At 60.5% G+C, this 97,840-nt stretch carries 102 protein-coding genes; 46 read left to right on the plus strand and 56 right to left on the minus strand.

Translation table 11 applies throughout. The features are described from left to right. Positions 1-138: 138 nt before the first annotated feature. Positions 139-519, minus strand: a complete 381-nt coding sequence (locus ACR0E6_RS17465) for a VOC family protein (RefSeq protein ID WP_480585620.1) — start codon at positions 517-519, stop codon at positions 139-141. A gap of 89 nt (positions 520-608) precedes the next feature. Between ACR0E6_RS17465 and soxR the strand changes: the two genes are divergently transcribed. From soxR to ACR0E6_RS17485, 4 genes are all read left to right on the plus strand, one after another. After that, a complete protein-coding gene (gene soxR / locus ACR0E6_RS17470) occupies positions 609-1,064 on the plus strand; it encodes a redox-sensitive transcriptional activator SoxR (protein WP_170453167.1) in 456 nt (151 codons plus the stop codon). 135 nt (positions 1,065-1,199) lie between these two features. Next, positions 1,200-2,846 (plus strand): electron transfer flavoprotein-ubiquinone oxidoreductase, encoded by a 1,647-nt coding sequence (locus ACR0E6_RS17475; RefSeq protein ID WP_480585623.1) that lies wholly within the window; start codon positions 1,200-1,202, stop codon positions 2,844-2,846. A gap of 101 nt (positions 2,847-2,947) precedes the next feature. Further along, positions 2,948-4,663 (plus strand): tetratricopeptide repeat protein, encoded by a 1,716-nt coding sequence (locus ACR0E6_RS17480; protein ID WP_480585626.1) that lies wholly within the window; start codon positions 2,948-2,950, stop codon positions 4,661-4,663. Beyond that, the gene (locus ACR0E6_RS17485) at positions 4,653-5,474 is read left to right on the plus strand and encodes a 4-(cytidine 5'-diphospho)-2-C-methyl-D-erythritol kinase (RefSeq protein WP_480585630.1); all 822 of its coding nucleotides are present in this window, start codon (positions 4,653-4,655) and stop codon (positions 5,472-5,474) included. Before ACR0E6_RS17480 ends, ACR0E6_RS17485 begins: the two co-directional genes overlap by 11 nt. Here ACR0E6_RS17485 and ACR0E6_RS17490 read toward each other — a convergent pair. Beyond that, positions 5,467-6,465, minus strand: a complete 999-nt coding sequence (locus ACR0E6_RS17490; RefSeq protein ID WP_480585633.1) for a polyprenyl synthetase family protein — start codon at positions 6,463-6,465, stop codon at positions 5,467-5,469. The genes ACR0E6_RS17485 and ACR0E6_RS17490 overlap by 8 nt on opposite strands. A gap of 56 nt (positions 6,466-6,521) precedes the next feature. Between ACR0E6_RS17490 and ACR0E6_RS17495 the strand changes: the two genes are divergently transcribed. From ACR0E6_RS17495 to ACR0E6_RS17505, 3 genes are all read left to right on the plus strand, one after another. Then, positions 6,522-6,737 (plus strand): putative signal transducing protein, encoded by a 216-nt coding sequence (locus tag ACR0E6_RS17495; RefSeq protein WP_037316655.1) that lies wholly within the window; start codon positions 6,522-6,524, stop codon positions 6,735-6,737. Beyond that, entirely contained in the window at positions 6,734-7,513 is a 780-nt protein-coding gene (locus ACR0E6_RS17500; RefSeq protein WP_480585637.1) for a tRNA1(Val) (adenine(37)-N6)-methyltransferase, read from the plus strand. The genes ACR0E6_RS17495 and ACR0E6_RS17500 overlap by 4 nt, the downstream gene beginning before the upstream one ends. Positions 7,514-7,628: 115 nt before the next feature. Next, the gene (locus tag ACR0E6_RS17505) at positions 7,629-7,793 is read left to right on the plus strand and encodes a DUF465 domain-containing protein (RefSeq protein WP_170453161.1); all 165 of its coding nucleotides are present in this window, start codon (positions 7,629-7,631) and stop codon (positions 7,791-7,793) included. Here ACR0E6_RS17505 and yddG read toward each other — a convergent pair. The 11 genes from yddG to ACR0E6_RS17560 form a co-directional block, all read right to left on the minus strand. Next, positions 7,790-8,656, minus strand: coding sequence for an aromatic amino acid exporter YddG (yddG, locus tag ACR0E6_RS17510; RefSeq protein ID WP_170737254.1), 867 nt, complete (start codon positions 8,654-8,656; stop codon positions 7,790-7,792). The genes ACR0E6_RS17505 and yddG overlap by 4 nt on opposite strands. Then, positions 8,653-9,600 carry a transcriptional regulator GcvA gene (locus tag ACR0E6_RS17515; RefSeq protein WP_480585640.1) on the minus strand — a complete coding sequence of 316 codons (948 nt, stop codon included), beginning with the start codon at positions 9,598-9,600 and terminating at the stop codon, positions 8,653-8,655. Before ACR0E6_RS17515 ends, yddG begins: the two co-directional genes overlap by 4 nt. A gap of 302 nt (positions 9,601-9,902) precedes the next feature. Further along, positions 9,903-10,625: an acetoacetyl-CoA reductase gene (gene phbB, locus ACR0E6_RS17520; RefSeq protein ID WP_170453158.1), complete on the minus strand. Its 723-nt coding sequence runs from the start codon at positions 10,623-10,625 to the stop codon at positions 9,903-9,905. Between the two features lie 187 nt (positions 10,626-10,812). Next, positions 10,813-11,988 (minus strand): acetyl-CoA C-acetyltransferase, encoded by a 1,176-nt coding sequence (locus ACR0E6_RS17525; RefSeq protein WP_170453157.1) that lies wholly within the window; start codon positions 11,986-11,988, stop codon positions 10,813-10,815. Between the two features lie 193 nt (positions 11,989-12,181). Continuing rightward, on the minus strand, positions 12,182-13,015 hold the full coding sequence (locus tag ACR0E6_RS17530; RefSeq protein WP_480585643.1) for an EAL domain-containing protein: 834 nt from the start codon (positions 13,013-13,015) through the stop codon (positions 12,182-12,184). A gap of 88 nt (positions 13,016-13,103) precedes the next feature. After that, on the minus strand, positions 13,104-13,292 hold the full coding sequence (locus ACR0E6_RS17535) for a hypothetical protein (protein WP_170453155.1): 189 nt from the start codon (positions 13,290-13,292) through the stop codon (positions 13,104-13,106). A gap of 95 nt (positions 13,293-13,387) precedes the next feature. Then, positions 13,388-14,359, minus strand: coding sequence for a sterol desaturase family protein (locus ACR0E6_RS17540; protein ID WP_170453154.1), 972 nt, complete (start codon positions 14,357-14,359; stop codon positions 13,388-13,390). Then, entirely contained in the window at positions 14,356-14,742 is a 387-nt protein-coding gene (locus tag ACR0E6_RS17545) for a hypothetical protein (RefSeq protein WP_480585646.1), read from the minus strand. The genes ACR0E6_RS17540 and ACR0E6_RS17545 overlap by 4 nt, the downstream gene beginning before the upstream one ends. A 60-nt stretch (positions 14,743-14,802) precedes the next feature. After that, positions 14,803-15,132, minus strand: a complete 330-nt coding sequence (locus tag ACR0E6_RS17550) for a hypothetical protein (RefSeq protein ID WP_170522204.1) — start codon at positions 15,130-15,132, stop codon at positions 14,803-14,805. Positions 15,133-15,216: 84 nt separating this feature from the next. Then, entirely contained in the window at positions 15,217-15,585 is a 369-nt protein-coding gene (locus ACR0E6_RS17555; protein WP_480585650.1) for a hypothetical protein, read from the minus strand. A gap of 62 nt (positions 15,586-15,647) precedes the next feature. Beyond that, positions 15,648-16,214, minus strand: a complete 567-nt coding sequence (locus ACR0E6_RS17560; protein WP_480585653.1) for a TlpA disulfide reductase family protein — start codon at positions 16,212-16,214, stop codon at positions 15,648-15,650. Between the two features lie 21 nt (positions 16,215-16,235). Here ACR0E6_RS17560 and argH point away from each other — a divergent pair, with 21 nt between their 5' ends. The 5 genes from argH (at position 16,236) to ACR0E6_RS17585 (ending at position 21,946) form a co-directional block, all read left to right on the plus strand. Then, positions 16,236-17,624 (plus strand): argininosuccinate lyase, encoded by a 1,389-nt coding sequence (gene argH, locus ACR0E6_RS17565; RefSeq protein WP_480585656.1) that lies wholly within the window; start codon positions 16,236-16,238, stop codon positions 17,622-17,624. Next, entirely contained in the window at positions 17,624-17,806 is a 183-nt protein-coding gene (locus tag ACR0E6_RS17570) for an argininosuccinate lyase (RefSeq protein WP_480585658.1), read from the plus strand. The genes argH and ACR0E6_RS17570 overlap by 1 nt, the downstream gene beginning before the upstream one ends. Before the next feature lie 73 nt (positions 17,807-17,879). Continuing rightward, the gene (locus ACR0E6_RS17575) at positions 17,880-18,029 is read left to right on the plus strand and encodes a hypothetical protein (protein ID WP_170522212.1); all 150 of its coding nucleotides are present in this window, start codon (positions 17,880-17,882) and stop codon (positions 18,027-18,029) included. A 71-nt stretch (positions 18,030-18,100) separates the two neighbouring features. After that, positions 18,101-19,366, plus strand: a complete 1,266-nt coding sequence (lysA, locus tag ACR0E6_RS17580) for a diaminopimelate decarboxylase (RefSeq protein WP_480585661.1) — start codon at positions 18,101-18,103, stop codon at positions 19,364-19,366. A gap of 36 nt (positions 19,367-19,402) precedes the next feature. Continuing rightward, positions 19,403-21,946: a TIGR02302 family protein gene (locus ACR0E6_RS17585; protein WP_480585664.1), complete on the plus strand. Its 2,544-nt coding sequence runs from the start codon at positions 19,403-19,405 to the stop codon at positions 21,944-21,946. Between the two features lie 11 nt (positions 21,947-21,957). Here ACR0E6_RS17585 and ACR0E6_RS17590 read toward each other — a convergent pair whose 3' ends face one another. Continuing rightward, positions 21,958-22,707 carry a zinc-ribbon domain-containing protein gene (locus tag ACR0E6_RS17590; protein ID WP_170455681.1) on the minus strand — a complete coding sequence of 250 codons (750 nt, stop codon included), beginning with the start codon at positions 22,705-22,707 and terminating at the stop codon, positions 21,958-21,960. Positions 22,708-22,891: 184 nt separating this feature from the next. On the opposite strand from ACR0E6_RS17590, the gene ACR0E6_RS17595 reads away from it, so the two are divergent. From ACR0E6_RS17595 to ACR0E6_RS17610, 4 genes are read left to right on the plus strand one after another with little or no spacing between them, the layout of a single operon-like run. Beyond that, entirely contained in the window at positions 22,892-23,569 is a 678-nt protein-coding gene (locus tag ACR0E6_RS17595; RefSeq protein ID WP_170624208.1) for an ATP-binding cassette domain-containing protein, read from the plus strand. Beyond that, positions 23,566-24,465, plus strand: a complete 900-nt coding sequence (locus tag ACR0E6_RS17600; protein ID WP_480585667.1) for a cell division protein FtsX — start codon at positions 23,566-23,568, stop codon at positions 24,463-24,465. Before ACR0E6_RS17595 ends, ACR0E6_RS17600 begins: the two co-directional genes overlap by 4 nt. Continuing rightward, on the plus strand, positions 24,465-25,205 hold the full coding sequence (locus ACR0E6_RS17605; protein WP_480585670.1) for a lysophospholipid acyltransferase family protein: 741 nt from the start codon (positions 24,465-24,467) through the stop codon (positions 25,203-25,205). Before ACR0E6_RS17600 ends, ACR0E6_RS17605 begins: the two co-directional genes overlap by 1 nt. After that, complete coding sequence (locus tag ACR0E6_RS17610) at positions 25,192-25,797, plus strand: pyridoxamine 5'-phosphate oxidase family protein (RefSeq protein ID WP_480585673.1); 606 nt, start codon at positions 25,192-25,194, stop codon at positions 25,795-25,797. The genes ACR0E6_RS17605 and ACR0E6_RS17610 overlap by 14 nt, the downstream gene beginning before the upstream one ends. A gap of 14 nt (positions 25,798-25,811) precedes the next feature. Here ACR0E6_RS17610 and ACR0E6_RS17615 read toward each other — a convergent pair whose 3' ends face one another. Beyond that, positions 25,812-26,405: an NAD(P)H-dependent oxidoreductase gene (locus ACR0E6_RS17615; RefSeq protein WP_170455673.1), complete on the minus strand. Its 594-nt coding sequence runs from the start codon at positions 26,403-26,405 to the stop codon at positions 25,812-25,814. A gap of 102 nt (positions 26,406-26,507) precedes the next feature. Here ACR0E6_RS17615 and ACR0E6_RS17620 point away from each other — a divergent pair, with 102 nt between their 5' ends. After that, entirely contained in the window at positions 26,508-27,086 is a 579-nt protein-coding gene (locus tag ACR0E6_RS17620; protein WP_480585676.1) for a TetR/AcrR family transcriptional regulator, read from the plus strand. A gap of 21 nt (positions 27,087-27,107) precedes the next feature. On the opposite strand, the gene lpdA is transcribed toward ACR0E6_RS17620, so the two are convergent. The 10 genes from lpdA to mdh all read right to left on the minus strand — a co-directional run bounded on the left by lpdA (position 27,108) and on the right by mdh (position 38,610). After that, positions 27,108-28,496, minus strand: a complete 1,389-nt coding sequence (lpdA, locus tag ACR0E6_RS17625; protein WP_170455669.1) for a dihydrolipoyl dehydrogenase — start codon at positions 28,494-28,496, stop codon at positions 27,108-27,110. Positions 28,497-28,565: 69 nt separating this feature from the next. Then, positions 28,566-28,976 carry an MAPEG family protein gene (locus ACR0E6_RS17630; RefSeq protein WP_170455667.1) on the minus strand — a complete coding sequence of 137 codons (411 nt, stop codon included), beginning with the start codon at positions 28,974-28,976 and terminating at the stop codon, positions 28,566-28,568. 83 nt (positions 28,977-29,059) lie between these two features. Next, positions 29,060-29,329: a hypothetical protein gene (locus tag ACR0E6_RS17635; protein ID WP_170455665.1), complete on the minus strand. Its 270-nt coding sequence runs from the start codon at positions 29,327-29,329 to the stop codon at positions 29,060-29,062. A gap of 2 nt (positions 29,330-29,331) precedes the next feature. Continuing rightward, entirely contained in the window at positions 29,332-30,840 is a 1,509-nt protein-coding gene (gene odhB, locus ACR0E6_RS17640) for a 2-oxoglutarate dehydrogenase complex dihydrolipoyllysine-residue succinyltransferase (protein WP_480585681.1), read from the minus strand. A 3-nt stretch (positions 30,841-30,843) separates the two neighbouring features. After that, complete coding sequence (locus tag ACR0E6_RS17645) at positions 30,844-33,801, minus strand: 2-oxoglutarate dehydrogenase E1 component (protein ID WP_480585683.1); 2,958 nt, start codon at positions 33,799-33,801, stop codon at positions 30,844-30,846. Continuing rightward, on the minus strand, positions 33,798-34,337 hold the full coding sequence (locus tag ACR0E6_RS17650) for a DUF805 domain-containing protein (protein ID WP_170455659.1): 540 nt from the start codon (positions 34,335-34,337) through the stop codon (positions 33,798-33,800). Before ACR0E6_RS17650 ends, ACR0E6_RS17645 begins: the two co-directional genes overlap by 4 nt. Beyond that, positions 34,334-35,164, minus strand: a complete 831-nt coding sequence (locus ACR0E6_RS17655) for a hypothetical protein (protein WP_480585687.1) — start codon at positions 35,162-35,164, stop codon at positions 34,334-34,336. The genes ACR0E6_RS17650 and ACR0E6_RS17655 overlap by 4 nt, the downstream gene beginning before the upstream one ends. A gap of 5 nt (positions 35,165-35,169) precedes the next feature. Beyond that, on the minus strand, positions 35,170-36,051 hold the full coding sequence (sucD, locus tag ACR0E6_RS17660; protein WP_170522246.1) for a succinate--CoA ligase subunit alpha: 882 nt from the start codon (positions 36,049-36,051) through the stop codon (positions 35,170-35,172). An 83-nt stretch (positions 36,052-36,134) separates the two neighbouring features. After that, positions 36,135-37,328 carry an ADP-forming succinate--CoA ligase subunit beta gene (gene sucC, locus ACR0E6_RS17665; RefSeq protein ID WP_170522250.1) on the minus strand — a complete coding sequence of 398 codons (1,194 nt, stop codon included), beginning with the start codon at positions 37,326-37,328 and terminating at the stop codon, positions 36,135-36,137. Between the two features lie 319 nt (positions 37,329-37,647). Then, positions 37,648-38,610, minus strand: a complete 963-nt coding sequence (gene mdh / locus ACR0E6_RS17670) for a malate dehydrogenase (RefSeq protein ID WP_170522252.1) — start codon at positions 38,608-38,610, stop codon at positions 37,648-37,650. Between the two features lie 160 nt (positions 38,611-38,770). Here mdh and ACR0E6_RS17675 point away from each other — a divergent pair, with 160 nt between their 5' ends. Further along, positions 38,771-39,526: a sulfite exporter TauE/SafE family protein gene (locus ACR0E6_RS17675; RefSeq protein WP_480585692.1), complete on the plus strand. Its 756-nt coding sequence runs from the start codon at positions 38,771-38,773 to the stop codon at positions 39,524-39,526. Here the strand turns inward: ACR0E6_RS17675 and ACR0E6_RS17680 are convergent. Further along, positions 39,523-39,828: a hypothetical protein gene (locus ACR0E6_RS17680; RefSeq protein ID WP_170522256.1), complete on the minus strand. Its 306-nt coding sequence runs from the start codon at positions 39,826-39,828 to the stop codon at positions 39,523-39,525. The two genes, ACR0E6_RS17675 and ACR0E6_RS17680, sit on opposite strands and share 4 nt — an antisense overlap. A gap of 178 nt (positions 39,829-40,006) precedes the next feature. Here ACR0E6_RS17680 and ACR0E6_RS17685 point away from each other — a divergent pair, with 178 nt between their 5' ends. From ACR0E6_RS17685 to ACR0E6_RS17735, 11 genes are all read left to right on the plus strand, one after another. Next, positions 40,007-40,864 (plus strand): HpcH/HpaI aldolase/citrate lyase family protein, encoded by an 858-nt coding sequence (locus tag ACR0E6_RS17685; protein WP_480585695.1) that lies wholly within the window; start codon positions 40,007-40,009, stop codon positions 40,862-40,864. 7 nt (positions 40,865-40,871) lie between these two features. Continuing rightward, complete coding sequence (locus tag ACR0E6_RS17690; protein ID WP_480585698.1) at positions 40,872-41,426, plus strand: NnrU family protein; 555 nt, start codon at positions 40,872-40,874, stop codon at positions 41,424-41,426. A gap of 12 nt (positions 41,427-41,438) precedes the next feature. After that, positions 41,439-41,645 carry a DUF1737 domain-containing protein gene (locus ACR0E6_RS17695; protein WP_170455640.1) on the plus strand — a complete coding sequence of 69 codons (207 nt, stop codon included), beginning with the start codon at positions 41,439-41,441 and terminating at the stop codon, positions 41,643-41,645. Further along, positions 41,645-42,673, plus strand: coding sequence for a MaoC family dehydratase (locus ACR0E6_RS17700; RefSeq protein ID WP_480585701.1), 1,029 nt, complete (start codon positions 41,645-41,647; stop codon positions 42,671-42,673). Before ACR0E6_RS17695 ends, ACR0E6_RS17700 begins: the two co-directional genes overlap by 1 nt. Positions 42,674-42,750: 77 nt before the next feature. After that, positions 42,751-43,413, plus strand: a complete 663-nt coding sequence (locus ACR0E6_RS17705) for a DUF1194 domain-containing protein (protein ID WP_480585704.1) — start codon at positions 42,751-42,753, stop codon at positions 43,411-43,413. 213 nt (positions 43,414-43,626) lie between these two features. After that, positions 43,627-44,010, plus strand: a complete 384-nt coding sequence (sdhC, locus tag ACR0E6_RS17710; RefSeq protein WP_170633274.1) for a succinate dehydrogenase, cytochrome b556 subunit — start codon at positions 43,627-43,629, stop codon at positions 44,008-44,010. An 11-nt stretch (positions 44,011-44,021) separates the two neighbouring features. Continuing rightward, positions 44,022-44,393: a succinate dehydrogenase, hydrophobic membrane anchor protein gene (locus ACR0E6_RS17715; RefSeq protein WP_170737212.1), complete on the plus strand. Its 372-nt coding sequence runs from the start codon at positions 44,022-44,024 to the stop codon at positions 44,391-44,393. A gap of 23 nt (positions 44,394-44,416) precedes the next feature. After that, on the plus strand, positions 44,417-46,225 hold the full coding sequence (gene sdhA, locus ACR0E6_RS17720) for a succinate dehydrogenase flavoprotein subunit (RefSeq protein WP_170624009.1): 1,809 nt from the start codon (positions 44,417-44,419) through the stop codon (positions 46,223-46,225). Between the two features lie 99 nt (positions 46,226-46,324). Continuing rightward, a complete protein-coding gene (locus ACR0E6_RS17725; protein WP_480585707.1) occupies positions 46,325-46,951 on the plus strand; it encodes a sulfotransferase in 627 nt (208 codons plus the stop codon). Between the two features lie 13 nt (positions 46,952-46,964). Then, positions 46,965-47,744 (plus strand): succinate dehydrogenase iron-sulfur subunit, encoded by a 780-nt coding sequence (locus ACR0E6_RS17730; protein WP_480585709.1) that lies wholly within the window; start codon positions 46,965-46,967, stop codon positions 47,742-47,744. Positions 47,745-47,879: 135 nt separating this feature from the next. Further along, a complete protein-coding gene (locus ACR0E6_RS17735) occupies positions 47,880-48,026 on the plus strand; it encodes a hypothetical protein (protein ID WP_480585711.1) in 147 nt (48 codons plus the stop codon). A gap of 271 nt (positions 48,027-48,297) precedes the next feature. On the opposite strand, the gene deoD is transcribed toward ACR0E6_RS17735, so the two are convergent. The 3 genes from deoD to ACR0E6_RS17750 form a co-directional block, all read right to left on the minus strand. Then, the gene (gene deoD / locus ACR0E6_RS17740) at positions 48,298-49,011 is read right to left on the minus strand and encodes a purine-nucleoside phosphorylase (RefSeq protein WP_480585713.1); all 714 of its coding nucleotides are present in this window, start codon (positions 49,009-49,011) and stop codon (positions 48,298-48,300) included. A gap of 17 nt (positions 49,012-49,028) precedes the next feature. Beyond that, positions 49,029-49,346: an H-NS histone family protein gene (locus ACR0E6_RS17745; RefSeq protein WP_170455626.1), complete on the minus strand. Its 318-nt coding sequence runs from the start codon at positions 49,344-49,346 to the stop codon at positions 49,029-49,031. 126 nt (positions 49,347-49,472) lie between these two features. After that, positions 49,473-51,440 (minus strand): methylmalonyl-CoA mutase family protein, encoded by a 1,968-nt coding sequence (locus tag ACR0E6_RS17750; RefSeq protein WP_480585715.1) that lies wholly within the window; start codon positions 51,438-51,440, stop codon positions 49,473-49,475. A 144-nt stretch (positions 51,441-51,584) separates the two neighbouring features. Here ACR0E6_RS17750 and ACR0E6_RS17755 point away from each other — a divergent pair, with 144 nt between their 5' ends. The 6 genes from ACR0E6_RS17755 (at position 51,585) to ACR0E6_RS17780 (ending at position 58,497) form a co-directional block, all read left to right on the plus strand. Beyond that, the gene (locus ACR0E6_RS17755; protein WP_480585717.1) at positions 51,585-52,973 is read left to right on the plus strand and encodes a 1-acyl-sn-glycerol-3-phosphate acyltransferase; all 1,389 of its coding nucleotides are present in this window, start codon (positions 51,585-51,587) and stop codon (positions 52,971-52,973) included. A 112-nt stretch (positions 52,974-53,085) separates the two neighbouring features. Next, a complete protein-coding gene (ccrA, locus tag ACR0E6_RS17760) occupies positions 53,086-54,372 on the plus strand; it encodes a crotonyl-CoA carboxylase/reductase (protein WP_170455623.1) in 1,287 nt (428 codons plus the stop codon). Positions 54,373-54,737: 365 nt separating this feature from the next. Continuing rightward, positions 54,738-55,457, plus strand: coding sequence for a helix-turn-helix transcriptional regulator (locus tag ACR0E6_RS17765; RefSeq protein WP_480585720.1), 720 nt, complete (start codon positions 54,738-54,740; stop codon positions 55,455-55,457). Between the two features lie 82 nt (positions 55,458-55,539). Then, complete coding sequence (locus ACR0E6_RS17770; protein ID WP_480585723.1) at positions 55,540-56,178, plus strand: acyl-homoserine-lactone synthase; 639 nt, start codon at positions 55,540-55,542, stop codon at positions 56,176-56,178. A 61-nt stretch (positions 56,179-56,239) separates the two neighbouring features. Further along, a complete protein-coding gene (locus tag ACR0E6_RS17775) occupies positions 56,240-57,772 on the plus strand; it encodes an AAA family ATPase (RefSeq protein WP_170522281.1) in 1,533 nt (510 codons plus the stop codon). Next, positions 57,769-58,497, plus strand: coding sequence for an SDR family oxidoreductase (locus ACR0E6_RS17780; protein ID WP_480585726.1), 729 nt, complete (start codon positions 57,769-57,771; stop codon positions 58,495-58,497). Before ACR0E6_RS17775 ends, ACR0E6_RS17780 begins: the two co-directional genes overlap by 4 nt. Positions 58,498-58,500: 3 nt before the next feature. On the opposite strand, the gene ACR0E6_RS17785 is transcribed toward ACR0E6_RS17780, so the two are convergent. The 13 genes from ACR0E6_RS17785 to trpS all read right to left on the minus strand — a co-directional run bounded on the left by ACR0E6_RS17785 (position 58,501) and on the right by trpS (position 69,993). Continuing rightward, positions 58,501-59,268: a TIGR02186 family protein gene (locus ACR0E6_RS17785; RefSeq protein ID WP_170455614.1), complete on the minus strand. Its 768-nt coding sequence runs from the start codon at positions 59,266-59,268 to the stop codon at positions 58,501-58,503. Positions 59,269-59,270: 2 nt separating this feature from the next. Further along, a complete protein-coding gene (locus ACR0E6_RS17790) occupies positions 59,271-60,191 on the minus strand; it encodes a sulfite exporter TauE/SafE family protein (protein WP_480585729.1) in 921 nt (306 codons plus the stop codon). Positions 60,192-60,448: 257 nt separating this feature from the next. Beyond that, a complete protein-coding gene (locus tag ACR0E6_RS17795; RefSeq protein WP_170522285.1) occupies positions 60,449-61,417 on the minus strand; it encodes an ABC transporter permease in 969 nt (322 codons plus the stop codon). Beyond that, positions 61,417-62,511: an ABC transporter permease gene (locus ACR0E6_RS17800; protein ID WP_170455607.1), complete on the minus strand. Its 1,095-nt coding sequence runs from the start codon at positions 62,509-62,511 to the stop codon at positions 61,417-61,419. Before ACR0E6_RS17800 ends, ACR0E6_RS17795 begins: the two co-directional genes overlap by 1 nt. A 1-nt stretch (position 62,512) precedes the next feature. After that, positions 62,513-64,042, minus strand: a complete 1,530-nt coding sequence (locus tag ACR0E6_RS17805) for an ABC transporter ATP-binding protein (RefSeq protein ID WP_170455605.1) — start codon at positions 64,040-64,042, stop codon at positions 62,513-62,515. An 89-nt stretch (positions 64,043-64,131) separates the two neighbouring features. Next, positions 64,132-65,130, minus strand: coding sequence for a BMP family ABC transporter substrate-binding protein (locus ACR0E6_RS17810; RefSeq protein WP_170455603.1), 999 nt, complete (start codon positions 65,128-65,130; stop codon positions 64,132-64,134). 161 nt (positions 65,131-65,291) lie between these two features. Continuing rightward, a complete protein-coding gene (locus tag ACR0E6_RS17815; protein WP_480585732.1) occupies positions 65,292-65,705 on the minus strand; it encodes a GNAT family N-acetyltransferase in 414 nt (137 codons plus the stop codon). Continuing rightward, positions 65,702-66,292: a tRNA (adenosine(37)-N6)-threonylcarbamoyltransferase complex dimerization subunit type 1 TsaB gene (gene tsaB / locus ACR0E6_RS17820; RefSeq protein WP_480585735.1), complete on the minus strand. Its 591-nt coding sequence runs from the start codon at positions 66,290-66,292 to the stop codon at positions 65,702-65,704. The genes ACR0E6_RS17815 and tsaB overlap by 4 nt, the downstream gene beginning before the upstream one ends. After that, the gene (locus tag ACR0E6_RS17825) at positions 66,282-66,845 is read right to left on the minus strand and encodes a NifU family protein (RefSeq protein ID WP_170455597.1); all 564 of its coding nucleotides are present in this window, start codon (positions 66,843-66,845) and stop codon (positions 66,282-66,284) included. Before ACR0E6_RS17825 ends, tsaB begins: the two co-directional genes overlap by 11 nt. Positions 66,846-66,914: 69 nt before the next feature. Then, positions 66,915-67,508 carry a DsbA family protein gene (locus ACR0E6_RS17830; protein WP_480585737.1) on the minus strand — a complete coding sequence of 198 codons (594 nt, stop codon included), beginning with the start codon at positions 67,506-67,508 and terminating at the stop codon, positions 66,915-66,917. A gap of 1 nt (position 67,509) precedes the next feature. Then, positions 67,510-67,965, minus strand: a complete 456-nt coding sequence (locus ACR0E6_RS17835) for a universal stress protein (protein WP_170455593.1) — start codon at positions 67,963-67,965, stop codon at positions 67,510-67,512. A gap of 77 nt (positions 67,966-68,042) precedes the next feature. Beyond that, positions 68,043-68,906: a branched-chain amino acid aminotransferase gene (locus ACR0E6_RS17840; RefSeq protein ID WP_170522295.1), complete on the minus strand. Its 864-nt coding sequence runs from the start codon at positions 68,904-68,906 to the stop codon at positions 68,043-68,045. Positions 68,907-68,964: 58 nt separating this feature from the next. Continuing rightward, positions 68,965-69,993: a tryptophan--tRNA ligase gene (gene trpS, locus ACR0E6_RS17845; RefSeq protein ID WP_170522297.1), complete on the minus strand. Its 1,029-nt coding sequence runs from the start codon at positions 69,991-69,993 to the stop codon at positions 68,965-68,967. 88 nt (positions 69,994-70,081) lie between these two features. Between trpS and ACR0E6_RS17850 the strand changes: the two genes are divergently transcribed. Further along, a complete protein-coding gene (locus ACR0E6_RS17850; RefSeq protein WP_480585740.1) occupies positions 70,082-70,768 on the plus strand; it encodes a rhomboid family intramembrane serine protease in 687 nt (228 codons plus the stop codon). On the opposite strand, the gene murJ is transcribed toward ACR0E6_RS17850, so the two are convergent. The 3 genes from murJ to ACR0E6_RS17865 are packed head-to-tail and all read right to left on the minus strand — an operon-like array spanning position 70,769 to position 76,258. Then, a complete protein-coding gene (murJ, locus tag ACR0E6_RS17855; protein ID WP_480585743.1) occupies positions 70,769-72,310 on the minus strand; it encodes a murein biosynthesis integral membrane protein MurJ in 1,542 nt (513 codons plus the stop codon). It abuts the gene before it with no gap. Beyond that, a complete protein-coding gene (locus tag ACR0E6_RS17860) occupies positions 72,307-75,126 on the minus strand; it encodes a [protein-PII] uridylyltransferase (protein ID WP_480585746.1) in 2,820 nt (939 codons plus the stop codon). The genes murJ and ACR0E6_RS17860 overlap by 4 nt, the downstream gene beginning before the upstream one ends. Beyond that, positions 75,086-76,258 carry a penicillin-binding protein activator gene (locus tag ACR0E6_RS17865; RefSeq protein WP_480585749.1) on the minus strand — a complete coding sequence of 391 codons (1,173 nt, stop codon included), beginning with the start codon at positions 76,256-76,258 and terminating at the stop codon, positions 75,086-75,088. The genes ACR0E6_RS17860 and ACR0E6_RS17865 overlap by 41 nt, the downstream gene beginning before the upstream one ends. An 88-nt stretch (positions 76,259-76,346) precedes the next feature. Between ACR0E6_RS17865 and rsmI the strand changes: the two genes are divergently transcribed. The 3 genes from rsmI to gshB all read left to right on the plus strand — a co-directional run bounded on the left by rsmI (position 76,347) and on the right by gshB (position 78,571). Further along, on the plus strand, positions 76,347-77,204 hold the full coding sequence (rsmI, locus tag ACR0E6_RS17870) for a 16S rRNA (cytidine(1402)-2'-O)-methyltransferase (protein ID WP_480585752.1): 858 nt from the start codon (positions 76,347-76,349) through the stop codon (positions 77,202-77,204). A 1-nt stretch (position 77,205) separates the two neighbouring features. Further along, a complete protein-coding gene (locus ACR0E6_RS17875; protein WP_480585755.1) occupies positions 77,206-77,577 on the plus strand; it encodes a YraN family protein in 372 nt (123 codons plus the stop codon). Between the two features lie 61 nt (positions 77,578-77,638). Then, complete coding sequence (gene gshB / locus ACR0E6_RS17880; protein ID WP_480585758.1) at positions 77,639-78,571, plus strand: glutathione synthase; 933 nt, start codon at positions 77,639-77,641, stop codon at positions 78,569-78,571. Here gshB and ACR0E6_RS17885 read toward each other — a convergent pair. From ACR0E6_RS17885 to cobU, 4 genes are read right to left on the minus strand one after another with little or no spacing between them, the layout of a single operon-like run. Next, a complete protein-coding gene (locus ACR0E6_RS17885) occupies positions 78,568-80,082 on the minus strand; it encodes a YifB family Mg chelatase-like AAA ATPase (protein WP_480585761.1) in 1,515 nt (504 codons plus the stop codon). The genes gshB and ACR0E6_RS17885 overlap by 4 nt on opposite strands. Before the next feature lie 47 nt (positions 80,083-80,129). Then, complete coding sequence (locus ACR0E6_RS17890) at positions 80,130-81,014, minus strand: glutathione S-transferase N-terminal domain-containing protein (protein ID WP_480585764.1); 885 nt, start codon at positions 81,012-81,014, stop codon at positions 80,130-80,132. A gap of 58 nt (positions 81,015-81,072) precedes the next feature. Beyond that, the gene (locus tag ACR0E6_RS17895; RefSeq protein WP_480585767.1) at positions 81,073-81,651 is read right to left on the minus strand and encodes a histidine phosphatase family protein; all 579 of its coding nucleotides are present in this window, start codon (positions 81,649-81,651) and stop codon (positions 81,073-81,075) included. Then, positions 81,648-82,169 (minus strand): bifunctional adenosylcobinamide kinase/adenosylcobinamide-phosphate guanylyltransferase, encoded by a 522-nt coding sequence (gene cobU, locus ACR0E6_RS17900; protein ID WP_480585770.1) that lies wholly within the window; start codon positions 82,167-82,169, stop codon positions 81,648-81,650. Before cobU ends, ACR0E6_RS17895 begins: the two co-directional genes overlap by 4 nt. A 101-nt stretch (positions 82,170-82,270) precedes the next feature. On the opposite strand from cobU, the gene ACR0E6_RS17905 reads away from it, so the two are divergent. From ACR0E6_RS17905 to ACR0E6_RS17925, 5 genes are all read left to right on the plus strand, one after another. After that, positions 82,271-83,149, plus strand: a complete 879-nt coding sequence (locus ACR0E6_RS17905; RefSeq protein ID WP_170623972.1) for an RNA polymerase factor sigma-32 — start codon at positions 82,271-82,273, stop codon at positions 83,147-83,149. Then, entirely contained in the window at positions 83,146-83,970 is an 825-nt protein-coding gene (locus ACR0E6_RS17910; protein WP_170737173.1) for a ChaN family lipoprotein, read from the plus strand. Before ACR0E6_RS17905 ends, ACR0E6_RS17910 begins: the two co-directional genes overlap by 4 nt. 63 nt (positions 83,971-84,033) lie before the next feature. After that, the gene (coaBC, locus tag ACR0E6_RS17915) at positions 84,034-85,230 is read left to right on the plus strand and encodes a bifunctional phosphopantothenoylcysteine decarboxylase/phosphopantothenate--cysteine ligase CoaBC (RefSeq protein ID WP_480585773.1); all 1,197 of its coding nucleotides are present in this window, start codon (positions 84,034-84,036) and stop codon (positions 85,228-85,230) included. Between the two features lie 31 nt (positions 85,231-85,261). Beyond that, positions 85,262-85,717, plus strand: a complete 456-nt coding sequence (gene dut / locus ACR0E6_RS17920) for a dUTP diphosphatase (RefSeq protein WP_480585776.1) — start codon at positions 85,262-85,264, stop codon at positions 85,715-85,717. Then, positions 85,717-86,772, plus strand: coding sequence for a HesA/MoeB/ThiF family protein (locus tag ACR0E6_RS17925; RefSeq protein ID WP_480585778.1), 1,056 nt, complete (start codon positions 85,717-85,719; stop codon positions 86,770-86,772). The genes dut and ACR0E6_RS17925 overlap by 1 nt, the downstream gene beginning before the upstream one ends. 84 nt (positions 86,773-86,856) lie before the next feature. Here the strand turns inward: ACR0E6_RS17925 and ACR0E6_RS17930 are convergent, their stop codons facing one another. Beyond that, on the minus strand, positions 86,857-88,068 hold the full coding sequence (locus ACR0E6_RS17930; RefSeq protein WP_170737164.1) for an aminotransferase class I/II-fold pyridoxal phosphate-dependent enzyme: 1,212 nt from the start codon (positions 88,066-88,068) through the stop codon (positions 86,857-86,859). Between the two features lie 143 nt (positions 88,069-88,211). Between ACR0E6_RS17930 and ACR0E6_RS17935 the strand changes: the two genes are divergently transcribed. Then, positions 88,212-90,227, plus strand: a complete 2,016-nt coding sequence (locus ACR0E6_RS17935) for a M3 family metallopeptidase (RefSeq protein WP_480585781.1) — start codon at positions 88,212-88,214, stop codon at positions 90,225-90,227. A 13-nt stretch (positions 90,228-90,240) separates the two neighbouring features. Here ACR0E6_RS17935 and ACR0E6_RS17940 read toward each other — a convergent pair whose 3' ends face one another. From ACR0E6_RS17940 to ACR0E6_RS17965, 6 genes are read right to left on the minus strand one after another with little or no spacing between them, the layout of a single operon-like run. Next, positions 90,241-91,173, minus strand: coding sequence for a 2-hydroxyacid dehydrogenase (locus ACR0E6_RS17940; RefSeq protein WP_480585784.1), 933 nt, complete (start codon positions 91,171-91,173; stop codon positions 90,241-90,243). A 15-nt stretch (positions 91,174-91,188) separates the two neighbouring features. Beyond that, positions 91,189-92,328, minus strand: coding sequence for a rod shape-determining protein RodA (rodA, locus tag ACR0E6_RS17945; RefSeq protein ID WP_170455550.1), 1,140 nt, complete (start codon positions 92,326-92,328; stop codon positions 91,189-91,191). Then, the gene (gene mrdA / locus ACR0E6_RS17950) at positions 92,325-94,274 is read right to left on the minus strand and encodes a penicillin-binding protein 2 (RefSeq protein WP_480585787.1); all 1,950 of its coding nucleotides are present in this window, start codon (positions 94,272-94,274) and stop codon (positions 92,325-92,327) included. Before mrdA ends, rodA begins: the two co-directional genes overlap by 4 nt. Continuing rightward, positions 94,271-94,807, minus strand: coding sequence for a rod shape-determining protein MreD (locus ACR0E6_RS17955; RefSeq protein ID WP_480585791.1), 537 nt, complete (start codon positions 94,805-94,807; stop codon positions 94,271-94,273). Before ACR0E6_RS17955 ends, mrdA begins: the two co-directional genes overlap by 4 nt. Then, positions 94,800-95,702, minus strand: a complete 903-nt coding sequence (mreC, locus tag ACR0E6_RS17960) for a rod shape-determining protein MreC (RefSeq protein ID WP_170455545.1) — start codon at positions 95,700-95,702, stop codon at positions 94,800-94,802. Before mreC ends, ACR0E6_RS17955 begins: the two co-directional genes overlap by 8 nt. A 58-nt stretch (positions 95,703-95,760) precedes the next feature. Then, a complete protein-coding gene (locus tag ACR0E6_RS17965) occupies positions 95,761-96,807 on the minus strand; it encodes a rod shape-determining protein (RefSeq protein ID WP_039523195.1) in 1,047 nt (348 codons plus the stop codon). A 155-nt stretch (positions 96,808-96,962) separates the two neighbouring features. Between ACR0E6_RS17965 and ACR0E6_RS17970 the strand changes: the two genes are divergently transcribed. After that, complete coding sequence (locus tag ACR0E6_RS17970; protein WP_480585794.1) at positions 96,963-97,748, plus strand: 23S rRNA (adenine(2030)-N(6))-methyltransferase RlmJ; 786 nt, start codon at positions 96,963-96,965, stop codon at positions 97,746-97,748. Positions 97,749-97,840 lie beyond the last annotated feature (92 nt).

Raw genomic sequence — 97,840 nt, forward strand, 5'->3', positions numbered from 1 at the left:
ATTGCAAGAGGCCAAGGGGCAGTCAGCGTTCGATTCGCGACTTAGCGCCGTTCAGGTGGGGACGGTTCGCGCCTGTGACGGTGATCCGGGGGCTTGTTGCGCCGCCAGCAGCGCGAAGGGGTGCAAAGCCACAGCATATCAATCATATTGCACCACTTCGAACTCGATGCCGTTGTCATCGTCGAAATAGAACCGTCTGCCTGGTTCGTAATCGGCGTGGTTATGCGGTGTGAACCCGGCCTCGCGCACCTTGGCTTCGGTGGCGTCGATGTCTTCGACCAGAACACCGACATGATTCAGCCCGCCGACGATGTCATAGCTGCTTTCGCCTGCGGGTTTCGGGTCACTGGGCGCATAAAGCGCCAGATAGGTGTGCTGGCTGCCGACATGAACGGTATAGCCGCCCGCGATGGCGGGGCCTTCCCAGCGGATCTTCCAGCCAAAGACCTTTTGCATCCAAGCCGCCGATGCCTGCGGGTCGCGGACGGTGAAATTGGTGTGTTCAAGCGTCGCCATCATGGGATCTCCTTTGCGAATTTGCTGCTTGTCACGACTCAGCGTAATTTCTAAACCTAACTTTAGGTCAAGATACTTTTTGCGAGGGTTCTATGGCGGTTTCCGAAGGGCTGGCAATTGGCGCATTGGCCCGGCGCACGGGGTTGGCGGTGTCAGCCATCCGGTATTACGAGGCGCAGGGCCTGATCGCGCCCTGGCGCAACGCAGGCGGGCAGCGGCGCTATCAGCGGGCCGATATAAGACGGCTGAGCTTTGTGATGATCGCGCAGCAATTCGGTCTGACCCTGCCGGAAATTCGCGAGGTTCTGTCCGGCCTGCCGGGCAACCGCACGCCCACGCCGCAGGACTGGAAGGATATCAGCATCACCCTGCGCGCTCGGCTGGATCAGCGAATCGATACTCTGATGCGGTTGCGCGACAATCTGGACGGGTGCATCGGCTGCGGCTGCCTCAGCCTGCCGAAATGCGCGCTTTACAATCCTGATGACCGGGCCAAGTCCCATGGTAGCGGTCCCAGATACCTGATGGGGGACGCTCCGGATACATAACTGCCGCATTGCAGCAATGTTACGCCGTGTTTTGATTGACCAAGGTCTTTCGGACCGGGTAATCACCCGTGAAACAAAATTGCGCAGACCACGCAGTGAAAGCGCCAATTCGGAAAGTTAGCTAAGGAGCCCGCGATGGCCGAGATTGAACGCGAAGCGATGGAATACGACGTAGTGATCGTGGGCGCTGGCCCTGCGGGTCTGTCTGCGGCCATCCGTCTGAAACAGCTTGATGCCGACCTGAACGTTGTTGTTCTGGAAAAAGGCTCGGAAGTGGGTGCGCATATCCTGTCGGGCGCGGTGCTTGACCCTTGCGGGCTGGACGCGCTGATCCCGGACTGGAAGGAAAAAGGCGCGCCACTGAACGTGCCGGTGCATGAAGACAATTTCTACATGCTGGGCGAAGCCGGTCAGATCCGCATCCCCAACTTCCCGATGCCGCCGCTGATGAACAACCACGGCAACTACATCGTGTCGATGGGCAATGTCTGCCGCTGGATGGCCGAGCAGGCCGAGGAACTGGGCGTGGAAATCTTCCCCGGCATGGCCTGTTCCGAGCTGGTCTATGGCGACAATGGCGAAGTCAAAGGCGTGGTCGCCGGTGTCTTTGGTCTGGAAGCCGACGGCACTTATGGCCCGAACACCGAGCCGGGCATGGAACTGCACGGCAAGTATGTCTTCCTGTCGGAAGGTGTGCGCGGTTCGCTGTCCAAGGAAGTCATCGCCAAATACGACCTGCAGGCCGGTAAGGAAGTGCAGAAATACGGCGTCGGCATGAAAGAGATCTGGGAGATCGACCCGGCCAAGCACAAAGAAGGCAGCGTCACCCACACCATGGGCTGGCCTTTGGGCAGCAACGCAGGTGGCGGTTCCTTCATCTATCATCTTGAAAACAATCAGGTCTATGTCGGTTTCGTGGTTCACCTGAACTACAAGAACCCGCACCTGTATCCGTATATGGAATTCCAGCGCTTCAAGCATCACCCGATGGTGGCTGAGCTGCTGAAAGGCGGCAAGCGCGTCGCTTATGGTGCCCGTGCGATCACCGAGGGCGGCTATCAGTCAATGCCCAAGTTGGTGGCACCCGGCGTGGCGCTACTGGGCTGTTCGGCGGGCATGGTCAACGTGCCGCGCATCAAGGGCAACCACAACGCTATGCTGTCGGGTAAAGCCGCGGCCGAGGCTGCGTTCGATGCCATCAAGGCCGACCGTTCGGGGGATGAACTGACCGCTTATGAGACCGACGTGCGTGATGGTGCCATCGGCAGCGACCTGAAAAAGGTGCGCAACGTCAAGCCGATGTGGTCGAAATGGGGTCTGACCGCCTCGCTGATGCTGGGTGGCCTGGATATGTGGACCAACACGCTGGGCTTTTCGCTGTTCGGCACGCTGGGCCACGGCAAGAACGACGCGGACTCGACCGAGGATGCCAGCAAGCACAAGCCCATCGACTATCCCAAACCCGATGGCACGCTGTCCTTTGACCGCCTGACCAACGTGTCCTTTGCGGCCACCAACCACGAGGAAGCCCAGCCTTGCCACCTGCGCCTGGCCGACCCTGAGATCCCGATGAAGGTCAACCTGCCCAAGTTCGACGAACCGGCGCAGCGCTACTGCCCCGCGGGTGTGTATGAGATGGTCGAGGATGAAAACGGTCCGCGATTCGTCATCAACTTCCAGAACTGCGTCCATTGCAAAACCTGCGACATTAAGGATCCCAGCCAGAATATCACCTGGACCACGCCGCAGGGTGGGGACGGCCCGAACTATCCCAACATGTAAGCAAAAACACGGGCACTGGCAGGGTCGTGAAGGCTCTGCCATTGCCTCTTGCTGGCCAAGGCCCTAGCTTATCGCCCAGTCAATGACAGCAAGGCAGGCTTTTGGTGATTTCCATTGTTCGTCGCACGGTATTGGCCGTGTTGCTCTCTTCTTCCGTTGCGGTTCCGGTGTCTGCGGATACAGGCGCAGGCTCTTATCTGGCTGGGCGTCAGGCGATCTATGAAAGCGATTATGCGGCGGCCGAGAAATACTATGCTCAGGCACTGAAATTCGACCCCCAGAACGCGCTGCTTCTGGAAAGCGTTGTCGTCGCACGGCTTGCGCTGGGTGAGGTCGAGCGCGCCCTGCCCGTTGCGCAGTCAATTGAAGAGGCGAACCTGCCCAGTCAGGCGGCGCGGATGGTGGTCGCCGCCAACCTGATTGCCGATGATAATCTGGCCGAACTGTTGGCCCGCGATCCTGAAACTCAGGGTGTTGGGCCATTGGTCGATGGCTTGATGATGTCCTGGGCCTATCTGGGTCAGGGTGAGATGACCAAAGCGATGGAGCAGTTCGACACGGTCTCCACCCAGAACGGATTGCGCGAGTTTGCGTTTTACCACAAAGCCATGGCGCTGGCCTCGATCGGGGATTTCGAAGGGGCCGAGGCGATTTTTGCGGAAAATGACGGCGCTATTGCGCAGTTTTCCCGTCGCGCTGCGATGGCGCGGGTCGAGGTCTTGTCACAACTGGACCGCAACGCCGACGCATTGGCGTTTCTGGATGACGTCTTTGCGGCGGGCAGCGATCCGTCCATCGAGGACTACATCAGCCGTCTCACAGCCGGTGAAACCTTGCCTTTCACCCATGTGCGATCGGCACGTGATGGGATGGCTGAGGTGTTTTTCTCGGTCGGCGCGGCACTGAATGCCGAAGCCTCGCCCGACTATGTCTTGCTTTACGCGCGCATGGCCAGCTTCCTGCGCCCGGATCATGTAGATGCTATTTTGCTCAGCGCCGAGTTGCTGGACGAGCTGAACCAATACGATCTGGCGGTGGATGCCTATCGTCAGGTGCCCGCAGACAGCAATGACCATCACGCTGCCGAACTGGGCCGGGCCGAGGTTCTGGGACGATCCGGCAAAACGGATGCCGCCATCGAAGTGCTGCAGAATCTGGCTGCGCAAAAGCCAGACCTGCCGGGCGTTCATGTCGCGCTGGCGGATATTCAGCGCCGGGAAGAGAATTACACGGCGGCGGTGGCCTCTTACGACACAGCCATTGACCTGACCGAGACGGAATCCAGCGGCAACTGGTTCCTGCATTACGCTCGTGGAATCTCGCACGAGCGTCTCAAGCAATGGGATCAGGCCGAGACCGATTTCCGGCGCGCGTTGGAATTGAACCCCGATCAGCCGCAGGTGTTGAACTATCTCGGCTACTCGCTGGTCGAACGGCGCGAAAAGCTGGACGAGGCGCTGGATATGATCGAGCGCGCCGTGGCTGCGCGCCCGGACAGCGGCTATATCGTCGACAGTCTGGGTTGGGTCCTGTTCCGCCTTGGTCGCTATGACGAAGCGGTCGAGCATATGGAGCGTGCCGTTGAACTGATGCCGGTTGATCCGGTGGTCAATGACCATCTGGGCGATGTCTATTGGGCTGTCGGTCGTGCGCGCGAGGCCGAGTTTCAATGGAAACGGGCACTGTCGTTCATCGACCCCGAAGATACCGACAGCGAGGCCGATCCCGAACGCATCCGCCGCAAGCTTGAGGTTGGGCTGGACGTGGTTCTGGCCGAGGAAGGCGCTGATCCATTGAAGGTCGCCAATGGCAACTGAGGCCTTCGCGCCCGCCAAAATCAATCTGACCCTGCATGTCACCGGCCAGCGCGCGGATGGCTATCATCTGCTCGATTCCCTTGTGGCTTTCGCGGATGTGGGGGATCAGTTGGAATTTGCGCCGGGGCCTGACCTGTCGATCTCGGTTACCGGAGAGCACGCAGCGGGCGTTCCCACCGACAGTCGCAACCTGATCTGGAAAGCGGCCGAGGCTGTGGGGTGGACGGGAAATGTTTCGTTGAACAAGGTCCTGCCGCATGGCGGCGGGATTGGCGGTGGCTCATCTGACGCTGCGGCCATGCTGCGCCATGCGGCGGGTCAGGGCATCGAAATCCCTGCAGAGCTGCCGGTTGCGCTTGGTGCAGATATTCCGGTTTGCATGGTTGCCCAAGCGTCCCGGATGCGTGGTATTGGCGAGCAGGTTGCGCCGATGGCCCTGCCTGTATTGCCTGCATTGCTGGTGAATCCCGGCGTTGAAGTCCCTACGGGGTCTGTTTTCAAGGCCATGGAAACCCGAGTCAATCCGGGAATGCCGGATGATATTCCCGCGTTTGACGACGTTGGGGCGTGTGCCGATTGGCTGTCCGCCCAGCGAAACGATCTGCAAGGTCCCGCTGTGGCCATTGCCCCACAAATCGGGCGGGTGCTAGAGGAATTGGCGGCCACGCGCGATGTGTTGCTGACGCGAATGTCCGGCTCAGGCTCGACCTGCTTTGCGCTTTTTCCGTCGATGAAGGCGGCCCATTTCGCGGCCTATGAGATCGGTGCGGCCCATCCCGATTGGTGGTGCCGCGCGACCCGGCTTAGTTAAGCCGCGACACCACGTAATCCGCCAGATCGCGCAGCAGGGTGCGAACCTCGTGATCCGGCAGCGCGTCCAGCGAAGCCTTGGCCTTGTTGGCCCATCCCAACGCGTCCTGGCGGGTGGCTTCAAGCGTCTGGTACTTGTCCATCAGGCCAAGCGCGTGGTCCAGATCGCCCTCTTGCTGGCGGCCCTTTTCAATGGTGCGCTCCCAGAAAGCACGCTCATCCGCTGTGGCTTGTGCGACTGCTTTGATCACCGGTAGTGTCAGTTTCCGCTCGCGGAAATCGTCGCCGATATTCTTGCCGGTTGTTTTGCTGTCGCCCTGATAATCCAGAAGATCGTCGGCAATCTGGAAGGCGATACCCAGCGCGTCGCCATAGTCGAATAGCGCCTGCACCTGCAGGTCCGAAGCCCCGGCGATGACGCCACCCACCTCGGTCGCGGCTGAAAACAGCGCCGCTGTCTTGCCGCGTACGACCTGCAGGTAAACACCCTCATCGGTGCCCAGATCGGTGGCGGCGGTCATTTGCAGCACTTCACCTTCGGCAATCGTGGCCGAAGCGTTGGCCAGAATGTCCAGAACGCGCAGCGATCCGGTTTCGACCATCAACTGAAAGCTGCGGGAGAACAGATAGTCGCCCACCAACACGCTGGATTTATTGTCCCAGAGCAGGTTCGCCGTGGGCCGTCCACGCCGCTGGGCGCTTTCGTCGACCACATCGTCATGCAACAGGGTTGCGGTATGGATAAACTCGACCGTCGCCGCCAGTCGCACATGATGCTCGCCCGTATACCCAAACAACCGCGCTGCCGCCAATGTCAGCATCGGGCGCAGACGTTTGCCGCCCGCTTCGACCAGATGCGCGGTGACCTCGGGGATGCGGGGCGCGTGCTCTGATGCCATCCGCGTCTGGATCAGCGTATTCACCGCCTCCATCTCGGCGCTCAGAATTTCGGCGAGCCGCTCATGCGGTTTCGAGATTGTGCTGATGTCCATCACACTCCTGATACAAGGCTCGACTTCTGTCCTGCCTTACCCTTACATCCATCCCCATGAAAGAACTATTGCGCAGCACCGATCCGACAATCCTGGCCTTTGCATCCGCTCTTCTTGAAGGCGAGGATATAGACTGCTTTCAGATGGACGTAAATATGAGCATCCTCGAAGGCGGCATTGGAATCTTTCCCCGTCGCCTGATGGTGCGGGCCGATGATCTGACCCGCGCCGAACGGGTGATGCGCGACAATGAGATCCCGCTGGGGCGATGACCGGTTTTGCTGACCATGAGCTAAGCCGGAACGATTTTCTGGGCGGTCGGGTGCGCCTGTGGCAGCCGACAAAAGGCTATCGTGCCGGTGTAGACCCTGTTTTGCTGGCCGCTTCGGTGCCTGCAACCAGTGGCCAATCGGTGTTGGAGCTTGGATGCGGGGCAGGGGCTGCGATCCTGTGTCTGGCCGCACGGGTGCCCGGTTTGCAGATGTGCGGGGTCGAACTGCAACCGGCCTATGCGGATTTGGCCCGCCGCAATGCCGCCGATAACAATATCGTGCTGGATGTGGTGACATCCGATCTGTCCGCACTTCCGGTGGATTTGAAACAACGTCAGTTCGACCATGTGATCGCGAATCCGCCTTATTACCGCGCCGGTGCCCATAGCCTGGCCACAGATGCCGGGCGCAGCGTGGCATTGGGCGAGGAAACGCCCCTGGTTGATTGGATCGACGTGGCCGCCAAACGGCTGGCTCCGCGTGGCTATCTGCACATGGTCCAAAAGGCCGACCGCCTGCCTGATATGCTGACGGCCTGTCAGGATCGGCTTGGATCGGTTGAGGTGTTGCCGCTTGCGGCACGCGCGGGCCGCGAGGCCGAATTGGTGATTTTGCGCGCCCGCAAAGGCGGCCGGGCCGCGTTTCGCCTGCATGCACCGTTGATCTTGCATATGGGCGCGCGGCACGAAAAGGACGGGGAAAGTTACACCCCGGAGGTTTCCGCAGCGCTTCGGGACGGGGCTGCGTTGGGTCCGTTTCACAGCCTTAGGCAATGACCAGCCGAATTTGTCGGATTTATTACAGAATCTGTGCGTCTGCAGCGTGACAGGGTGGAAACGATGTGATCAACTTCTTACGTGACATATACATTCGCAACCAAGGAGGATCGCCATGAGCGTGAGCGCACATCTGACGGAACTGAAGAAGAAGCACGAATCTCTCGGTCTCGAAGTGGAACAAGCCCAACGCTCGCCAGGCATCGATGATCTCCATATCGCCCAGCTCAAGAAACAAAAACTAAAGCTCAAGGAAGAGATCGAGCGCCTGTCAACTTAACCTTTCAGGCTGGCGCGTGCCGCAATCAACGCACCGCCGGTGATCAGTAAAGCCGCGATCGCCAATGTCCATGTCGGCATGGCGATCCCGGCGAGTACCAAAACCACGGTGGACAACAAGGGCGCCGCGTATGAGCTGGTTCCCAGCATTTGTATGTCGCCCTGTTTGACCCCGATATCCCACACGTAAAACGCCAGTCCCACAGGCCCCAGACCAAGGGCCAGGGTTGATGCCCAGCCAAGCGTCGTACCCGGCCAGACGGTTGTTTCCAGCGCAAAGTGCAAAGCCCATGACGCAATGGCGGTCAGTACGCAGAAGACCGCAACCGAGCTTGTCGGCGTTTCGCCAAGTCTGCGGGACAGAACCGAATAACCCGACCATGTCAGCGCACACAGGAAGGCCAGCGCGTATCCGGGCAGGTGGTCGACCTGAAAACCCGCGCTGCCGCCACCGGTGATGATCAGCGCGGCCCCGGCAAAGCCCAGACAGGCCCCGATCAGATGGCCGGCACGCAGATGCTCGCCGGGAAGCAACCCCGAGAACAGCACGATCAGCAAGGGCCAGAGATAGGCGATTAGCCCCGCCTCGGCCGCAGGTGCCATGCGCAGAGCCGAGAAATACAGCGCGTGATAGCCGAACAGGCCCACAGTGCCGAAGGCATAGATCTTCCAACTGATGCTGCGCAATTTGGAAAAGCCGCCGGACCGCCATGTCCAAATCAAACCCAAGGATCCGCCGATGCTGAAGCATATGGCGTTCAGCAACAATGGCGGCGTTGGGGCTGAGCCAACCGTGAACAGCGCCAGCAGGGCCCAAAGCAGGACGGCGATGAATCCGATGGTCGTAGCGCGATTTCTGGTCATTTCGGGGATATGTCTTCTACAGGGATAATCGTGAATTCATCCGAGATGTGGGCGGTCTTTTCAATCTCGGCCGCGAACCAATCGCGGAATGCAGCGATCTGTGGCCGGTTTTCCGCACCGGGCAGACACAGAAACCGGAACCGCCCCTTGGTTTCAATGGCGGTTTTGAACGGCGCAACCAACCGACCTTCGGTCATGTCCTTGATGATCATCGCGCGCCGACCCAAGGCAACACCGACCCCCGCCACCGCCGCATCAATCGCGTGATCCGCGTTTGAGAAATGCGCGCCATGGGTCGGCGTGAAATCAACACCAACCGCCCGAAACCAGGTGGGCCAGTCGGCGGGCGGCTTGAGAAACGCGATTGAATCGTCATGGATCAGCGGCGCATCGCGCAGGCTTTCAGGCGTCGTGAATTGCTCGGCCAGCTCCGGCGTCATGACCGGGGTCAGCCATTCCTTGCGCACGGGCAGGCAATACAAGCCGTCATCCTGGCCATAGCCAAAGCGGATTGCGACATCCACATCGTCCCGCTCAAGATCCATATTGCGCAAGGTGGCCGAGAATCTCAGGTCGATCTCCGGATGGGCGCGGGCAAAGTCATAAAGGCGTGGGGCCAGCCATTTCGCCGTCAGGGCAGGCCCAGCCGTGACCGTAAGCGTGGTGTTGTCCTGCAATCTGCGCGTCGCGGCCCATGCGGATTTGAGCGCGGCAAAGCCTTCGGCCGCGCCGGGGGCCAGCGCTTTGCCGGCTTCGGTCAGTTCCACCGCGCGGTTCAGACGTTTGAACAGGGGGTGGCCCAGATGCTCCTCCAGCGATTTGATCTGGAAGGACAGCGCAGCGGGGGTCACGTTCAGTTCATCCGCTGCCTTGGCAAAAGACATATGGCGCGCGGCGGCGTCAAAGGCCCGTAAGGCGGTAAGAGGGGGAAGTCTGTCGCTCATGTCGCTTAAGAATTTCTTGTCCGAACCGTCGAAAACTCTCGTTTGTACGTTTTGAAATCAAACGCCATGTTGAAGGCAAGTCAAGTTCAGCTTTAGCCAAAGGGGATATGCCATGATCGAGATGACGACAAACCCGTCTGTTCAGGATGCGATCCGTCGCGCGCATGAAGAACGCAGCAAGATGGTCCATCAGGTCTGGGGTTGGCTATTCGGTTCCCGCTGACCGCAGCGCGCGCGGGCTTACGGGATAAAGAAGGGCCGGCCCAAAAGGACCGGCCCGATTTCGTTGCACTGCGTCGGGTCTAGACGAAGAACTGCGCGCCATTGGCCGAGATGGTCGAGCCGTTGATGAACTGCGACTCGTCCGAGGCCAGGAAGGCCACGCAACGGGCAATCTCTTCCGGCTCACCCAGACGGCCAGCAGGGATCTGGCTGATGATCGATTCACGCACCTTCTCGGGTACCGCCATCACCATTTCGGTTGCGATGTAGCCGGGGCAGATTGCGTTGGCGGTGATGCCCGCGCGTGCACCTTCCTGCGCCAGTGATTTCACAATGCCCAGATCACCCGCTTTGGTCGCGGCATAGTTCACCTGTGCGAACTGGCCCTTCTGACCGTTGATCGAGCTGATGACGATCACGCGGCCAAATTTGCGCTCGCGCATGCCGGGCCAGACGGGGTGAACGGTGTTGAACACGCCGGTCAGGTTGGTGTCGATGACCTGATGCCACTGCTCGGGCGTCATTTTGTGGAACGGTGCGTCCTTGGTGATACCTGCGTTGGCCACAACGATGTCGATCGGGCCAACCTCGGCCTCGACCTTTTCGATGCCCGCTTTGGACTCGTCATAGTCGGCGACGTTCCATTTATAGGTGGCGATGCCGGTTTCTTCGGTGAACTTCGCGGCGGCTTCATCGTTTCCTGCATAGGTGGCCGCAACATTGTACCCTTCGGCCTTGAGCGCCTTGGAAATTGCTGCGCCGATGCCGCGAGAGCCGCCGGTTACGAGTGCTGTACGTGCCATTTAGGAATCCTCCAAATTTAGTCGTCTTGGTAATTCTGTTACTCTGAGGGAGATTGGTGCGCAATATCGTTTCGTGATCGTTTTCGACTTTCTGTTTGGCGATATTGTCGCATCCAATGGATATGCTTCGATTGTAACAAAAAAGGGCGCTGGTAGAGCGCCCTTTTCTATTTGGGTGTCAACGCACTTAGTCGCGCTCCACGCACAGGGCGACGCCCATGCCGCCGCCGATGCACAGGGTCGCCAGACCCTTTTTCGCGTCGCGGCGTTTCATTTCGAACAGCAGCGTGTTCAGAACGCGGCAGCCCGAGGCACCGATCGGGTGGCCGATGGCAATTGCGCCGCCGTTGACGTTCACGATGGACGGGTCCCAGCCCATGTCCTTGTTCACGGCGCAGGCCTGCGCGGCGAACGCTTCGTTGGCCTCGACCAGATCCAGATCGTCAACCGACCAGCCCGCTTTTTCCAGCGCCTTGCGCGAGGCGTAGATCGGGCCGACGCCCATGATCGACGGGTCCAGACCAGCGGTCGCGTAGGACGCGATACGGGCCAGAGGCTCGATCCCGCGCTTTTCGGCGTTTTCGGCCGACATCAGCAGGGTTGCCGCCGCACCATCGTTCAGGCCAGATGCGTTTGCCGCCGTGACCGAGCCGTCCTTGGTGAAGGCCGGGCGCAGCTTTGCCATGGCTTCCATGGTTGCGCCGTGGCGGATGTACTCGTCCTTGTCCATCACGATATCGCCCTTGCGGGTCTTGATGGTGAAGGGCACGATTTCATCCGCGAACTTGCCCGCTTTCTGAGCCGCTTCGGCCTTGTTCTGCGAGGCAACGGCGAATTCGTCCTGCTGATCGCGGCTGATCTGCCATTTCTCGGCGACGTTTTCGGCGGTCTGGCCCATGTGGTAGCCGTTGAAGGCGTCCCACAGACCGTCGCGGATCATCGTGTCGATATATTTCATGTCACCCATCTTGTGACCGGCGCGCAGGGCGGCGGCGTGGGGCGACAGGGTCATGTTCTCTTGCCCACCGGCAGCAACGATGTCGGCATCGCCCAGCTGAATGTGCTGAGCCCCCAGCGCAACCGCGCGCAGGCCCGAGCCACACACCTGGTTAATGCCCCAAGCCGCGCTTTCCTGCGGCAGGCCGGCATTGATATGCGCCTGGCGGGCGGGGTTCTGGCCCTGAGCGGCGGTCAGCACCTGACCCATGATGGTTTCGCTTACTTCGCCCTTCTCTACTCCGGCGCGTTCTACGACTGCTTCCAGGACGGCAGCGCCCAGATCATGTGCAGGGGTGTTCGCAAACGAACCGCTAAAGCTGCCGACGCCTGTGCGTGCGGCGGATGCGATTACTACGTTGGTCATATAATCAGTCCTTTACCGTCATGGTCCAAAGGGAAATCTGACGGCGCAGGTGGCAGAGAGGCTCTCTGACAGTACAAGAGCGCCCCAAGTTCCCCGCTCCAGCACCTTTTGCAATACCGCAATGCTGCAATTGCAGCAACGGACAGCTTGTCTCAGCGTTGGACAGGATTTGTTGTCGCAAGCGGGTTTTTGCCTAAGAGCCTGTTTTGGATTTCTTTTCCTGCTTCCACGGGGGCGAAACCGCGGGCGCGCCAAACAGAAAACCCTGCAGGCAATCGACGCCGCTGGCGGTCAGGAACGCGGCATCCGCCTGGTTTTCGACCGATTCGGCGGTCACCAGGATCTCGAATTCCCGCGCGACAGCGATCAAAGCGCGGACCAGCGCCTGATTGTCAGGCTGCTCGCTGATCCCCCGAATGAACTGTCCGTCGATCTTGGCCGCGTCGAACAGAAACTCGCGAAAATGGCGAAAGCTGAAATCGCTGGCACCAAAATCGTCCAGCGCAAAGGCGATGCCGCGTTCCTGCAGGCGGTCCATCAGGTCGATCACAAGCTCGGGCACCTGCATGGCGGATTGTTCGGAAATCTCAAGGATCAGCCGCTCCCCCAGACCCGCGTCGCGTTTCAGAAAGCGGTCCAGCACCCGGGTCCAGCGCGAAAACCCGATCGACCGGGCCGACATGTTGATGGACAACCGGATTGAGGGGTTTCGGGCAAGCGTACGCAACCCCAATTCCAGCGCGATGCAATCCAGTTCTCGGCCCAACGGGGTGTTTTCCAATTGCGGCATGAACTCGCGTGCCGGGATCACCCGCCCGGTTTCGTCCAGAACCCGGATGAAGCCTTCGTAGAATGCGACAGCATATGGCGGGTCGGCCTGAACAACCGGCTGGAACGCCAGCTTGCATTGTTTGTGCTTCACCGCTTCGGTCGCCATTTTCACAACTGATCTGTCCCGCGCCGAGATGGCCGAGTTCAACGGGCTTTCCGATCCTTCGGTTATATCCGCACGTTTCTTGTCCCGCATGAGCGCCGGTTCCCTGAGTGATTCCGAACAAAGGTCCGGCCCAGTGTCAGGTCAAACAGGTGAATCTGCGGTTAAGCTCGGGAAAGTTTCAGCGGGCAGATTGCCACGCACGGGTCAGAGAGGCTGCGGCTCCGATCACGGCACCGGTGACACCCATGATCATCATGACAAAGCCCAGTGCAATCAGGCCTGTCAGCGCCGTCGCCAAAGCGGCGATCATGGCCAAAGTCAGACCCATCAGACCAACCACGGTCGAAACAGTTGTTAAACGGGTCATTCTTGGTCTCCGGCCACTCGTTACATTGCACCTGTTCCCTCATATGGCGTCGAAGGCCGGAATTTCAAGTTGAGACCCCTTTCGCACTACGTGCGTCAGACCTGTTCCGCCTGACGATTGGGCACGTTCTTGTCCAGATGCTCGAATCCGGGCGTTCCGCGATCTTCGGGGTGGCGCGCCAGATGCTTTTCTTTGATCTGCGTTGAACTGTCCCGGCTACCATCATGGCTGTAGCCGGGCGGGGCGAAGCAATAGCCGAGCCTCTGGCGCAGGGTCAGGCCGGGCTGTGTGGCGTCCCGCCAGATGCCAACCCATTCGTGGAAGGCCACACGCAGCGGGTTGAAGGTGCCGATATTGTGGACCAGCCCGTAATCGACCCGCTCATCCTCTTGTTCCGGTACAAAGGTGCCGAACATCTTGTCCCAGATGATGAAAACGCCTGCATAGTTGCAATCCAGATAGCGCGCGTTGCGGCCATGATGCACGCGGTGATGGCTGGGCGTGTTCATGATCGCCTCGAACCAGCGGGGCATTTTGCCGATGGCCTCGGTGTGGATCCAAAACTGATAGATCAGGTTCAGCCCGCCAACGAACAGCACCATGGCAGGGTGAAAGCCCAGCAGGATCAGGGGCGCCCGAACGACCATCATGAAGGTGAACGTATAGGTCCATGTCTGCCGCAGCGCGGTCGTCAGGTTGTAGTGCTGCGAGCTGTGGTGGTTCACATGGCTGGCCCAGACCCAGCGGATGCGGTGCCCGAAACGATGCACCCAATAGTACCGCAGGTCGTCCAGCACGAAACACAGGATGATAACTGGGATCGAGGTCCCAAGGTTCAGCGGTGTGACCTGCCACAACCACATGAAGAACCCATAGGCGATGAACCCCAGCAAGAAGCCCGAGGCGATATTGCCCGCCCCCATGATCAGTGAGGTCACGGCATCGCGCGTCTCATACCGGCCGCCACGCCCTTTGACCGTGATCCACAGAAACTCGGCCAGGATGGCGGCGATAAAAAACGGGACAGCCCATTGGACGGCGTCGGGAAAGCTGATGTGATCGGTCATGAAAGGTCCATCAGGTTTTGCCAGTGCTGGCGTTCGATTTCGTCAAGGCGGATGACCACCCTGGGCGTGGTGAAGTCGTGAAACTGGAACTCGAACCCGGCCTGCTGTTCGATCCAGTCGAAATCCAGCAGGTGCCGCGCCACCGTATCCGCGCCAAAGGACCAAAGCAGACCCGGCCCTGTCTCGGTCCGAACCAGAGCGGCATGGGCGTCGTGTGAGACGGTGACATCGATCACCACATCGTCGGGAAAGTGGCGCTGCCAATCCGCCAGCGCGGATTCCCGCGTCAGAACACGCCGCTGAGACCGCCCGCTCAGGTGCAACAGAAGCGTTATTGCGGCAATCCCCCCGACCACAAGTACAAGCAATATCTCAAGTGGCATAGTTCTCTCCCCGCTGGCAGAGTGCAAAGCGGGAAGAACCCTGTCAAAGGTGGCGTGGCGTCAGCCGTGTTCCAGACGGTCCAGGATTTCATGCTGCACCACGCGCTGCACAAAAGGGACCAGGCCTTCGGGTCCCGAGCTTCGGTCTTTCAGATGGATGCAGATATCGGGGCGGCGGGATGCAATGATGCCCACCAATTCACCGCGTATCATATCATCCAGCCCGGCCCCCATGATGGCACAGGCGATCCGGGGTTCAGCATCCAGTTGCCGCCGCACCTCATCGGGGTCATGTGCACCCAGCCATTGGATCGGAAGGTGATCAAGCTGCCGCGCAACATCTCCGATCACATTCGGTAAGCGTCCGATCAGCAGTACAACGGGTTTCATCGTTGCCTCCATGTCGACTACAAAACAGGCCCTGCCCGGCAGGGCAGAGACAGTATATCACGAGATGGAACCGGATCGGGTCTGTTAGTTGCTGACCGAATAGATGGTCGTTTTGCCCTTGCCTTTTTCACGGGTCATCCGGGCAGAGGCTCCGTCGATTTCCCAAAGCTGACAATCGGTGCCCAGGGCCTTGCCGTCCAGAACGCCGTTCCTGCACCAGAATTTCTTGTTCCAGACCCAGGTTCCGCTGAACGTCTTTCCACTTTTCAGTTTGGCAGAAATTGTGCCGTCGGCATTTGCAACAAACACATTGCCTTGCTCATCGACCAGCTTCTTTCCGACAATGTCAGCGTTGAACTGTTTTGCGGTTTTGATCCGTTTGTAATCGGCATGCGCGGTACCGGCGATCACCAGTGCTGCGGAAATTGCTAAAACTAATTTCACGTGTCTCATAAAAAACCTCCCACTCTTAACGCGTGGGAGGGTAACACAATTCCGCGATTTTGCTAAACGCGTTAACTTTCGGCCTCAACCAATGTCGAGATAATCGCCTTGGCGCTGTCGGAATTCCACTCGGCGTCGCCGATCAGACGGGCGATTTCATTGCCGTCGGGGTCGATGATCACCGTAATGGGCAGGCCGATCACGCCCATCTCGCGCGCAACGGCCTGAGATGGGTCCTGATGGCGGGGCAGGTTGTCGATACCGTTTTCCTCGAAGAACTTCTTGATCCCGGCAGGCGAATTGCGCCCGGTGGCCAGCGTCAGCACTTCGAACTTGTCGCCTCCGAACTCTGCCTGCAACTCGGCGATCTGGGGCATTTCCTTGCGGCATGGCGCACACCATGTGGCCCAGAAGTTCAGCAGAACGTATTTGCCTTTGTAATCCTCCAGCGAGGCTGTGCCGCCGTCATCCTCAAGCTCGAAGTCCACCGGCGTCACCGGCTTGGGCTGTGAATGCAGGATCAGACGCTTCAGGCTATCCTCGCGCAAGGGGGCGAGCGTCTCGGCATCGGCGGCCAAAGCGGCGTTTGCACCCAGCGCAAGGGCCATATAAAGGGGGATCAGACGAATAAGGCGCATATCAACTCCAGGTTTTCCAACATGACCGATCAATCCTCGAACCAGATGTGGGGCGGCCGCTTTGCCGCCGGACCAGACGCGATCATGGAGGCGATCAATGCCTCGATCGGGTTCGATCAGCGGATGGCAGCCCAGGACATCGCAGGCTCGCGCGCCCATGCCGCCATGCTGGCTGCCACAGGCGTTATTACTGATAGTGATGCGCAGGCCATTCGGGAAGGGCTGCTCACCGTTTTGTCAGAAATCCAGAACGGTGAATTTCAGTTCTCGACCGCGCTGGAAGACATCCACATGAATGTCGAAGCGCGGCTGAAAGAGATGATCGGAGAGCCTGCGGGCCGTCTGCATACCGGTCGTTCGCGGAATGACCAAGTCGCGACCGATTTCAAGCTATGGGTGCGCGATCAGCTGGACGCGGCGGAATCGGGCCTGCTGGCCCTGATCCGCGCGCTTTTGGCGCAGGCCGAGGCCGGGGCCGATTGGGTCATGCCCGGTTTCACCCACCTGCAAACCGCGCAGCCGGTGACATGGGGCCATCACATGATGGCCTATGTCGAGATGTTCGGCCGTGATCTGTCTCGCGTCCGCGACGCCCGCGCTCGGATGAATGAATCGCCTTTGGGTGCGGCGGCTTTGGCCGGAACGTCCTTTCCCATCGACCGCCAGATGACAGCGGAAGCCTTGGGCTTTGACCGCCCAGCCGCGAACTCGCTGGATGCGGTCAGCGACCGCGATTTTGCGCTCGAGTTCCTGTCCACCGCGTCGATCTGCGCCGTGCATCTGTCGCGCTTTGCCGAGGAACTGGTGATCTGGTCTTCCGCCCAGTTCCGGTTTGTGACGCTGTCCGACCGGTTCTCGACCGGCTCGTCGATCATGCCGCAGAAGAAAAACCCCGATGCCGCCGAGTTGATCCGCGCCAAGGTGGGCCGGATCTATGGCGCAAACACCGCTTTGATGATGGTGATGAAGGGCCTGCCGCTGGCCTATTCCAAGGACATGCAGGAAGACAAGGAACAGGTCTTTGATGCCGCCGACAACTGGATGCTGGCGCTGGCGGCGATGGAAGGCATGGTCAAGGACATGACCGCCAACCGCGACAGCCTTGCTGCCGCTGCCGGGTCAGGGTTCTCGACCGCGACCGATCTGGCCGACTGGCTGGTGCGGGTGCTGGGCCTGCCCTTCCGCGACGCGCACCATGTCACCGGATCGCTGGTTGCGATGGCTGAACAGAAAGCCTGCGACCTGCCCGATCTGACGCTTCAGGACATGCAATCGGTCCATGCCGACATCACCGAGGATGTCTATTCTGTCCTTACCGTGGAAAACTCGGTAAACTCGCGCCAGTCCTACGGCGGTACCGCCCCCGATCAGGTGCGTGCGCAGATCGAACGATGGAAGGCATTGGTGTGATGTATATCCTTAGGGTCATTCTTCTGATTATGGCCGGGTTTACCCTGGTCGCTTGCGGAGCGGATGGAGAGCCGGTGCAGCCCACCGCCAGCCTCGGGATCGGCGTCGGATCCAGCGGCACCCATGTCGGCGGCGGCGTTGGCTTCCGCCGCGGCGGCCTGGGTGTCTATCTGGGCGTCTGAGCCCTGCGCCATTGCAATGTTGCAAACAAGGCCCATGTCTGTCGGGCCGCATCATCTTGGGAAAACTGAATTTATGCGAACTCTTGGCCTGATCCTGACGCTTGCTGTTCTGGCGGCGTGCGAACCCACATCTGCACCGCGTCCGGAACCCAAGCCAGAACCCAGCGGATCCGGCGTTTCCGTGTCCGGCTATGCGCGGGTTGGTGTTTCGACCGGGTCCTGAGCGACCGATAGGCGCGTTTGAGTGCCGGAATCCATTGATCCGTATCCCCCTTTTGGTCTAAGCGCGGCGTCATGGATCACTTTCTCTACCGCGACGGCGCGCTTTACGCCGAGGATGTCCCGATTTCCGAAATCGCAGCTGCGGTCGGAACCCCGTTCTATGTCTATTCGACGGCGACCCTGTTGCGGCATTTCAAGCTGTTCGACGACGCGCTAGAGGGCACCGACCATCTGGTCTGTTACGCGATGAAAGCGGCCAGCAATCAGGCGATCCTGAAAACGCTGGCGCAGGCGGGCGCGGGGATGGATGTGGTTTCGGGTGGGGAATACCTGCGGGCCAAGGCAGCAGGCGTTCCGGGCGACAAGATCGTGTTTTCGGGCGTCGGCAAAACGGCGGATGAAATCCGAACGGCGCTGACCGGGGGCATTCGTCAGTTCAACGTCGAATCCGAACCTGAGATGGAGGTGATCAACGCGGTTGCGCTGGAACTCGGCGTGATCGCGCCGATCACCGTGCGCGTGAACCCGGATGTGGACGCCAAGACCCATGCGAAAATCGCGACCGGCAAATCCGAGAACAAGTTCGGCATCCCGATCTCGCGCGCGTCCGAGGTCTATATGCTGGCCGCCAGCCTGCCGGGGCTCGACGTGATTGGTATCGACGTCCATATCGGCTCGCAATTGACTGAACTGGAGCCGTTCGAGCTGGCCTATGCCAAAGTCGCCGAGCTGACCGAACAACTGCGCGCCGAGGGGCATAATATCCGCAGGCTCGATCTGGGGGGCGGTTTGGGGATTCCCTATGCGCGGTCGAATGAAGCGCCGCCGCTGCCGATGGAATACGGCGCTTTGATCAAGAAAACGCTGAGCCATCTGGGCTGTGAGATCGAGATTGAACCGGGTCGTCTGATCGCGGGCAATGCGGGGCTGATGGTCAGCAAGGTGATCTATGTGAAATCGGGCGAAGGCCGCGATTTCCTGATCCTCGATGGTGCGATGAACGACCTGATCCGTCCCGCAATGTACGAGGCACATCACGACATTATCGCGGTGCAGGAACCTGCCCCCGGAGTTGAACAGCAACCCTATGACATCGTTGGCCCGGTCTGCGAAAGCGGCGATACCTTTGCCAAGCAGCGCACCATGCCGCCGCTTGCGCCCGGTGATCTGGTCGCCTTCCGCAGCGCCGGGGCCTATGGCGCGGTGATGGCCAGCGAATACAACACCCGCCCCCTGATCCCCGAGGTTCTGGTGCATGAGGATCAATTTGCAGTTATTCGTGAACGCCCAGGCTTTGACGAAATCATAAACCGCGATACCATACCTGAGTGGCTTTGACGCGATAAGCGTGCAGGCCCGATCAGGAGGCCCGCATTGCGCGACAGATTGAAACTGCCGATTCCAAGACTTTCGCTTTGGCTGACCCATGCGGGGCTGCTGGCCGAGCAGGTTTTGCGCGCATTCTGGCCGTTTTTCTCGATTCTGATGGGCATTTTGGCCGCGTTGATGCTGGGCCTGCAGGATCAGGTCCGGGTCGAGCTTGTTTGGGGTATCGGCGCGCTTGGCCTGATTGCGCTGGGTGTGGCTGCGGTTCTTGGGATTCGTCGATTCCATCTGCCATCGCGGATTGAGGCGCTGGCGCGTCTGGATGAAACCCTTCCGGGGCGGCCCATACAGGCCTTGATGGATGATCAGGCAATTGGGGCCACGGATGCGGATTCGGTTGCGCTGTGGCACGCGCACAAGGCCCGTATGGCGCAGCGAGCCTCGACAGCCAAGGCAGTCAAACCCGATCTGCGACTTGCGTCGCGTGACCCGTATGCTTTGCGCTACGCCGCGCTGCTGGCGCTGGTGGTGGCTGTGTTGTTCGGGTCCTTCTGGCGCATCGGTTCGGTCGCGGAGATGACGCCCGGCACGGCTGTCGCCGGGCAAGGGCCGACCTGGGAAGGCTGGGTCGAGCCGCCGCGCTATACCGGCCTGCCGACCCTGTATCTGGCGGATCAGTCCGGTCCGACCCTGTCTGTCCCGCAGGGCAGTAACATTACGCTGCGCTTTTACGGCGAGGTTGGGGCGCATAGCCTGACCGAAACAAGCTCTGTTCTGGGAACAGAAGCCGCCACCGCGCCGGAACAGGAATTCGTGGTCGATCGGTCGGGCCAGTTGCGGATCGAAGGGCCCGCAGGCCGGGATTGGACGCTGGATGTGGTTGGCGATGCCGCGCCCCGGATCAGCGTTGCAGGCGTGGCCGAGGCCGAAGCCGGTGGGCAGATGAAATTGCCCTTCCAGTCCAGCGATGATTACGGTGTCGTCTCGGGCTCGGCCCTGATCGAACTGGATCTGGCTGCCGTTGATCGCCGCTATGGCCTGACCACAGAGCCTGAGCCGCGCGAGGTGATTCAGATCGAGTTGCCCATGCCGATTACCGGCGACCGGGCCGATTTCACCGAAGATCTGATCGAGGATTTCTCGCAGCACCCGTGGGCGCATCTGCCGGTGCGCATCACGTTGATGGCGCGGGATGCCGCAGATCAGCAGTCCGAATCCGAACCGTATCTGACCGCCTTGCCTGCGCGTCGGTTCTTTGACCCGCTGGCGGCGGCGGTGATCGAGCAGCGTCGTGATTTGCTGTGGTCGCGCGACAATGGCGCGCGGGTTGCGCAGGTATTGCGCGCGGTGTCCCATCGCCCCGAAGATCTGTTCCGCTCGGACACGGCCTATCTGCGGCTTCGCGTTCTGTTGCGGCGGTTGGAGACGTTCACGGAATATGGCCTGAAGCCGCCTCAGCAAGAGGAGATTGCGCAGGCGCTGTGGGACCTTGCGGTTCTGATCGAGGACGGCACGCTTGCGGATGCTTTGGAACGGATGCGCCGCGCGCAGGAACGTTTGACCGAGGCAATGCAGAACGGTGCCAGCGACGAGGAAATTGCCGAGCTGATGCAGGAATTGCGCGAGGCGACTCAGGACTATTTGCAACAGCTGCAGCGTCTGGCACAGCAGAACGGCGAAGACGGCGAGCGGCAGCAGGGCCAGAACGGCGAATCCATGCAGATGACGCAGGACGACCTGCAGGCCATGATGGACCGCATTCAGGAACTGATGGAACAGGGCCGCATGGCCGAGGCGCAGCAGGCGTTGGAAGAATTCCAGCAGATGATGGAGAATATGCGCGTCACCCAAGGGCAAGGTCAGGGCGGCCAGTCCGAAGGGCAACAGGCCATGGAAGGCCTGGCCGAGACGTTGCGCGAACAACAGGGCCTTAGCGATCAGGCCTTCCGCGACCTGCAGGAACAATTCAACCCCGGTGCCCAGTCGGGTGAGAGCCAGGGCAATGAAGGGCGTAGTGGCGGCATGGGCCGTGGGCAAAGCCACGAGGGCCAGGTGGGTCAGGGGCAGGATTCGGATCAGGCCGGGGAAGGCCAGTCCGGACAGGGTAACCTTGCCGACCGTCAGCAGGCCCTGCGGGATGAGTTGCGGCGGCAGGAGCAAGGTCTGCCCGGTGCAGGAACGCCGGAAGGCGAGGCCGCGCGTGATGCGTTGGGCCGGGCAGGGCGCGCGATGGACGAGGCCGAACAGGCCCTGCGCGGCGATGATCTGGCCGAGGCAATAGACCGCCAGTCCGAGGCGATGGAAGCCCTGCGCGAGGGCATGCGATCGCTGGGTGAGGCCTTGGCCCAGAACCAGCAGAACCAGCCCGGTCAGGGCGCGCAGGAGGGTGAGGCGCAGGCCAACAACCGCGATCCGCTGGGCCGCAATCCGGGTGCCGCCGGGTCAATCTCGACCGAGGAAAACCTGTTGCAGGGCGAGGATGTGTATCGTCGCGCGCGTGAGTTGCTGGACGAAATCCGCCGCCGGACCGGCGAAAGCGACCGGCCCACAATTGAACTGGAATATCTGAAACGTCTGCTCGAACGGTTCTGACGACGTCAGGTCTAAGGCGCGCCGGATCCGGCTTGGCTCTCAAGCCAGACACGCGCCTGATCCACAAGTGAGACATAGGAATTCAGCACCGGATCCGCCTGCGGCACAGCTTCGCTGATCTGCTGGGCGTTGCCGTAGATCAGGTACAGAATCACGCCGATGATCAGCATCAGCGCAAACCCACGCACAAAGCCGCCGGATTTGCGTGCAGGCTGTTCGGTCTCACCCTCGTCGCTGAGCATGCTGGAATTGATCGCCTCAACATCCGGTAGAGCGTCTTTCTGACCGGCATCCTCGGATGTTTCCGAGGCGGTAGGGCGCCGTGGCTCGACCTTGGGCGTCGGCGCGACATCCAGCGCCAGATCCGGTTGCGTTTCCAGGCTGCTGCCCTCTTGCGCCCGCAAGTCAGCCTCGCGCGCGGCCTCTTCCTGCAGAATATTGGCCACGGCAGGGTCCACGTTGCCGGTAGGTTTGGCATCTGCCGGTTCCGGCTCAGGCTTAGGCTCGGGTTCTGGCGCGATCTCGGCCACAACCGGCGCAGCCTCTTCAGGTTGCGGGTCTTCGTCGGCCACAGGCTCGACCGCTTCGGGTTCCGGCGTGTCGGCTTCGGCCGGGGCGGGCTCTGGTGTTTCCGCTACAGGATGTTTGGCCTGAAACCATGTGTGATCGCAGGCCGAACATTGGACATCGCGGCCTTCCTCGGGGATGACCTCATCCGGGACCTCATATTGGGCACTGCAATTCGGACATGTAAGACGCATGCTGCCTCCCCGGCCGTGCAATCCGGCCGATAATAGTTTTTTCAGGCATGATATTCCGTTAAGACCCAACAGCAAAGCGCGTTTTCGGTTTCACGGTCCAAGTGTCACCAATTGGACTCGGTACAGGCATTGAAACCACACCCGCACTGGGGCAAGAAGAGCGGCATAATAAATGGGGGCACGTGTGATCGAGCTGGAAAATGTCAGCTACACCTATGGTGACGGCGAATTGCTGAGCGATGTCTCGGTGCAATTGCAGCCGGGTTCGTTTCATTTTCTGACGGGGCCTTCGGGTGCGGGCAAGACCACGTTTCTGAAACTATGCTACGGCGCATTGTTGCCCACATCCGGGCGGTTGAGCGCCTTTGATCAGGACATAGCCACGCTGGATCGCGATCAGATGGCCCTGTTGCGCCGCCGGATCGGCGTGGTTCATCAGAATTGCGAGTTTCTGGACCATATGACCTTGGCCGAAAACGTCGCGCTGCCGTTGATGGTTTCAGGCCGGGTTGAAGCGGATGAGCAGGACAATCTAACCGAGTTGCTGGGCTGGGTCGGTCTGGGGTCCCGTCTTGAAGCGCATCCGCCAGAGCTGTCGGGCGGCGAACGGCAGCGCGCCGCGCTGGCCCGTGCGGTGATCCTGTCGCCTGACGTGGTGCTTGCCGATGAACCCACAGGCAACGTGGATTGGGAGATGTCGCAGCGCCTGCTGCGCCTGCTGGTCGAACTGAACCGGATGGGCAAAACCGTCCTGATCGCCACCCATGATCTAAGCCTGATCCGTGCCGCGAAAAGTCAGGTTCAGGCGCGTGTTCTGCGCATCTCGCAGCGTCGTCTGCACTTGGCGGGGGCGGATCTATGAGCCGGGGCGATATCCGAAACCTGCTGCGACGAGATTCTCGGGCCGACCGCGTGGTGCCCCCAACCGGGTATACCGCGCATTTGACCCTATTCGTTTCGGGCGCGATGGCGTTTCTGACCGTTTTTGCTTTGGCCCTGTCGCTGGCCTCGGGCCGGATTGCCGACCGATGGGCAACGGAACTGGCCGGGGCCGCCACCCTGCGCATCAACGCGCCGGCCGAGCAGCTGGCCGCCCAGACCCAAACCGCGCTGACCGTGCTGAGCCAAACGCCCGGCGTCGCCTCGGCCCGTGCGCTGACGACCGAGGAACAGGCGGCCCTGCTGTCGCCCTGGTTCGGGCCAGATCTGCCACTGGACACGCTGCCCATCCCGCAACTGATCGAGATTGTCGAAGGCGAACCGGGCCTTGACGCCGCCGGTCTGCGCCTGCGCCTTGGGGCCGAGGTACCGGGCGCGGTTCTGGATGACCACACCAGATGGCGCGAACCTTTGGTCGATGCCGCCATGTCCCTTAGGCGATTGGGCTGGATTTCGATCCTGCTGATCGGTGGGGCGACGGCGGCCATGATCACTCTGGCCGCGAATGCCTCACTGGCGGCGAATGCCAAGATCATCGAGGTGTTGCGTCAGGTTGGGGCCCGCGACCGGTTTATCGCAGGAGCCTTCGTGCGCCGCTTTACCTACCGCGCGCTGTTTGGCGCAGCCGTGGGCACGCTGTTGGGGATGACCGGCGTTTTGTTGTTGCCCGAAGCCTCGGATGCCGGGGGCTTCCTGTCTGGCGTCGGGTTTCAGGGCAGTGACTGGATTTTGCCCGTGGCCATTCCCATTCTGGGCGCGGCCGTCGCCTTTTTTGCCACCTGGGCCGCCGCGCGCCGCAAGTTGAAGGAGCTTTCGTGATGTCCATGGCCATTCAGTGGGTCCGCTCATTGGTCTTCATGTTTGTGATCTACCTTTGGATGCTGATCCTTGGCATTCTGTACCTGCCTTACGCGATCTTCACCAAACGCGGCGCGTTGCGGGCCTGCAAAGCCTATGCCAGCAGTACCATTTGGCTTGCGCGCTGGATGGTTGGCATTCGCTCTGAGGTGCGCGGCGCTGTGCCCACGGGCGAGGTTGTCATAGGGGCCAAGCACCAGTCGTTTCTTGATATTCTCTTGATCTTCAACGCGATCCCGCATGGCAAGTTCATCATGAAGCGAGAGCTTTTGTGGACCCCGGTCATTGGCCTATATGCGCGCCGATTGGGATGTATCCCGGTCAACCGGGGCAAGAAGGGTGCGGCGGTGGCCAAGATGGTCAAGGATGTCGCCAAGGAATTCACCGAACCCGGCCAGTTGGTCATCTACCCTCAGGGCACCCGCGTCGCACCGGGGGCCAAAAAGCCCTATAAGGTAGGCACTGCGGTTCTGTACGAAGGGCTTGGCGTGCCTTGCATCCCTGTTGCCACAAACGCGGGCGTCTTTTGGCCGCGCACGGGCATCTTGCGCAAACCCGGCCTGGCGATTGTCGATTTCCTCGACCCGATCGAGCCGGGTGTCGCGCGCGATGCGTTCCTTGGGCGGCTGGAAGAGGTGATCGAGACCCGCTCGACCGCGTTGATGAAAGAAGTGGGATTTGACCCGGATGGAGTTCATTGAAGATACCGAGACGCTTGCGGGGCTTTATGGCACCCCGGGCGCACCGTCCTTGCGCAAAGTGGCACACAGCCTGACGCCGCTGTATCGGACATGGATCATGGCCTCGCGCCTATGCATCCTCAGCACGGTCGGGCCGGAAGGTGTCGACGGCAGCCCGCGCGGTGACGATGGCCCGGTGGTGCTGGAGCTGGATCCAAAGACTCTGGCGATGCCGGATTGGCGGGGCAACAACCGCCTGGATTCGCTGCGCAACATCGTGCGCGATCCGCGTGTTTCGCTGATGTTCATCGTGCCCGGTTCCAACAACGTGGTGCGGGTGAACGGGACGGCGCGTCTGACTGCGGATGACGATTTGCGAACCCGGTTCGAAAAGCAGGGCAAGCGCCCAGCGACTGTGATCGTGATCGAACTTCACGAGGTTTACACTCAATGCGCGCGAGCGCTGATGCGGGCAAGAACCTGGACTTGCGGTGATGAGTCCGCGCCTCTTCCAACCATCGGAGAAATTCTGGCCGAGGCGTCGGACGGGGACGAAGGCGGCGCACGCTATGATCGCGAATGGGGCGCGCGCGCCGCTAAAACCATGTGGTAGTCACGGCGGTTACGTTACACTGCCGCCGCGCCAATCCTGGCGACCTTGGAAATCCAGCGCTCGACATGACCGGGCTTGGGATAACTGGCCCCTGCGAAATAGGTAAACCGTGTTGGCTTGAAGCCGACAAAGCCCAGGATCTGATCGCGTACTTGCCGGATCAGTGCCTGGCGATAGATCAGGCGCATGAACCAGCCCGGCGTGTCCGACGTCAGAATGACGCGCGCGGTGCGACCGGTCAGCATCGGGGCCGGGAAACCCATCTTGGTCGTGTTTCGCGTATCGAAAGTACGCCCCGGGATGAACATGCGGTCAATCAGACCCTTCAGTTTCGCAGGCAGACCGCCCCACCACATTGGCGCTGTCAGGACCAGATGATCGCTCCATTCAAAATCCTGCAGAACCTGTTCCAGCACGGGCTCTAGCGGCTTGAAGTCGTGGTAATTGCCCTGACCGAAATCGTGGTCGAACTGCAGATCGCTCAGGTGGATCAGGCGGACATCATGGCCGTTTTCGCGGGCTGCGTCGCCATAGGTTTGCGCAAAGGTGCGGGACAGGCTGCTTTCGGCAGGGTGTCCATCAAGGATCAGAATTTTCTTCGGCTGCATCGGGGTTCTCCTAAAAATGACCGTGGTCAGTTTATAGAATCAAAAAATGACTACGGTCAATAATAAATTTGACCACGGTCAGAAAACGTGCGAATTAGCCTTATGCAAAAGACAGTTCAAAAACGTACGCTGAAAACCCGCGCCCGACTGATGGCGGCGTCCGAGGCGTTGATTCAGGACAGCGGGTATGAGGCGCTGAGGGTGGAAGATGTCGTTAAGGCCGCCGGTGTGGCCAAGGGGACGTTCTTTGCGCATTTCCACGACAAAGACGCGATGATGGAAATTCTGATCGCTGACAGGTTGAACGCGTGCCTGGATCAGGCCGAGTCCGGCCCGCCGCCCGGAACCGTCGCCGAAATCATCGCCGCGCTGGAGCCCGCCCACAGTTTCATGACGTCCGAACGGTATGTGTTCGATCTGCTGATCAGGTATTCCGGCGCGACGGCGATCGCGGAGGTGGGCCCAATCGCCTATTGCTTTGAGCGGTACTTTCGCGTCGTGATGATGTGGCTTGACGCTGCAGAGATGCGCAAGGACGTGCCGCCCGAGCTTTTGGCAGAAGGTGTGCAGGCCTTTGCGATTCAGGCCATGTCACTAAGATTTTGCGCGCTGCATTCCGCGACGACATTCACCGACAGGCTGGAAACCTATCTGGATGCATGGCTGACCCCGGCGGGTTGACTGCCGCCGGAATCATTGGTCTTAGCTGTGGATCGGTCCGTCGCCGCAGGCCAAGGCAGCCTCGCGCACGGCTTCGGAATAGGTCGGGTGGGCGTGGCAGGTCAGGGCCAGATCTTCGGCTGAGGCTCCGAATTCCATCGCAACGCAGACCTCGTGGATCAGATCGCCAGCGCCGGGGCCGATGATGTGTGCGCCCAGAATACGGTCGGTTTCCTTGTCGGCCAGAATCTTCACGAACCCGTCGGCGGCAAAGTTGGCCTTGGCCCGACCGTTGCCCATGAACATGAACTTGCCGACCTTGTAGGCGCGGCCCTGTTCTTTCAGCGTCTCTTCGGTTTCGCCGACATTGGCAACCTCGGGCCAGGTGTAGATCACGCCAGGAATGACGCCGTAGTTCACGTGACCATGCTTGCCCGCGACCTGTTCGGCGGCGGCCATGCCCTCATCCTCGGCCTTATGCGCCAACATCGGGCCTTCGGTGACGTCGCCGATGGCGTAAATGCCAGGCACGTTGGTCTGCCAGTCGGCCCCGACCTTGATCTGACCACGCGGCGTCATCTCGACGCCCAAAGCGTCCAGCCCCAGGCCGTCCGAATACGGTTTGCGCCCGGTGGCGACCAGTACGGTATCCGCCTCGACCACATGCTCGCTGTCGTCCTTGCGCAGTTTGTACGTGACCTTGGCCTTAGTCTTGGTGGCTTCGGTCTTTTGCACCGCTGCGCCCATGACAAACTTCAAACCCTGTTTCTTGAGGATACGCTGGAAGGTTTTCTGCACCTCGGGGTCCATGCCCGGTGTGATCACGTCGAGGAATTCGATCACCGTGACCTCGGCACCCAGCCGCTGATAGACCGAACCCAGTTCAAGCCCGATCACACCTGCACCAATAACGACCATCTTCTTCGGGATCTTGCCCAGCGACAGCGCACCCGTCGAGGTGACGACAACCTTCTCATCAACTTCAACACCGGGCAGCGAGGCGGGCTCGGACCCCGAGGCGATGATGATGTTCTTCGCCTCGTGCACCTCATCACCAACCTTGACCTGACCTGCAGCGGGGATCGAGCCCCAGCCTTTCAGCCAGTCGATCTTGTTCTTCTTGAACAGGAACTCGATGCCCTTGGTATTGCCTTCGATCACCTCGTCCTTGTAGGTCTGCATCTGCTTCCAATCGACCGAAGGCGATTTACCCTTCAGGCCCATCTTGGCAAAGTTATGCTCGGCCTCGTGCAACTGATGGCTGGCGTGCAGCAGCGCCTTGGATGGGATGCAGCCCACATTCAGACAGGTGCCGCCCAATGTGTCCCGTCCTTCAACGCAGGCGGTTTTCAGGCCCAGCTGGGCACAACGGATGGCACACACATAGCCGCCGGGGCCTGAGCCGATTACGATGACGTCATAACTTGCCATTGAGGGTCTCCTTGAGAATTCGGGCTGTCACAGGGCGTAAACCTCTGAACAGGTTGTACATCAGCGGCGTCACAATAGCACCGCCAAAAGCATGAAGGTGGTAGTCAGGAACCCGGCGAACCAGATCAGGGTGCGCCAGGGCTTCCAACCGTAATAATAGGCGGGCACGTAAAGGACGCGCGCCACCAGATAGGTCCAGGCGCAGGTCGCAGTGAAGTCGTTGCCCGTCCCACTGAGGGTCACGACCACACAAGCGATGGAGAACAGGATCAGCCCTTCGAAGTGATTGTTCAGCGCCCGATACAGACGGGCCGTTTCATCGGACAGCTGATCTTCGAGTGCACCACCCAACCGGCTGCGGTCGCGCGCGGACATGGTCTTGCCCGGACCCAGTTCCAGATTGGCCGGGATCGCCATCAGAGCATATTGGATGATCTGCAACAGTGCGGCCAATGTCAGGGCAGTCAACTCGGGTGTCACAGAGGAACACCTTCATTTTTGCCGCCCACCCTATGATGGGTCGGGCGGCCAGTTGGGATTATGTCTGATCCGGGCAGCACTGTTTAGACAGGGTTCAGAACTTTGACCTGGATATGCGCAACGCCCCCGCGTTCGTGGTGCATCGCCAGCTCTTCTGATTCCAGAAAACTCTGCGCGCGGTCCAGATCGGTGATTTCGAACAGGGCCACAGCGTGATCCTTCTGAGCTGGGTCCTGCCAGATATGGAGGTCGCGGATTCCCGCAGCCTCACGCATTTTCTGGTCTTCGCGGAACACGGTCAGCCAGGCATCGAAATCCGCCACATCGGCTTGCCAAAGGACATGAGTCGCCATGATTACAGATCCATCAACAGGCGGCGCGGATCTTCCAGCGCCTCTTTCACGCGGACAAGGAACGTCACCGCGCCTTTGCCGTCCACGATGCGGTGATCATAGGACAGGGCCAGATACATCATCGGACGAATCTTGATTTCGCCATTGATAACCATCGGACGGTCCTGGATCTTGTGCATCCCCAGAATACCCGACTGCGGCGGGTTCAGGATCGGTGAGGACATCAGCGAGCCGTAGACGCCACCGTTTGAGATGGTGAAGGTGCCGCCCTGCATCTCTTCCATGCTCAGCTTGCCGTCACGGGCGCGTCGGCCTTTTTCGGCAATCGCCTTCTCGATCGCGGCAAAGGACATGCTGTCGGCATCGCGGATCACCGGAACCACCAGACCCTGCGGCGTACCGGCGGCAACGCCCATATGCACGAAGTTCTTGTAGACGATATCGGTGCCGTCGATTTCCGCGTTCACCTCGGGCACTTCTTTCAGCGCATGACAGCAGGCCTTGGTGAAGAAGGACATAAAGCCCAGACGCACGCCGTGCTTCTTCTCGAACTGATCCTTGTACTGGTTGCGCAGGGCCATCACCTCGGTCATGTCCACCTCGTTATAGGTGGTCAGGATCGCTGCGGTATTCTGCGCATCCTTCAGGCGCTTGGCGATGGTTTGGCGCAGACGGGTCATGCGTACCCGTTCTTCGCGCCCGGCATCTGCGGCAGCCACAGGCGCGCGCGGGGTTGGTGCCGGGGCAGGGGCCGCCGCGGCCGGTGCGGGGGCCGACGGGGCTGCAGCGGCACGGGCCACATCTTCTTTCATGATCCGGCCATCGCGACCGGTTCCAGTGACCTGATCGGCCGACAGGCCAGCCTCGGCCATGGCTTTTTCGGCTGACGGCGCATTGGCGATATCCTTGCCTGTGCTGGCCGCTGCCGGGGCCGCCGCCGCGGCTGCTGCCGGAGCCGGAGCAGCCCCAGCCGCCGCGCCCGAGATCACCGCCAGCTTGGCCGAGGCATCCACGGTCGCGCCTTCGGGGGCCACGATCTCAGCCAGCACACCCGCAGCGGGGGCCGGAACCTCGACCGAGACCTTGTCGGTTTCCAATTCGCACAGCATCTCATCCTGCGCGACGCTGTCGCCGACCTGTTTGAACCATGTCGAAACGGTCGCTTCTGTCACGGATTCGCCCAGCGTTGGCACCATGACGTCCACGCTGCCGCCCGACGCAGCCGGGGCGGCTGCCGGGGCCGGAGCGGCGGCAGGCGCAGGGGCTGCGCCTTCGCCCGCGGTGATTGTGGCCAGCAGCGCATCAACGCCAACGGTTTCACCTTCGGCGGCGACGATTTCGCCCATCACACCGGCAGAGGGCGAGGGCACTTCGACCGTAACCTTGTCGGTCTCAAGCTCGCACAGCATTTCATCTACAGCGACCGCATCGCCGGGTTTTTTGAACCAGGTCGCAACCGTCGCTTCGGTTACCGATTCGCCAAGCGTGGGAACACGAACTTCAATCGTCATCGTTTACTTTCCTTCAATGCTCAGCGCTTCGTTCACCAGCGCTTCTTGTTGGGCTTTGTGTTGGCTGGCCAGACCCGTCGCGGGTGAGGCGGATGTGGCGCGACCGACATAGCGCGGCCGGGTATGCTTGGCCTTGATGCGGGTCAGTACCCATTCGATATTGGGCTCGATAAAGGTCCAGGCGCCCTGGTTCTTGGGCTCTTCCTGGCACCAGATCATTTCCGCACCCTTAAAGCGCTCAAGCTCATTGATCAGCGAGTGCGCCGGGAACGGATAGAACTGTTCGATCCGCATCAGGTAGACATCGTCGATCCCACGCGCGTCGCGTTCCTCCAGCAGGTCGTAGTAAACCTTGCCAGAGCACATCACGACCCGCTTGATCTTGTCGTCCTTGACCAGCTTGGTGTCCGAGTTTCCGTGCTGCGCATCGTCCCACAGAACCCGGTGGAAGCTGGAGCCTGTGGTGAACTCTTCTGCCTTGCTGACAGCCAGCTTGTGGCGCAGCAGCGATTTCGGCGTCACCAGGATCAGCGGCTTGCGGAAGGTCCGGTGCAGCTGACGGCGCAGGATGTGGAAATAGTTTGCAGGCGTAGTGCAGTTCGCCACGATCCAGTTGTCCTGTCCGCACATTTGCAGGAACCGTTCCAGACGGGCAGACGAGTGTTCCGGCCCTTGCCCTTCGAACCCGTGCGGCAGCAGGCAGACCAGACCGGACATCCGCAGCCACTTGCTTTCGCCCGAGCTGATGAACTGGTCGAACATGATCTGCGCCCCGTTGGCGAAATCGCCGAACTGCGCTTCCCACAGGGTCAGGGCGTTGGGTTCGGCCAGCGAATAGCCGTATTCGAAACCCAGAACCGCATATTCGGACAGCATCGAGTCGATCACTTCGTACTGCGCCTGCCCCGAGCGAATATTGTTCAGCGGGTAATAGCGTTCTTCACTTTCCTGATGGACAAAGCCGGAATGGCGCTGGCTAAACGTCCCGCGCGTTGCGTCCTGCCCGGACAGGCGCACCGGGTAGCCTTCGGTCAGCAATGAGCCAAAGGCCAGTGCTTCGCCCGTGGCCCAGTCAAACCCTGTGCCTGTTTCGAACATCTGCTTTTTGTGATCCAGCAGGCGGCCCACGGTCTTGTGCAGGGCCACATTGTCGGGCGCATGGGTCAGTGCCTTGCCAACCTCAGCCAGCGTGTCCGGAGAAATGGCGGTCTCGCCCCGCACATATTCTTCCTTGCTTTTGTCCATGTGCGACCAGCGCCCGTCCAACCAGTCGGCCTTGTTGGGTTTATAGTCTTTTCCAGCCTCGAACTCATCATTCAGATGGGCCTGGAAGGCGGCCTTCATGTCCTCGATCTCGCCCTCGGGGATCAGACCGTCCTTGACCAAACGCTCGGTGTACAGAGACAACGTGGTCTTATGCGTCTTGATCTTCTTGTACATGATCGGGTTGGTGAACATGGGCTCATCGCCCTCGTTATGACCAAACCGGCGATAGCAGAAGATGTCGATGACCACGTCCTTGTGGAACTTCTGACGGAACTCGGTCGCCACCTTCGCCGCATGCACCACGGCCTCGGGGTCGTCACCGTTCACGTGGAAGATCGGCGCCTCAACCATCAGCGCAATATCCGTGGGATAGGGGCTGGAGCGTGAGAAATGCGGCGCGGTGGTGAAACCGATCTGGTTGTTCACCACGATATGCATTGTGCCGCCGGTCTTGTGACCGCGCAGGCCGGACAGGCCGAACCCTTCAGCCACCACACCCTGACCGGCAAAGGCCGCATCGCCGTGCAGCAGGATGCCCATGACCTTGGTGCGGTCTTCGTCTTTCAATTGATCTTGCTTGGCGCGGACCTTGCCCAGAACAACCGGGTTTACCGCCTCAAGGTGGCTGGGGTTGGCGGTCAGCGACAGGTGCACGCTGTTGCCATCAAACTCGCGGTCACTGGAGGCGCCAAGGTGATATTTCACGTCGCCCGAGCCATCCACATCCTCGGGCTTGAAGCTGCCGCCCTGGAATTCGTTGAAAATCGCGCGGTAAGGCTTGCCCATCACGTTGGCGAGGATGTTCAGACGCCCGCGATGCGGCATGCCGATCACGATGTCCTGAACGCCCAGAGCACCGCCGCGCTTGATGATCTGCTCCATCGCCGGGATCAGACTTTCGCCGCCGTCCAGACCGAACCGCTTGGTGCCCATGTATTTGACATGTAAGAATTTTTCGAAGCCTTCGGCCTCGACCATCTTGTTCAGGATCGCCTTGCGGCCTTCCTTGGTAAAGGCGATTTCCTTGCCGTAGCCTTCGATCCGTTCTTTCAGCCAGGCGGCCTGTTCGGGGTCCGAGATATGCATGTATTGCAGCGCGAAGGTGCCGCAATAGGTGCGTTTCACGATCTCGACGATCTGGCGCATGCTGGCCATCTGCAGGCCCAGCACGTTGTCGATGAAAATCTGACGGTCCATATCGGCTTCGGTAAAGCCGTAGGTCTTTGGGTCCAGTTCCGGGTGCGTGCTGGCCGCGCGCATGCCCAGCGGATCCAGATCGGCAGCCAGATGGCCCCGGATCCGATAGGCCCGGATCAGCATCAGGGCACGTAGGCTGTCCAGCACGGCGCGTTTGACCTGATCTTCACTGACCTTGACGCCCGTGTCAGCGGCCTTGTCCTTGATCTTTTTGCCTGCCGCCTTGGCGTCGATCTCGGCCCACTCGCCGGTCAGCGCGCCGGTCAGATCATCGGCCGGCATCGGCGGCCAGTCGGTCCGCGCCCAGGACGGCCCTTCTGCCTCTTTCTGAACGTCGGGCGTGGCGTCGCCCATCTGCCGGAAGAAATCGACCCAGGCCGCGTCTATCGCGTTCGGGTCCTTCGTATACTGGGCGTAAAGCTGCTCCAGATACTCGGCATTGTGCCCTTGCATAAAGCTCGAGGCATGAAAGGCAGAGTTGGGCGTATGTTCGGTCATTGGGCTACCTCATATGGGTTGGGACCGTATTGGTTGGCGCCGGGTTGGCTGGGGCGGGTCAGCCACCACAGAACCAGCAGGGGCGACACAAACAGAACGATGAGTGTCGGAATGACGATCAGCAAAGTGGCACGTGTGAACAGAATGTCCAGAGTGCCACCGTGGAACTGGCTGGCAAGGCCAATGCCAAAAATCAGAACCGCAAAGGCCCCGAGGATCAGCAGGATTGGTAGCAGAGCATAGAGCCCGCTGCGCCCGCTATCATGCATCCGCCGCCACGCGACGGCCAGATGCGGGAAGAAGACGATCAGGCTGACGATGCTTTGAACCGGTTGGCGGGATGTCGCGGTGACCTGTTTGACCTCATCGCTTTCGCTGACCGAGACCTGAGTGAAGAACTGCGCATCGATGATCCCTGCGATTAAGCTCCAGATCACGATAAACAGGAAAAAGAACCAGTATTCGGGGCGGGAGGCCCGACCCGAGAAGGTGAAGAACTTGGAGAAACAGGTGCGGATGGCGTCAGAGAAGGTCACTGTTTGGCCTCCTTATTTCGCCGATAAATTTCTAATCCAAATGCAGAATTGGGTTTTCTAGAATACTGCTCTTCGAATTCGGATTGCTCGAACCAGAAAAAATCCACTCTCGCTGGCCCCATGCCAACTTGGGGTTCCAGAATCGGGCGATCAACAAAAACGCCTAGTTTCACGAGAAAACTAGCAGCACCAGAAAGCGGTTTGTGTAGTTCGTCTCCAATAGTTGTCGCGCTCACAGTTCGAGCCGGACCAAGAGATACTTTGTGCCCGTCACCCGGGTATTGATGAACTGCATCAGAAACCAATGTTGCATCTTGCAAAGAAGAACTAAAGAAGCGGCATCCAAGGTCTTCGCCAAGTTTTCTATTTCCGCCCTTGTCATGGATCATCAAAAACGCGCGGGTGTCTCCATCCCACCAGAACGCATCAAAGACACCGCGCTGTGAGACATCAGATATGGTGTCCAGATGCTCAATCATGTCGGGAATGATGCCAGTTTCTGTATCCAGACCGAAAAAGTTGTATCTCTCATCAATAAGGGCACGGAAGAGTCCGCCATCTGCCAAAAGCGAAGCAAGTGCTTCGGGATAGGGCGCACGGAACGTTTTCCATCCGCGTTGGGTGAATTCCTCAGCAACCGAAGCACGATCTGCCAATGACCATGTACATAGATCGATTACGTCCTGTGTTGGCTTTGTAAATTTCGGTGATGCGCTGGCAGTCCCCGAGATTGCGGAAAACTGGACACTTAGAAACAAAACCAAAACATGCAGGAGGCGAGGGGATTTTGCCCCCCGCCTCACAAAGCATATTTTCTGGCGCGCCATCGCGCTTACCCAATCGCTTCCAGCACGGCCTCACCCAGCTGCGCCGGGCTTTCGGCCACGACGATACCGGCCGAGCGCATGGCTTCGATCTTGTCCTCGGCACCGCCTTTGCCACCGGCGACGATCGCGCCCGCATGGCCCATGCGGCGGCCCGGAGGGGCTGTGCGGCCTGCGATGAAACCAGCGGTCGGCTTTTTGCGGCCCTTCTTGGCCTCATCCGCCAGGAACTGCGCGGCTTCTTCCTCGGCCGAGCCACCGATCTCACCGATCATGATGATCGACTCGGTCTCGTCATCGGCCAGGAACCATTCCAGCACGTCGATATGCTCGGTGCCCTTGATCGGGTCGCCGCCGATGCCAACGCAGGTGGACTGGCCCAGACCCACATCGGTGGTCTGCTTGACCGCCTCATAGGTCAGGGTGCCCGAGCGGGACACAACGCCGACCGAGCCGCGCTTGTGGATGTGGCCGGGCATGATGCCGATCTTGCAGGCGTCGGGCGTAATCACACCGGGGCAGTTCGGGCCGATCAGCCGCGAGTTCGAGCCTTCCAGCGCGCGCTTCACCTTCATCATGTCCAGAACCGGGATGCCTTCGGTGATGCACACGATCACTTCCATCTCGGCATCAATCGCTTCGAGGATCGAGTCAGCCGCGAAGGGCGGCGGCACATAGATCACGCTGGCATTGGCCTCGGTCACATGCTTGGCTTCGTGGACCGAATTGAACACGGGCAGGCCCAGATGCTCCATCCCGCCTTTGCCGGGGGTCACGCCGCCGACCATCTTGGTGCCATAAGCGATGGCCTGTTCAGAGTGGAATGTGCCCTGCGAGCCGGTAAAGCCCTGACAGATCACTTTGGTATTTTCGTCGATGAGGACTGCCATCTGGCATTCTCCTTTTCGGGGCGGGGTTCAGCCCGCCGAAATCTTGGGAAAGGTGAGCTGAAGCACACCCTACGGGATGACACTCAGCCCTTAACCGCCTTCACGATCTTCTCGGCCCCGTCTTTCAGGTTGTCCGCCGCGATCACGTCCAGGCCAGAGGTGTTGATGATCTCTTTGCCTTTCTCGACATTGGTGCCTTCCAAGCGCACGACCAGCGGAACCTGCAGGCCGACCTCTTTCACGGCGGCGACAACGCCCTCGGCAATCACATCACAGCGCATGATGCCGCCGAAGATGTTGACCAGAATGCCTTTGACGTTCGGGTCCGAGGTGATGATCTTGAACGCCTCGGTCACTTTCTCTTTGGTGGCACCGCCGCCTACGTCGAGGAAGTTGGCAGGCTCGGCCCCATACAGCTTGATGATGTCCATGGTGGCCATCGCCAGACCGGCACCGTTGACCATGCACCCGATCTCACCATCCAGCGCGATGTAGTTCAGATCGTACTTGGAGGCTTCCAGTTCCTTGGGGTCTTCCTCGGTCGTGTCGCGCAGTTCGGCGATGTCGGGGTGGCGGTAGACCGCGTTGCCGTCAAAGCTGACCTTGGCGTCCAGCACCTTGAGGTCGCCGCCGTCGGTGATGATCAGCGGGTTGATCTCCAGCATCTCCATGTCCTTCTCGACGAAGGCCTGGTACAGCTGACCCATCAGCTTGACGCATTGCTTGACCTGTGCGCCTTGCAGACCCAGTGAGAACGCGATGCGGCGGCCGTGATAGGGCTGATAACCGGTCGCGGGATCGACCGAGAACGACAGGATTTTCTCGGGCGTTTCAGCGGCCACTTCTTCGATGTCCATGCCGCCTTCGGTCGAGCAGACAAACGAGATGCGGCTGGTCTGGCGGTCCACCAGCAGGGCCAGGTACATTTCGGTTTCGATACCGGAACCGGCTTCGATGTAGATGCGGTTGACCTGTTTGCCCGCCGGGCCGGTCTGATGCGTGACCAGCGTGCGGCCCAGCATCTTCTTGGCTTCTTCGGCGGCTTCCTCGACCGATTTGGTCAGGCGCACACCGCCTTTTTCACCGGCGTCTGCCTCTTTGAATGAGCCCTTGCCGCGACCGCCTGCGTGGATCTGCGATTTGACCACCCAAAGCGGGCCGTCCAGTTCACCGGCTGCGGTTTTGGCTTCTTCGGCGCGCAGAACCGCGCGACCTTCAGAGACCGGAGCGCCATAGCTGCGAAGAAGCGCTTTGGCCTGATATTCGTGGATATTCATCGAAACTGTCCCGTTTGACTACGATTGAACCGTTATAGGCGTGTCTAGAGGGCAAGTTTAAAGGGTTTTTTGACGTGTCACGAGTTTTTGTGGAAGATTTTCAGTATTTGTGATCACAGGTTTTTGGGGTGTGATCACAAAATCCGGACAGGCTGGCGTTTGATTCGATCTTGCCGGTAGATCGATAAAATCACATTCAAAAAGCAGAGTTTGCGACGTTTGCGATAACAGGAGCGACCGGAAATCAGCTGGATCGAAAGCCACGAAAAAACCGGCCTCGCAAGAAGGCCGGTTTGGAATGCGTGTGCAGAGGCGCGGTTTACGCCAGCGAGCTGTCGATGCCCTTGCACGCCTCGATCAGGCCTTTCACGGCGTTGACCGAGTTGTCGAAACCGGCCTGTTCGTCCGCGTTCAGCTTGATGTCCACGATGCGCTCGACACCGCCTGCGCCGATCACGGTTGGGACGCCGACATACAGGCCATCGACGCCCAGTTCACCGCTGCAATAGGCGGCACAGGGCAGAACGCGCTTTTGGTCTTTCAGATAGGCTTCGGCCATTTCGATCGCCGAAGTCGCAGGCGCGTAATAGGCCGAGCCGGTTTTCAGCAGGCCAACAATCTCGGCACCGCCGTCGCGGGTACGCTGAACGATGGCGTCCAGTTTCTCTTGCGTGGTCCAGCCCATCTCGACCAGATCGGGCAGCGGGATACCGGCAACGGTCGAATAGCGGACCGAGGGAACCATGGTGTCGCCGTGGCCGCCCAGAACAAAGGCGGTGACGTCGCGCATCGAGACGTTGAACTCTTCCGACAGGAAGTGTGCGAAACGCGCCGAGTCCAGCACGCCTGCCATGCCGCAGACCTTGTTGTGGGGCAGGCCCGAGAATTCGCGCAGGGCCCAGACCATCGCGTCCAGCGGGTTGGTGATGCAGATCACGAAGGCGTCGGGCGCGTGGGCAGCGATGCCTTCGCCAACGGACTTCATGACTTTCAGGTTGATGCCCAACAGGTCATCGCGGCTCATCCCCGGTTTGCGGGCGACGCCTGCGGTGACGATGCACACATCCGCGCCAGCGATGTCGGCGTAGTCGCTGGTGCCTTTCATCGAAGCGTCAAAGCCTTCCGAAGGGCCGGATTCTGCGATGTCGAGTGCCTTGCCCTGCGGCAGTCCGTCTGCGATGTCAAACAGGACAACGTCACCCAGTTCTTTGACAGCTGCCAGATGTGCAAGCGTGCCGCCGATGTTCCCCGCGCCGATCAGCGCAATCTTGGGTCTGGCCATTTGGAATTCTCCGGTCGGTTTTGAAATCGCGGTTGTGCTAGTCGCTAAATGGCAATTGCGCAAGGGTCCTGCGGCGCGGCATGCCACCGCATACCGTTTGCCTTGCCCGTGTTGATTGCGCTAAACGGCTTGTGAGACAAGCCAATTCGCAGGCCGCCGCATGTTCGAACTGAACCTGATGTTTTTTGCCGTGGCGATCCCTGCGGTGATCTTTGCCGGTATTTCAAAAGGCGGGTTCGGTTCGGGCGTGGCTTTTGCGTCCTCGTCGATTCTGGCGCTGATCCTGAGCCCGGCGCAGGCCGTGGCGCTGATGTTGCCGATCCTGATGATCATCGATGTGGCAACGCTTGGCCCCTATTGGAAACGTTGGAGCTGGCCGGATTGCCGCCTGTTGATACAGGGCGGCATACCCGGTGTGCTGCTGGGAATGGGCCTTTTCCACCTGACGAATGACGACGTGCTGCGGTTGCTGATCGGCGGCATCTCGGTTGCGTTTGTGGTTTGGCATATCGCACAGGTCCGAGGTTGGATTCGCGGCTTTGCAGACCGCTTACCGCCATCCGCCGGGGTGTTTGCCGGTGTGGTGGCAGGCTTCACCAGCTTCGTCAGCCATGCCGGGGGACCGCCTGCCGCGGTTTATCTGCTGTCGCAGCGCCTGACGAAGACCGAATTTCAGGCGTCGACCGTGCTGGTCTTTTGGGTCATCAATATCGTGAAGTTCGTGCCCTATGCCTATCTGGGGCTTTTCACCCTGCAAACGGCCTGGGCCAATCTTCTGCTGGCTCCGTTTGCCGTCTTAGGGGCCTGGCTCGGCGTTCAGGCGCATTTTATGCTGTCCGAACGCGTGTTCTTTGGCATCACCTATGTTTTGCTGACCCTGACCGGATCAAAACTGATCTGGGACGCTTTGACTTAGGCATTGGGCGGCAGGGCTTCGGCAAGCGCCTCGTAAGACTGGCCCGAGGCCACAAGGCAGGTCATGCCGTCCGGCAGGGTGACGGTGATCGTCCAGCTTCCCGTCTCGTCCGAGGCAAACACCTCCATCACCGCGCCTTGACGGGCAATGCCGATCCCCTTGCGGGTTTCGCCATAGGTTCCGGCCAGACGCTCGATCACGTCCGCGCGCGGGGCGCAGTTGCGGTTCTGCGCCTGCACCTGTTGGGCCGCCAACACCATGATCCCAAGCCCGATGGTCATATTCGCAACTGTCTTTTTCATCTCCGACCCCTTTTGTCTGGTGTGCAAGTCAGCTTGCGGGGGGGACCGGAAATCCGGTTAAACCAAAGTGCGTTGCGTCACGCGGCGGGTCGAATGCTGCATTGCGGCGATTTTGACCTTGAAGTTTCCCGAAAAAAATGGCCCATTCCGCGCAACTTTATTTCTTAGGGAGGCATCGATGGATCCGCGTCAACGCCCGTATCGTTCGGTTCTGTATATTCCCGGCTCGCGTGATCGGGCCCTGGACAAGGCACGCACTCTGCCTGTTGATGCGATCATCTTCGATCTGGAAGATGCAGTTGCAGCGGACGAGAAAGAGAATGCACGCGAGACGCTCAAGGCAGCCCTGGCCGCTGGCGGGTATGGTTCGCGGGTCAAGATCGTTCGAATCAACGGGCTGGACACCGAATGGGGCCGCGCCGATGCCGAGGCCGTGCGGGACATGGATGCCGATGTGGTTCTGCTGCCCAAGGTGAGCTCGGCCGCTGATGTCGACGCTTTGGCCGCAATCACCGGGGATCTGCCGATCTGGGCGATGATGGAAACCCCGCGCGGGATGCTGAACGCCGCCGAGATTGCAGCCCATCCCCTGATGGCGGGTTTTGTCATGGGCACCAACGATCTGGCGAAAGAGCTTCAGACACGCTTCCGCCCGGATCGCCTGCCGCTGATGACGTCTTTGGGCCTGTGCCTGCTGGCCGCCAAGGCCGAAGGTCTGATCATTGTGGACGGCGTATATAATGCGTTCAAAGACACCGAAGGCTTGGCCGAAGAATGCGCACAGGGCCGGGATATGGGCTTTGACGGCAAAACTCTGATCCACCCGGCGCAGGTCGAGGTCACGAATGAGGCTTTCGCCCCATCGGATGCCGAGATCGATCTGGCCCGCCGTCAGATCGCCGCCTTTGAAGAGACCGAGGCGCAAGGGCAGGGCGTTGCTATCGTGGACGGCAAGATTGTCGAAAACCTGCATGTTGTAACCGCACGTGAAATTCTGGCAAAAGCGGAGGCGATTACAGCTTTGCAAGCGGGGTAAGCCAGCAATGGGTTTTGTACTTCTGATCCTCGGGGTGGCGCTTTGGTGGGCCGCACATCTGTTCAAACGCGTCATGCCGGACCAACGCGCCGCGTTGGGCGATGCGGGCAAGGGCGCGGTGGCCTTGGCGTTGGTCGCGGCGATCCTGCTGATGATCTTCGGTTATCGCATGACCGATTTCATCCATGTCTGGGCCCCGCCGACCTTTCTGATCCACGTCAACAACCTCCTGGTGCTGATCGCGATCTATCTGATGAGCCCGGCCGGCGCGAAAGGTCGCCTGCTGAACAAGGTTCGCCACCCGATGCTGGGCGGGTTCAAGCTGTGGGCTTTTGCGCATCTGCTGGTCAATGGCGATTTGGCGTCCATTGTCCTGTTCGGTGGATTGCTGGCCTGGGCGGTGGTCGAAGTGATCGTGATCAACAAGTCCGAACCTGATTGGACCCCGGGCGAGCCTGGCACCTATGGCAAGGACGCGATGTTCTTTGTCGCCTCGATCGTCTTGCTGGGCATCATCGGTTATATCCACGGGCTGGTCGGCCCGTCCCCCTTCGGCGGATAAGGAACTGAAATAATGGCAAAGCTTTATCGTCTGTTGACGGAAGAAGACACATCCGCCTTCTGCCACAAAGTGTCGGACGCATTGGCCAAAGGGTGGGAGCTGTATGGCGACCCATCCTATGCCTATGACACGGCAAACAGTGTCATGCGCTGTGCGCAGGCCGTGACCAAAGAGGTCGAAGGCGACTATTCCCCTGAAATGAAACTGGGACAGCAATAATGGCAAAAACCAATCCGGGCCGCTTCTTTGAGGATTATTCCGTCGGGCAGGTGCTGACTCATGCAGTGCCCCGCACCGTAACGGATGGCGAACGGGCGTTGTATCATGCGCTGTATCCGGCGCGGCATGCGCTTTATTCCTCGGACGAATTTGCGCGCAGCTGCGGATTGCCGGAAAGCCCGCTTGATGATCTGGCGGCGTTTCATGTGGTCTTTGGCAAAACCGTGCCGGATGTGTCGCTGAACGCGGTCGCCAATCTGGGCTATGCGGAAGGGCGCTGGTTGAAGCCGGTTTATCCCGGCGACACGCTGCGCTCGGTTTCCGAAGTGATCGGGGTCAAGCAGAACTCGAACGGAAAAACCGGCGTGGTCTGGGTGCGCACCCGTGGCCTGAACCAGTTGGATGAAGTTGTCATCGACTATGTGCGTTGGGTCATGGTTCGTAAGTCGAACTTGGATGCACCCGCGCCGGACACCGTTGTGCCCGAGCTGAAAAAGGTTCTGGAGCCACAGGATCTGGTTGTGCCCGAGGGGCTGGATTTCTCGAACTACGATTTCAAGCAGTCGGGCGAACCCCATCGCTGGGGCGATTATGAGATCGGAGAGAAGATCGATCACGTGGATGGCGTCACCGTCGAAGAAGCCGAGCATATGCTGGCAACCCGCCTGTGGCAGAATACCGCCAAGGTGCATTTCGACCTGACCTTCCGGCCCGAGGGGCGATTGATCTATGGCGGTCACGTGATCTCGATGGCGCGGACACTGTCTTTCAACGGTCTGGCCAATGCGCAGATGATCGTGGGGCTGAACGGTGGTGCACATGCAAACCCGTGTTTTGCAGGTGACACGATCAAGGCCTGGTCCGAGGTTCTGGACAAGGCCGAAACCGATGTTCCGGGCGTCGGTGCTCTTCGCTTGCGGCTGGTCGCGACCAAAGGCGGCACGCCGTTTGAGTTGCGCAATGAAGACAGCAAGTATCACCCGGATGTGTTGCTGGACCTCGACTACTGGGCCCTGATCCCGATCTGATGCGACCCGGTTAGATCGCGCGGATCTGATGACGCTGATGTGAGTACAGCGTTGATTTTCCGTGCTAGGTTGGCGGCATGACCCTGCTTCGCACCCTTGCCGCCTGCCTTTGCATAGCGCCCCCTGCGTGGTCCTGTGATCTGGCGCTGGCGCTTGCGGTGGATGTCTCGGGGTCTGTGGACAGCAACGAGTTTCGTATTCAGATGGATGGTCTGGCGGCTGGCTTGCGTGATCCGATTGTGTCCGAGGCATTGGTGCGTGGGCAGGCCCAGTTGATGCTGGTGCAGTGGACCGGGGCATCGCGCCAAAGGGTAACGATCCCCTGGACCCGGATCGACAGTTTCGATGCGCTCGACCGGTTTGCCGATCAGGTGGCGCAAGATCCACGCGTCTGGCGCAATTTTTCAACCGCGATTGGTGAGGCATTGGAGACCACGGTTTCCAGATTTGATACGGTGTCGGAATGCAAGCGGCTGCTGATCGACATCTCGGGCGACGGAATCTCGAACGAAGGGGTCGAACCCACGCAAATCCATGGGCTGCTGAAGGATCGCGGCGTGACCGTGAATGCCATCGCCATTGAAGAAAGTGAGCCTGATCTGACAGCCTATTTCTACGAAAACGTAATAGTCGGAGAAGGGGCGTTTGTCGTGTCCGCAGCCAGGTTTGCGGACTACCCCGAACGCATTCGCAAAAAGCTGCTGCGCGAAGTCACCCAGCAATCTGCCGCCCTGGAATAGGTGGGGAAGATTCGTGATCACATTGATTGATCAGTGAAAACGCTAACATTGAGATGGCTGCATGTGATTTGTGATCACAGTATTATTTAGTGTGATCACATATGGGGCAAAACGTCCATTTTGCAGTAAAATTACCCGTTTTTGCGGGTGCAGCACGTGACAGCACAGGAAAAAAAGGTAAAACGACTGGTAGCCAAAGTAAGAGGAGCCGCCATGGCCGATGTCAATCGGGGCAATCGCCCGCTCTCGCCACATATTATGATCTACCGCCCGCAGATGACCTCGTTGTCGTCGATCATGGTTCGACTGTCGGGTCTTGCGGTATTTGCCATCGCAGCACTTGTGGTTTGGTGGCTGCTTGCCGCGGCCACGTCCGAGGCCGCATTTGCTGGCATCGACGGCTTTCTGCGCAGCTGGTTCGGTCAACTCATCCTGACGGGTGGGGTCTGGGCACTGTGGTACCACACGCTGGGGCGGTTGCGTCACGTGGTGTGGGACTTCGGCTATTGCCTCGACGTTGATGTGTCCGAGAAGATGGGCATTGGCATGTTTGTCGGGGCGACCGTTCTGACCGTCGTCACCATGCTGTTGGTGTAAGGAGAATGGCGATGCAATACCTCACCGACCGCAAACGCGCGCAAGGCCTGGGCGCAGGGAAATCCGGAACGCAAACACATTGGCGCACCATGGTCCGGGCGATGATCCTGGCCATTCTGGTGCCCCTGTTCATCTTCACTTTTGGCTATGGCATCGGCGGAACCCACGAAGAGGTTCTGGCCTATTTCGCCCGTCCCTTCCCGGCCATTGTCACCGGTCTGACATTGGTCGTGGGTCTGCTGCAACTCATGTATGAGGCGCAGGAAACCATCGAGGATTACGTGCACGGGATCGCGGAAAAGATCACACTCGTTGCGATGTGGGCCTTTGGCTACACGCTGATGGCTGCGGGGCTGTTTGCCCTCGTCAAGCTGGCCCTGTGATGACGCGCTAAGGATCAGAGATAATGACAGCAGCATATGAATATGAAACCCACGAATATGACGTCGTGGTTGTCGGGGCAGGCGGCGCCGGTCTGCGCGCAACGCTGGGTATGGCGGAACAGGGCCTGCGCACGGCCTGTGTGACCAAGGTTTTCCCGACCCGCTCGCACACGGTTGCAGCACAAGGCGGTATCGCGGCGTCTCTGTCGAACATGGGTCCGGACCACTGGCAGTGGCACATGTACGACACCGTCAAGGGTTCGGACTGGCTGGGTGACACGGACGCGATGGAATACCTCGCGCGTGAAGCGCCCAAGGCGGTTTATGAATTGGAACATTACGGCGTTCCGTTCAGCCGCACCGAAGAAGGCAAGATCTACCAGCGCCCATTTGGCGGTCACACCACCGAGTTTGGCGAAGGCCCCGCCGTGCAGCGCACCTGTGCCGCCGCCGACCGGACCGGCCACGCGATCCTGCACACGCTGTATGGCCAGTCGCTGAAGAACAATGCCGAGTTCTACATCGAATATTTCGCCATCGACCTGATCATGTCCGAGGACGGGCAATGTCAGGGCGTTGTCTGTTGGAAGTTGGACGACGGCACCATGCATGTCTTCAACGCCAAGATGGTGGTGCTGGCGACCGGCGGCTATGGTCGGGCGTATTTCAGCGCCACCTCGGCCCATACCTGCACCGGCGACGGTGGCGGCATGGTGGCCCGCGCGGGTCTGGCGCTGCAGGATATGGAGTTCGTGCAGTTTCACCCGACCGGCATCTACGGCTCGGGCTGCCTGATCACCGAAGGCGCACGGGGCGAGGGTGGTTACCTGACCAACTCGGAAGGCGAGCGGTTCATGGAGCGTTATGCGCCCCAGTACAAGGACCTAGCACCGCGCGACTATGTCTCGCGTTCGATGACAATGGAGATCCGCGAAGGCCGTGGGGTCGGCGGTGAAGGGGATCACATCCACCTGAACCTGTCGCACCTGCCCGCCGAGGCTCTGGCAGAACGCCTGCCCGGCATCTCGGAAAGCGCTAAGATTTTTGCAGGTGTCGACGTCACCAAAGAACCGATCCCGGTTCTGCCGACTGTGCACTATAACATGGGCGGTATCCCGACCAACTATTGGGGTGAGGTTCTGAACCCCACCGCCGATGACCCGACGGCGGTTGTTCCCGGCCTGATGGCTGTGGGTGAGGCCGGTTGTGCCTCGGTCCACGGCGCGAACCGTCTGGGGTCGAACTCGCTGATCGACCTTGTGGTCTTTGGCCGCGCGGCGGCGATCAAGGCGGGCAAGGTTGTCGATGCCGATGCTCCGAACCCGGTTCTGAACCAGGCGTCGGTTGATAAGGCGTTTGACCGCTTCGACACGGTCCGCAACGCCAGCGGTGCGATCCCAACCGCCGATCTGCGGCTTGAGATGCAGAAGACCATGCAGGCCGACGCCGCCGTGTTCCGTACCGCCAAGACTATGGCCGAGGGCGTCGAGAAGATGACCGCCATCGCCGCCAAGATGGACGACCTGAAAGTCACCGACCGCAGCCTTGTCTGGAACAGCGACCTGATGGAGACGCTGGAACTGACCAACCTGATGCCAAGCGCGCTGGCCACCATCGTCGGCGCCGAGGCGCGCAAGGAATCCCGCGGCGCCCACGCGCATGAGGATTTCAGCGAACGCGATGACGAAAACTGGCGCGTTCACACTGTCAGCCGGGTCGAGGGCAACAAGGTCGAGCTCAGCTATCGTCCGGTCATCGTCGATCCGCTGACCAACGAGGACGAAGGCGGCATCAGCCTCAAGAAAATCGCGCCCAAGGCGCGGACCTTCTAAGGAGCGTATTGACCAGGCAATGGTGTGCAAACGCCAAATACCCACGGACAACGCTGCGACCTATGGCCGTTGGACACTGTGCTGTGTCTGGGGGCTGGTATGACGGTTCAGGCGTTACGCTCTGCTCAGGCCGATCCGAAGATCATTCTGGTCGGTCTCAACCGCTGTGCGACGACCTCGTTGCACCGGCTGTTTCAGGACAGTGGCATCCCGTCGGTGCATTGGGTGGACGAGCAGGGCGAAAACCTGGCGCATCGCATGGTGACAAATATCTCCATGGGCCGCAAACCTCTGGACGGGTTTGGCGCTGTTCGGGCTTTTACCGACATTGCCTTTGTCAATGTCCGCTTCATGCTGGACGGAGCACGGTTCTTTCGCGAGCTGCACGCGGGCTACCCGGATGCCTATTTCCTGCTGAACACGCGCAATCGGGACGACTGGATCACATCCCGCGTGCGCCACAACCAGGGCCGGTATCTGGACCGTTGCTGTCAGGCCAACGGTCAGTCGGCGGACGAAGTGAAACAGGGCTGGGCGCATATGTACGACGTGCACCATGCCGAAGTGCAGGACTATTTCGACGGAAACCCAAGGTTTCTGCGATTTGATATCGACCGGGACGACCCCAAGGCCGTTGCCGACTGGCTGTCTCCGGATTTTGACGTGAACATTGCCCATTGGGGGCACTATAATCGCGGCGCGTCCAAGCGCGCCCGGACAGGCTGAATGGAGAATTGACATGGTTCAACTGACCCTGCCCAAGAATTCCCGGATCACCACCGGCAAGACCTGGCCCAAACCGGAGGGTGCGAAAAACCTGCGCAAGTTCCAGATTTACCGCTGGAACCCGGATGACGGGCAAAACCCGCGCGTCGACACCTATTTTGTCGATATGGACAACTGCGGTCCGATGATCCTGGACGCGCTGATCAAGATCAAGAACGAGATCGACCCGACCCTGGCCTTCCGCCGCTCGTGCAGGGAAGGGATCTGTGGCTCTTGCGCGATGAATATCGACGGAATCAACACGCTGGCTTGTATCTACGGTATGGATGAGATCAAGGGGGACGTGAAAATCTATCCGCTGCCGCATATGCCGGTGGTCAAGGACCTGATCCCCGATCTGACCCATTTCTACGCTCAGCACGCATCCATCATGCCGTGGCTGGAAACCAAGACCAACCGCCCGGCGAAAGAGTGGAAGCAATCCATCGAAGACCGCAAGAAACTGGATGGTCTTTATGAATGCGTCATGTGCGCCAGCTGCTCGACATCCTGCCCCAGCTACTGGTGGAACGGCGACCGCTACCTTGGCCCCGCCGCCCTGCTGCACGCCTATCGCTGGATCATTGACAGCCGGGATGAGGCCACGGGTGAGCGTCTGGACGAGCTGGAAGACCCCTTCAAGCTGTATCGCTGCCACACGATCATGAATTGCGCCAAGACCTGCCCCAAGGGTCTGAACCCGGCGGCTGCGATTGCGCAGATCAAGAAAATGATGATCGAACGCTCGGTTTAAGGCGTTTTTGAATCAGCGCTTGCCGGGTTGCGGCAAGCGCATGCCGCTATTGCAAAATCAGGCGATGCAGCCCGGCGCGACACGGTCTAGATTTGCAGTAGGGAGGAGTGATGGGATCAAATCAGGATCACTCCGATGACAACAAAACCACAAACCCCGAAAGTGACCGCCAAAGAAGCGCTGGACATGCTTGAGCAGGCCTGGGCCTATTACACGCCGGAACCGGCGCTGGCCCTAAAGGCGCGAGAGCCCGAGCTGTTTGAATACGCAAACGCCGCCTGACGGCTTGCCAGTAGCCGACGGTATGGGCGAAACAGAACCATGCCCGTTCTCTTGATACTTCTGGCCGCCGGGGTCTTTGCCTATTTCTTCTGGCGGTCGCGCACGTCTTCACTGACGCGCGAGTGCCGATGGCGGCAACATCGCGATGAAGGTCTGTGGGTCTGCGCCTATTGCGGCGCAAAAACGGAAAGTTCTGACAGCCCAACCCAATGTTTGCGCCAGTCTTCAGGCCGATAGAAACCGGGCAGAGGGGCCCTCTGCCCGTTCCAGTTTAGCCTGCTTCCGGAAAGGCGGCGTGCAGGGCAATCTCGACCATATCACCAAAACTGCTTTCGCGGTCGGATGAGGGCAGTGCCTCACCGGTCAGCAGATGATCGGACACAGTCAACACGGCCAAAGCCCGGCATTTGTGGCGGGCGGCGAGGATGTAAAGCTCGGCCGCTTCCATCTCGACGCCCAGAATGCCGTGACGCACCATCTGTTCGTTCAGATCAGGGCGTTCGTCATAGAACACATCCGAGGAATAGATGCCGCCGATATGGGTGGGCGTGCCTTTTGCCTTGGCCGCCACGGCGGCGGCCTGCAGCAAATCCCAATCCGCACAGGGGGCAAAATTCATCTCTTTCATGATGCCCCGCGAAGGGGTGCTGAGCGTTGTCGAAGTCATTGCCAGAATGACGTCGCGCAGATTCACGCTGTCCTGCATCCCACCGCAGGACCCGATGCGGATCAGCGTTTTCGCGCCATAGTCCCGGATCAGTTCATTCACGTAGATCGACAAAGACGGCATTCCCATACCGCTGCCCTGAATGGTGACAGGATTGCCCTTCCAGCTGCCGGTGAAGCCCAACATGCCCCGAACGTTGTTGACCTGCTTTACATCGTCCAGAAACGTCTCAGCGGCCCATTTCGCGCGATACGGATCGCCGGGCAAAAGAACGGTTTCGGCGATTTCACCTTTTTCCGCGCCAATATGAATCGTCATTTCGGCACCTGTCCTGATTAGATTTCCAGATCGGAAATATCCGCGCCCGATTTCAGCGCATCATGAACCCATTGCGGTTTCCGGCCACGACCTGTCCATGTCTGGTCCGGATTTGCAGGGTTGCGGTATTTGGCCTGTGCCTTGCTGCCTTTTACGGAACGCGGCGCGTCACCCGACAGTTCAGATAGCGAGAAGCCAAATTCAGCGGCTGCCTTTTCCGCCGCTTTCAGCGCTTCCTGACGTTCACGTTTCTCAGCGTTTACAAGGGCTTTTTCGACGTTTTCGCGCAGTGATACCAGCTCTTTTCGCGACATCGTTTCCAGGTTTATCCCCATAATCTTGTCTCCGTCCTGATAAGTGTTACCGCGTGCGCCAAGGCGCACTGCAATTGCAAACAACGCGATACTCTACTCCCAATGAATTGGGAATAGAAACGGGGAAATAATTGGTTAAAACGTCCGTTATTCAGCGGCCAGGTTTTTCGGGTCCACCAATTCCACAATATCGCCCATGATCGAATTGAGTTCGAAATTCTTGGGGGTGTAGACTTTCGCGACGCCCATGGCCTTCAATTGTTCCGCATCCTCATCCGGAATAATTCCACCGACAACGACAGGGATGTGATCCAGACCCGCTTTACGCAGCCGTGCCAGAACATCCTCGACCAGCGGCAGATGGCTGCCGGACAGGATCGACAGACCGATGACATGCGCGTCGTCATCTGCGGCGGCGGTCACGATCTCTTCGGGGGTCAGGCGAATACCTTCATAGCTGATGTCCATACCGCAATCCCGCGCACGGAAGGCGATTTGTTCCGCCCCGTTCGAATGGCCGTCCAGACCGGGCTTGCCGACCAGGAATTTCAGACGGCGGCCCAGCTTGTCGCTGACCGCGTCCACCGCGGCGCGCAGGTCGTCCAGACCTTCGGTCTTGTTCGAAACCGAGCTCGACACACCTGTCGGGCCGCGATAGGTGCCGTAAACCTTGCGCATTTCCTCGGCCCATTCACCGGTGGTGACACCGGCCTTTGCGGCGGCAATCGACGGCTCCATCACATTTGTGCCGTTCTGCGCAGCCTCACGCAGCGCGGCCAGTGCGGCCATAACGGCGGCATCATCCCGCTCGGCGCGCCAGTTGTTCAGGCGGTTAATCTGTTCCTGCTCGACAGCCGGATCAACAACCATGATCCCGCCATCTTCGGTTTGAAGGGGCGAGGGCTCACCCTCGATCCATTTGTTCACGCCGACCACAATGGTTTCATTGCGTTCGATCCGGTTCAGACGCTCGGCGTTGGAATCGACAAGGCGGGATTTCATGTACTCGATCGAGGCAACGGCACCCCCCATCGAATCGAGGTTGGCCAGTTCGGCGCGCGCGCCTTCCTTCAGTTCCTCGACCTTGGCGTCCACCGCCGGGTTGCCGTCGAACAGGTCACCATATTCCAACAGGTCGGTCTCATAAGCCAGAATTTGCTGCATCCGCATCGACCATTGCTGATCCCATGGACGCGGCAGGCCAAGGGCCTCGTTCCACGCCGGCAGCTGAACCGCACGGGCGCGGGCCTTTTTCGACAGGGTCACGGCCAGCATCTCGATAAGAATGCGGTAGACGTTGTTTTCCGGCTGCTGCTCGGTCAAGCCCAGCGAGTTCACCTGAACGCCATAGCGGAATCGGCGGAACTTGGAGTTCTCGACGCCGTAGCGGTCTTGCAGGATTTCGTCCCAAAGATCGACGAAGGCGCGCATTTTGCACATCTCAGTAACAAAGCGAATGCCCGCGTTCACAAAGAACGAAATCCGTCCGCACAGCGCCGGGAAATCCTCGGCCGGGACACGAGGGCGCAATTCGTCCAGCACCGCGATGGCGGTGGCCAGCGCATAGGCCAGTTCCTGTTCCGGCGTCGCGCCCGCCTCTTGCAGGTGATAGGAACACACGTTCATCGGGTTCCATTTCGGCACGTGGGAATAGCAGTACTCGGCCACGTCCGCGATCATCTTCAGCGACGGCTTGGGCGGGCAGACATAGGTACCACGGCTCAGGTATTCCTTGATCAGGTCGTTCTGCACCGTGCCTTGCAGTTTCGAGACATCCGCGCCCTGTTCCTCGGCCACCGCGATATACAAGGCCAACAGCCACGGGGCCGTGGCATTGATCGTCATCGAGGTGTTCATCTGTTCCAGAGGAATCTGGTCGAACAGAACCCGCATGTCACCCAGATGGCAGACCGGCACGCCCACTTTGCCAACCTCGCCACGGGCCAGAGTATGGTCACTGTCATAGCCGGTTTGCGTCGGCAGATCGAAGGCCACCGACAGGCCGGTCTGACCTTTTGCCAGGTTTCCACGATACAGCGCGTTCGAGGCTTTGGCGGTGGAATGACCGGCATAGGTCCGGATCAGCCAGGGGCGGTCTTTCTGCGTCTGCGTCATGGGCGGGCCTCGCATGTCGTTGGGTAACAAAATTACGTATGAGGGTTCTAAAGCGCAATTTTCAGGACATGTCAATTCGCTGCGTTGCGGCATTTCAAAATTGTGCAGATTGTGAGCGGTTTCGATTAGTGGCACTGTGCCGACATGATGCAAACCGTGGAACTTCCGCTCTGGCTTTTCCTGCTGATCGTGGTCTTTGCCATGGTCACGTTCGCGTCGCACTTCCTGTTCCCATCGGTGCGCTGGTTTTTCCGCCGCAGGCTGGAACGGGCGGTGTCGCGATTGAACAAACGCCTGCAACGCCCGATTCAGCCGTTCAAGCTGGCCCGGCGGCATGACATGATCCAGCGGCTGATCTATGACCCGCAGGTCGGGCACGCCGTGCAAAACCACGCGCGCGAGGAAGGCATCCCCGAGGCGGTGGCCTTTGAAAAGGCCCGCCGCTATGCGCGCGAAATCGTGCCCTCGTTCTCGGCCTTTGCCTATTTCAGCTTTGCCATTCGTTTGGCCCGGTTGCTGAGCAACACGTTCTACAACGTGCGCCTCAGCTATGAAGACGAAAGCGTCGTCAAGGACATCGACCCCGAGGCGACGGTTGTCTTTGTCATGAATCACCGCAGCAACATGGATTACGTGCTGGTCACCTATCTGGCGGCGCAGCAGTCGGCCTTGTCTTATGCTGTGGGGGAATGGGCGCGGGTCTGGCCGCTCAGCCGGTTGATCCGGGCAATGGGGGCGTATTTTATACGGCGGAAGTCCGGTAGTGAGCTGTATCGGCAGGTTCTGGCCAGCTATGTCCGCCACGCGACCGAGGCGGGCGTGACACAGGCGATGTTCCCCGAAGGCGGGTTGAGCCTGACCGGCGCGCTGGGTCGGCCCAAGCTGGGGTTGTTGAAATACATCATCGATGGTACCTCGCCGGACGGGCGGGATGTTGTGTTCGTGCCTGTGGCCCTGAACTATGACCGGGTGTTGGAAGACACCATTTTGACCCATGCCGCTCTGGGGACCGAGCGGCGCTTTCGTGCGCGGATCGGTGTCATCACTAGCTGGATCGTCAAGCAGCTCTGGCGTCGCCTGATCGGGCGGTACAAACGGTTCGGGGTGGCCTCGGTGCGGTATGGCCAGCCGATCTCGCTCAAGGAATTCTCGGCCAGGGAGGGCGATGACATCATGACTGATCTGGCCCGCGCGCTGATGGTGCGGATCGGGGCGGCGATTCCGATGGTGCCCGGCCCGGCGGCCTGTTCGTTGTTGCGCGAAAATGGCCCGATGCCCGAGCAGGACGTGAAGGCTCGGATCGTTGCGATGATGGAGCAGGATGGCGGCGAATCCGCCGAGACGGCGACAGCCGTGACAGACGCGCTGGATCAGTTTGTCGAGCGCCGCATTCTGAGCCGAGATGGGGACATGCTATGCCTGTCTGGCCAGCGCGGAGATCTTCTCGATTTCTACGCCAACTCACTGCCCAACCACATGAATTCAGATAATTCTGCGGATGCGAAAGAAATTTCTGCACCTGCGGGGTCATAAAATTACAAATTCGATCCAAAAACGGTTGCAATATTTCGCGTCGATCAATATTCCAGTCGATGAAGCGCGCGATTCTGCGTCGCGGCAAAGGTATTGAGAGAAGGAGGCCAGCATGGCTTTGGACACCGAAAGCGGTATCGCGTCGTACGAGGCACCCGAAAAGGACCTCTATGAAATGGGGGAAATCCCTCCGATGGGGTTTGTGCCCAAGCAGATGTATGCCTGGGCAATCCGGAAAGAACGTCATGGTGAGCCCAACACCGCCATGCAGCAGGAAGTGGTCGATGTGCCGACCCTGGACAGCAACGAAGTGCTGGTTCTGGTGATGGCTGCGGGCGTGAACTATAACGGCGTCTGGGCTGCACTGGGTCAGCCGATCAGCCCGTTTGACGGCCACAAGGCGCCCTATCACATTGCGGGTTCCGATGCGTCGGGCATCGTCTGGGCCGTTGGTGACAAGGTCAAGCGCTGGAAAGTCGGCGACGAGGTTGTCATCCACTGCAACCAGGACGATGGCGATGACGAAGAATGCAACGGCGGCGATCCGATGTATTCGCCCAGCCAGCGCATCTGGGGTTACGAGACACCCGACGGCTCGTTCAGCCAGTTCACCCGCGTGCAGGCACAGCAGTTGATGCCGCGCCCCAAGCACCTGACCTGGGAAGAGGCCGCCTGCTACACGCTGACGCTGGCCACCGCCTATCGGATGCTGTTCGGTCACGAGCCGCATGACCTGAAACCCGGTCAGAACGTTCTGGTCTGGGGTGCCTCGGGTGGTCTGGGGTCTTATGCGATCCAGCTGATCAACACCGCAGGCGCCAATGCGATCGGTGTGATCTCGGACGAAAGCAAGCGTGACTTTGTCATGGGTCTGGGTGCCAAGGGTGTTCTGAACCGCAAGGACTTCAATTGCTGGGGTCAATTGCCCACCGTGAACACCCCGGAATACGCCGAGTGGTTCAAAGAGGCTCGCAAATTCGGCAAGGCGATCTGGGACATCACCGGCAAAGGCAACAATGTCGACATGGTGTTCGAACATCCGGGCGAAAGCACCTTCCCGGTCTCGACCTTTGTGGTCAAGAAAGGCGGCATGGTTGTGATCTGCGCCGGCACCACCGGGTTCAACTGCACCTTCGACGTGCGCTATATGTGGATGCACCAGAAGCGCCTGCAGGGCTCGCACTTTGCGCATCTGAAACAGGCCGCAGCCGCGAACAAACTGATGGTCGAGCGTCGTCTGGATCCCTGCATGTCCGAAGTGTTCTCGTGGAATGATCTGCCCGAGGCGCATATGAAAATGCTGCGCAACGAGCATAAACCGGGCAACATGTCGGTTCTGGTTCAGGCCCCGCGGACCGGTATGCGCACCTTGGAAGAGGTGTTGGACGCGCGTCCCTAATCTGACCGCGAAACAGACAAGAAACACCCGCGAATCGGCCTTTCGGTTCGCGGGTGTTTTGCGTTTTTCACCCGCCCTTCGGCCTTTCAACAGGTTGCAAAATCACCCCTCGCTGTTTTTGGGGAGTAGAAACCGGTGAATAGGCTGAAAAAGATCATACATGTTATGGTTGTGTTAACCCTTCGTTAACTGTTTCAGAGAGACCCTGATGGCGCAAAATGAGTGGATTTTGGACGTATTGTCGGACCTCAACGCGTTCGCCGTTGCGAATGGGTTAACCGCCTTGGCCGAGCAGCTGGATGATACACGGCTGATCGCTGCGGCCGAGATCGCGTCCATGAAGGATGAGGCACGGGCGCCCGCGGATGGGAACAGAACTCGATTTGGGTCAGATCCTGCAGGATTTGGAAAACACCAGCACGCTTGACGAGCTCAGCGCGGTTGCATTTCGATTACGTGACCGTCTGAAGGTCGCACATCTGACCTATCACTGGGTGGACGGGGCCGGTGATCAATACGGCTGTACCACCTATTCCGATGACTGGGACGAACGGTATCGGGAAAAGAACTACCACCGCATCGACCCTGTCATTCTGGGCTGTTTCCAGCGGTTCCACCCGGTTGACTGGAAGGCGCTGGACTGGTCGAGCAAAGTGGCCAAAGCCTTTCTTCAGGACGCACTGGCGCATGGGATCGGCAACCAGGGCTATTCGATTCCAATCCGGGGGCCCAACGGGCAATTCGCGCTGTTCACCGTGAACCACAGTTGCGACGACCAGACCTGGCAGGATTTCATCTCGACCTACGGGCAGCAGCTGATCCTGGTAGCGCATTACATCAATCGCAAAGCGCTGGAGTTTGAAAAGGACAGGCAGCCCGAGTCGACGCGTGGCCTGTCACCCAGAGAGATCGACGCGATTACCCTGCTGGCGCTTGGATATAGCCGCGCGCAGGTGGCCCATTCGCTGTCGATTTCCGAGCATACTTTGCGGGTCTATATCGAAAGCGCACGGTCGAAACTGGGCGCGCAGAACACAACGCACGCAATAGCCACAGCACTCAGCCGCGGGTTAATAGTGGTTTAAGCAACGTACGGTCCTCGAACAGTTAATTAACCACGTCTCTGTACCCCTTTCGTTCTTAAAAGAACGACGAGGGGAACACGTCATGTTGCGTTATCTGTATGCTGACGAGCTGCATAAATTTCCAATTCTGGCCGAGGGGATGTTTCGCGATCGCGCAGATCAGTTCAAAACCCGTTTGGGTTGGGACGTGCACGTTAACGAAAAAGGGGAAGAGCGGGATCAATATGACGATCTCAATCCGCTCTATGTCATCTGGGAAGAACCCGATGGCAGCCACGGGGGATCGATGCGGGTGCTGCCCACAACCGGCCCGGTGATGGTGAACGAAGTCTTTGGCCATCTGAACGAGGGCGAGCCGATCTGCAGCCCCTTGATCTGGGAGGTGACGCGCTTTTGCCTGTCCCGGACCGCCAGTCCGCATACCGCCGGGGCCATCATGCTCAGCGGGGGCGAGATGATGGAAGGGTTCGGCCTGACCCATATCGCCGGGGTGTTCGATGCGCGGATGATACGCATCTATCGCATGATCGGCTCGTCCCCGATCGTTCTGGGAACAGAAGGCAAGGGGCGCGATCAGATCTCGGTCGGGCTGTGGCCCTATTCGGCAGATGACTGCAATCGCGTGGCAGCGCGTGCGGGCATCCCCCGCGACCTGTCGCGCCTGTGGTTCAGGACTGCTTTTGGCCCCGGCAGACGGCACCGGTTTGCCTTGTCTGCGTGACGGTGACGAAAACGGCATTCCGCATCTGGTGGTGGCTGGCGCGGCCTTGTAGGGTCGCGCCATGTCTTTGCCCAATGTGACCTTCTCGGACGATCAGGCCGCCGCATATGACAGCATCGCCGAGATGCTGCGCTCAGCCGGTGTGGACCTGGAAGATGATGCGCTGCTCAAACTGCCGGGGGCCGGAAAATCCGGTGTGATGGCGGTGATCGGCAAGGCGGGGTCAGGCAAGACTCTGTTGCTGGCAGAGCTGTATAAGGCGCTGGCCGAAACCGGCGTTCAGATCGTGTCGGGCGACTATGAAAGCCGTAAATCCAGGGACAAGCGCACGCTTGCGATTCTGGCCCCCACGAACAAGGCCGCCAGCGTCCTGCGCCTGCGCGGTGTTCCGGCCACGACCATCCACCGCATCCTCTATACGCCGGTATACGACCCCGAATATGAACGCATCGCCGAATGGCTGGCCGGAAATGACGACCGACCCGAGATCGAGGGCCTGACAGATGAGGCGCTAGACCGCGCGGCGGCGTTTTATGAAAACAACAAATCAATTCCCGGCGCGTTGGCGGCTGCGGGGTTGCGTGGATCGGATTTCATCACCGGCTGGAAACGCCGGGATGAGCCGCTGGATATTGGCTTTGTCGACGAAGCCTCGATGCTGGATGACCGCCAATTCGAAGACCTGAAAGAGATCTTTCCGACCCTGCTGATGTTCGGCGACCCCGCTCAGCTTGCCCCTGTCAACCAATCCGGCAGCATGGTGTTCGAGGCGCTGCCAGAGCCGCGCAAGCTGGTGCTGCACCGGGTGCATCGGCAGGACGCGGATAACCCGATCCTTGATCTGGCCCATGCGCTGGCAGACCCTGCGATGGGGTTCGAAGACTTCGAGCGTCTGGTCGAAGACACCGCCCGTCGTGATGATCGTGTGGTCTGGGGCCAGCGGGTCGAGGTTGATCTGATGGCCCGCAGCCCGGTTCTGGTCTGGCGCAACGCGACGCGCATCCGGCTGATCCAAGCTTTTCGGCAGGTCCATGGCGCGCCGGATACCGAGTTGTTGGAAGGCGAACCTCTGATCTGTGACGGGATCGAACTGCCTTTGAAACACCGCAAGAAGCGGTTGGATCTTGAGGCGCGCGGGCTGATCAAGGGCGCTCAGGTTGTCTATCTTGGGCCGGGGCGCAAGCCGGGGTTTTCACGCTTGCATGTGATGGGGGCCGAGGACCCTCAGGTCAGTGCGGCGTCGATTGTGCAGATCGAAAAACCAGACGAAGAAGAGCCATTCATCCCCTATGCCGCCCGCATGGGTGCGACGTTTCTGCACGGCGCGGCGGTGACGATCCACAAGGCGCAAGGGTCCCAATGGGACACGGTGCAGGTCTTTGCGCCAGACATATATGCAGCGGCCCGGATGGGCCGGACCGAGGCCGGGCAGCCATTGTGGAAACGGCTGGCCTATGTGGCCATCACACGGGCGCAGGAGCGGCTGATCTGGGTGGTGCGCAACCGACTGTCGAAACCCACCCATCCGCTGCGCGTGGACGACCTGCGCGCGGTCCCGGCGGCATCCCTGACATTGGAGGCGGAAGAGACATGAAAACCATCATCGTCACTGGCGCAAGCTCGGGCATCGGGCAGGCCACGGCCGAGTTGTTTCTGGCCGAGGGCTGGATGGTTGGCCTGTTGGCCCGCAGCGAAGACAAGCTGGCCGCCATGGCCGACGGTCAGCCGCGCGCTGTACCATTGGTTGCGGATGTGACGGACCCCATCGCCGTGGCCCGCGCCTTTCGGTCCTTTGCGAACCGGGCTGATCGGCTGGATGTCCTGTTCAACAACGCGGGCATCTTTGCCCCCGGCGGCACAATCGACGAAATCGCGTTGGAGGACTGGTACCAAAGCGTCAACGTGAACCTCAACGGGATGTTCCTGTGCGCGCGTGAGGCGTTTCGGATCATGCGCAGCCAAGCGCCACAAGGGGGACGGATTATCAACAACGGCTCGATTGCGGCCTATGTTCCACGCCCCAACTCGGTGCATTACTCGGCCACGAAACATGCCATCTCCGGGTTGACCCGCAGCCTGTCACTGGATGGGCGCGACTTTGGCATCGCTTGCGGTCAGATCGACATTGGAAACGCCCGCACGCAGATGGTTCAGGGGCTGGTCGATGCGGCCGTCGCAAACGGAGAAACGCCGGACCCGACAATGGACGTGCAGGACGCGGCGCGATCTGTTTTGCACATGGCCAATCTGCCGCCCGAGGCGAACGTGCAGTTCATGACCGTGATGGCCACCACGATGCCCTATATCGGACGGGGCTGAGCGTTACTTCTCGCGCAGCAGACGGAAGGCGGTTGATGCGCCCCAACCCGCAGCAATGGCGATGACCAGCGACATCAGGCCGTAAAGAACAGGCTGCTGGCGGGACATGTTGTACAGAAACCGCTCCAGCCCCACCTTGCGCACGTCAATGGTGGTTTCGTATTGCGAGACAACCTCACCCCCCCGGGTCAGGTAAATCCGCGCCACATAATCGCCTTCGGTCAGGTCAGCAGGCATCGCGATCGAGGTGCGAAACAGGGTTTGTTCGTCCACCGCGACCGTGTTTTCCCGAATCGAATACAGGTCTTCGTTTTCGCGAATCCGCACCACCGCATCGGCAAATTCCTGAGCGCCCCGAATATGCATCGCCGCCCCGACCGAGCGGATCGCCCGTTCGATGGAAATGCGATAGCGCAGGTCTTCGGTGTCGGTGATGATCTCGTCAAACGGCGCGCTTGTGGCGACGGCATAGAAGCTGGGGGCAAGATCGACCAGAACGCTGTCGGTGTTGACCCAGATACCGAACCTGCGTTCCTTGCGCCGCACCGTGATCGGTTCGGACGGGCCTGCGACGGACACGATGACCTCAAGCGGGGGCCCTTCGGGGATCGGGGCCTCGCGCTTGATGGCGCCGAAGATCAGGATCTCGGAGCCGTCAAAATTGGCGGTGATGGCAACACGGTCCTGGCTGAGACCCAGAACAACCTGTTCCTCGGCTGCGGCGGCGGGCAGGCACAACAGGCACAAAGCGGCGATCAGAGGGCGCAACATTCTCAGTGCCCTCCGCTGTCGCCAAGCGAGAACAGCTCGGTCGGTTCCAGTAGCAGGTCCAGCGCCAGCTTGCCGCAGACGACCAGAACCAGCGCGGCCAGCAGAACACGCAGTTGCTCGGCCGGCATACGCGCGCCGATTACGGTGCCGATCTGCGCGCCGATGACGCCTCCGACCAGCAAAAGCACCGCCAATACCACGTCAACGGTGTAGTTGGTGGTGGCGTGCAGCATGGTGGTGAAGGCGGTGACAAAGATGATCTGGAACAGCGAGGTGCCAACCACGACCTTGGTCGGCATGCCCAGCAGGTAGATCATCGCGGGCACCATGATGAAACCGCCGCCGACGCCCATGATCGCTGACAGCACGCCCACACAAAGCCCGACCAGAACCGGCGGAATGACCGAGATATAAAGGCCCGAGGTCCGAAAGCGCATTTTGAACGGCAACGCATGCACCCAGCCGCGCTGTTTGCGCTTGGCAGGGGTGGCGTTGCCCTTCTTTACGCGCCGAAGCGCGCGCAGGCTTTCGACGAACATCAGGCTGCCGATAACGCCCAGAAACACGACGTAGCACAAGGTGACCAGCAGATCGACCTGACCCAGCCCCTTGAGGTAGTTGAAGATCACCACACCCAGGGCCGCGCCTATCAGTCCGCCCGTTAAAAGCACCGTGCCCATCTTCAGATCGACCGTCTTTCGTCGGAAATGCGCCAGCACGCCCGAGAAGGACGAGGCGACGATCTGGTTGGCTTCGGTCGCAACCGCGACAGCAGGTGGGATGCCGATGAAGAACAGCAGGGGCGTCATCAGAAAGCCGCCCCCAACACCGAACATTCCGGACAGGATGCCGACCATCCCGCCCAGCCCTAACAGAAGAAAGGCATTCACGGAGACTTCGGCGATGGGAAGGTAGATCTGCATGTTGTCTTCTAGTCGGGCGAATGGGGCCAGTTCAATGCGACAAAGCCGCGATCAATTGGGATGGTTAAACACCGGAATTTGTACGTTTCCGTGACAGCCTGGCAGCGTATCGAGGTGATCTGTAGACCCCTGGTCACGCTGCTGTCTGGCAAAGGAAACACGCACATACCCTTTTAGAGCGGTTGCGGCATGCAAAATCAACTGTGCATGCCGCTCTGCAGCAAACAGGACCCAGAATTGTCTCGAAACTGGACTTATCAGCGTTCCTTTACATAGGGCTCACCACCCGCGCGGGGCGGTACGGCCTTGCCCACGAACCCGGCCAGAATGACAACGGTCAGGATATAGGGCAGGGCGTCCATCACCTGAACGGGAATCACCACGCCGCCCAGATCGATATTCTGGAACCGCAGCGCAACGGCTTGCAGCAGGCCGAACAGCAGACAGGCCCACATGGCATGCCACGGGCGCCATTTCGCGAAGATCAGCGCCGCCAGCGCAATAAAGCCCCGACCGGCGGTCATCTCTTTGACGAACCCGGCCTGCAATGCGGTCGCCAGATATGCCCCTGCAATGCCGCAGAGCACGCCACAGATGGCCACGGCGGCAAAGCGCAGACCGACAACCGAGACGCCAGCCGTGTCCACCGCCGCCGGGTTTTCACCCACCGCCCGCAGACGCAGGCCGAACCGGGTGCGGTACAGTATCCACCACGTTAGCGGCACCATCAGAAAGGCGATGTAAACCAGAATCGAATGGCCCGACAGCAGTTCGGAGTAAATCGGGCCGAGAATTGGGACACCGCTCAGCGCTTCGGCAAAGGGAAACTCGATCGGCTCGAACCGGCCTTGCCCAAACAGGGACGGGGTGCGCCCGCCCTGCTGGAACCAGCTTTGGGCGATCAGCACGGTCAGGCCCGAGGCCAGAAAGTTGATGGCAACGCCCGAGATCAACTGATTGCCCCGAAAGGTGATCGAGGCCACCCCGTGCAGCGCCGACAGAACCAGCGACGCGCCGATCCCTGCCAAAAGGCCCAGCCAGACCGAACCGGTTACGGCAGCGACGGCAGCCGAGAAAAAGGCTGACATCAGCATCTTGCCCTCAAGCCCGATGTCGAAGATACCCGCGCGTTCCGAATAAAGCCCGGCCAGACAGGCCAGCAGCAGCGGCGTGGCCAGACGGATGGTCGAATCGAGGACCTGGATGAGGGTAACGAAGAACTCCATCACTCAGCCCCCTTCCGCAGACCCAGGAACAGTTTCTCAAGCGGCATGCGAACCATGTTGTCGAGCGCCCCGGTGAACAAGATGACCAGCGCCTGAATGACAACGATCAGTTCCCGCGGGATCGAGGTCCACAGCGCCAGTTCTGCGCCGCCCTGATACAGGAAGCCGAACAGCAGCGCCGCAAGGAACACGCCGAACGGGTGCGACCGGCCCATCAGGGCCACAGCGATGCCGATAAAGCCCGCGCCTTCGGTTGAATTCAGAACCAGCCGTTCCGCCTCACCCATCACGTTGTTGATTGCCATCAGACCCGCCAGCGCGCCCGAGATCAGCATGGCGATGATGGTGATGCGCACAGGCGAGATACCGGCATAAACGGCCCCGGTTTCCGAATGGCCATAGGCGCGAATTTCATAGCCCAGCCTTGTGCGCCAGATCAGGGCCCAGACGATCACACAGGCCAGAATCGCCACGAAGAACGAGATATTCGCAGGCGCTCCCCGGAACATCACATTCTCGGCGGTTGAGAACATCGACTGGAAAGTCGGCAGGTGGACCGCCTCGGGGAACCGCGCGGTCGCTGGATCTTGCGAGCCCTGTGGGCGCATCACATTAACCAGCATGTAGTTCAGGAAGGCGGCGGCGATGAAGTTGAACATGATCGTTGTGATCACGATATGGCTGCCGCGCTTGGCTTGCAGATAGGCCGGGATCGCGGCCCATGCCGCGCCAAACAGCATCGAGGCGGCACAGGCGGCCAGCAGGGCAATGCTCCAATGCGGCCAGGGGACATAAAGACAGACCATGGCAACGCCAAGCCCGCCCAGCATCGCCTGACCTTCGCCCCCGATATTGAACATCCGCGCGTGGAACGCGACGGCCACGGCCAATCCGGTGAACATGAAGTTGGTGGCGTAATACAGCGTATAGCCCCAGCCATAGGTCGATCCCAGCGCGCCGGTGACCATCAGGTTCACGGCCTCGACCGGGTTTTCTCCGATGGCCAGAATGACCAGCGCCGAAAGGATTGCGGCCAGCAGAAGGCTGATTACCGGGATCAGCACGACATCGGCCCATTTGGGCATTTTATCCATGTTACGCGGCCTCTCCCGCAACACCGGCCATCAGCAGGCCCAGTTCTTTTTCATCCGTCTCGGCGGGCAGACGTTCGCCCATGATATGTCCGTCAAACATCACCGCAATCCGGTCGGACAGTGAGAAGATTTCCTCCAACTCGACCGAGACCAGCAGGATGGCCTTGCCCTGATCGCGCAGGGCGACGATCTGTTTGTGAATAAACTCGATCGCGCCAATATCGACACCTCGGGTCGGCTGGCCGACCAGCAGCAGGTCGGGATTGCGCTCAATCTCGCGCGCGACGACGATCTTTTGCTGGTTCCCGCCCGAAAAGCTTTTGGCCGTCAGCCAGCCATTCGGTGGGCGGACATCGAATTTCTCGATCTTTGCTTCGGTATCGGCGCGCAAGGCGGCGTTATCCATGAAGATGCCGCGCTTGTAAGCCGGGTCGCGGTGATAGCCGAAGGCCACGTTTTCCCAGGCGTGGAAGTCCATGATCAGACCTTCACGCTGGCGATCCTCGGGCACGTGGGCAATGTGCTGCGCGCGGCGCGCCTGTCCATCCGACCCCGCCCCGCTGAGCGGCAGTGGCACGCCGTTCAGCTTGATCGAGCCCTGACCTGGGCGCATCCCGCCCAGAACCTCCAGCAGTTCCGACTGACCATTGCCCGCAACACCGGCAATGCCGACGATCTCACCGGCGCGAACGGTCAGGTCGATCCCTTTGACCCGCTCGACACCGGCGCTGTCAAAGACTTGCAGGTTTTCGATCTCCAGAATCGGTTTGCCCGGCTTTGCAGGCACTTTATCGACCTGCAGCAGAACCTTGCGGCCCACCATCAGCTCGGCCAGTTCTTCGGGGCTGGTCTCGGACGTCTTGACGGTGGCCGTCATCTGCCCGCGCCGCATGACCGAAACAGTGTCGGTGTTCTCCATGATCTCGCGTAGTTTATGGGTAATCACGATAATCGTTTTCCCCTCGGCTCGCAGCCTGTCGAGGATGCGGAACAGCTGGTCCGCCTCGGACGGGGTCAGAACGCCGGTGGGTTCGTCGAGAATCAGAATCTCGGCCCGGCGGTACAGCGCCTTTAGGATCTCGACCCGCTGTTGCATGCCAACACCGATCTCGTCGATGCGTTTGTCGGGATCGACGAACAGCTCGTATTCTTCTTCCAGCGCTTTCAGTTCCTTACGCGCCTTGGCCAGCGACGGCGCCAGCATGCCGCCATCCTCGGCCCCCAGAACGATGTTTTCCAGAACGGTGAAGTTTTCAACCAGCTTGAAATGCTGGAACACCATCCCGATGCCCGAGGCAATCGCCGCCTGACTGTCCGGAATCTCGGTCCTGGTGCCGTTGATCCAGATCTCGCCTTTGTCGGCTTTGTAAAACCCGTAGAGGATGCTCATCAGCGTGGATTTGCCCGCACCGTTTTCACCGATGATCCCATGGATCGTTCCGGGGGCGACGCTGATGGAAATGTCTTTGTTGGCCTGAACCGGCCCAAAGGCTTTGGAAATCCCTTTGAGCTCAATGGCGGGGACGGTCATGTCGTGTCCTCAATTGCCGAAGGGACCGCGCAATCGGCGCGGCAGAAGGAAAAAGCGAGGCGAAAGAGACCCTCCGCCCCGCATGGGTTTTAGAATTGCAGTGCCGGGCAGCTGTCGTTCTCGTAGTAGCTGACAACCGAGACATTGCCGTCGATGATGTCGCGCCGTGCGCTTTCGATGGCCGAGCTCATTTCTTCGGTGACCAGCTCTGCGTTGTTTTCGTCCATTGCGACGCCAACGCCTTCTTCGGCCAGACCCATCGAGAAGACACCGGTTTGCAGGTCTTCACCCGCCTTCATGGCGTCATAAACGGCAACATCCACGCGCTTGAGCATCGAGGTCAGCACTTTGCCCGGATGCAGGTGGTTCTGGTTGCTGTCCACGCCGATCGACAGGATGCCTTCGTCGGCTGCGGTTTGCAGAACGCCAACGCCGGTGCCGCCTGCGGCCGCGTAAATCACGTCAGCGCCCTGACTGATCTGCGCCTTGGTCAGTTCCGAACCCTTCACCGGGTCGTTCCATGCCGCGGGGGTGGTGCCGGTCATGTTGGCGACAACTTCGATATCCGGGTTCACGGCCTTGGCACCTTGGGCGTAACCGCAGCCAAAGTGGCGAATCAGCGGGATGTCCATGCCGCCGATAAAGCCAACGGTGCCCGACTGGGACGCCATCGCTGCCATCATGCCGACCAGATACGATCCTTCATGTTCTGCAAAACCGATCTGACGGATATTCGGAGCCTCCAGCCAGGTTACGTCAACCGCAACAAACTTGGTGTCCGGGTAATCACCGGCAACAGCGGCCAGCGGATCGGCCATGGCAAAGCCCATGGTGATGATCGGGTTGGCACCGGCTTCGGCAAAGCGGCGCAGGGCCTGTTCGCGCTGGGCTTCCGACTGAAGCTCGATCTCGCGGTAGGTTTTGCCGGTTTGATCTGCCCAACGCTGTGCGCCGTTATGTGCGGCTTCGTTGAACGACTTGTCAAACTTGCCACCCAGGTCAAAGATCAGCGCCGGTTCGGCCAGGGCTGCGCCAGCTGTCAGTGCGACCGCCGCAGCGGCACCCATCAGAGATTTCATGAGGGTCATTTCTTACTCCCGTTGTTTTTGTCGTTGGTCCAAGGCCAAGGATAGCCCCGATTACCCACTCAGAGCGAGCATAACTGTTGTGATGGCGGGAATTAAGGATGTTTGCAACAGGTGGGGTCAATAGATTTTTGACCGTTTGGTCCGAAAATTGCCACTTACCGTCAGGGCAGGGCGCATTCCATGACAATTGCGTCGCAGTTTGGCCCGTTTTCTCGGCGGTAGTAGCCCTTGCGCTGACCACACGCCCGGTATCCGCAGCGATGGTACAGCGCAATTGCGGGCCGATTGTCGGCAGCTACGTCCAGAAACGCCCGTGTCGCGCCCAGTTGCGCGGCCTTTGCGTGCCAGTCGTTCATGCACAGCAAACCCAGCCCCTGCCGTTGATGGCTGGGGTGAGTCGCGATGGTCAGCAATTCCGCCTCATCCGCAATCACCTGAAACAGGGCGAAGGTTTTGGGCGTGCCGATGCAGTGGGTGAATGGGTTGGCCAGCAGATCAGCGAACTCGGACGCCGTCCAAGGACGGGATTGGGTGAAAGCGGCGGCATGTGTTGCGGCCAGATCCCGAGGTGTCATTCGTCCAGCAAGACCGGAGGCGTGTCGCTGGACGGTGCCGCATCGGCGGGGCGAACGTATAAAGGCGCAGGCGGCAGGGTTTCGGTGTCCCATCGACGTGCTGCAACCCGCGCAATGGCTTGCGTCTGTGCTGCCGGGTCGGCGCAGAAGTAGAGCGGCCCCAATGCCTTGGCCTCTTCCAGCGGTATCAGGCGTGCGGGCGAGTCAGCCGTTTGCACATAGACCTGATCGCGCGGTGCCGGGATGGTGGGGCTATGGGTGTCCGGGGCAATGTCGGCCAATGCGTCAAAACCAGACACGCCCACGGCGGGGACGTTCAGGCCCAAGGCCAGCCCCCGTGCTGCCGATACCGAAATGCGAATGCCGGTAAAGTTTCCCGGCCCGACGCCCACGCCAATGGCGTCCAGATCTGCCCAGCTACAGCCCGCTTGCGCCAACACCTCTTCCAGCAGGGGCATCAGCCGTTCGGCCTGTCCGCGTGACACGGCCTCGGCCACGGATACGACGATCTGTCCACCCCGCAGCAAAGCGGCCGCGCAATGCGCGGCCGATGTGTCAAATGCCAGTATTGTCGGGTCAGACGGCAACCGGACGAACCTCGGTCACTTCGGGGATGTAGTGGCGCAGCAGGTTCTCGATACCCATTTTCAGGGTCAGTGTGGACGAGGGGCACCCGGCGCAAGCGCCCTGCATATGCAGGTAAACCACGCCCCGGTCAAAGCCGTGGAAGGTGATGTCACCACCATCCTGTGCCACTGCGGGGCGCACACGGCTGTCCAGCAACTCTTTGATCTGGTTGACGACTTCTGCATCTTCGCCGGTATGCTCCGCATGACCGGATGCCGTTGTCGCGTCCGCACCCATAACAGGTTGACCGGACTGGTAGTGTTCCATCACCGCGCCAAGGATGGCGGGTTTGATGTGGTCCCACTGCACGTCATCCGATTTGGTCACGGTGACAAAGTCGTTCCCGAAGAACACGCCGGTCACGCCGTCAACGCCGAAGATGCGCTTGGCCAGAGGGGATTTCTCACCTGCTTCAGCGGTTGGAAAATCGGCTGTTCCTGCCTCAAGCACCGTCTGGCCGGGCAAAAACTTCAATGTGGCCGGGTTTGGGGTGGATTCGGTCTGAATGAACATGGGACAGCTCCGTTTAGGGTGTCTTTGATATGCGCGTCGCAGTCGGGGAAGTCAAGATTTGGAACTATTCTAAATTGAGGCGGCGTAGCCCAGCGCCTGATCCAGCCGGTCATCGCCCCAAAACAGCTCATCCCCGATCAGAAAGCTGGGCGCACCAAAGATACCTGCCGCCTTGACCCGATCCGTTTGCTGAAACAGCGCGGCCTTGACGTCCGGGTCCGCCGTTCGCTGCAACAGATCAGACGGCAGACCCGCATCGCGCAGACAGTCCAGCAGAGTCCCTTGATCCGAAATGTCGCGACCCTGACCAAACTGGGCGCTGTAGACGGCACGGACAAAACGCGCCTTTTGGTCCGGCGGGTCGATGGCCAGAACCAAACGCGCCGCATGCAGGCCGTTCTGCGGGAACGGGTCCGGGCGTTGAAACGGCAAGGCGCGCGCGGCACATAACCGCTCCATATCCTGCCACATATAGCGGCCTTTGGCGGGGTAGAGGTTGAAGGGCGACGTGGTCCAGCCCTGATCGGCAAAGATCGGCCCCAGCAGGAACGGCTGCCAGTTCACGGTCACGCCCTTGGCGGTGGCGGCCTGTTCGATGCGCATGGCGCTGAGATAGGAATAGGTCGAGGCGAATTCGAACCAGAAATCGACGCTCGCCGCCATCTCAGGTAATTTCTTCCAGCTTTTCCTTGCTCAGATCGCCGGGCACGATTGTGATCGGGATCGGCAGGCTGCCCGAGTTCTTCGTCAATTGCGTAACCAGCGGGCCGGGCCCCTTTTTGTCGGTGCCCGCCCCCAGAACCAACACGCCGATTTCGGGGTCGGACTGCACATGTTCGATGATCTGAGGCACCGGATCGCCTTCGCGGATCGCCAGTTCCGGCTCGACGTTTTGTTTGTCGCGCATCCACTTGGCGAACACTTCGTAATGCGCGTGGATACGTTCGCGCGCTTCTTCGCGCATGACCTCGGCCACACCGATCCAGTGGTTAAACTCGTCCGGCGGGATGACCGACAGGATCGTGACGCCGCCGCCGGTATGGGCCGCGCGCATTGCGGCAAAGCGCATCGCATTCAGGCATTCACGGCTGTCATCCAGTACGACCAGGAACTTGCGCATGGGTGTCCTCATTCTTTTTTGGGGATGATGCCCGACCGATTGCGCGCTGGCAACTCGGGCAATGCCCACATATTCAGCTAGCGATCGCTGGCAGCCCAATCCCAATAAAGACCACGGGCGCGGCGGGCAATGGGGCCAATCTGAAATTGCGTGTCGTCCAGCGCGGTTACCGGCGTCACCTTGTTCATGTTCCCGGACATGAACACCTCATCCGCCTGATGGAAATCGTCAAAGCCCAGAATCGTTTCGTGCACGGTGACGCCATCGGCGCGCAGGTTCTTGATGTGACGCGCGCGGGTGATCCCGGCCAAAAAGGTGCCGTTGGGGATCGGGGTAAAGACCTCACCGTCCCGGACCATGAAGATATTGGCGGTTGCGGTTTCGGCCACATTGCCCATCGCGTCCGCAACCAGCGCGTTCGAGAACCCTTTGGAGCGCGCCTCCTGCAGCATGCGGGCGTTGTTGGGGTAAAGGCATCCGGCTTTGGCATGCACAACGGCAGATTCCAGAACCGGCCTGCGAAAACGTGTGGTTGTCAGCGTGGTCGAGGCCGTCTCGGGCGCCATCGGAATCTCTTCCAGGCAAATTGCGAAACCGGTGCTGTTTTCCTTTGGAACAATGGCAGTGGCGTCACCATCGATCCCCCAATACATCGGGCGAATATAGACGCCTGTGTCCGGGCCGTAGGCCTGCAGCCCGTCGCGCACCAGATCGACCATCTGTTCTGGCGTCACCGTTGGCGTCAGCATCAGCGCCTCAGCCGAGCGGTTCACGCGGGCGCAATGGGCCAAAAGATCCGGGGCCATGCCTTCGAAATACCGCGCCCCGTCAAACACTGACGAGCCCAGCCACGCGCCATGGTCGGCGGCACGCATGATCGGAGAGTCCCCATCGTGCCATTGGCCTTCGAAATAGGTGCGGATATTCTTGCCCGTTGCCATGACGCCCTCCCAAGCTTTGGGCAAACCTAGGAGGGCGTCAGGCGAAGGTCCAGTGTAATCAGCGCGATGTTGCGCCGACCATACCCACAATGTCGTAGGTCTGGCGCAGGATCGGTGCGGTGATTTCGCGCGCGCGTTCAGCGCCACGTGCCAGAATGCGGTCGATCTCGGCCTGATCGTTCATCAGCCGCGCCATCTCGGACGAGATCGGCGACAGTTTCTCGACCGCCAGTTCCGCCAGCATCGGTTTGAACTCACCGAACTGTTTGCCGCCCACATCTGACAGCACCTGTTCGGCGCTTTGATCTGCAAGGGCGGCGTAGATGTTCACCAGATTGCGCGCCTCGGGGCGGTCTTCCAGACCATCGGGTTCTGAGGGCAGCGCATCCGGGTCCGTCTTGGCCTTGCGAATTTTCTTGGCGATCGTGTCGGCATCGTCGGTCATGTTGATCCGGCTCATATCCGATGGATCGGATTTGGACATCTTCTTGGACCCGTCGCGCAGGCTCATGACCCGCGTGGCCGCGCCTTCGATCACCGGTTCGGTAATGGGGAAGAAATCCACGCCGAAATCGTTGTTGAACTTGATCGCAATGTCGCGTGTCAGTTCCAGATGCTGCTTCTGGTCCTCGCCCACCGGAACATGGGTCGCGTGATAGATCAGAATGTCGGCAGCCATCAGCGACGGGTAGGCGAACAGACCCAGCGAGGCATTCTGCTGGTTTTTGCCCGCCTTGTCCTTCCACTGAGTCATCCGCTGCATCCAACCCATCCGGGCGACACAGTTGAAGATCCAGCCAAGCTGCGCGTGCTCAGGCACCTGACTTTGGTTGAACAGGATCGACTGTTCCGGATCAATGCCCGCAGCGATGAACCCGGCGCATAGCTCGCGGGTGTTGTGGGACAGCGCAGCGGGGTCCTGCCATGTGGTGATCGCGTGCAGGTCGACCATGCAATAGATGGTTTCGAACTCTGGCCCCTGCATGTCCACAAAGCGCTTCATCGCGCCCAGATAATTGCCCAGGGTCAGCCCGCCCGAAGGCTGGATGCCGGAAAACACGCGCGGCGTGAATTGGGTCTGGGTCATCGAAGGGAACTCCCGTCTGGAAAAATCAGCCCTCGTCGCTTACCCATGAGGGTCAGGGACGTCAACAGCCGCGAAAGGCCCGCCCAATATGAGCAGTGAGCATTACACACCCGCCGTGAACCCCCTGCCGCCCGTCGTGGTGGCGCTGGTTCTGTTCATCATCGGGATCGAACTGGCCTTCACGCTAGGCGCGCGCGGGCTGGTCGGAGGGCCAGGTGCAGTAGGCTGGCGGTTGGGTGCGCTGCAGAGCTACGCCTTTTCGGCGGATATTTTCGACTGGATGGTGCTGAACGGTCGCTGGCCGTTCGAGCATGTCATCCGTTTCGTGACCTATCCCTTTGTCTCGGCCAATTTCACCCAAGCGGTGTTTGTCTGCGTCTTCGTGCTGGCCATGGGCAAGTTGGTCGGAGAGGTTTTTGGCGGTTTTCCGATGCTGCTGATCTTTGTGCTGTCCGGCGTGGGTGGCGCGCTGGCCTATGCGTTGATCCTTGATCCTTCATATCCCTTGGTCGGAGGCTTCCCACCGGTCTACGGATTGATCGGTGCCTTCACATGGCTGTTGTGGCGCAAGCTGTCTCTGGTCGGCGAAAATCAGGCACGGGCTTTCCAGTTGATCGCCGTACTGATGGGTATTCAACTGCTCTTTGGGTTGCTGTTTGGCGGGACGTCCGATTGGGTGGCCGATGTGGGTGGGTTTGCCACCGGGTTCGGGCTGTCGTTCTTTCTGGCCCCGGGCGGTTGGGCCCGGATCAAGGGCCGCATCCGGCGCGATTGATCAGGACCGGCGCAGGGCGCGCTTGAACTCGGAAATTTTGAAGGCCCCCAACAAATGGCCAAGCGCGAAATACGCAACCGCCGCCACGACGATCAGCGCCAGTAACGCAAGATAGCGCCAGCCCGCCAGCGCGAAGGCCCAACCGAACAGGTAAGTGGCTGCACCCAGCACCACGCCCATTCCGACCGAGGCCGCAACGATCCGCCATGCGCGCAGTTTGAACCGGTCATCAAACCGCGCCTCGTCCCCCATGCGCCGCGCACCGATGGCCAGCAAGGCAACCATCGCCCATCCGGCAACCGACGCTGCAATGGCGGGTGCGATCCATCCGACCACAGGATAAAGACCAAAGGCCAAAGCCGCATTGATGATCATGGCAACGACAGCATAGCGGAAGGGGGATTTCGTATCCTCGCGCGCGAAATACAGCGGTTGCAGCAGTTTCTGCAGCATGAAGGCCGGAAGCCCGACGCCGTAGATTGCCACGGCGAGCGCTGTGGCGGCGGTATCCTCGGCGCTGAACTGGCCGCGCTCGAACAGGACCGAAACCAAGGGTATCGGGATGATCAGAAACGCCACGGTCGAGGGCAGCGTGAGCAGCAACATGAACTCGCCCGCGCGCGAGAATGCGTTGCGTGCACCGTCCTTGTCGTCTGCGCGCAGACGGCGGGACAGGTCGGGCAGCAGGACAATGCCGATGGCAATCCCGACAACGCCCAGAGGCAACTGATACAGACGATCCGCCGCGAAGAGCCAACTGACGGCTTTCTCGGTCTTGGACGCCACCAACTGCCCCACCACAAGATTGACCTGCGTAACTCCCATAGCCAACGCGGCAGGGATCGCAATGCGAACCATGTTGCGCATTTCCGGTGTCAGGCGCGGCAGGCCCACGCGGATACGGATACCCGCGCGCTCGGTCGCGACCCAGACCAGAGCCAGTTGAGCGACGCCGGCGACAGGGATCACGGTGATGAGCCAGCGAATGACCTCACCGCCGGACAGCGCGCCGAAGATAAGGGCCGAGCACGCAAAGATGTTCAGCAAAACGGGCGCGGCAGCGGCGGCTGCAAAGCGGCCCGTCGCATTCAGCACGCCCGAAAACAAGGCCGCCAATGACATGAACAGGATGTAGGGAAAGACAACGTAGCCGTAATCGACGGCCAGATCGAACCGCTCATCGCCATAGAACCCTTCGGCCGTCAGCCACACAAGGCCCGGCATGAATACCATTGCCAGACCGACCAGCGCCAGCACGGCAGCACCAAGCAGGTTGAATGCATCCTGTGCGAACCTTTCGGCGTTTTCACCGCCTTCAAGCCGTTTCGAAAACATCGGCACAAAGGCCGCGTTGAACGCCCCTTCGGCGAAAAACCGGCGGAACATATTGGGCAGGCGGAACGCAGCCACAAAGGCGTCCATCACCGGCCCCGGGCCGATATAGGCGGTCAGCAGAATCTCTCGCAGAAAGCCCAGAATGCGGCTGGCCAGAGTCCAGAACCCAACCGTGAAGAAACCCGAAAACAGCCGGATCTGCTTCATGAGGCCGCGCGCTCGGCGCCTTCGGTGATGGCGGTGCGCAGCTTGGCCTCAAGCCCGCGCTGCTTGCTTTCCGAGTGGTATTTCAGCCCGAACATATCCTTGACATAGAAGGTATCCACCACCTGTTCGCCATAGGTCGCGATCACGGCGTTGGCGATATAGACATTGGCCGCCGCCAGCGTCCGCGTCAGATCATAGAGCAGGCCGGGCCGGTCGCGGGTATCAACCTCGATGATCGTGTAGATCTCGGACCCGTCATTGTCGAAGGTGATATGGGTCGGCACGTTGAACGCGCGCTCGCGCTTCTTGATCTTGTCGCGTGATTTCAGCGCCTCGCGGGCGACAACCTCGCCCTTCAGGGTCTTGTGGATCATCTGGGTCAGACGCGGCAGGCGTGCGGCCTCGAAGGGGTGGCCCTCGGCGTCCTGTATCCAGAATGCGTCTGTCACATAGCCGTCCTTGGTCGTATAGCTGCGCGCGTCCACCACATTGGCCCCGACCAGCGCCAGAGCGCCCGCAATCCGCGCAAAGATACCGGGGTGGTCGCCCATGGCAAAGCAGGCCCGGGTCGCGTCGCGATCCTCGTCCGGGTGCAGACGGATTTCGACCTCGCCCGGATCACCGCTGCGATCCAGCGCGCGCAGCATGTCCGCAAATTCGACATGCGTCGCAACGTTCAGACCCTGCCAATAGGGTGCGTAGTGCCGCCCGGTTTCGACCTTGAGGTCGGCCTTGGACCAATCCGCAAGCTGGGCCCGCAGCGCCTTTTTGGCCTCAGTCCCGCGATTGGCGCGGTTCAGATCCTCCATCCCGGTCTCAAGCGCGCGTTTGGTTTCGGCATGCAGGGCCCGCAACAGGGTGGCTTTCCAGTTGTTCCAGGTGGTTGGCCCGACGCCGCGAATGTCGCAGACCGTCAGCACGGTCAACAGGTCCAGCCGCTTTACCGTCTGCACGGCTTTGGCAAAGTCCCGCACGGTGCGCGGGTCAGAAATATCGCGTTTCTGCGCCATGTCGGACATCAGCAGGTGATAGCGCACCAGCCATTCGACCGTCTCGGAATCCCCCTTGTTCAACCCAAGCCGGGGGGCCACCTTGCGCGCGATCTGCGCCCCCAGGATCGAGTGATCCTCGGGCCGCCCCTTGGCGATGTCATGCAGCAGCAAGGCCACATAAAGAACCTTGCGGTTGACCCCACCCTTCAGGATCGACGAGGCCAGAGGCAACGACTCCATCAACTCTTCGCGCTCGATCTGGGCCAGGTTCACGATGCACTGAATGGTATGCTCGTCCACCGTATAGCTGTGATACATGTTGAACTGCATCATCGCGACGATGGGCTCGAACTCGGGCAGGAAGGCCGATAGCACACCCAGTTCGTTCATCCGCCGCAAGGCCCGTTCCGGGTTGCCGTGTTTCAGCATCAGGTCCAGGAAAATGCGCCGCGCTTCTTTGTCGTTGCGCATGTCCTCGTCGATCAGATGCAGGTTGGCGGTCACCAGCAGCATTGCGTCGGGATGGATTAACATGCCGGTTCGCAACCCTTCCTCGAACAGGCGCAGCAGATTCACCTTGTCGGCCAGAAACGCGTCCGGATCGGCGATGTTCAGACGCCCGTGCACAACGCTGTAGCCCTGCTTGACCCTCGGGCGACGCCGGAAGATCCGTTCTAGCAGCGGGGCACCTTTCACATGCGCGGCTTCCAACTTGGTCAGGAAGATCCGCGTCAGCTCGCCCACGCGCGTCGCCTCGCGGAAATAGCGCTGCATGAACACCTCGACACCGCGCCGACCGGCCCTGTCTTCGTAGCCCATTCGCGCCGCGACCTCGACCTGCATGTCAAAGGTCAGCTGTTCCGTCGCACGCCCCGTGACCAGATGCAGATGAGAGCGCACGGCCCACAGGAAATCCTCGGCCTCGACAAAGGTTTTGAACTCTTCGGGCGTGAACAGACCCAGCGGCACAAGCTCGGCCACATCCTGAACGCCGTAGATGTATTTTGCGATCCAATACAGCGATTGCAGGTCGCGCAGCCCGCCCTTGCCTTCTTTCACATTCGGTTCGACCATATAGCGCTGGCCCTGTTTCAGGTGGCGTTCGTCGCGTTCCTTTAGTTTGGCCTCGATGAACTCGCGCTCGGTCCCTTTGAACAGGTCGGATTTCAGCTTGTTGTCCAACTCCTCCGCCAGGGCCGTGTCACCGGCCAGATAGCGCTGTTCCAGCATCGCGGTGCGGATGGTGAAATCTTCGGTTCCCAACCGCAGGCAGTCTTTGATGGTGCGAGAGGAATGCCCCACCTTCAGCCGCAAATCCCACAGGATGTAGAGCATGGATTCAATCACGCTCTCGGCCCAGGCGGTGATCTTGTAAGGCGTCAAAAACAGCAGATCGACATCCGAGGCCGGGGCCATTTCGCCCCGCCCATATCCGCCAACGGCCAGAACGGCGATCCGTTCGCCTTGCGTCGGGTTGGCCAGCGGGTGCAGACGCTCGCTGGACACGCGCATCGCCGTGCCGACCAGTTGATCGGTCAGGTGCGTATAGGATCGGGTCAGAGGCCGCGCATCAAACGGGCGCGCCGCAAACGCATCCGCAATGGCCTTGCGCCCGGTCTTCTGCGCATGCCGCAGGATTCGCACGGTTTCCGAACGGATCGCGGCATTGTCCGCGCAGGCTTCAAATGCAGACGCCAGCTGCTTAGTCACACTGGCGCTGTCGAAAATATCCTCGGCGGGGCAGATCAGCACGGTGTCGGGCGCGGCAACCAGACCGGGTCGATCAGAAACCGGCGCCAGAGAAGCTTTGTGGGGCAGGGTCAATCACAACCACCTGTTTGTTCTGGATCGTGGCGACGGCCAGACCGCGTTCGTTGGTGCCGTTCGGACGCAGACGGAAGATGCCGCCGACGCCCTGGAAACCGGCGTTCTGTGTCAGGGCCGCCCCGGTCAGCGCGTCGGATTTGCCTTGCGAGACCAGTGCGCCGATGGCCGCGATGCCGTCATAGGCCAAGCCACTGATAGGATGCGGGGCCTCGCCGTAGGTCGCGTTATAGCGCTGGCGGTAGGCTTGTGCCTTGGAGGGGTCCGGCAGGGCGAACCAACCGCCCTGAACACCCGGCAGTTCCAGCGTTTGCGGTGGGATGTCCCAGCGGGTCAGGCCGATGAATTGCGTCGTGGCCGGTGAAACGCCTGCCTCTGGCAGAAGCTGGGTGAACAGGGGCAACGCACCGGCCGTTGTTGCTGTCAGGAACACCGAGTCCGCGCCCGACGAATCCGCTGTTGCCTTGACGGTGGGAACCGCGTTGATCACCCCTTGTTGCGAGCGGTCATAGCCCACAGTGCCCGCGTTGTTGACCGGGCTGGAGTTCAGCGCATTGGCAATGGCCGACTGGCCCAACTGGCCCGCCGCGTCATTGCTGTGCACAATTACGGTGCCGGTTTTACCTTGCGAGCCTGCATAGTTCACCAACCGGTTTGCGGTGTTCTGGAATGTGGGACCAAGCACGTAGACATTACCGCCCGCGATGCTGGTGTTGTTCGAAAAGGACAGAACATTGACGTTGTTGTTCAGCACGGCCAGCCCGGCCGCGTTGGCCGCTTGTGCGTAGACCGGTCCGATGATGATCTTGGCCCCGTCCGACACGGCCTGCTGCGCAACAACGGATGCGGTGCCCGCGTTTCCGGCAGTGTCATAGACCCGCAGGTCGATCTGAACGTTCGGAAGGTCGTTCATCGCCAGCCGCGCCGCGTTCTCAAGGCTGCGCGCCAGTGCGGCGTCTCCCGCCTGACCTGACCCGCTTGGAACCAGCAGGGCGACCGGGACAGGTTTCGATGTGTTGATCGATGGCCCGCCGCCCAAACCGCCAACTTCACAGGCAGCCAGAAACGCCATGGTGGCCAGGGCAGCAGCGGCCTTCGCCAGCTTGCTTACGGGCTTGCAAACGGTAAACATCTAAAAGAAAACTCCCTGATCCGGCGGCGACGGGCGCTGCTATTCTATCGAGCCGCGATAATAAACGTCATGCTGTGAGGGTCCAGCTTTGAATTTCCAAAAGATCAGATTGGCTGCGGGCCTGTATTTTGTTGCCACTCCGATCGGAACCGCGCGCGACATTACGCTCAGGGCGCTGGATATTCTGGCTTCGGCGGACGTGATCGCGGCGGAAGACACCCGCAGCCTGCGCCGATTGATGGAGATCCATGGCATCCCGCTGGATGGTCGCCGAATCCACGCCTATCACGATCACAGCGGCGCGGGCGCGCGCGGCAAGATTATGGATGCGCTGGCGCAGGGGCAGTCGGTTGCCTACGCGTCCGAGGCCGGAATGCCACTGATCGCCGATCCGGGCTATGATCTTGGGCGGGAAGCGGCCGAGGCCGGGTATACCGTGACCTGCGCACCGGGGCCGTCTGCGGCTTTGGCGGCCCTTACGCTGGCGGGTTTGCCAACGGATGCGTTCTTTTTTGCAGGCTTTCTGCCGAATGCGTCCGGTGCCCGGCGCAGCCGCATCGAAGCCCTGCGCGATATTCCCGGCACGCTGGTGTTTTACGAATCGCCCAAACGCGTCGCCAGCAGCCTGTCCGATCTTTCCGACGTTCTGGGCGCAGATCGTCAGGCCGCTTTGTGCCGGGAACTGACCAAGAAATTCGAAGAAATCAAGCGCGGCACGCTGGGCGAACTGGCGCAGGCCTATCAGGGTCAGACCGTGAAGGGCGAGGTTGTCTTGCTGGTGGATCGCAGCCATTCGCAAAGTGTTAACGAGTCTGACGTAGAAGAGGCTTTGAAACAGGCCTTGCAGACGCATTCGGTTCGGGATGCCGCGGATCTGGTGTCGCAGATGTATGATCTGCCCCGGCGTCCGATCTACCAGAAGGCCCTGAAATTGGGAAAGGGATGACATGGCGCAGCGTTCGGTTCGGGGATCAGTGTCCTATCACGCGGGTCAGGCGGCGGAACTGCGCGTCGCTACAGATTACGAACGCCGTGGCTTTTCCATCGCGCATCGACGCTGGCGCGGTGCCGGGGGTGAAATTGATCTGATTGCGCGCGACAGCGATGGGCTGGTCTTTATCGAGGTGAAGAAAAGCGCCAGTTTTGACATGGCCGCTTCCCGCATCACTAAGCGTCAAACCGAACGGATTTGCGCCTCGGCCGCGCAGTTTCTGGAAAACGAACCCGGCGGGCAGCTGACGAATGTGCGGTTTGACGCGGCATTGGTTGATCGCTCGGGTGCAGTCCAAATCATCGAAAACGCGTTTGGGCAGGCCTAAGCCCCATTGAACCCCTCGGCCTGCTGCGCCATGTATCTGGCGTGAAGTTGAGGGACATGCCATGAAAATCGCCTTTCAAATGGACCCGATCGGGGCCGTGGACATCAATGCCGACAGCTCTTTCCGCCTTGCGGAAGAGGCGCAGGCCCGCGGGCACCAGCTGTTCTTCTACGGCCCGGACCAATTGGCCTATCAGGAAGGTCGGATCACCGCGCGCGGTCAGGACATGACGGTGCAGCGTGTGCCCGGAGATCCGGCGGTGCTTGGACCGGAACGTGAGGTTGATCTGGCCGAGTTCGACGTCATCTGGCTGCGACAGGACCCGCCGTTCGACATGCATTACATCACGTCGACCCATCTGCTGGATCGCCTCAAAGGTCAGGTTCTGGTGGTCAATGACTCGTTTTGGGTTCGCAACTTCCCCGAAAAACTGCTGATCCTGGATTTCCCCGATCTGATGCCACCGACCACGATTGCGCGGGATCTGCGGACTATCAAAGCGTTCAAGGACAAGCATAAGGACGTCATCCTGAAACCCCTTTATGGCAATGGCGGTGCAGGCGTGTTCCGGCTTGATGCCAACGACCGCAATCTCACGTCCCTGCATGAGCTGTTCTCCGGCTTCTCGCGCGAGCCGCTGATCGTTCAGAAATTCCTGCCCGATGTCAAAAACGGCGACAAGCGCGTGATCCTGGTCGATGGGGAAGCGGTGGGCGCGATCAATCGTGTCCCGGCCGAAGGCGAGACGCGTTCGAACATGCATGTGGGTGGACGGCCCGAGAAGATCGGGCTGAGCGAACGCGATCTCGAGATTTGCGCCGCCATCGGTCCAATTCTGAAAGAAAAGGGCCAGATTTTTGTCGGGATCGACGTCATTGGCGACTACCTGACCGAAATCAACGTGACCTCGCCCACTGGCATTCAGGAGCTCGAGCGCTTTAACGGCGAGAACATCGCCGAAAAGATCTGGCAGGCGATCGAGGCCAAAATCTAGGCCATCACCCTGGCGCTGATGCGAAAACTCAGCGCCTCGGCCACATGGGGTCTGCGGATATCCGGCGCACCATCCAGATCGGCAATGGTGCGCGCGACTCGCAGGATGCGGTGAAAGGCGCGGGCCGACAGGCCGAACCGGTCGGCGGCTTTCAGCAACAGGTCTTTGCCCTCGGGATCCGGGGCTGCGACCTCTTCCAACAGTTTACCTTCAACATCCGCGTTTTGCCGGACCGATGGCGTATCTGCGTAGCGCGTGGCCTGAACCTGACGCGCCTGTTCCACACGTGTCGCGACGGTGGCCGAGCTATCGCCGGATGGCGGCAGATCAAGGTCGGTAAAGGCAACAGGCGGAACCTCGATCCGCAGATCGAACCTGTCCATCAACGGGCCGGAAATACGGTTCAGATAATCCTCGCCGCATCCGGGCGCACGGGAACAGGCGCGGGACGGATCGGTCAGATAGCCGCATTTGCAGGGGTTGGCTGCGGCGACCAGCATGAAACGGCAGGGATATTTCACATGCGCATTGGCGCGCGCCACCATCACTTCGCCCGTCTCAATTGGTTGGCGCAGGGTTTCCAGCACCGTTCGGGGAAACTCGGGAAACTCGTCCATAAACAGCACGCCATTATGGGCCAATGAAATCTCGCCGGGTTTTGCGCCCTTGCCGCCACCAACAATCGCCGCCATCGAGGCCGTGTGGTGCGGCTCGCGGAAGGGTCGCGCGCAGCTGATGCCGCCTTCATCCAGCAGCCCGCAAAGGGATTGGATCATAGACGTCTCCAGCGCCTCGACCGGTGTCAAAGGCGGCAGAATGCCGGGCAGGCGTGCGGCCAGCATTGATTTGCCCGAGCCGGGCGTTCCGATCATGATCAGGTGGTGCCGCCCGGCTGCGGCAATCTCAAGCGCGCGTTTTGCACGTTCCTGCCCTTTAACGTCGCGCAGATCGCGGGCGCTGGGCGACAGGTTTACCTCACCCGGTTTCGCCTCGGCCAGAGGAGACTGGCCCGAGAAATGGCGGACGACGTCGCCCAGAGACCCGGCCCCGATCACCTGAGTGGCATCGACCCATGCCGCCTCGGCGCTGGATGCGCGCGGGCAAAGCAGCGCGCGATCCTCGGAGGCGGCGGTCATGGCGGCGGGCAAAGCGCCGACCACGGGCACCAAAGATCCATCCAAGGACAACTCACCCAAGGCAACTGTGCCGTCGGCGGCATCTGCCGGAATGATCTCCAGCGCCGACAGCAGGGCGACGGCGATGGGCAGGTCGAAATGGCTGCCTTCTTTCGGCAGATCGGCGGGCGAGAGGTTGATGGTGATCCGCTTCGACGGCAGGGCAATGGCCATGGCGCTAAGCGCGCTACGGACCCGGTCGCGTGCTTCGGACACGGCCTTGTCCGGCAGGCCGACAATGGAAAACGCAGGCAAGCCCGGCGATACGGCGCATTGAACCTCGACCGGGCGGGCCTCGACCCCCTGAAAAGCAACGGTATGAGCGCGGGCAACCATGGCGATCCTGTTCTTGGTTAACAGGACGTTGCTGCCATGGTTGCGGTTTAAGAATCGTTAACGGCAGCACGCATGGCGGTGAATTTGGGCCATGCCTCGGGGTCAGCCACGGTTTTGTCGCGGCAGAACGAATTGCAAAAGCCCCAGCGTTGTCCGTCCAGTTCCAGAAAATCGGTCACCGGTTTTCCGGAATAGGGGCACATCGTGTTAACTGGCGGGCCGGGTTCGGCGGCCATGGCCGTTGAAACACCGCCCACTGGCCATGGCGCAATGGGCAAATCCAAAGCGTAGGGAAATGGCTTATATTCAACCGTCAGCCCCATCGCGCGCCATTGGCGCACTAATGTATCGCTGAGCAGTTCGATGCAGTAGTCGCGATTGGCCTCGGATACAGGCAGGCCGTAGCCAATGATCCGTGCGGCCACCGGCGTGTAAAACACATCGGCCAGAGAATACGCGCCAAAAAGCGGTCCATCCTTGGCCCCCGAGATTCGGCGCGCATGGGCCCAGAGTGTTTCGATACGCGCCAGATCAGTCAGCGTGTCCTCAGATGGAGAGAACCCCTGCCAGACATGCTTCAACTGCATCGCGCATTCGCCGCGCAGGGCGGTGAAGCCAGCGACCATCTCGGCGCATAGCCAACGCGCCGTGGCCCGTGCCGCCGGGTCTCTGGGCCATAAGCCGGCTTCCGGGTGGCGTTCGGCCAGCGTTTCGGCCATGGCGAGGCTTTCGCCCACGACAGTTCCCTCGGGCAAGCGCATCGCGGGAACCAGCCGGGCCGGAGACAGCGGCTCCATATCCTGAGCCATGGTTCCGGAATAAAGGCCGATCATATGGGTTCGATAGGGCAGGCCGAACTTTTCCAGCATCAGCCAACCGCGCATGGACCAGCTGGAAAACAGCCTGTCGCCGATAAAAAGGTCATAGGTCATAAAGGGACGATGACGCAGCGCGTCGCGCAGGTAAATCAGTGATTTGTGCGCCGCCCGATCACGGAAGGTGATTGATTACACCGGCCGACCATGCCTGACCGTCAAATGCCAGATGGGTCACGGACAGGTTGTCGATGCGGTGCGCAAAGGTCTGTTGCGCGTCCAGATCCAGCGCGCGCTGAACCTGTGTCAGGATCACACCGAAATGGGCGACGATGACCAGATCGTGGCCCCGGTGATTGGCGATCAGGGTGTCAATCGCGCCATCGACCCGCGCGCGCACCTCGTTCCAGCTTTCACCTTGTGGTGGGCGAACGTCGCCGGGGTTGTCCCAATAGGCGAAGGCCAGTTCGGGGTCTTCGGCCTCGATTTCGGCAAAGCCGCGCAATTCCCACGCGCCGAAATTGATCTCGCGCAGGTCCGGGTGATGGGGCAAACGGCGGCGTGTGCCTTGGATAGCTGTTGCAGTCTCTAAGGCGCGCGACAGGTCCGAGGACACGACTATTGCCGCGGGCGGCAGGTAGTCATGCAGGCGTTCCAGGGCGGCTGTGTCGCTCAGATCAGCCGGAAGATCGGACCAGCCAACCATGGTTTTGGCATGGGTCGGGCCATGGCGGACAAGGTGCAGCCGGGTCACGGCAATGTCCCCTTCAGAACCATCGGCAAGCCTGCCGTCACCTGTACCGCCAGATCGGCACGAGCGGCCAGGGCGATGTTCAAGCGACCCTGCGCCTCGCGAAAGCGGCGGGCCAAAGCGTTTTCGGGTACGATCCCATGACCTACTTCGTTTGAGACAATGACGATCTGCGCCGCGCAATGCCCCAGCGCGTCCAGCAGGTCAGCCTGCGCCGTGGCCAGATCGGTTTCGGCCAGCAGGTGATTGGTCAGCCACATGGTGGCGCAGTCGATCAGACAGACCTGATCCGCCTTCAATTCCGCCAAAACCGGGGCCAAATCCAAAGGTGCCTCGACCGTCAGCCAATCCGGGCCGCGTTGGGCGATATGCTGATCGACCTTTTGGCGCATCTCATCATCAAACACTTGTGATGTGGCCAGATAAACGCGGCTTTTCCCCAATGAAACAACCAGTTGTTCGGCAAAAGCCGATTTGCCCGAAGCAGCCCCGCCCAGCACAAAGGTTAAATCGGGCAGCACAATTCTTACCTTTCTAGTGATCCACCTGCTTGTGCTCTGCGTATCGACGACAGGTCGGCAAGGCAAGCCCGGCCATCGAATACGATAATTGGGAGAGTTTCATGGCACTTGACAACGCGACCGACTTTTCGATGTCCAGGCAGGCAATGAAGGCCGAATTGCTGGACGCAGAGACCGAGTTAAAGTTGGCTTATGCCTGGCGCGATGAGCGTGACGAACAAGCCCTTCACCGCCTGATCACCGCCTATATGCGCTTAGCTATTTCGATGGCGGCCAAGTTCAAGCGCTATGGCGCGCCGATGAACGATTTGATTCAGGAGGCCGGTCTGGGCCTGATGAAAGCCGCTGACAAGTTTGACCCCGACCGGGGCGTGCGCTTCTCCACATATGCCGTCTGGTGGATCAAGGCCAGTATTCAGGATTATGTGATGCGCAATTGGTCGATGGTGCGCACCGGCTCGACCTCATCCCAGAAATCGCTGTTCTTCAACATGCGTCGGGTTCAGGCACGGTTGGAACGCGAAGCGGCGACCGAGGGTCTGGAACTGGACCGGCACCAGCTGCACCAGATGATTGCTACTGAAATCGGTGTGCCCCTGCGCGATGTCGAGATGATGGAAGGCCGCCTGTCAGGTTCGGATTTCTCGCTGAACGCGGTGCAATCGGTTGATGAGGACGGGCGCGAATGGATCGATGCGCTGGAAGACGACCGGGAACAGGCGGCAGAAACGGTTGCGCACAACCATGACACCGAACAACTGCGCGAGTGGTTGTTGACCGCCATGAACGCACTGAATGACCGCGAGCGTTTCATCGTACGCGAACGCAAGCTGCGCGAACCCGCGCGGACGCTGGAAAGCCTGGGGGATGAGCTTGGTCTGTCCAAGGAACGTGTCCGCCAGCTTGAGGCCGCAGCATTTGTGAAGATGCGCAAGAACCTTGAAGCCCAGTCGCGAGAGGTGCAACACTTCATCGCATGACACGGCTTGCGATTCTGCTTTGTGCACTGATGGTTACGATGGTCTCGGCGCGTCCGGGCCAGGCGGACGCGTTGATCCCTCCCGACATGATTGCCGACATGCAGTCGGCGGATGTTGTGATATTGGGCGAAGTTCACGACAATCCCAGGCATCATCAGGTTCAGAGCGAGGCGGTCAAAGCCCTGTCGCCCTCGGCTGTTGTGTGGGAGATGGTGACAGAAGAAGGCGCCCAAAGGCTGGCGCAAAAGGCCGTGTCCGATCCCGAAGAACTGGGCCGCATCCTGCGCTGGGCGGAAACCGGCTGGCCGCCGCTCAGCATGTATTACCCTGTTTTTCAGGCATCCGACGCGCCAGTCTACGGTGCCATGGTACCGCGTGTCGCTGCCCGGGCCGCGATGGAGCGAGGCGCGGCAACAGCGCTGGGCGCGGATGCGGCGCGATATGGCCTGACGGTTCCACTGCCGCCTGACGAGCAGGCCGCGCGCGAAGCCGACCAGTTGGCCGCGCATTGTGACGCGCTTCCGGCAGAGGCCTTGCCGCAAATGGTTGCAATACAGCGCCTGCGTGACGCCGTGCTGACACGCTCGACCCTGCAGGCGATCGAAGACACCGGCGGGCCGGTTGCGGTGATCACCGGCAACGGCCATGCCCGCAAGGACCGTGGCATTCCGACCTTTCTGACGCGAATGCAGCCCGGGTTGAAGGTTTTTGTGCTGGGCCAATCCGAGGATGGCGCAATCGAGGGCACATTCGACGCGGTGATTGACAGCCCGACTGTTGATCGCGAAGACCCCTGCAAAGCGTTCGAGACCCAGAATTAACCGCTGGAACTACGCGGTGGCGTTGCCTAATGTCGGGGCCGATCGGGACGAGAAGGGCTGAACATGCTGTCATCCAAACGCATTTTGCTGATCATCGGCGGAGGGATAGCTGCCTACAAATCGCTGGACCTGATCCGGCGGCTGAAAGAGCGTGGCGCGGCCGTAACCCCCGTTGTGACCCGCGCGGCGGAAGAGTTTGTGACGCCCTTGTCCGTGTCCGCGCTTGCAGGTGAAAAGGTCTATCGCGACCTCTTCGACCTGACCGACGAGGCCGAGATGGGCCATATACAGCTTTCGCGCTCGGCTGACTTGATCGTTGTTGCCCCGGCGACGGCGGATCTGATGGGCAAGATGGCCTCGGGTCTGGCGAATGATCTGGCCTCGACCCTTCTGATGGCCACCGACACGCCCGTTCTGTGCGCGCCTGCCATGAATGTGCGGATGTGGGATCACCCCGCGACCCAGCGCAACCTTGCGCAATTGCAGGCGGATGGCGTTCGGTTCGTCGGCCCGAACGAAGGGGATATGGCCTGCGGCGAATACGGTCCCGGCCGCATGTCCGAACCGCTAGAGATTGTTGCCGCGATCGAGGCCCAATTGTCGGACGGCCCCTTGCAGGGCAAGCGCATTCTGGTGACGTCCGGCCCCACGCATGAACCCGTCGACCCCGTGCGCTATATCGCCAACCGGTCATCGGGGGCGCAGGGCACCGCCGTGGCGCGGGCTTTGGCGGCGCTTGGGGCGGATGTGGTTTTTGTCACCGGCCCCGCCGATGTGCCCCCGCCCGAAGGCGTGCAGGTGGTGCGCGTTGAAACGGCGCAGGAAATGTCGGACGCGGTCGACGCCGCCCTACCGGTGGATGCTGGTGTGTTTGCCGCCGCCGTGGCCGATTGGCGCGTCGCCAGCGCCTCGGACCGGAAGCTGAAGAAAACCCGCGACGGCTTGCCCACGCTGGAGTTTGCGGAAAACCCCGACATCCTGAAACGGGTTGCGCATCTGGAGCACGGACGGCCAGCGCTGGTTGTGGGTTTTGCGGCGGAAACAAATGACGTTCTGGAAAATGCCACCGCGAAACGACTGCGTAAGCAATGTGACTGGATTGTCGCCAACGATGTCAGCCCCTCGACCGGTATCATGGGCGGGGCGGAAAACGCGGTGGTGCTGATCTCGGACACTGGTGCCGAGGAATGGCCTCGCATGGGCAAAGACGCGGTGGCCGCCCGTCTGGCCCAGAAGATTGCCGAGGCGTTGGGCGATTGACGCCTTGGACTATGAACAAAGAGGAACTGGAATGGTCGCAATTCGTGTGATCCGCGACGCGGGGTCCGATGCCTCGGTGGCATTGCCGTCTTATGAAACATCCGGTGCCGCCGGTGCAGATGTGCGCGCAAACCTTCCGGGGGGTCGGGCGATCACACTTGTGCCCGGGCAGCGCGCCTTGATCCCGACCGGCCTGCGGATCGAAATCCCCCAAGGGTATGAGGTTCAGGTCCGCCCGCGCTCGGGGCTGGCCCTGAAACATGGGATCACCCTGCCCAACACGCCGGGGACAATCGACAGCGATTATCGCGGACCGCTGGGCGTGATCCTGATGAATGCTGGGCAAGTCCCCTTTGACGTGGCGCATGGTGAACGTATTGCGCAACTGGTCGTCGCCCCGGTCGTTCAGGCAGAGTTCCTAGTGGCGGACGACCTGAGCGATACCGAACGCGGGACAGGTGGCTTCGGCTCCACCGGGCGCGGCTGATGTTGCTGGTTCTTCTGTTGGCCGCCGGGCTTTGGGGCGTCGGCTACATCGCGGGTGTATCGCGCACGGCCCGGCTGGTCTCGGTCGCGGTTCTTTTGTCGGGCGTCATCATTGCGCAGCTGATCCTGCCCGACGGCAATCCCTTGCGCGAGGCGACGGGTGGGTCGGCGGCGATGTGGCTGATCCTGGCCGGGTTTGCCGCGTTGGTTCTGCTCTATGGCAGGGTGCTGAAAGTCCTGCGCAACCGGGCCACGCCCGAGACAAATCAGGATACTGTCAAACCCTCGGACCGTTTCTCTGAAACCGAACTGGATCGCTATGCCCGTCACATCGTCCTTCGGGAATTGGGCGGGCCGGGGCAGAAGAAACTCAAAAAAGCGCGGGTTCTGGTCATCGGCGCAGGCGGTCTGGGCGCGCCCGCGTTGCAGTATCTGGCGGCGGCAGGGGTTGGCACCATCGGCGTGATCGATGACGACGTGGTTGAAAACGCCAACCTGCAACGGCAGGTGATCCACCGCGACGCCGACATCGGAATGCCCAAGGTTTTCTCGGCGCAACAAGCGATGGAGGCTCAGAACCCGAACGTTGTGGTGCTGCCCTACAATCGCCGTTTCAGCGAAGAGATCGCGGCGGACCTGTTCGCCGATTTCGATCTGATCCTGGACGGGACGGACAATTTCGACACCCGCTATCTGGCCAACCGAACGGCGGTTGCCTTGGGGAAACCTTTGATCTCTGGCGCGCTCTCGCAATGGGAAGGGCAGCTGAGCGTCTTTGACCCCGCCACCACAGGCCCGTGCTATCAGTGCATCTTCCCCGAAGCGCCCGCCGCCGGGCTGGCCCCTTCTTGCGCCGAAGCGGGGGTGATCGGGCCGCTGCCCGGCGTGGTGGGATCCATGATGGCGGTTGAGGCGATCAAGGTGATCACCGGTGCCGGGGCCGCCTTGCGGGGCGAAATGCTGATCTATGACGCGCTTTATGGCGAAAGCCGCAAGATCACCCTGTCCAAACGCGCCGATTGCCCGATTTGCGCGCAGGCAGCCGCCCAGGCGTAACCGCCGCGCGCGCCAGCGCGCGGCCCGGCCCAACCGCGCCAAGGCGCATCTGCGATGCGCGCTGCGCGGGCGGGAGAGCCCCGTTCACCCCAAAGCGCGGTCCAGATCGGCGATCAGGTCCTCGGCATCTTCCAGCCCGACCGACAATCGGAAAATCCCGTCGCCCGCATAGGCGCGGTAATCCTCCAACTGCGCGCCGCCCAGTTTGAACGACGTCTCCATCAGCCCATCGGTGCCCATCCAGAAGATCAGGCTGCGATGATGCCCCAGCGAGACTGCATAGTGGATCACCTCAAGCCTCTCGATCATCTGTTGCGCGATGCGTTCGCCCTCAGCAGCGTTGCCCACCTGGAATGAGATCATGCCGGACATATTCGACATCTGTTGCTGCGCCAGTTCGGCCTGCGGATGCGATGCGAGACCGGGATAGATCACCTTGGTGACCCGCGGGTCATTGTCCAGCCATTCGGCTACCGCCATGGCTCCGGCCTGATGGGCCTTCATGCGCAGGGGCAGGGTGGTGGCGCCGCGCGCGATCAGCCAGGCGTTGAACGGTGATAGAACGCTTCCGTGATGGATCGCGGCCTCGGCCCGCATCCGCGCGACCAGCTCCGCCGATCCGGCCACCGCGCCGCCCACCGCATCGCCATGCCCGCCGATATATTTCGTGATCGAGTGCAGCGTCAGATCAACACCCAACGCCACCGTGTCCATGCCCAGTGGCGAGGCAAAGGTGGCATCACAACTCAGCAACGCCCCGGCCTGACGCGCAAGCCGCGAGATTGCGGCCAGATCGGTCAGCCGCCCGATGGGATTTACTGGCGTTTCGGTATGGATCAGCCGCGTGTTGGGGCGCAGGGCCGCAGCCACGTTCGACGGATCAGACATGTTGACGGCTGAGACCTCAATGCCCATGCGCGGCAGTGTCTCGCGCGCCAGTTCGGCCACGCCTGCATAAGACACGTCGGAGACAATCAGATGATCGCCTGCCGACAGAAAGGTGAAAAAGATCGCCGAGGCCGCCGCCATCCCCGAGGCGGTCGCCAGACAGGCCTCGGTGCCTTGCAGCGCAGCGATCTTGGCCTCCAGCCCCGCCACGGTCGGGTTGGCCCAGCGGGAATACACATAGGGCGTCTCGGGTGTCAGATCATGGGCGGAAAACCCGGCCAGATCCTCGGTTATATAGGTCGAGCTCATATGGATCGGCGGGGCCGATGCGTTGGTCGAGGCGTCGGGCGGATCCCCGGCATGGATCGCTGTCGTCATGATCCCGGCGGGGCGATTGGGTTTTGTCATATGCGTCCTCCCTTTCACCACGAACCTGAGCGGGCTAACGCGACAAGGCAAGCAGATTTGCGACGAATTCTGCCGGTTCCGGTACCACCTCCTCTGGACCATTCCCCGCACCCTACCTAGCTTGAGGGTCAAAGGAGATCTGCATGACCAACCCGATCCTGTCCGACTGGACCACGCCCTTTGAAATCGCGCCATTCGCGGCGATTTCAGATGAAGATTTTGCCCCGGCACTGGATAAGGCGATGGCTGCGCATAACGCTCAGATCGACGCGATTGCCGGAAACCCGGACGCGCCCACCTTTGCCAACACGATTGAGGCACTTGAGGCCGCGGGGGAGGAATTAGACAAGGTCCTGTCGGTGTTTTTCACGGTGGCGGGGGCCGACAGCAACCCCAAACGGGAAGAGTTGCAGCGTGACTTTTCACCGAAACTGTCGGCGCATTTCTCGGGCATTTCCTCGAACAAGGACCTGTTCCGCCGAGTGGCCGATCTTTGGCAGCGGCGCGATGATCTGGACCTGAGCGATGAACAGGCCCGTGTTCTGATGCTGACCCATCGCGGCTTTGTCCGCGCTGGTGCCGCGCTGCAGGGCGAGGCCGATGAACGCATGCAACAGATCAAATCGCGCCTTGCCTCGCTGGGTACGTCTTTCACCCAGAACCTGCTGGCGGATGAGCGTGACTGGTTCATGGAACTGACCGAGGATGATCTGGAGGGCCTGCCCGGTTTCGTCATCGCGGCGGCCCGCGCAGCGGGTGAGGAAAAGGGCGCGAACGGGCCGGTTGTGACCCTGTCCCGCTCGCTGATCGTGCCGTTTCTGCAATTCTCATCCCGCCGCGACCTGCGGGAAACAGCCTATCGCGCCTGGGCTGCGCGGGGGGCAAATGGGAACGAGACCGACAACCGCGAGATTGCAGCCGAAATCCTGACCCTGCGGGAAGAGCGGGCCAAGCTGCTGGGCTATGACAGCTTTGCAGATTTCAAGCTGGAAACCGAAATGGCCCGCTCGCCCGACCGCGTGCGCGCTCTGTTGATGCAGGTCTGGGAGCCCGCCAAAGCCCGCGCCGATGCGGATGCCGAGATACTGACCGGCCTGATGCAAGAGGATGGCGTGAACGGCCCGCTGGAAGCCTGGGATTGGCGCTATTATGCCGAGAAGCGCCGCAAGGCCGAGCATGATCTGGATGAGGCGGCACTGAAACCGTACCTGCAACTCGACCGGATGATCGAGGCGTCGTTTGCCTGTGGCAACCGTCTTTTCGGGCTGGAGTTTGCGCCGCTGGACGTGCCGCTCTACCACCCCGATTGCCAGGCGTGGGAGGTGACACGCAACGGGACGCACGTGGCGGTTTTCATTGGCGATTACTTCGCCCGAGGCTCGAAACGGTCAGGGGCCTGGTGCAGCGCCATGCGGGCGCAGGCGAAATTCCCCGAAGAACAAGCGCCCGTCGTAATCAACGTGTGTAACTTCGCCAAGGGCGATCCGGCGCTGCTGTCCTACGATGACGCGCGGACCCTGTTCCACGAGTTCGGCCATGCGCTGCATCAGATGCTGTCGAACGTGACCTATGAAAGCATTTCGGGCACGTCCGTCGCGCGGGATTTCGTCGAACTTCCCAGCCAGCTTTATGAACACTGGCTGGAAGTGCCCGAGGTTCTGGCAGAATACGCCACCCATGCCGAGTCGGGTGAGCCGATGCCTCAGGCGATGTTGGAGAAGGTGCTGAAGGCAGCCAATTTCGACCAAGGGTTCCAGACGGTCGAATATGTGGCCTCGGCCTTGGTTGATCTGGCGTTTCACGAAGGCGCAGCCCCGGCGGACCCGATGGCCAAGCAGGCCGAGGTTCTGGCCGAAATCGGCATGCCAAGGGCCATCGGGATGCGCCACGCCACCCCGCATTTCGCCCATGTCTTTGCGGGCGACGGGTACAGCGCAGGCTACTACAGCTATATGTGGTCCGAGGTCATGGATGCCGACGCCTTCGCCGCATTCGAAGAGGCCGGAGGGGCCTTTGACCCTGAACGCGCCAAGGCGCTGGAAGAGAATATCCTCTCCACCGGCGGCTCGCGTGAGGCCGAGGAATTGTATCTGGCCTTCCGGGGCCGCCTGCCGGGTGTCGAGGCCCTGCTGAAAGGGCGCGGGTTGATCGCCGCCTGATCGGATCGGGCCGTCAGTATCCCAACTGGCGGTCCACCAGATGCACAAACGGCTCACCGCCTTCGCCGCGCCGGATGTTTTCGCAGATCACCTGCGCCGCTGTGACGGGCCGGGTTTCCGAGGCGATATGCGGGGTGACTGTGACGTTCGGATGTGTCCAATAGGGGTGTTCGGGTGGCAGGGGCTCGATGCGAAACACATCCAGCGTCGCGTGTCCGACCTGCCCGGTGTTCAGCGCCTCCAGCAGGGCGTCGTCATCGATCAGCGGGCCGCGCCCCGGATTGATGATCTTTGCCCCCTTTGGCAACAGCGCCAATGTTTCGGCGTTCAGAGTGTTTTCTGTCGCGGGCGTGTCTGGCAACAGCAGCACGACGATTTCGGATTGCGACAAGGCAGTACTCAAACCGTCGGCCCCATGCAGACAGGTCACGCCCCGGATGTCCTTTTGGGTGCGGCTCCACCCCAAAACGCGAAAGTTCAGCGTGGCCAGCGCCTGCGCTGCCGCTTGCCCCAACTCTCCCAGCCCCAGCACGCAGACCGTGCGCTCGGTCGCAAGCGGTGGCGCGATCGGGGTCCAAACACCGTCCTGCTGGGTGATATGGGTGTCCATGCCCAGATGATACCGCAGGACATGGCCCACAACCCATTCCGTCATGCCTTGCGTCAACCCGTGATCGACCATGCGGGCCAGCGGAACAGTCAGAGTTGCGTTGTCGGCGATGCTTTCGACCCCGGCCCAGAGGCTCAGCACAGCCTTCAGCCTTGAATAGGGCGTGAAGTCCAATAGGCCGCCATTTGGCGCATAGACGACGTAATCCACCTGATCCGGGTCCATGTCGGTGGCCAGATGCACGTCCAACCCGGCCTGGGCCAGACCCTTGGTCAACAGCGGCTCGTAGATCGGCCACAGGTCAGGGCGCGCAGAGAACAGAACGTTGACGGGCATGAAGGGCCTTTCAGATCAGCGGGGGCGATGGATATGCGCGCTTTGGACAATACCGAAGGCGGCCATCAGGACCAGCATGGCCGATCCGCCATAGCTGACCATTGGCAGCGGCACGCCCACAACCGGGGCCAGTCCCATCACCATCGACATGTTGACCGCAAAGAACAGGAAGAAGTTCAGCGCAATCCCCAGCACCACCAGTGACGAGAACCGATCCTTGGTCGAAAGCGCCGTGACCATGCAGAAGATCAGGATCAGAGCATAGAGTATCAACAGAGTGATGCCGCCAACAAAGCCGAATTCCTCGGCCAGTGTGGTGAAGATGAAATCGGTGTGCTTCTCGGGCAGGAAATTCAGGCGCGACTGGGTGCCTTGCATGAAGCCGCGCCCGTTCCAGCCACCCGATCCCAAAGCGATTTTCGATTGGGTGATATGGTATCCGTCGCCAAGTGGATCGGATGAAGGATCAAGAAATGTGTCGATGCGGCGAAACTGATAGTCTTTCAGCAACTGCCATTCGGTTCCCCGGCTGTTGAAGACAGCGGCAATCAGCCCCGCCACTGCCGCTATTACCGCCGCAAAATAGGCCCAATGCACACCTGCCAAAAACATCAACCCGCCACCGGCGGCCAGCAACAGGATCGAGGTGCCAAGGTCCGGTTGCCTTAAGACCATGAAGGTCGGGATAAGGATAAGGATCACCGGAATGATCACCCAGAGCGGGCGAGAAGTTTTGTGAGAAGGCAGCCAATCGTAATAAGCCGCCAGCACCATGACCAATGCGACTTTCATCACCTCGGACGGTTGCAGCCGCATGAAACCAAGATCTATCCAGCGCTGAGCGCCCATACCTATGGTTCCAAAAAGCTCGACAAAAACCAGCAGAGCGATGGACCCCAGATAGGCCAGCACCGACATATTTCGCCAGAACCAGATCGGTACAAGCGCGATGATAAACATCACAGTTAAGCCCAGACCAAACCGCTCCATCTGAGGTTCGGCCCAGGGCATCCACGACCCGCCTGCCACGGAATACAGCATCAGGAACCCGGCACTGGCCGTGCTGATCAGCAACAAGGTCAAAGGCCAGTTCATGTACAGAAACTTGCGGAACCCCGATGGCGTGGATTTGACGTTATACTCTAAATAGCTCATGCGCGGTCCTTCTCGTCAGGGCGCGCTTTGGGGCGACGGTCGCCCTCAAGCCTCTTTTGCTGCTCTTTAATACGGTCCCGATCCGCGACCGGGTACGCCTCAAGCGGCGGGGTGCCCTTGTAGAGTGCCTGTAGCATGATATCTCGTGCAACCGGGGCCGCTGCTTTCGATCCGCCACCGCCATGTTCCACCACCACTGCAATCGCGTATTTGGGATTGTCGTAGGGCGCAAAACTGACGAACAGGGCGTGATCTCGGCGTTCCCACGGCAAGTCCTCATTGCGGATCACCCCAGCAGCCCGTTCGGCCTTGGTGATGTTGCGAACCTGGCTGGTGCCGGTCTTGCCCGCCATACGCAGATCATCCGCAATGATACGGCTGCGATAGGCCGTCCCGCGCCTGTCGTTCGACACCGACCACATTGCCTCGCGAATGTAGCGCAGGTTGGTGGGGCTGATCGCTAGCGCTTCACCCGCGCCCGAGGGCTGTTCGACCCCGTTGACCGACCGCACCAGTCGGGGCGCAACGGCGCGTCCAGTGGCGATCCTTGCAGTCATCACGGCCAGTTGCATGGGCGAGGCGAGCATGAAGCCCTGCCCGATGGACGCATTGGCGGTATCACCGATCAGCCATTCCTCGCCATGGACCCGCTGTTTCCATGCCTGATTGGGCGCCAGCCCGGCGCGCACAGCGGACATCGGAATGTCATGTTTTATTCCCAGGCCAAGGATGTTGGACATCTCAGAGATTTTGTCGATGCCGACCTTGATCGCCACGTCGTAGTAATACACGTCGCAACTGCGCTTCAGCGATGTATTCAAGTCCACCATGCCATGACCGCCACGCTTCCAGCAGTGGAAGCGGCGGCTGCCGACCTTCAGGTGGCCGGGGCAATAGACGGTATTGCCAGGACCGATGACACCAGCCTCAAGTGCTGCCAGAGCGGTGACCATCTTAAAGGTGGAGCCTGGCGGATAGGTGCCTTGCACCGTTTTGTTGGCCAATGGGCGGTACTTGTCCTGCGTCAGTATTTGGTAATCCGCGACCGAGATTCCGCGGACGAACAGGTTGGGGTCAAAGCTGGGGGCCGAGGCCATCGCGCGCAGATCGCCGGTTTCGCAGTCGATGACCACAGCGGCGGCGCTTTCACCAGCCAGTCGGGCTTGCGCATATTGCTGCAGGTCCGCATCGACCGAGAGCTGAAGGTCGGCACCGGGCTGACCCTCCTGCCGGTCCAATTCACGCATCACTCGGCCCGAAGCGTTAACCTCGATCCGCTTGGAGCCGGCACGGCCTCGCAGCGAGATCTCTTGTTTGGCTTCCAACCCGACCTTGCCGATCTGGAAGCGCGGGATGCGTAGCACCGGTTCGGGATCTTCGATCTGGCTGAGATCATAATCGCTGACAGGGCCGACATAACCGACGATATGGGCGAAATCCTCGTATCGGGGGTATTGCCGGGTCGAACCGACCTCGGGCGTGACGCCGGGCAGGGCGGGGGCGTTTACCGCAACCTTCGAGATATCCTCCCACGTCACCTGATCGGCCAGTGTGACCGGCAGAAACGGGGCCGAGCGGCGCATCTCGGTCTTGGCGCGTTCGATCTCATCCTCGTTTAGGGGGATTATGCTGGACAGCTCGGCGATCACCTTGTCGACGTCGCCTGCATCCTCGCGCACGATGACGATACGGTAGGACGGCGTGTTTTGCCCGATGATCTGCCCGTTCCGGTCATAGATCCGCCCGCGAGTGGGTGGGATCAGACGGATGTTGATGCGGTTTTCTTCGGCCAGAAGGCGATACTGATCGGCCTGATCGACCTGCATGAACCGCATTCGCGCCGCCAGCCCGCCGACAAAGGCGGCTTGCAGACCGCCCAGTATCAAGGTCCGGCGCGGCAGGCGTTTATAGGCAAGGCCCTGGGTTTTGGTCTTGCGCGGCTTCATGCCCGTGCCCCCGCAACACTGACGTCTGCTGCCGACATCCGTCGCACGCCAAAGACGGACTGGCTGAGCAGAACAATTGCCGGATACGTCACAATCGTCACGACCAACTGAAACAGGACGGGCGCAAAGGCGGCCTGATCAACGGACAGGACGGCCAGAATAACGCGGTTTCCAAGAAATACGCCAGTTGTGACCATGCCGACCGACATCCATTCACCCACAAAGCCCGCATCCCGCATGCCAGGTGCTGCCGAACGCAGGTAGGCCGCACCCAGAACCACCAATGCGGCCAGTAATCCGGGCGGGCGTTGCAACAGCAGGTCGGCCATCAGCATCACGGCGGCGGTCAGCAAGGTCGGTACGTAATCCGGGCGGCGCAGCACCCATGCAAAGGTCAGCGCGATCATGACATCCGGAAAGGGCCAGCGATCCGGTTGCGCGTTCAGCGGCAGAAGGTGCAGGAACAGGACCAGAAACGCCAACACCACATAAAGCCCCCGCATCGCCCAGTTATGTGAGGCAGGTTTATCCATCGCCGGCCTCATTGGGTGTCAGAGCGGCTTCGGGGCGCGCCGGGCCGACAATGCCACCGGGATCGCGGATCGAGGGCGCCGCGTTGAACCGCAGAACCCGCAGAAACTCCAGCCGTTCGAAGTCGGCGGACAGGCGCACGCGCAGGCGACCGCCGGGGTCTGCGGCAATCTGGCCGATCAGCAGACCGGCGGGAAACACGCCCCCATCGCCCGAGGTAATCACCCGGTCGCCGGGGCGCACAAGCTCGCGGTTTTCAAGGAATTCGACGGCTGGGGCCGGGGTGTTGTCGCCCGCGATCAGGGCCGTTTGCCCTGATGGCTGGATGGTCGCGGGAATGGCGCTGGAGGCATCGGTCAGCAGAATGACACGCGCCGTATCCGGCCCGACGCCCGAAATCCGCCCGACCAGCCCGATCCCGTCCATCGTGGCCCAGCCATCGACGATCCCGTCCCGCTCACCCACATTCAGCAGAACGGACTGCCGGAAGGGTGAGCCGCTATCTGCCATCACAACCCCGGTGATATAGGTCAGGCGCGGATCAAGGCGCACATTGTTCAAATCCAGCAGGCGCGCGTTTTCCTGTTCCAGTTGCAGCGCGGCCTCTTTCCAGGCGCGCATCAGGCGCAACTCGGACCGCAGCTCGCGGTTTTGTTCGCTCAGGCGCTGATAGCTTTGGAAGTCGCGCACCAGATTGACGGTCGCCGTTACAGGTACCATCGCCCACTCCATCGAGGGGACGACGGCGTCCACCACCTGAGCGCGGAAACGTTCGACACGCGGGCTATCGATCCGCCAGACGACAAAGATGCCCAACAGGCACAGCACAACGATCCCCAAAAGCAGGCGCCGCAGCGGGGTCGTGTAGTCATCGCGCTGTGATCGGTCTTTTGCCACAGGTTACCTTCCCGTGCTGCTCGTGCCGAATTTACCCTATGTGCAAAGGGTGCGCGCCTTAGCTTTCGTAGTCAATCGCGTGGCGCAGCTGTTTTTCGTATTCTAGCGCCTTGCCGGTGCCCAAAGCCACACAATTCAGGCTTTCATCGGCAATCGACACGGCCAGACCGGTCTGTTCGCGCAGGGCCAGATCCAGATCACCCAGCAGCGCGCCGCCACCGGTCAGCATCACGCCCCGGTCCACGATATCCGCCGCCAGATCGGGCGGCGTGGTCTCCAACGCGGTCATCACCGCCTCGCAGATCTGCTGGACCGGTTCCGACAAAGCCTCGGCCACCTGGGCCTGGCTGATCTCGATTTCCTTGGGCACGCCGTTCAGCAGGTCGCGGCCGCGGATATGCATCGACTGGCCCCGGCCATCGTCGGGCATCCGGGCGGTGCCGATGGTGGTCTTGATCCGTTCAGCGGTGGATTCACCGACCAGCAGGTTCTGCTGACGCCGCAGGTACGAGATAATGGCCTCGTCCATCCGGTCGCCGCCAACGCGGACTGAGCGGGCATAGACGATGTCGCCCAGCGACAGAACCGCAACCTCGGTGGTGCCGCCGCCGATATCGACGACCATGTTTCCAGTCGGATCGGTGATCGGCATCCCTGCGCCAATGGCGGCTGCAATTGGTTCGGCAATTAGACCGGCGCGGCGCGCGCCTGCGGACAGAACCGACTGACGAATCGCGCGCTTTTCAACGGGTGTCGCGCCATGAGGGACGCAGACGATGATCTTGGGTTTCGAGAAGGTCGAGCGTTTGTGCACCTTGCGGATGAAATGCTTGATCATTTCTTCGGCGGTGTCGAAATCTGCAATCACGCCCTCGCGCATGGGGCGGATCGCCTCGATCGATCCAGGAGTCCGGCCCAGCATCAGCTTGGCGTCTTCTCCGACCGCCAGAACCTTTTTTACGCCGTCCTTGACGTGATAGGCCACAACCGAAGGTTCAGACAGGATCACACCGCGACCTTTGACATAAACCAGCGTGTTTGCTGTCCCAAGGTCGATAGCCATGTCCGCTGTGAACAGGCCGCCCAGATTGCCAAAGATCCCCATGTTTCCCCTGATCCTGTATGTCGGTTTTTCTACTGCCCGCGACTCGACGGTTCCGGGACGGATGACTTATAGGGTGCCAACTCGCCCGGTAAAAGGGCTGATTCCGCGACAATCAGCACCTTTTCGCCTCATTTGCAGGGACTTTAGAAGGCAACATGCTCTCATATCAACATATTTACCACGCCGGGAATCTGGCCGACGTGCAAAAGCACGCAATATTGGCATGGACGCTGTCTTATCTGACCCGCAAGGACAAGCCGTTGACCTATGTGGAAACCCATTCCGGGCGCGGGGTGTACCGGCTGGATTCAGACGAGGCGCGCAAGACGGGTGAAGCGGCGGCCGGGATTGAGCGGGTGCAGCGGGGCGAATGGTTCGAGGCATCGCATCCGCTGGCGCAGGCCATCGTGGCGACGCGGTCCAGATTTGGGTCGGCGTGTTATCCGGGATCACCCCTGATTGCGACAAGTTTGCTCAGACCACAGGACAGTTTGCATTTTGCCGAACTGCATCCGCAGGAACATGCTGCGCTGTCGCAGGCTGTGCCGGGGGGCAGCGTTAGGGTCTACAAGCAGGACGGGTATAATCTGGCGCAGTCCCTGCTGCCGCCCACGCCGCGCCGGGGGATGCTGCTGATCGATCCGAGTTATGAGGTGAAATCAGAGTATGATCGCCTGCCGGGTATCATCGCTAAGCTGCATCGCAAATGGAATGTCGGGGTCATCGCGCTTTGGTATCCGATCTTGCGGGATAGCCGCCAACAACAGATGGTCGATGCATTGGTTCGGCAGAACTTACCCAAAGCGATGCGGCACGAGGTGACCTTTCCGGCGGCGCGAAAGGATCATCGCATGATCGGATCCGGCATGTTCGTGGTCAACGCGCCGTTTGGCCTGAGCGACGAAGCCCAGAGACTGACGGACTTGTTCAAAACCCTTTGAAAGCTGGTGCGGCAAAGGGGTCTCCCGCCTCGCTTGCCAGCATCAAAGATGCCGTCAACCGAGTTGGGCCCGGCAGCGCGCCTGCGGCGCGC

Source organism: Ruegeria sp. AP12, from assembly GCF_056540025.1.

What these genes read in the sequence shown, in the direction of transcription:
- ACR0E6_RS17465 (WP_480585620.1), bottom strand. Translation starts at nt 519, where the DNA reads ATGATGGCGACGCTTGAACACACCAATTTCACCGTCCGCGACCCGCAG.
- soxR (WP_170453167.1), top strand. Translation starts at nt 609, where the DNA reads ATGGCGGTTTCCGAAGGGCTGGCAATTGGCGCATTGGCCCGGCGCACG.
- ACR0E6_RS17475 (WP_480585623.1), top strand. Translation starts at nt 1,200, where the DNA reads ATGGCCGAGATTGAACGCGAAGCGATGGAATACGACGTAGTGATCGTG.
- ACR0E6_RS17485 (WP_480585630.1), top strand. Translation starts at nt 4,653, where the DNA reads ATGGCAACTGAGGCCTTCGCGCCCGCCAAAATCAATCTGACCCTGCAT.
- ACR0E6_RS17490 (WP_480585633.1), bottom strand. Translation starts at nt 6,465, where the DNA reads ATGGACATCAGCACAATCTCGAAACCGCATGAGCGGCTCGCCGAAATT.
- ACR0E6_RS17495 (WP_037316655.1), top strand. Translation starts at nt 6,522, where the DNA reads ATGAAAGAACTATTGCGCAGCACCGATCCGACAATCCTGGCCTTTGCA.
- ACR0E6_RS17500 (WP_480585637.1), top strand. Translation starts at nt 6,734, where the DNA reads ATGACCGGTTTTGCTGACCATGAGCTAAGCCGGAACGATTTTCTGGGC.
- ACR0E6_RS17505 (WP_170453161.1), top strand. Translation starts at nt 7,629, where the DNA reads ATGAGCGTGAGCGCACATCTGACGGAACTGAAGAAGAAGCACGAATCT.
- yddG (WP_170737254.1), bottom strand. Translation starts at nt 8,656, where the DNA reads ATGACCAGAAATCGCGCTACGACCATCGGATTCATCGCCGTCCTGCTT.
- ACR0E6_RS17515 (WP_480585640.1), bottom strand. Translation starts at nt 9,600, where the DNA reads ATGAGCGACAGACTTCCCCCTCTTACCGCCTTACGGGCCTTTGACGCC.
- phbB (WP_170453158.1), bottom strand. Translation starts at nt 10,625, where the DNA reads ATGGCACGTACAGCACTCGTAACCGGCGGCTCTCGCGGCATCGGCGCA.
- ACR0E6_RS17525 (WP_170453157.1), bottom strand. Translation starts at nt 11,988, where the DNA reads ATGACCAACGTAGTAATCGCATCCGCCGCACGCACAGGCGTCGGCAGC.
- ACR0E6_RS17530 (WP_480585643.1), bottom strand. Translation starts at nt 13,015, where the DNA reads ATGCGGGACAAGAAACGTGCGGATATAACCGAAGGATCGGAAAGCCCG.
- ACR0E6_RS17535 (WP_170453155.1), bottom strand. Translation starts at nt 13,292, where the DNA reads ATGACCCGTTTAACAACTGTTTCGACCGTGGTTGGTCTGATGGGTCTG.
- ACR0E6_RS17540 (WP_170453154.1), bottom strand. Translation starts at nt 14,359, where the DNA reads ATGACCGATCACATCAGCTTTCCCGACGCCGTCCAATGGGCTGTCCCG.
- ACR0E6_RS17545 (WP_480585646.1), bottom strand. Translation starts at nt 14,742, where the DNA reads ATGCCACTTGAGATATTGCTTGTACTTGTGGTCGGGGGGATTGCCGCA.
- ACR0E6_RS17550 (WP_170522204.1), bottom strand. Translation starts at nt 15,132, where the DNA reads ATGAAACCCGTTGTACTGCTGATCGGACGCTTACCGAATGTGATCGGA.
- ACR0E6_RS17555 (WP_480585650.1), bottom strand. Translation starts at nt 15,585, where the DNA reads ATGAGACACGTGAAATTAGTTTTAGCAATTTCCGCAGCACTGGTGATC.
- ACR0E6_RS17560 (WP_480585653.1), bottom strand. Translation starts at nt 16,214, where the DNA reads ATGCGCCTTATTCGTCTGATCCCCCTTTATATGGCCCTTGCGCTGGGT.
- argH (WP_480585656.1), top strand. Translation starts at nt 16,236, where the DNA reads ATGACCGATCAATCCTCGAACCAGATGTGGGGCGGCCGCTTTGCCGCC.
- ACR0E6_RS17570 (WP_480585658.1), top strand. Translation starts at nt 17,624, where the DNA reads ATGTATATCCTTAGGGTCATTCTTCTGATTATGGCCGGGTTTACCCTG.
- ACR0E6_RS17575 (WP_170522212.1), top strand. Translation starts at nt 17,880, where the DNA reads ATGCGAACTCTTGGCCTGATCCTGACGCTTGCTGTTCTGGCGGCGTGC.
- lysA (WP_480585661.1), top strand. Translation starts at nt 18,101, where the DNA reads ATGGATCACTTTCTCTACCGCGACGGCGCGCTTTACGCCGAGGATGTC.
- ACR0E6_RS17590 (WP_170455681.1), bottom strand. Translation starts at nt 22,707, where the DNA reads ATGCGTCTTACATGTCCGAATTGCAGTGCCCAATATGAGGTCCCGGAT.
- ACR0E6_RS17600 (WP_480585667.1), top strand. Translation starts at nt 23,566, where the DNA reads ATGAGCCGGGGCGATATCCGAAACCTGCTGCGACGAGATTCTCGGGCC.
- ACR0E6_RS17605 (WP_480585670.1), top strand. Translation starts at nt 24,465, where the DNA reads ATGTCCATGGCCATTCAGTGGGTCCGCTCATTGGTCTTCATGTTTGTG.
- ACR0E6_RS17610 (WP_480585673.1), top strand. Translation starts at nt 25,192, where the DNA reads ATGGAGTTCATTGAAGATACCGAGACGCTTGCGGGGCTTTATGGCACC.
- ACR0E6_RS17615 (WP_170455673.1), bottom strand. Translation starts at nt 26,405, where the DNA reads ATGCAGCCGAAGAAAATTCTGATCCTTGATGGACACCCTGCCGAAAGC.
- ACR0E6_RS17620 (WP_480585676.1), top strand. Translation starts at nt 26,508, where the DNA reads ATGCAAAAGACAGTTCAAAAACGTACGCTGAAAACCCGCGCCCGACTG.
- lpdA (WP_170455669.1), bottom strand. Translation starts at nt 28,496, where the DNA reads ATGGCAAGTTATGACGTCATCGTAATCGGCTCAGGCCCCGGCGGCTAT.
- ACR0E6_RS17635 (WP_170455665.1), bottom strand. Translation starts at nt 29,329, where the DNA reads ATGGCGACTCATGTCCTTTGGCAAGCCGATGTGGCGGATTTCGATGCC.
- odhB (WP_480585681.1), bottom strand. Translation starts at nt 30,840, where the DNA reads ATGACGATTGAAGTTCGTGTTCCCACGCTTGGCGAATCGGTAACCGAA.
- ACR0E6_RS17645 (WP_480585683.1), bottom strand. Translation starts at nt 33,801, where the DNA reads ATGACCGAACATACGCCCAACTCTGCCTTTCATGCCTCGAGCTTTATG.
- ACR0E6_RS17655 (WP_480585687.1), bottom strand. Translation starts at nt 35,164, where the DNA reads ATGGCGCGCCAGAAAATATGCTTTGTGAGGCGGGGGGCAAAATCCCCT.
- sucD (WP_170522246.1), bottom strand. Translation starts at nt 36,051, where the DNA reads ATGGCAGTCCTCATCGACGAAAATACCAAAGTGATCTGTCAGGGCTTT.
- sucC (WP_170522250.1), bottom strand. Translation starts at nt 37,328, where the DNA reads ATGAATATCCACGAATATCAGGCCAAAGCGCTTCTTCGCAGCTATGGC.
- mdh (WP_170522252.1), bottom strand. Translation starts at nt 38,610, where the DNA reads ATGGCCAGACCCAAGATTGCGCTGATCGGCGCGGGGAACATCGGCGGC.
- ACR0E6_RS17675 (WP_480585692.1), top strand. Translation starts at nt 38,771, where the DNA reads ATGTTCGAACTGAACCTGATGTTTTTTGCCGTGGCGATCCCTGCGGTG.
- ACR0E6_RS17680 (WP_170522256.1), bottom strand. Translation starts at nt 39,828, where the DNA reads ATGAAAAAGACAGTTGCGAATATGACCATCGGGCTTGGGATCATGGTG.
- ACR0E6_RS17685 (WP_480585695.1), top strand. Translation starts at nt 40,007, where the DNA reads ATGGATCCGCGTCAACGCCCGTATCGTTCGGTTCTGTATATTCCCGGC.
- ACR0E6_RS17690 (WP_480585698.1), top strand. Translation starts at nt 40,872, where the DNA reads ATGGGTTTTGTACTTCTGATCCTCGGGGTGGCGCTTTGGTGGGCCGCA.
- ACR0E6_RS17695 (WP_170455640.1), top strand. Translation starts at nt 41,439, where the DNA reads ATGGCAAAGCTTTATCGTCTGTTGACGGAAGAAGACACATCCGCCTTC.
- ACR0E6_RS17700 (WP_480585701.1), top strand. Translation starts at nt 41,645, where the DNA reads ATGGCAAAAACCAATCCGGGCCGCTTCTTTGAGGATTATTCCGTCGGG.
- ACR0E6_RS17705 (WP_480585704.1), top strand. Translation starts at nt 42,751, where the DNA reads ATGACCCTGCTTCGCACCCTTGCCGCCTGCCTTTGCATAGCGCCCCCT.
- sdhC (WP_170633274.1), top strand. Translation starts at nt 43,627, where the DNA reads ATGGCCGATGTCAATCGGGGCAATCGCCCGCTCTCGCCACATATTATG.
- ACR0E6_RS17715 (WP_170737212.1), top strand. Translation starts at nt 44,022, where the DNA reads ATGCAATACCTCACCGACCGCAAACGCGCGCAAGGCCTGGGCGCAGGG.
- sdhA (WP_170624009.1), top strand. Translation starts at nt 44,417, where the DNA reads ATGACAGCAGCATATGAATATGAAACCCACGAATATGACGTCGTGGTT.
- ACR0E6_RS17725 (WP_480585707.1), top strand. Translation starts at nt 46,325, where the DNA reads ATGACGGTTCAGGCGTTACGCTCTGCTCAGGCCGATCCGAAGATCATT.
- ACR0E6_RS17730 (WP_480585709.1), top strand. Translation starts at nt 46,965, where the DNA reads ATGGTTCAACTGACCCTGCCCAAGAATTCCCGGATCACCACCGGCAAG.
- ACR0E6_RS17735 (WP_480585711.1), top strand. Translation starts at nt 47,880, where the DNA reads ATGACAACAAAACCACAAACCCCGAAAGTGACCGCCAAAGAAGCGCTG.
- deoD (WP_480585713.1), bottom strand. Translation starts at nt 49,011, where the DNA reads ATGACGATTCATATTGGCGCGGAAAAAGGTGAAATCGCCGAAACCGTT.
- ACR0E6_RS17745 (WP_170455626.1), bottom strand. Translation starts at nt 49,346, where the DNA reads ATGGGGATAAACCTGGAAACGATGTCGCGAAAAGAGCTGGTATCACTG.
- ACR0E6_RS17750 (WP_480585715.1), bottom strand. Translation starts at nt 51,440, where the DNA reads ATGACGCAGACGCAGAAAGACCGCCCCTGGCTGATCCGGACCTATGCC.
- ACR0E6_RS17755 (WP_480585717.1), top strand. Translation starts at nt 51,585, where the DNA reads ATGATGCAAACCGTGGAACTTCCGCTCTGGCTTTTCCTGCTGATCGTG.
- ccrA (WP_170455623.1), top strand. Translation starts at nt 53,086, where the DNA reads ATGGCTTTGGACACCGAAAGCGGTATCGCGTCGTACGAGGCACCCGAA.
- ACR0E6_RS17765 (WP_480585720.1), top strand. Translation starts at nt 54,738, where the DNA reads ATGGGAACAGAACTCGATTTGGGTCAGATCCTGCAGGATTTGGAAAAC.
- ACR0E6_RS17770 (WP_480585723.1), top strand. Translation starts at nt 55,540, where the DNA reads ATGTTGCGTTATCTGTATGCTGACGAGCTGCATAAATTTCCAATTCTG.
- ACR0E6_RS17775 (WP_170522281.1), top strand. Translation starts at nt 56,240, where the DNA reads ATGTCTTTGCCCAATGTGACCTTCTCGGACGATCAGGCCGCCGCATAT.
- ACR0E6_RS17780 (WP_480585726.1), top strand. Translation starts at nt 57,769, where the DNA reads ATGAAAACCATCATCGTCACTGGCGCAAGCTCGGGCATCGGGCAGGCC.
- ACR0E6_RS17785 (WP_170455614.1), bottom strand. Translation starts at nt 59,268, where the DNA reads ATGTTGCGCCCTCTGATCGCCGCTTTGTGCCTGTTGTGCCTGCCCGCC.
- ACR0E6_RS17790 (WP_480585729.1), bottom strand. Translation starts at nt 60,191, where the DNA reads ATGCAGATCTACCTTCCCATCGCCGAAGTCTCCGTGAATGCCTTTCTT.
- ACR0E6_RS17795 (WP_170522285.1), bottom strand. Translation starts at nt 61,417, where the DNA reads ATGGAGTTCTTCGTTACCCTCATCCAGGTCCTCGATTCGACCATCCGT.
- ACR0E6_RS17800 (WP_170455607.1), bottom strand. Translation starts at nt 62,511, where the DNA reads ATGGATAAAATGCCCAAATGGGCCGATGTCGTGCTGATCCCGGTAATC.
- ACR0E6_RS17805 (WP_170455605.1), bottom strand. Translation starts at nt 64,042, where the DNA reads ATGACCGTCCCCGCCATTGAGCTCAAAGGGATTTCCAAAGCCTTTGGG.
- ACR0E6_RS17810 (WP_170455603.1), bottom strand. Translation starts at nt 65,130, where the DNA reads ATGACCCTCATGAAATCTCTGATGGGTGCCGCTGCGGCGGTCGCACTG.
- ACR0E6_RS17815 (WP_480585732.1), bottom strand. Translation starts at nt 65,705, where the DNA reads ATGACACCTCGGGATCTGGCCGCAACACATGCCGCCGCTTTCACCCAA.
- ACR0E6_RS17825 (WP_170455597.1), bottom strand. Translation starts at nt 66,845, where the DNA reads ATGTTCATTCAGACCGAATCCACCCCAAACCCGGCCACATTGAAGTTT.
- ACR0E6_RS17830 (WP_480585737.1), bottom strand. Translation starts at nt 67,508, where the DNA reads ATGGCGGCGAGCGTCGATTTCTGGTTCGAATTCGCCTCGACCTATTCC.
- ACR0E6_RS17835 (WP_170455593.1), bottom strand. Translation starts at nt 67,965, where the DNA reads ATGCGCAAGTTCCTGGTCGTACTGGATGACAGCCGTGAATGCCTGAAT.
- ACR0E6_RS17840 (WP_170522295.1), bottom strand. Translation starts at nt 68,906, where the DNA reads ATGGCAACGGGCAAGAATATCCGCACCTATTTCGAAGGCCAATGGCAC.
- trpS (WP_170522297.1), bottom strand. Translation starts at nt 69,993, where the DNA reads ATGACCCAGACCCAATTCACGCCGCGCGTGTTTTCCGGCATCCAGCCT.
- ACR0E6_RS17850 (WP_480585740.1), top strand. Translation starts at nt 70,082, where the DNA reads ATGAGCAGTGAGCATTACACACCCGCCGTGAACCCCCTGCCGCCCGTC.
- murJ (WP_480585743.1), bottom strand. Translation starts at nt 72,310, where the DNA reads ATGAAGCAGATCCGGCTGTTTTCGGGTTTCTTCACGGTTGGGTTCTGG.
- ACR0E6_RS17865 (WP_480585749.1), bottom strand. Translation starts at nt 76,258, where the DNA reads ATGTTTACCGTTTGCAAGCCCGTAAGCAAGCTGGCGAAGGCCGCTGCT.
- ACR0E6_RS17875 (WP_480585755.1), top strand. Translation starts at nt 77,206, where the DNA reads ATGGCGCAGCGTTCGGTTCGGGGATCAGTGTCCTATCACGCGGGTCAG.
- gshB (WP_480585758.1), top strand. Translation starts at nt 77,639, where the DNA reads ATGAAAATCGCCTTTCAAATGGACCCGATCGGGGCCGTGGACATCAAT.
- ACR0E6_RS17885 (WP_480585761.1), bottom strand. Translation starts at nt 80,082, where the DNA reads ATGGTTGCCCGCGCTCATACCGTTGCTTTTCAGGGGGTCGAGGCCCGC.
- ACR0E6_RS17890 (WP_480585764.1), bottom strand. Translation starts at nt 81,014, where the DNA reads ATGACCTATGACCTTTTTATCGGCGACAGGCTGTTTTCCAGCTGGTCC.
- ACR0E6_RS17905 (WP_170623972.1), top strand. Translation starts at nt 82,271, where the DNA reads ATGGCACTTGACAACGCGACCGACTTTTCGATGTCCAGGCAGGCAATG.
- ACR0E6_RS17910 (WP_170737173.1), top strand. Translation starts at nt 83,146, where the DNA reads ATGACACGGCTTGCGATTCTGCTTTGTGCACTGATGGTTACGATGGTC.
- coaBC (WP_480585773.1), top strand. Translation starts at nt 84,034, where the DNA reads ATGCTGTCATCCAAACGCATTTTGCTGATCATCGGCGGAGGGATAGCT.
- dut (WP_480585776.1), top strand. Translation starts at nt 85,262, where the DNA reads ATGGTCGCAATTCGTGTGATCCGCGACGCGGGGTCCGATGCCTCGGTG.
- ACR0E6_RS17925 (WP_480585778.1), top strand. Translation starts at nt 85,717, where the DNA reads ATGTTGCTGGTTCTTCTGTTGGCCGCCGGGCTTTGGGGCGTCGGCTAC.
- ACR0E6_RS17930 (WP_170737164.1), bottom strand. Translation starts at nt 88,068, where the DNA reads ATGACAAAACCCAATCGCCCCGCCGGGATCATGACGACAGCGATCCAT.
- ACR0E6_RS17935 (WP_480585781.1), top strand. Translation starts at nt 88,212, where the DNA reads ATGACCAACCCGATCCTGTCCGACTGGACCACGCCCTTTGAAATCGCG.
- ACR0E6_RS17940 (WP_480585784.1), bottom strand. Translation starts at nt 91,173, where the DNA reads ATGCCCGTCAACGTTCTGTTCTCTGCGCGCCCTGACCTGTGGCCGATC.
- rodA (WP_170455550.1), bottom strand. Translation starts at nt 92,328, where the DNA reads ATGAGCTATTTAGAGTATAACGTCAAATCCACGCCATCGGGGTTCCGC.
- mrdA (WP_480585787.1), bottom strand. Translation starts at nt 94,274, where the DNA reads ATGAAGCCGCGCAAGACCAAAACCCAGGGCCTTGCCTATAAACGCCTG.
- ACR0E6_RS17955 (WP_480585791.1), bottom strand. Translation starts at nt 94,807, where the DNA reads ATGGATAAACCTGCCTCACATAACTGGGCGATGCGGGGGCTTTATGTG.
- ACR0E6_RS17965 (WP_039523195.1), bottom strand. Translation starts at nt 96,807, where the DNA reads ATGGGGATCTTTGGCAATCTGGGCGGCCTGTTCACAGCGGACATGGCT.
- ACR0E6_RS17970 (WP_480585794.1), top strand. Translation starts at nt 96,963, where the DNA reads ATGCTCTCATATCAACATATTTACCACGCCGGGAATCTGGCCGACGTG.